Raw genomic sequence first — 115,343 nt, 5'->3', positions numbered from 1 at the left:
AAATCCATTTCTACAGAACCTTGCGGAATAACCTCAATGGTACTACCTCCAAAAATAGATTCAAAAAAATCGGATTTCACATAAAACTCTGGTAATAAGTTTTTTTGAGCTTCGTCTGCTCCTTCTTTTTTACCAGAAAAGGCATCGACCTTTTCTTTATAATAACTACTTAAATTTTGTTTTGAAACCAAAGCATAATACTCCTTTGGTGTTAAAATTACAGGATAATTAATATTGAACTGCCCTATTTTTTCGGTGTAAATATACCTATCGGTTAAAGCATCATAAGTATATTTAGACTCAATACTATTTGGTCTCGATGTTTTTATTTCACCTTGCTGATACCCTTTTTTTACAGAATCTTGCTCTTTTTCTTGTCCCCAAGATATTACTGAAAAACACAGCATGGCCAATAAAAAAGCCACGTGTTTTATTGATTTATAAAAATAGAGGTTAGTTCTTCTCAAAATGTACTATAATTTTTTTAGAGCTTGTTTTATAATAGACTCTACCGATGCATCGGGTTCGGCCATTACAATTTTTTCCACAACACGTTCGGCTTGTTTTTTAACAAAGCCAAGCACTTCTAAAGCTGATAACGCTTCATCCTTATTGGTATTGCCTTGAGAAACAGAAACTTCATCTATATCATAAATTTTCAATACTTTGTCTTTTAAATCGAGTATAACACGCTGTGCTGTTTTAGCTCCAATACCCTTTATAGATTGAATAAGTGCCACATCGCCAGTTGCAATACCTTCGCGCACCTGCTTTGGTGTTAATGAAGACAACATAGTACGTGCAATACTTGCTCCAATACCACTAACAGATAATAACAATCTAAACATTTCTCGTTCGGCCACCGATGAAAACCCATACAATGTATGCGAATCCTCTTTAACCTGAAGATGCGTAAACAATTTTAATTGTTCCGCATCTGGTATATTTGAAAATGTGTGTAACGATATATTTAACATATAACCAACACCGTTGCAATCTATTACAACATGCGTTGGATTTTTTTCTACTAATTTACCTTGAATGTGTGTTATCATAACCGGTTATTGGTCCCTTCCAAATGTAATAAAATTATTTTAGCTCGGCATGTTCTACTTCCCACTTCTCTTTATGTTGAGCGTCAATTACAGCAATAGCAGCCATATTTACAATCTCGTCAACATTGGCACCAAGCTGAAGAATATGCACTGGTTTACGCATCCCCATCATGATTGGCCCGATAGACTCAGCTTCATTTAGTTCTTTCAATAACTTATAAGTAATATTGGCCGAATCTAAATTCGGAAAAATTAAAGTGTTTACTTTTTTACCTACTAATTTAGAGAACGGAAACTTTTCACGAAGCATTTCATCGTTTAAAGCAAAATCTGTTTGTAACTCACCATCAACAATCATTTCCGGATAATGTCTATGTAAAAAAGATACTGCTTCTCTTACTTTTGAAGCACGATCGTTTATAGACGAACCAAAATTTGAATAAGACACCATAGCCATTACAGGTTCTAAACCAAACATTTGAACTACTTTTGAGGTCATTTGAGTAATTTTAGCCAAATCTTTAGCCGTCGGATCGATGTTTATTGAGGTATCACTTAAAAACAGAGGACCACGTTTCGTCATCATTAAGTTGGTAGTTGCAGCACGTGAAATACCTTTTGCTAAACCAATTAATTCCAACATCGGTTTTACAACTGTTGGGTAGTTTCTAGAATATCCAGAAATTAATCCGTCGGCATCACCTTCGTTCACCATCATGGCAGCAAAATAATTACGCTCACGCATTAAACGTTGTGCAGAATAATATGTTACACCTCGACGTTTGCGTTGCTCCCAATATACTTTTGCGTATTTATTTTTACGCTCGTTTTCTTCTTCTTCTTTTGGATCTACAATTAAAATATCGGCATCAAACTCAATATCTTTCATTAAAGATAAAATGGTTTCTTTTCTTCCTAATAAAATAGGAATAGCAATACCTTCATCATGTACAATTTGTGCTGCTTTTAAAACATCTAATTGATCAGCTTCTGCAAAAACAATACGTTTTGGCGCTAATTTAGCTCTGTTTAATAACAAGCGAACCAATTTATTATCAGACCCTAAGCGTTGTAATAAACTATCTTTATAACGTTCCCAATCTGTAATAGGTTGTTTTGCAACACCACTTTCCATAGCCGCTTTTGCAACTGCTGGTGGTACTTCTGCAATTAAACGCGGATCGAATGGTTTTGGAATAATATAGTTTTTCCCAAAAGTTAAACGGGTTTCACCGTAAGCAATATTTACTTGTTCTGGCACTGGTTCTTTAGCCAATTTAGCTAAAGCTCTTACCGCTGCCATTTTCATGGCTTCGTTAATTTTAGTTGCGCGCACATCTAAAGCGCCTCTAAAAATAAAAGGAAAACCAAGTACGTTATTAACCTGGTTAGGATGATCGCTACGACCAGTAGCCATTATAATATCTTTTCTAGTATCTACGGCTAATTGGTATTTTATTTCCGGATTAGGGTTTGCCATGGCAAAAACAATCGGGTTTTCAGCCATTACCAATAGCATCTCTGGCGTTACAATATCTGCCATAGATAAACCGATAAACACATCGGCATTTTCCATAGCCTCTAGTAAAGTATCAATTTTTCTGTGCGTTGCAAATTCTGCTTTTTCATCAGAAAGGACTTCTCTATCGTCACGAATAACACCTTTACTATCTAGCATTACCATGTTTTCGCGTTTTGCACCACAAGCCTGGTACAAACGTGAACATGAAATAGCTGCTGCTCCGGCACCACTAATTACTATTTTAACTTCTTCTAGCTTTTTTCCAGCAATTTCAACTGCATTTAATAAGGCTGCTGCCGAAATGATTGCTGTTCCGTGCTGATCATCGTGCATTACAGGAATATCTAACTCTTCCTTTAAACGACGTTCAATCTCAAAAGCTTCAGGAGCTTTTATATCTTCAAGGTTAATACCACCAAATGTAGGCGCTATCTTTTTAACTGTTTCAATAAATTCATCGACATTTTCTGTGTCAACTTCAATATCGAATACATCGATATCTGCAAAAATTTTGAATAATAAACCTTTACCTTCCATTACGGGTTTCGAGGCTTCAGGACCAATGTTTCCTAATCCTAAAACGGCCGTTCCGTTAGATATTACGGCAACTAAATTCCCTTTAGCTGTATATTTATAAGCTGCTTCTTTATCTTTTTCAATTTCTAGACATGGTGCAGCAACTCCCGGCGAATAGGCTAAAGACAAATCGCGTTGGGTGGCGTATTTTTTAGTTGGAACAACTGCTATTTTACCTGGTGTTGGTTTTGCGTGATAAATAAGGGCTTCTCTACGCTTGCTTTCTTCACTCATATAGATGGATATTTTATTTATTGTTAGCCTTTTAAGGTTTAAAACTACTCGGTTTTAGATGATGTATTTTAATAACTTAAAAGGATTTGCTTCTAACTTACAAATATAATAATACTACCAAGCAAACTGCTATTCTTTTAAAAAATTGATTTTTATTTTACTCTTGCTATTTAATCTTCTTTTAAGTTAATTACAAAAAACAAAAAAGCCTTAGTTATCAACTAGTGACAACTAAGGCTTTTTAATATTATTTATTGTTCAATTATTTATTCAATACTTCTGCACCTTCTGGCTTAGAAAAGAAATTATCTTCTACAGTTGGAGAAAAACTAATATCACTAACATCTATTTTAGTGATATACTCACCTAACCCATCTTTATCTGTTGTAGACCAGTATGTCTTAAACCCAGTTGCAAACACAATACCATCAACAGTGGTAGTACCTTGAGATACTGTAATTTTCTCTGGCGCATGCCCTCCGTTTGGAAAATACTGCGGATAAGACACAATATATTTAAAAGCATCTACCAAGTTTGTTTCTGCATTTATATACAAAATATAATAATCATCTGGTGCTGCGCCAATACCAGCATCGTAAGTTGCTTTTAAAATTTTTTGAGTAGCGCCCTTAAATTCTTGCTCTGGTAATAATTCAAGATTTACACCTTCACCATCTAAAACAAATGGCTGACCAGAAAAATATAATGGTGTTAAAGCCCAAAACTGAGTATCGTAAGCAAATGAAGTACTGTCCTTAGCCTTTAACCAAGCTTCTTCACCATCCCAACCATAGATAGATGTTGGATCTTCAATGCTATTATGCCTTGCTTTATTGCTCCAAGTATCAATGGTTTGATAAGAATCTCTAATACCTTTACCATTCAATGGTTGGTAATTAAAACGAAATGAAAGGTATCCATTTGAAAACCATTTATCCAATCCGCCATGAGCTTCCATAGCGCTCCAAAGTACTTTACCTGCTTCTGTAGCATTAAGTTTTTTATGTGCAGCTTCTACTCTTTTTTCTATCCAAGAGGCTGGAATATCATATTTCGCTTCGGCACTTTCAACCTCTGGGTTAGCAACAGCTTCTACTTTTTTTGTTTGCTTACATGCAACCATGGTTAATACTAAAAATAAACCTAGAAGTTTATAAGATGTTCTCATTTTATTATTTTCTTTTATTGATTAATCTGTTTTAGTCGGGACTAATTCCCCAACATTTCAAAAAAATATTATTTCTTTAGAAAATATTAAAGGCTGTTACTATTTCTTTATCGAAAAATTAAATGTGGCTCCTTGTCCCAATTCCGAAGTTACACTTATTTTTCCGCCTAATTTTTCAACTATTTTTTTTACTGTAGCTAAGCCGATACCGTGCCCTACTTGACCAAATTTATCCTGATTGGCAACCTTTGTAAATAATTTGAAAATTTTAGTTTGATCACTAAAGTCAATGCCCGGACCATTATCTTTTATATAAAACTTATAATGTGTATTGCTCTCCTGTGCATTTATTTCAATAAGCACATCTTCTTTATCACTGTACTTAATAGCATTACTTACCAAATTCATTAGAATATGATGAATAGCCGTTTTATTAACACGCACAGTCTCTAAAGAAGACTTTAAAACCATTTTCACATGATGATCCGAATTAAATAGTTGAGCAATTTCGGTGGTCAATTCTTGTAAATCAATGGTAGCTTTACCTTCTTTCAAAAGTCCATCACTTCTACTATAACTAAGTAATCCGTCAACTAAATCTCGAAGACTATCTGCAGAACTCATAATTAACTCTAAAAGTTTTAAACCTTCTGCGTCAATATCTAATTTATAATCTGTAATAAATATTTCTGCTAAACTAGAGATATTAATTAAAGGTGATTTTAAATCGTGAGCCGCAATGTATGCAAAACGCTCTAATTCATGATTTTTCTCTTCTAAATCTGTTAGTGTTTTCTCTAATAAAAATTTGTTTTTACGCAGTTCTAACAAATTCATAACCTGATTTGACAGCGCAGACAAAGACTTTATTTGTCCTTCATTTAAAACATTTGGCTTATGATCCATAACACACAAAGTCCCCAATGGCAATCCATTTTTACTTGTAAGTTGTGCACCAGCATAAAAAATAGCATTAGAATCTCCTGTTACAAGCGGATTATCATGAAAACGAAAATCTTCTCGTGTATCGGGAACAATAAAAACACCATCGGTATTATTTATAGCGTGAGCACAAAAGGATTGTTCTTTTGGAGTTTCGGTAATATCTACACCATGGTGCGATTTAAACCATTGGCGTTTATTATCCAATAGACTAATTAAAGCAATTGGGGTACCGCATATTTCGGCAGCAATAGCCGTAATATTATCATAATCTGTTTCTGGAAGCGTATCTAGTATGTTATAAGACTCCAGATTTTTAAGCCTTTCAGCTTCATTTTCTGGTATATCTGGGGTAACCATAATAATTAAATTTAAGATTATAGCAAATTACTTCATATCAACGAAATAATCCCACAATAAATTGTTAAATTTAACTACACAAATAAACCCAACACATTAAAAGCCTTCTATTTACGAAACCTAAAAAGCATATATAATGTGAGTTACCTCTCCCTAAAAGTTACTTTAAAAAATTGATATTTCTTTTTAAACCAGCAAATTTAGTCCGTTTAACTGCAGATTTTTGAAACACTTTTTTGAAAGTATCTTCAGTAATTTCTTCCCAATCTTTTTTAGTCATTGAAAGTAATTCGGGATGCGGATTAAATAACGGCTCACTATGTGCTTTAGAAAATCGATTCCATGGGCAAACATCTTGACAAACATCGCAACCAAACATCCAATCGTCCATTTTGCCTTTAAAGGAAGGAGGAAGGTTTTCTTTTAACTCAATGGTTAAATAAGAAATGCATTTACTACCATCTACAACGTATGGTTCCACAATAGCTTCGGTAGGGCAAGCATCAATGCAAGCCGTGCAACTACCACAATGGTCAGTAGTAGCAGAATCGTACTCCAACTCTAAATCAATAATAAGTTCGGCTATAAAATAGAATGAGCCCACTTTCTGTGTTATTAAATTACTATGCTTCCCTACCCAACCTAAACCAGACTTAGCGGCCCAAGCTTTATCTAAAACAGGTGCAGAGTCTACAAATGCTCTACCACTAACCTCGCCAATTTCATCTTGAATAAAATGTAACAGGTGTTTCAATTTATCCTTTATAATATGATGATAATCATGTCCGTAAGCATACTTACTTAATTTAGGTGCGCTAGTATCTTGTTGAACTTCCGAAGGAAAATAATTTAATAATAGCGACACCACACTCTTAGAATCTTCCACCAATAAAGTTGGATTTAAGCGCTTATCAAAGTGATTTTCCATGTAGCGCATTTGCCCATTCATGTTTTTGTTCAAATAGTTTTCTAAACGTGGTGCTTCTTCTTCTAAAAATTGAGCTTTGCTTATACCACAAGACAAAAAACCGAGGCGTTTGGCTTCGGTTTTAATTAAAAGGGTATAATCTTCTTTGTTCACGTTATTTCTTAAAAAAGTCCGCCTTGAGTTGGGCCTTTTACACGACCTAAATGTTTATAAGCTTGTTCTGTAACTTCTCTACCACGAGGCGTACGCATAATAAAACCTTGCTGAATTAGAAAAGGTTCATAAACTTCTTCTATAGTTTCAGAACTTTCACTTACTGCCGTTGCAATTGTAGATATTCCAACTGGCCCACCTTTAAACTTGTCAATAATGGTAGTAAGTATTTTATTATCCATTTCATCTAGACCATGTGCATCCACATGTAATGCTTCCAAAGCATATTTAGCTATAGTGATATCTATACTACCATTTCCCTTTATCTGGGCAAAATCACGAACACGACGTAACAATGCGTTAGCGATTCTAGGTGTACCACGGCTACGACCCGCTATTTCAATGGCAGCCTCCATGGAGATTGGAACGTCTAAAATAGTAGCACTTCGTTGTACAATATTAGTTAGTAAGTCTGTTTTATAATACTGTAGCCTACTTTGTATTCCAAAACGTGCTCTCATTGGTGCTGTAAGAAGACCTGAGCGCGTTGTAGCTCCAACCAAAGTAAATGGGTTTAGATTTATTTGAACGGAGCGCGCATTAGGCCCAGTTTCAATCATGATATCAATTTTATAATCTTCCATAGCCGAGTATAAATACTCTTCAACTATAGGGCTTAACCTATGGATTTCATCTATAAATAAAACGTCACGTTCATCAAGATTGGTAAGTAAGCCTGCCAAATCTCCCGGTTTATCCAATACAGGACCAGAAGTTATTTTGATTCCAACGTTTAATTCATTAGCCAAAATATTTGCCAGGGTTGTTTTACCAAGCCCTGGAGGTCCATGAAATAAAGCATGATCTAAAGCTTCACCACGTTGGTTTGCTGCTTGAACAAATATTTGAAGATTTTCCAAAACCTGATCCTGCCCCGTAAAATCATCAAATGACAAGGGTCTTAATTGTTTTTCAACATCTAATTCTTCAGGTGAAAAATGCTCGTCGCTAGGATCTAAATTTTCATTCATTAAACAAATATATTTTTAAGCTACTTAAAGCATTCAAACGTGATTAAACTATATAGCAAATATAAATAAAAAGCCTCTCCAAAATGGAAAGGCCTTTATTTATATCAATTTCTCTTGTACGAGATGCCTTTTAACAAGGCCCAAATTATTAGTGCTGTAATTCCTCTTCACCTTCCATTAAAGGAACATCTTGAGGTACAAAATCTACATCGTGACCTGGTTTACTATAATCGTAAGCCCAACGGTGTACGTGAGGAATCTCACCTGGCCAGTTACCGTGAATATGCTCTACGGGAGTTGTCCACTCTAAGGTAGTCGATCTCCATGGGTTCTGTGTTGCTTTCTTACCATAGTACATACTTGCAAAGAAGTTGTACAAATAAATTAACTGAACAACACCACCAACTAAAGCGAAAATAGTAATGATTACGTTAACATTAGCTAAATCATCAAATAACGGAAAGTTAGAGTTTGTATAGTAACGACGAGGTAAACCTGCCATACCAATAAAGTGCATTGGGAAAAATACTCCATAAGCACAAACTGCTGTTATCCAGAAGTGAATATAACCTAAGTTCTTGTTTAACATACGACCGTACATTTTTGGGTACCAATGGTAGATACCAGCAAACATACCATAAAGAGCAGATATACCCATTACTAAGTGGAAGTGAGCTACTACAAAATATGTATCGTGAACGTTTATATCTAAAGCACTATCACCTAAAATAATTCCTGTTAAACCACCAGTAATGAATGTTGATACAAAACCAATAGAGAATAACATAGCAGGATTCATCTGTAAGTTACCTTTCCATAACGTGGTAATCCAGTTGAATGCTTTTACCGCAGATGGGATTGCAATTAATAAAGTTGTGAAAGTAAACACAGAACCTAAGAAAGGATTCATACCTGAGATAAACATATGGTGACCCCATACAATTGTTGAAAGGAAAGCAATAGCCAAAATTGAAGCAATCATGGCACGGTAACCAAAAATAGGTTTACGTGAGTTAGACGCCATAATTTCAGATACTAATCCCATTGCAGGTAATATTACAATATATACCTCTGGGTGACCCAAGAACCAAAATAAGTGTTCGAATAATACAGGTGAACCACCTTGATAGTGTAATACTTCACCTTGAATAAATATATCTGATAAGAAGAATGATGTTCCAAAACTTCTATCCATAATCAATAATAACGCTGCAGATAATAGTACAGGGAAAGAAATGATCCCAATTACCGCAGTAATAAAGAATGCCCAAATTGTTAATGGCAATCTTGTCATTGACATACCTTTTGTACGTAAGTTAATTACCGTTACAACATAGTTAAGAGATCCTAATAATGACGAAGCAATAAATATCGCCATGGCAACTAACCAAAGTGTCATTCCCATACCTGAACCACCTTGAGCCATTGGTAAAGCACTTAATGGAGGATAAATTGTCCAACCAGCTGCTGCAGGTCCTGCCTCAACAAATAATGAAATTACCATGATTACACTTGATAAAAAGAATAACCAATAAGAAACCATATTTAAGAAACCAGATGCCATATCACGTGCACCAATTTGCAATGGAATTAACAAATTACTAAACGTACCACTTAATCCGGCTGTAAGTACAAAAAATACCATAATGGTACCATGAATAGTTACTAATGCTAAATAAATATCTGCATCCATAACACCTCCTGGAGCCCATTTACCTAATAACGCTTCAAATAATACATTAGGCTCTTCTGGCCATGCAATTTGCATACGAAACATTAAAGACATCAAAATTCCAATAATCCCCATAAAAGTACCAGTTACAAGGTACTGCTTAGCGATCATTTTATGGTCTTGACTAAATATATATTTAGTTACAAACGTTTCTTTATGATGATGTCCGTGGTCGTCGTCGTGAGCGTGAGTATCTGCGTGTGCTGACATAATCTTATATCGTTTTTATCTTTTTAATTAGTTAATTAGAGAATTTTTGAATTCTTTTTGCTCCTTAATCCAAGCATCATATTCTTCTTGTGTTTCTACAATAATCTTCATTTGCATATTGTAGTGCGATTTTCCACAAATTTTATTACAAAGTAACAAGTAGTCAAATTCGTAACGTTCTAAAGCCTCTTCACCTTTAGCAACTAACGCCTTACTCTTTTCAACTCTTATCTCGTTAATGTTTGTAACCTTCTCTTGTATTTGTTGTGTTTGACGCATATCTGCAGTAGTTACTGTAGGCGTGAATCCAAATTGAGTAATCATACCAGGAACACAGTTCATTTGCGCTCTAAAATGAGGCATATAAGCTGAGTGTAATACATCTTGAGAACGCATTTTAAACAAAACAGGCTTCCCAACAGGTAAATGCAATTCCGTTGTAATGATATCATCCTGAGCATTAGGATCAGCTTCATCCAAACCTAAAATATTAGCTCTATCGATATCGATTAAGCGCACGTTAGCTTTTCCTAAAGTATTATCAGCTCCAGAATATCTAGCTTTCCAATTAAATTGTTGTGCATATAGCTCAATTACTAATGGATCGTCACTTTCGTCAACACTAGTAATGTTAATCCAAGTACTTAAACCGTATATAATTAAACCAGCTAATACAATTACAGGAATTATAGTCCAAATGAACTCTAACTTGTTATTATCAGCAAAGAATAATGCTTTCTTACCTTTTTCACCTTTATATTTAAAAGCGAAATAATGTAATAAAAACTGAGTTACAGTCTGTACAAAGAAAATAAGCACCATTGAGATAACCATTAAGTTATCAATGATTGGGCCATGAGCAGAAGCAGAATTTGACATTAATGGCAAATCTCCCCATTTAACAAAACATACAATGGTAATGATATAAATGAAAGCTAAAAAGCCCATCATTAAATATGCATTCATTGTGTTGTCTTTGTCTGTGGCAACAGCACTGTTTTCTCCTTTAGCCTGAGCTAAATCGAAAATTTTAACCATTTGCCATATGGCAACTAAAATAAATACTAAAACTATAATTGTTAATAAAGCAGTCATTGGTATCGTTCGTCTTTATTTATTTCTTAATTAATAATGAAAATCTTCACTTTCTTTTCTAAAAGGGTAACCTTTTACTAATAGTGGTGCTTTTGTTAAAGCGGTGAACACTACAAATATGAATAAGCCTGCGAAAAGTAAAACAGAAGCTATTTCAGGAATTCCAATAAACCATCTATCCCCAACGGTTGCTGGCATGATCATGTTAAAAATATCTACATAATGTCCGAATAAAATAACTAATCCAGCCATAACAACAAACCATGGAATACGTTTGTACTCAGCATTCATTAATAGTAGAAGTGGAAATACAAAGTTCATAACAACCATTCCTAAGAAAGGTAATTGATAATCTTGGAAACGTGTTACGAAATAAGTTACCTCTTCTGGTATATTAGAGTACCATATAAGCATGAACTGTGAGAACCATAAGTATGTCCAGAAAATACTAATTGCAAACATAAACTTAGCTACATCATGCAAATGGTTTTCATTAACAAACTCTAAATAATTTTTAGACTTTAAGTAAATAGTAACTAAAGCAATTACTGTAATTCCACTTACAAACATACTTGCGAAAACATACCATCCAAATAAAGTAGAGAACCAGTGTGGATCTACACTCATAATCCAATCCCAAGACATAATAGATTCTGAATAAATAAAGAATACTAAGAATGCCGCAGAAATACGGAAAGACTTTTTAAAGTTACTGTTATCTTCAGCTGTATCTTGTGCAATTGAAAACTTACGTGCAAAGTGACGGTATAAACTCCATCCTGCAATAAAAACTAAACCTCTTACAGCAAACCAACCAATATTTAACCAGCCTGATTTACCATCAATTAATTTATCATAGTGATGACTTTCTGGGTTAGTAACCTCAGGATTCATCCACATAAAGATATTATAATGACCTATAGTACCAGAAGCTACAGCAATTGCAAGAACAATTAATGCACCTGGTAATAAGTAAGCGGTAATGCCTTCCATGACTCTAAATAATACTGGTGACCATCCTGCTTGTGCAGCAATCTGAATAGCATAAAATGCTAAAACACCTAAAGCTATCATCATAAAGAAAAATGCCGCAACATATAAAGCAGACCATGGTCTATTCGCTATTTGATGTTGTACATGTTCCACATGCTCCTTATGAGCATCTACGTGATGTTCTCCAGATTTAGCATGAGCTGTATCGCCGTGAGCGTTTTCTTTTGCATGTGCATCATGAGCCGGTGCTGCATGAGCTACATCTTCACCATGACCACCACCGTGATGCGCTTCTTCTGCAAGTAAGGTTTCAACCTCTTCAAAAGATAAATGAGATGTAAAAAAACCATAACCAACGCCTATTGCTCCTAAAAGCATTAGAATGAAAGAGAATGTCTTTAATTTATTTGAAAATGTGTACATATCTATAATAATCTTATCAATCTTACTTTTCTAAATCTGCCTTCAACGTTAAAACATAACTAACAACTTGCCAGCGTTCTTCTTCGTTTATTTGGTTAGCATACGATCCCATAGCATTCTTACCATAGTAAATAGTATGATAAATACTTCCAGCGGTAATAGCTCTACCAGCGTCATCGTAACTTGGAATACCCAAGATCTTTTCACGCTTTACTAAGTTTCCTTGTCCGTTACCTTTAGTCCCGTGACAGATTCCACAGTAAATATTGTATAACTCTTTTCCTCTTTCAGTATCAATATCATCAGCGCTAAGCGGACTCATTAAAGTGGCCTTTGCTAATTCATATCCTGCAGTAGAGTTTTCAATATCAAAAGGTACATGACCTCTTGCTACAGAACCTTTAGCAGGTATTTGAGCCTCTACTCCATCTTTGAAAGCTGCTTCACCGTAAGTTTCATAACCAGCAGACTCATACATGTTAGGCATAAACTGGTAGTTAGGTGCTGTATCTTTTTTACAAGAAACAGCTACTAAAACAACTGCAATTACTAATATTTTAATTAAGCTTTTCATACTATAAATTAATGTGCTTTATCAACTAAATTAATTTCTACGGCTCCTGTTCCTGCTAATAACTCTTCTAGCTCTTTTTCGTTTCCATCAACAGCAATTTCCATTAAGAAATGATCATCAGTTGTTCTTGGATCTGGATTTTCAGCATTTTTAAATGGCCACATTCTACTTCTTAGGTAAAAGGTAAGTACCATTAAGTGAGCTGAGAAAAATACCGTAAGTTCGAACATAATTGGAACGAAAGCAGGCATGTTTTCAATGTAGCTAAAACTAGGTTTACCACCTATGTTTTGAGGCCAGTCTTCAATCATTATGAAATTCATCATAACAGTTGCTACAGTTAAACCTATTAAACCATAAATGAACGCCGTAATAGCAATACGAGTAGGTGCTAAACCCATCGCTTTGTCTAGTCCGTGAACTGGAAATGGTGTATATATTTCTTCGATATGAAATCGTTCTGCCTTAACCTTTTTAACAGCCGACATTAAAACGTCATCATCCGTATAAATAGCGTGAATTACTTTAGATGCTTCCATTATCTACGCTTCGTTTTTTTTGTTAGTTACTTTATCTACAGTCGTTCTTGCGTCTGCTCCTGTACCTGCTAAACTATCACCTCTTTCTCTGATATTCTTGTAACGTTCACCAGAAGATTTCAAAATAGTTTTAACCTCTGCTTGTGCAATTACCGGGAATGTTCTTGAATATAATAAGAATAATACAAAGAAGAATCCAATAGTTCCAACAAATATTCCAATATCAACAAATGTAGGAGAGAACATTGTCCATGATGAAGGTAAGTAATCTCTATGTAACGATGTTACGATAATTACAAAACGTTCGAACCACATTCCTATGTTTACAACAATAGATATAAAGAAAGAGAACATAATACTTGTTCTAAGTTTTTTAAACCACATAAACTGTGGAGAGAATACGTTACAAGACATCATTGCCCAATATGCCCACCAGTAAGGTCCAGTTGCTCTGTTTAAGAACGCGTATTGTTCGTACTCTACACCAGAGTACCATGCAATAAATAACTCAGTAATATATGCTACACCAACGATAGAACCCGTAATCATAATTACAATATTCATTAATTCGATGTGTTGTACTGTAATATAATCTTCAAGGTTACATACCTTTCTCATAATAATAAGAAGTGTATTTACCATAGCAAATCCAGAGAATACCGCACCAGCAACAAAGTATGGAGGAAAAATGGTAGTATGCCATCCTGGTATTACCGATGTCGCAAAATCAAAAGATACAATAGTATGTACAGAAAGTACTAATGGTGTTGCTAAACCTGCAAGTACCAAAGATACTTCTTCAAAACGCTGCCAATCTTTAGCTCTACCAGACCAACCGAAACTTAATAATGCATAAATTTTCTTTTGAAAAGGCTTTACAGCGCGATCTCTTAGCATAGCGAAATCAGGAAGTAAACCTGTCCACCAGAATACTAATGATACTGATAAATACGTTGAGATTGCAAATACATCCCAAAGTAACGGAGAGTTAAAGTTAACCCATAATGAACCAAATTGATTCGGTATAGGTAACACCCAATATCCTAACCATGGACGACCCATGTGAATTACAGGGAATAAACCAGCTTGAACAACAGAGAAAATTGTCATGGCTTCCGCAGAACGGTTAATAGCCATTCTCCATTTTTGACGGAATAATAATAGTACCGCAGAAATAAGTGTTCCTGCGTGACCAATACCAACCCACCAAACGAAGTTAGTAATATCCCAAGCCCAACCTACAGTTTTGTTCAAACCCCAAGTTCCAATACCTGTTGAAATGGTATAAATAATACATCCTATACCCCAAAGGAAAGCTGCTAATGCTATAGAAAAAACTATCCACCATTGCTTATTCGCTTTTCCTTCTACAGGTTTGGCCACATCCACAGTAACGTCGTGGTATGATTTTTCGCCTGTAACTAAAGGTCTTCTAATAGGTGCTTCGTAATGAGACGCCATAATTATATAATTGATTCTTTAATTAGATTTATGCTTCTGTTGTATTTCTCACTTTTGTTTGATACTGTACGTTAGGTTTTGTTCCCACGTGTTCTAACAGGTGATACATACGGTTATCTTCTTTAAGTTTTGCAACTTGACTTTCTTTATCGTTGATATCTCCAAATACCATTGCACCACTGCTACAAGCCGCAGAACATGCTGTTTGGAACTCACCATCTTTAATAACACGTCCATCACGTTTAGCATCAAGAATAGTTTTTTGTGTCATTTGAATACACATAGAACATTTTTCCATAACACCACGAGAACGTACTACAACATCTGGATTTAATACCATACGTCCTAAATCATCATTCATATGATAATCGAACTCATCGTTTCCATTATATAAGAACCAGTTAAAACGACGTACTTTATAAGGACAGTTGTTAGCACAATATCTTGTACCTACACAACGGTTATAAGCCATGTGGTTTTGACCTTGACGACCGTGCGATGTTGCTGCCACAGGACATACTGTTTCACAAGGTGCGTGGTTACAATGTTGACACATGATTGGTTGGAAAGCTACTTGAGGATTCTCTGAAGCATGCTCCATTTCACCAAACTCGCTTAATGAGCTTCCTAAACCAGAAATATTTTCTTTCTTTTCGTTATCACCATCGAAAGACTCTTCCGAAGAATAGTATCTATCAATACGTAACCAGTGCATATCGCGACTTCTACGAACTTCAGACTTACCAACTACTGGTACATTATTTTCAGCGTGACAAGCTATAACACATGCCCCACAACCTGTACAAGAATTTAAGTCTATAGATAAGTTAAAGTGATGTCCAATAGAACGATCAAACTCATCCCATAAGTCAACACTAGGATCTGTAACTGGAGTTTCTTTATGATTTAAAGAAACCATAGCCATAGGGTTCCACTCTTGCTTATCTTTAGTATTGAATATTTCTAAAGATGTTTCTTTAATGATATCCCCACGCCCCATTAAGGTATTATGCAATTGTACTGAAGCAAATTCATGCTCACCAGCTGCCGCCTCAACAGTTACGTTCTGTACTGTATTAAAGTTATGGTAGAAAGCAAAGGCATTTACACCTGTTTGCATCTCTTCTTTTAATCCTTTTGTTTTACCGTAACCAAAAGATAATCCAACAGAACCTTTAGCTTGTCCTGGTTGTATTAAAACAGGTATAGTTAAACTAACACCATTTACAGTAACATTTGCATAACTACCATTTAACGCACCGTTTGCAACGTGTTTGTTCATTAAACCTAATGCTTCTGCATCAGCTTTAGAAACCGTTAAATAGTTATCCCAAGATGTTCTAGTAATTGGATCTGGAAACTCTTGTAACCATGGGTTATTGGCTTGTTGCCCATCTCCCATACCTACTTTGGTATATAATGATAATTCTAATCCGTTTGAAGCAGCAGAAGCCACTAAAGCTTTAGCAGCAGCAACACCTCCAATAACAGAAGCTCCGTTAACTGCATTACTAGCACTTATAGTTGAAGTCGATGTGCTCGTAGTAAACTCATCTTCATCTTCTTTCTTAATACCAACACCTACAGCAACATCGTGAAGAAGTCCCCCCACTAAAGTTCGGTCTTTCTTATCTTTTAATTCTGTAGTTGATGTTGTTACTGTTTTCGTTGAACCAGTATTTAATCCACCAATTGAAGAGCCATAAACATAAACACCATCGTGTAATGCTTGATTGAATGAATTCCCACCTAATACGCTAGAATTCCAGTTGTTCTTAATATAATCGTGAAAAGTATCTTCATTACCTGTCCATTTTAATAATGCATCTTGAAACTGACGCGTATCAAATAATGGGCGGATAGTAGGTTGCATTAGAGAATAATGACCTTTTTTGATTTCAACATCACCCCAAGATTCTAAATAATGTGGTTCTGCTGCTATATATTCAGTTTGAGTTGAAGTCTCATCTTCTTTTAAAGAAAAAGCGATTGACAATTCAACATTCTTTAATCCTTCTGAAAAGTCTGAAGCGTTTGCTAAGCTATAAACCGGATTAACACCGCTCATGATAACAGCACCAACTTTTCCAGCTTTCATATCAGCAACTAATTTAGTCACTGCTTTATCGCTACCTTGTCTAGTCTTTATTGGAGTACTAGGATCGAACGCTTTACTTTGTAATGCTTCATTTATTTCTAAAACAATAGTTTGAGCATTCACATCTTGAATACCAGTAACTACAACTGCATTACTTCCTGCTTTTTTAATTTGAGATGCTGCATTTTTAACAGCTTCATCAACTTTAGGCGATAATGTTCCAGAAACAGAACCATTTACAACATAGCTATATAATTTAGCTAAAGCTATTTTCTGTTCTGATGGTGTTAATGGCACACGCTTATCTGCATTTGCACCAGTAAGAGACATATTCGATTCAAACTGAATATGACGAGACATTTTACCATGGTTAGGCACTTTGTTTTTCGCATATCCTGAATCGAAACCACCACCTTGCCAATCTCCTAAGAAATCAGCTCCTATAGAAACGATTGTCATCGCTTTAGAGAAATCATAGTTTGCTAAGCCGCGCTCACCATATTTAGCTTGGTAAGCATCAAGAGCAGCAGACTCTGATATAGCATCGTAAACCACATGGCTTACATTACCATATTTATTTTTAAATTCAGTAATTAACTTATCAGTAGAAGGACTTGCAAAAGTTTGTGTTAATAACACAATACTCTTGTTTGCTGCTGCTAAATCCGTTAATTTCTTAGTTGTTTCACTATCAAAAGTATCCCAAGTAATAGAATCTCCAGCCTTTTTTGGACCTTGAACTCTTAAACTATCATACAATCCTAATACAGAAGCATTAACTCTAGCGTTAGCACTACCATTGGTAGCTGCCATCACATTGTTCTGAATTTTAATTGGACGACCTTCACGGGTTTTCACTAAAACACTAGCAAAATCAAAACCATTCGCTATAGTAGTTGCGTAATAGTTAGCAACACCAGGAATAATTTCTGTTGGTTGTACTACATAAGGAATCGCTTTTTTAACAGGACCCTCACAAGCAGCTAAAGATGCTGCAGCGGTACTAAACCCAACATACTTTAAGAAATCGCGACGCGTTGTAGAGCTTTCTTCTAATGTATCTTTATCTCCTAAAAATTCATCGGTAGGAATCTCAGCTACAAACTCGTTTTGTTTAAGCGTCTCAACAATAGAGCTATTTTCGTTTAGCTCTTCAACACTTTTCCAGTATTTCTTGTTTGATGACATATTATATAATTGAATTACTTCTTATTAATTTTTAAAAGCTCTCTGCTTTCACAGAAAAGAAAAACTATTTTTTTTAGTAGTGACACTTACCACATTCTAACCCACCCATTTGAGCCGCTGTTAACTGATCTACACCATACTTTTTAGATAATTCATCATGAATTTTAGTATAGTAAGCATTATCTTTTACGTTAACATCAGTTTCTCTGTGACAGTTAATACACCATCCCATTGTTAATGGAGCATGTTGATAAACAACTTCCATTTCTTGTACAGGACCGTGACATGTTTGACACTCTACTCCTGCAACAGTTACGTGTTGCGAGTGGTTAAAGTAAGCGAAATCTGGCAAGTTGTGAATACGAACCCATTTTACCGGACTAGACTCACCTGTATATTTTTGCTCGGCATCATCCCATCCCGCAGCAGCATATAATTTTTTAATTTCACCATCGTAGAAATCTTTAGAGTATTCTGGAGATGTTTCGCCATTGTATTCATAAATAGATTTATGACAGTTCATACAAACATTTAATGAAGGCACACCAGATGTTTTACTAACTCTTGCAGAAGAGTGACAGTATTTACAATCTATCCCATTATCACCGGCATGTATTTTATGCGAAAAGTGAATTGGCTGTACTGGTTGGTAACCTTGATCTACCCCAATTTGAGATAAATACCCGTAAACAAAATATGCACTCGACAGTAAAAAGAATATTGTAAGAACCATTACTAAAAATTGGTTTTGCACAAATGCTTTCCAAATTGGAGTTCTTTTTGAATCTTCAGGCAATTCTATATTTTGAGCTGTTGCAAAACGGCGTAGTGTTTTATTCACTAAATACAATCCGGCAGCTAGAAGCATAAACAAGATTGCTAAGGCTCCTAAAATAATTTCGTTTGAAATCCCTCCTGACGTTTCAGATGTTTGAGCAACAACCGCTCCACCTGCAGGTGCAACTGGCGCTTTCTTTTCTTCAGCAGTGTATGCTAAAATATTGCTAATATCATCATCAGATAACTGAGGAAAAGCTGTCATGGCAGCACCACCGTACTCATTGTAAACCTTATTGGCATAAGAATCGCCAGATTTAATAAGTCCTGAACTATTACGTACCCAAGCGTGAATCCAATCACGATCTAAGCCTTGCTCGTCAGACAAACGCGTCTCTACATTACGTAAAGCCGGCCCGGTCATTTTCTTGTCTAATTGATGACAAGCCGCACAATTGGCATTGAATAAAGATTTTCCTTTTGCTGGATCGCCTTCCTGTGCAGAAAGGACTGATGTAAACGCTAATAAAATAATTAAGCTGAAACTAAGAGTGTTTTTACTTAATATACGGTGAATCACCTGTCTCATATTGTTGGTTAAATTAACTTCTAAACTTTGGTATGATTTTTTCATTACTAATAATTGAAAAAAAATACAGTTAAAAAAATCTCTCGCAAAAGTAATATTAAAAGTCGATTTTAGAAATGATAGCGTAGGTATAATTGGTAATTTAGAGAGATTCTAAATAAATAAAAGAACTGATAATTTAATTGCATCGTATATCTTTGCACAAAATAATTTGAAAATGAACTCATTGAAAACAAAATTAACTTTGTTACCCGTATTAACTCTATTGTTAACATCAACAATAAGTTTTTCGCAAGAAGGCCATGTTTCTTTAAATCAAGATCAAAACATAGCCGTTTTACTAGATTTAAAAAAGGAAATGAATAAAAACGAGCATGATTCCGATCGTTATAAAATCCAAATCTATTCTGGAAATCGTTCTGCCGCTCAAAATGCAAAAGCAGATTTTAACCAATCGTTCTCTGAGTGGAATCCATCTATAGAATATGAAACACCAAATTTTAAAATTTGGGCTGGTAATTTCACCACACGTTTAGAAGCCGATCGCGCACTTAAAAAAATTAAGAAAAAATTCCCTAGTGCTTTCATTTTTAAGCCGAAGAAAGAAAAAAACTAAAGCAATTTCTGCTTTTTAACCCCATAAACTAAGTTGTCTATTTTAACGAATATGACAACTTTTTTTATTTGATCTATTTTCTAATCATTACTTTATAATTCAAAATTGCTATCTCTAAACTCAACAAATTTTAGAGATAACGTTTTTCTAAATTAAAACTATGAATAACTTCTTTGGAGATTAAGACGCAAGGGAAACGTTTTGTTTACAGTTTATTATAGAAATAAGTGAAGTTTCTCTAAATTGAATAATTTTCAAACGCGACTTCTTTTATAAGCTGAAACCATTTCTTAATTAAGAAATTACAGCGAGGCAATCACATTAGAGACCTAAGTATTAGAACATAAAAAAACATTCCTAATAAGGAAAAAACAAACCCAACAAGAAATTAAACTTCAAATTTGGTTAACTTTCCTTTATTAGGAATGCTGTATGTAATATTTTAAAAAAAACTAAAGCACAACAGTGCCAAATACTAGCTTTCTGGAGCTAGTTCTACTTCAAGACCTTCCATTTCCGGCGTCATTTGAATTTGACAACCTAAACGACTATTTTCTTTAACATCAAAAGCTTCAGACAGCATCGCCTCTTCATCATCTCCCATCTCCGGTAATTCTGTATCACTAGTCACATAACATTGGCATGATGCACACATAGCCATACCTCCACAAATACCTATAGTTCCTTCTGGAGCCAACTCGTAAGAACGAACAACTTCCATTAAATTCATTGCCATATCTGTAGGGGCAACAATTTCGTGTTTTACACCATCTCTATCGGTAATTTTAATATTTATGTCTTGCATAGTACTGTTTTGTAATTCAATTAGTGATACGTCATAAGTCGTGCCACAAATTTAAGTTTTGTCGCTTTAATTTTAATACTTTTCTAACAGAAAATAGAAACCTTTATAAAAAAATAAAGAATCTTCATTTATTTCAAATTGAAGATTCTTTATTTATAAATTATACTGATATTAACCTATTAAATTTCAATATTAACAACCTTTTCAATTTGTGGTGCATACTTTTTAATAGTCATTTCAACACCCGATTTCAATGTCATTTGATTTACTGAACACCCAACACAGGCTCCTTGTAATTGTACTTTTACTAATGTATCGTTATCTTCAATAGATAATAACGAAATATCCCCGCCATCACTTTGTAAAAACGGACGAATTTCTTCTAATGCTTTTTCAACATTTAATCTTACTTCTTCGCTGGTCATATCTTATTTTTTTACGGCAGAACATCCAGCCATTGTTGTAATTTTAATTGCTTCTGTAGGTGGTAAATCGTCATTTCTTCTAACAACCTCTTGCACTACATTTTGCGTTAATTTTTCAAAAGCTTGCTCTAAAGGTGTTCCTTTTTGCATAGCTGCTGGACGACCAACATCACCTGCTTCACGAATACTCTGTACTAACGGAATTTCTCCTAAAAATGGCACTTTTAAATCTTCTGCCAAGTTTTTAGCACCTTCTTTTCCGAAGATAAAATATTTATGATCTGGCAATTCTGCTGGAGTAAAGTACGCCATATTTTCAATAATACCTAAAACAGGCACATTAATGCTTTCTTGTTGAAACATAGCTACACCCTTTTTAGCATCGGCCAAAGCCACGTTTTGTGGTGTACTAACAACAACAGCTCCTGTAATAGGTAGCGATTGCATTAAACTTAAGTGAATATCTCCCGTTCCCGGAGGCAAATCTAATAGTAAGAAATCTAACTCACCCCAATGTGCATCAAAAATCATTTGATTAAGTGCTTTTGCCGCCATAGGTCCACGCCAAACAACAGCTTGATCTGGTTGCGTAAAAAAGCCAATAGATAATACTTTAACACCATAGTTTTCAACAGGCTTCATTTTAGATTTACCCTCAATGTTTACGGCCAAAGGTTTTGCATCAGCCACATCAAACATAATTGGAATAGACGGCCCGTAAATATCTGCATCTAAAATACCAACATTAAAGCCCATTTTAGCTAAAGTAACAGCTAAATTAGCAGTTACCGTAGATTTCCCTACACCACCTTTACCCGATGCTATTGCAACTATATTTTGAATTCCGGCAACCGGTTTCCCCTTAATTACATTAGTCTTTGGTTTAGCAGGCGCATCAACTTTTACATTAACTGTAATTTTTGCTTTTTCGTAAACTTGCTCGTGTATTGTTTTTAATACATCTACTTCTGTACGTTTTTTTGCTTGTAAACTTGGGTTGTTAATTGTGATATCTACAATAACTTCGTCACCAAAAGTTATTACATTTTTTACCGCACCACTTTCAACCATATTTTGCCCTTCGCCAGGAACAGTAATAGTTTCAAGCGCTTTTAATATATCTTGTTTATTTAATTTCATTGCTTGTGTAATAATATTGGCAGCCAGCATATTTGACCACCGCTTAATTGAGAATAATTATAATTTACAAAGATAAATAATATCGATGGAAGTCTTAATACCTAAGTTAGAAGTTTTACTTATGTTATAATTGAAAATAGCTATTTATACTAAAACGCATTAAAAACAACCTTTTTTAGGTTGAAATCTAACAATTTTAATAAAAGAAAACGCTCTCGGTGGTTACTCTTCCTTGTAAACCCTCATAATATCTTCAACAGATTTATGTGGTCGACCAGCTGCCAATTCAAAATCTGAAAGCACATTATTCGATCCATTTTTTATTCCTTCGTATATTCCAGCAATTACGGTTCCAAGAAAATCACCCAATGCCGTTTTTCTTTCATACAAATAAGCCGCTACCGACACTGGAGTAAACTTCAGTTTAGTATTAAAAACTAGATTTATATAGTCTGCCAACTCACTCTGTGAAATAGCATGACCAACTAGATTATAGATTTTCCCGTTATGCTTATCTTCTATCAACATTTTAGAATAGGCAAACCCCAACTCTGCTCTACTCGTATAAGCACATTTACCATCGCCAGCGCAATTTCTAATTTCACCTTCTTCAATGTAAGTATCTAAATATTCTAAATCGGGCTCAATATAGATACCGTTTCTACCAATAGCGTAATCAAGACCTGAGTTCTGTACATCCTTTTCTGTCTGTCTGTTACTCTGCACTACAGGGCTAAAAGCCGTATTTTTTTCATCGCCAACAATGCTAGTATATACTATTTTTTTAACACCATTACTAACGGCAGCATCTATAACATTGCGGTGCTGTTGAATTCTTTTATCAGGCTCATCCATTCCCGAAAGCAACATAACAACATCTATACCTTGCAATGCGGCATCAAATTCTTCACGACTATTATAGTCGCCTTTTCGTATTTCAATGCCAAGGTGTTTTGCTTTTTCTGGTGAACGGGCAATTCCTATAACATGCTCTTTTCCCACCAGTTCTATTAGATTTTCTACAATGGTAGAACCTAATTTTCCGTTTGCTGAAGTTACTGCTATTTTCATATTAATATTATATTTTAAAATTTTACACAAGGCTTATTGCTTCTCTTATTTGAATTTCCACCATATCTAAAAAGCGTGTATTATTCTTCGGTTTAAAAATAGACAATTCAGTACAAGCCAACAAAACGGTATTTTTAATTGTATATTTTTCGATGATTTTCTGAAAACTGACTATGCCTGCTTGGCTTTCTTGTTTAGCATAAACTTGTTTTCGAAATGTATCAATTTGAACTCGATCTTCTTGCGAAGGAATTTCTATTTCTATTCCATTTGCGGTGAACACAGAACGAATATATGCTGAATTCATGGTGTATTCCGAAGCCATTAAAACAATTTTTGAAAGATTTAGCGATTTAATTTTTGCAACCGTTAAATAGACCGGATGCAAAATATTTTTCTGAACCTCTATTTGATCTATACTTTCGTGCAAAGTGATATTAGGAACCAAAACATGTGATATATCTAATTTTTCTATTTCGTTAATACAATCTTGAGTTAGCACATTTAGTTCCTCTGAGATATTTGGTAAAAGTGAATTTATAGCATCGAAATTCGCATTCCACATAATAAATGGACAAGTACTATAACCACCATGTTTTTCATTATATAGCCTATTCAACTCACTAATATAAAAAGTGGTCGTTTGGCTTCCAAGACCTAAAACAGCAAGTTTCACACTATCCACATTAAGTTTATTTAAAAAGAATTAAAATTAGTTTTCTTCTGAAAAACATAGATTTAACGAACTAGTTTTTAACGGTATTCAGGATTATCAAAATTCCATCTTGTTCCATCGTCCCAGTCTTCTCTAGAATTTCCATAACTAGGGTATCCACCTTGTTTTTTTAACATGGACGCTAAATGCAATAAATTATAGGTCATAAATGTTGTGTTACGATTAGTAAAATCAGAGCTGAAACCCATTGGTTTTTCTAACTTTTCGCCCTTCCACTCAGTATCACCATAACTTGGTCCGGGTCCTACTTCTCCAATCCATCCACAGTCGGCTTGTGGCGGTATAGAATACCCAACATGCTGAAGCGAATACAATATACCCATAGCACAATGTTTTACACCATCTTCATTACCAGTTACCATGCACCCGCCAACTTTACCATAAAAACTATATTGTCCTTTATCGTTTGTTTGCCCGCTCATACCATACAATCTTTCAATTAATTTTTGAGCAATAGACGATTTTTCTCCAAGCCAAATAGGTGTACCAACAATAAGAATATCGGCATCAAATATTTTTTTAAAAAGCTCTGGCCATTCATCTTTTTCCCATCCATGTTCCTTCATATCTGGATAAACACCAGTAGCAACATCATGATCTATAAATCGAATATCTTCTACAGAAACACCTTCGCTCTTCATAATAGATTTTGAAACCTCTATGAGTTTAGATGTATGACTCTCCATTGGAGATTTCTTCAGTGTACAATTTACATAAATTGCTTTCAGGTCTTTAAATCTTTTCTCGCTCATAGCTTTCGGTTTAGTTATTAAATTCTATTATTCAAAACATCATATTTTAATCTCTTCTAAGAATATAATCTGCAAAATAAGCTTTACTATCTAGTATTTTAGTTTCAAGATTAAAATCGGTTTTCTCGATTATTTTCTCAATTAACGCATCATTATATTTTCTAGATATTTCAGTATGAATTTTTTCTCCTTCAGTAAAATTATAGGTTTTTCCGGTGGCATTAATCTCAACAGTCTGATTAGCTGTGCTCACAATAAAGCTTTTGGCAACACCTTCAAGCTCATCATATTCTGGCTGATGTTTAAATTGATTAAGGTTGAAATTCCCTCCTAATTCATTATTAATTCTATCTAATAAATTAAGGTTAAATCTTTCCGTGACACCCTGACTATCATTATAAGCCGGAAGCACAACATGTCTCGCCTTTATTAAATCTACGCCTAACAAGAGTTTATCTCCAGCCTGTAAGTTAGACCCCAAGCTATATATGAAATCGGCAGCCATATCATCAGACATATTACCAATATTAGACCCTAAAAACAATACTATTTTAGGTTTCTTACTCTCCTTTAGGGACGCTAAAACTTTAAAATAATCGCCTTCTTGAATTTGCACAGACAAATTTGGAAGCTCATTTTTTAAATCTTTTTCCAATAAATTCAATGCATTGGAAGAAATATCGATAGGAAAATAATCGAAATTATAATTTTGAGCATCTAAAGACCTAAGTAGTTCTTTTGTTTTTGTGCCATCTCCAGCTCCTAACTCTATCAACTCAAAATAAGATTCTGTTGAAACGCTAAAGGCTTCAATAAGCTCTTGAGTTTTATTCTGGAAAATATCTAACTCACATCGGGTTAGATAATATTCCGGTAGATTCATAATTTCTACAAAAAGCGCATCGCCTATCTTATCATAAAAATATTTTGATGGTAATGTTTTACTATCTGCCTGTAATCCTTTATCGACTTCATTCTTAAAAACTTCTATCATATTACTTTACTAATCTTATTCCGGTAAACTGCCAGCGTTCCGAAGGATGAAAAAAATTGCGATACGTCTTTCGACTATGGTTTTGAGATGTCGCAACCGAAGCACCTCTTAATACCATTTTATTACTCATAAACTTGCCATTATACTCTCCAACCGCTCCATTCTCTTTTACAAAATTAGGGTATGGCAAATAAGCACTACTGGTCCACTCCCAACGTTTGCCCCAATCTAACTTTTGGGCAGCAACTTCCCACTCAAACTCGGTTGGTAATCGCATACCTTTCCACTCAGCATAAGCATTGGCTTCGTAAAAGTTAATGTGGCTTAAAACAGCATTTTTATCTACCTTTTGCAACCCAGAAAGCGTATAAACATGCCATTCTCCATCTATTTGATGCCAATACATGGGTGCTTTAATTTGCTCTGCATTTACCCAAGCCCAACCTTCGTCTAACCAAAGATTAAAATCGGAATAACCACCAGCTTCCATAAAAGCCAGATAATCTCCATTGGTTACCAAAAAGTTATTTATTTCAAAATCGGGTACATACACCTTATGCACACCTAATTCATTATCATAACAAAACCCTCTGTCTTGATATCCTATTTTATAAACATCTGCTGATATTTTTACAGTATCGACTGCAGTGTTTTTATCTTTTACTAAATTAAAATCTTTATTAAAAACAGGAAACAATGCATTGTGTCCAAGCATATACTTTACATCGGTAATTAGTAATTCTTGATGTTGCTGTTCGTGATTTAGACCTAAATCCACTAAATCTAATAGTTTCTGTTTTGGATTGGTTTCAAAAAAATCCAACATATGCTTATCTACATAATCTCGGTAGGCAAAAATAGTATTCGTACTTGGGCGAGACATATTACCTCGGTTAGATTGCAATACTCGACTACCAACATTATTATAATAGCTATTGAATAAAAAATTGAAGTTTGAATCGTACTCAACATAACCATCAAGTTCTGCTTTTAATATAAAGGTTTCGAAAAACCAAGTGGTATGGGCCAAGTGCCATTTTGCAGGACTCGCAAATTTAACGACCTGAATAGCATAATCTTCTGGATGTAAATGACTGCAAAAATCTATAGTTTGCTGTCTAATACTTTGATACTTTTCGTTTATAATCATAAATTTTATTAACGTGAAATTTGTATTATTCTACAGAGGTTAAATGACGTAACTTTTATCATAACTAGTCTCAATAAAACCCAAACACTTACAGAAATAGCATAACTATGCCGAGTTTTTCTCTAAAAACATAATGTGTAACAGACCAAAAAAATGATGGAGTAAGTTGAGTTTTGAAGTTTTTCAATTGATCTACAAGCACTTCAAAAACTTAACATTTGAAGAAACCAAAATTGAAACCACTACAAATTTAATAGCGTAATTTACCTATGGAAACGTATCCATAAAACCCTCTGCCTATAAAAATAGAATAAATTGAAACCAATTCCAAATCGTAAAAACCAGATTTACTTGGTTATCGCTTATTATAAGGAATGCCTGTGGAAAGCTATTATTTAATAATGGTAATTAAATATTAAAATAAAAAGCATGAGGTAATCTTTTATAAATGCTCGGAAGGATCCCAATAAACCTTGTCTAAATTTTGAATTTGATTATCGACAACCTCTATACCTTCACTTTCTAAAAGTTGTTGCATAAGGTTGGTTCCGTCAAAATGATGTTTACCAGTTAGTAAACCTTTTCTATTTACCACGCGGTGGGCAGGAACATCTTTTCCGTGAGAACCATTCATGGCATAACCAACCACTCTAGAACTTCTTGCAGCTCCCAAATATTTGGCAATAGCTCCATAACTAGTAACACGGCCAAATGGAATTTGCTTAGCCACTTGGTAAACTTTATCGAAAAAATTTAGTGTTTCCGGTTTCATTGTTATATTTCTCTAATAATATTTATTAAAGTTACTATTGCAATAATACCAGTAATACTGCCAATAATGCGGTTCATATTTTTTTGAGACGTTAATGTTTTACTCTTTATTTTATCAAAAAAGAAAATATACATGTAAAGCGTAACAAAAGTCCCCATAGCTGCACCAGCAACATAAGAAATAATACTGGTTTGACTAAAATCTAACCACCCAAAAGATGCCAAAGTAATAGTCATGTAAGCTTGGTAAGGTATCGGGAATACATTTATACCGGATAAAAACAAACCTTGAAAAAAACGACTTCCTTTACTTCTAATTTTGGGTTCTACCTGTTCCTTAGGTTCAGACTTAGCTATAAACAAGAAATAGATAGTAATTAAAACAAAAATAACGAACGCTACACGCTGTAACACATCTATTACATCGTGATTTTTACTTAAATAACGCGCAAAGATCGCTGCTATAGAAGTTTGAATAATTACAACAACGCAGGCACCAATAGAAAACATAATACCCCGAACATGACCTTCTTTTAGACTAATTTTTGCGGCCGTCATGTTTAGTAATCCTGGCGGAATAACACCCACAAGCGCAAAAACCAACCCTAGAAAGAAGATAAATGTAATATTCAAAACTATTTGATTTTAAATTTAATATAGGTAATAGCCTTATTTTTCTCTAAGTATTGCGACTCATAAAAGGTTTGAATACTTGTTACCTCTTCTGGGCTACCTTCTTGTTTGTAAACATTATGGTTGGCATACAACACTTCGTGACCTGCACCATGCAATAAACCAAGTGTGTAACCGTGCATAAATTCGCTATCAGTTTTTAAATTCATAACACCGTCTGGTTTTAGAATTTGCTTGTAACGCTCTAAGAAAACAGCATTAGTCATGCGGTGTTTGGTACGCTTGTATTTTATTTGTGGATCTGGGAAAGTAATCCAAATTTCGTCTACTTCATTATTAGCAAAAGCGTGATCGATAAGTTCTATTTGCGTACGCAGAAAAGCCACGTTAGGTATATTTTCTTCTATAGCTGTTTTTGCGCCTCTCCAAAACCTAGCACCTTTAATATCGACACCTATAAAGTTTTTATTTGGATATTTTTGTGCTAATGCAACCGAATATTCTCCTTTTCCACAGCCTAATTCTAGAACTAATGGATTATCGTTTTTAAAAACCTTAGAACGCCATTCTCCCTTTAGACTAAAAGTTGACTCTACCAATTCTTCTCTTGATGGTTGAAACACGTTGGAAAAAGTTTCGTTTTCTCTAAATCGTTTCAGTTTATTTTTACTACCCACAGTATATTAACTATTTGTTATTATTAGTTTTGAATTGGTAAAATTACGGAAATATACCCAAGTGTTTATATGCTTACCTTTGAATTTGCCGAAAAGTGCGTTAGGGATTGATGCGGCATCCTTTTTTTGCTAGATTAAACTTAAAAAACCGACAATAACCACTTGGTTTGTCTGTAATTTAACAAAACCAACTTTATAAAGTTGCATAAAAAAAGATATAGCGGAAAGCCCGACCCTTGTGGTAACGCCATAATAAAAGCTTTTATTTAGAATTTTAATTGATGAAAAAACGAATTTTAGTTGCGCCATTAAATTGGGGTTTAGGGCATGCTACGCGATGTATACCTATTATTAATGCATTAATTTTAAACAACTTCGAACCTATAATTGCTAGTGATGGCGTAGCTTTGGCTTTGTTAAAAAAGGAATTCCCTAATTTAAAATGCATTGAATTACCTGCATACAACGTAACGTACGCTAAAAACGGAAAGCATTTTAAGCTGAAACTTATTAAAGATTCGCCTAAATTGATGCAAGCTATTAAGGCTGAAAAAAAAGCGACTAAAAACATTGTTGATTCTGAGGGTATTTCTGGGATTATATCGGACAACCGATTGGGTGTTAGGAGTAAAAAAGTGCCATCTGTTTTTATTACGCATCAATTAAACGTTTTGAGTGGTAGCACGACTTGGCTAAGCACTAAAATGCATCAGAAAATTATTAATAAATTTGATGCCTGTTGGGTTCCCGATACACCGGGCGATATTAATTTAAGCGGAAAACTAGGCCATGTAAAACGTTTTGAACTGCCTACAACTTACATTGGGCCATTAAGTCGTTTTACTAAACAGGAGACTGAAATTAAAAATGATGTTATGGTGCTAATCTCTGGTCCAGAACCACAACGGACCATGTTAGAAGAACGTCTTTTAAATAAATTGGAAGTTTTTAACGGCCAAGTAGTTTTTGTGAAAGGTGTAATGGAAAATGAGCAAACCAAGGAAGTAAAGGACAACATGACCATTTATAATTTTATGACATCGGCATTACTAGAAAAAACAATAAATGAAAGCGAATTGATTGTTTCTCGATCGGGTTACACCACCGTAATGGATTTAGCGAAACTAAATAAAAAAGCACTTTTTATACCTACACCAGGGCAGTTTGAACAAGAATATTTAGCAGAACGACTTAGTGATATGCGCTTGGTGCCAACTTGTAGTCAGGACGATTTTAACATAAAAGTGCTAGAAAACATTACCGGTTATGCTGGATTAAAAGCTTTTGATTTTGAAATCGACTTTAAAAAATTATTCAGCTTTTTCGAGGGTGAATGAGAATTCACTACCCACACTGTATTCACTTTCAACATATATTTTTTCTTGGTGTGCCTCAATAATATGTTTTACTATAGAAAGTCCAAGCCCAGAACCGCCTTCTTTTCTAGAACCTGTTTTATCAACTCTATAAAAACGCTCGAACAATCGTGGTAAATGTGCAGATGCAATACCCTCGCCATTATCGGTTACCCGAACAATAATTTTGTTTTTTATTAAATTTTCGATACTAATTTCAGTAGTACCTTTTTCACTTCCGTATTTAATAGAATTCACAATAAGGTTAATTAAAACCTGCTGAATGCGCTCTTTATCTGCCTTAACAAATATTGGCTTTTTATAATTCATATCGAAGGTTAACGTAATTTTCTTCTTTGCCGCTTTCATTTCCAGCATATCGAAAATTGTTTCTACCAACTCTACAATATTAAAAGTTTCTATTTTAAGTCTTAAATCTCCAACTTCCAATTTGGTAATCATATCCAAATCTTCCACAATATAACTTAAGCGTTCAATACCTTTACTGGCACGCTCTAAGTATTTTTCGCGAATTTCTTTGTTATCCATTGCTCCATCAAGTAAGGTTAAAATGTAACCTTGTACTGTAAACAATGGCGTTTTTAACTCGTGAGACACATTTCCCAAAAACTCCTTTCGGTATTGCTCTCTAACTTTAAGAGTTTCTATTTCTAACTTTTTATCGCGTGCAAATTTATCTATTTCTTGAGTAAGCGTGTGCATATCGGTAGTAATAGCACCTTTGGTAAGCTTTGCCGATTCTAGTAAAGTTAGATCGTCGTATATTTTTTTAACACGCCGATATATAAATCGCTCTACTCGATATTGAATAACAATAAAACAGAAAACATAGGTACTAATAGCAAGCACGGGAATTTCCCATAACTCAATATTAGAGAAGTAAAATAAAAAAACGCCCAATAAGAGCGTTATATATAAGGTAATATAAAACGACGTAACTCTCGCGAATCGATACGATTTTTTAAATTTAGTCTGTTTCATTACAAATTAATCTACAAACTTATAACCTACACCTTTTACAGTTTTAAAGCTTTTATCACCTAGTTTTTCACGTAATTTTCTAATGTGCACATCAATAGTACGTCCACCAACAACTACTTCGTTGCCCCAAACGGTATCTAATATTTCGTCGCGTTTAAAAACTTTTCCAGGTTTAGAAGCTAATAAAGAAAGTAATTCGAACTCCTTTCTTGGTAAAATAATTTCTTTCCCTTTAGAAGTAATTTTATACTCGTCTCTATTAATAACTAAAGATCCAATTTTCAAGGTATCGGCAACATCTTCTTCCTTAAAACGACGAAGAAGCGCTTTTACTTTACTCACTAAAACTTTTGGTTTTATAGGCTTTGTAATATAATCGTCCGCACCAGCATCAAATCCTGCTACTTGAGAATAGTCTTCACCACGAGCTGTTAAAAAAGTCACGATAGTATTTGCTAAATCGGGATGCTTTCTAATTAATTCACAAGCTTCAATACCATCCATTTCTGGCATCATAACATCTAGAATTATTAACTGTGGTAATTCTTTTTTTGCGATTTTAACACCTTCGGCGCCGTTTTCGGCTGTAAGCACCTGATAACCTTCACTTGATAAATTATAACCTACAATTTCTAAAATGTCCGGCTCATCATCAACCAACAATATTTTAATGTCTTTTTTTTTCATTTGTAAAGAAAATCTGTTTCTTGAAGTAAAGATAAAGCTAATAACATAATTTTATTAAAATTAAAAAATTAATAACACTAAGGTAACAATCGCGAAACAAATTGATAAACTTTATAACAAATTATAATAAAGTTAACTATTTTTTGGCATTAAAATTGTAGTATTCATCTAACTTTGAAATAACAAACGAGTAAATATGAAGAAACAATACTTTTTAATCTTTTTTACCATTATTTCTTTTTTTGCCATCCAGTCTATGGGTGCGCAAACCTCTAGCAATACAACACCTAAAATCGAAGGTTTAACCATTTACCCAAACCCGGTAAGTGCATACGATAATGAAGTTTCTATAGCATCAAAAAGCAACTTAACAAAAACGGTAAAGATTTTTAATGTGCTGGGAAAACAAGTACTTTCTGCCAGACTTATTGGTAAAACACTTAATATTTCAAAACTAAGTAAAGGGGTTTATATTTTACACATTACCGAAAATCAAGTGAGTGAAACTAGAAAACTGATTGTAAAATAATTTTTTTGAACATATAAATATAATAGCGCTACCAATTGGTAGTGCTTTTTTATTTTATCTACTTTTGTACTATAATATTTAGGCTACTAAAACTACTGAACCGTTTTATGCCTTTAATGACTATTGAAATCTATTTATGATCGATAAAAACGCCATTTTCAAAATAAAAACACCCGCTGAATTCGAAAGCTTAGCATTAGAAGTTTTTAAATTTCAGTTTGAAAACAATAGGGTGTATCGTTCATTTTGCGACCTATTATACATCCATCCAACAGATGTAAAAACAAGTAACGATATTCCTTTTTTACCTATTCAGTTTTTTAAAACTCGAGATGTTTTAAGTACTAAAGATGCTATTGAAACAACCTTTACTAGTTCTGGAACTACCGGAAGTGCGACGAGCAAACACCATGTTACCGATTTAAAGATCTACAAGCAGAGTTTTAATAAAGGTTTTGAACACTTTTATGGCAATATTGAAGATTATGTTATTCTTGGATTACTGCCGTCTTACTTAGAACGTGAAGGCTCGTCATTAATATACATGGTCGATGCTATGATTTCGAAATCAAAACATGCTGAAAGTGGTTTTTATCTCGATAACATCTCCGAATTAAAAGACACCATAATAAAGCTAGATGCTGAAGGTAAAAAAATATTACTTATAGGTGTTTCTTTCGCGTTGCTAGATTTAGTTGAAATGCATCAATTCAACTTAAAAAACACCATAATCATGGAAACAGGAGGCATGAAAGGCCGCCGAAAAGAATTGATTCGCGAAGAACTACACAAACAATTAAAAGCTGGTTTTGGCACAAAAGAAATCCATAGTGAATATGGTATGACGGAATTATTAAGCCAAGCCTACTCGCAAGGTCATGGTGTATTTAAATGTCCAAGTTGGATGAAAGTCTTAACTCGAGACACCGAAGATGCTTTAACTATAAACACCAGCGAAAAAGCGGGCGGAATTAACGTTATTGATTTAACAAACATCAACTCTTGCTCCTTTATTGCAACCCAAGATTTAGGCCGTGTAAATCCAGATGGATCTTTTGAAGTTATTGGTCGTTTTGACAACTCTGATATTCGAGGTTGCAACTTAATGGTGTTATGATAACAAAAAACACTTTGTAAGTAATTGAAACTATATACGACCAAACCATTGCTAAGAAAAAGAATGATTAGTAATAAATTTTGGTTAATTTATTAGGCCCGATGTAAAAGTCGGGCTTTTTGTTTTTTATTAATGAATTGAAAAAGCATCTCGATCGTTTAAAAACTTCAATTTATTTCTATACGCTTCCACATGGCGCTTCTCTAAAGTAATTATTTGAGTACCTTCTTCGTGCGGTTCGAAATTAGATAACTGATTTCCTAAAACATCGTAGACAGCAGAGTGACCAGAATATTCACTATTCACACCATCTACACCTACTCTATTCACACCAATACAATAACTCATATTCTCGATAGCTCGTGCTTTTAAAAGCGTATCCCAAGCCGTAACTCGTGATTTTGGCCAGTTGGCTACATAAATCAATACTTCGTAATTTTCAGTATTTCTTGCCCATACGGGAAAACGTAAATCGTAACAAATTAACGGACAGATTTTCCAACCTAGATAATCTATAATCAACTTTTCATTGCCTGCCGTATATGTTTTCTCCTCGCCAACTAAGGTAAAAGCATGGCGTTTATTATAAATAGTAATTTTACCCGAAGGTTCTACAAATACTAAACGATTGTAATACTTACCCGCTTCTGTTATTACCAAACTACCAACAATAGCCGCATCTTTTTTAGCAGCCATATCTTTTAGCCATGTAATAGTTTCCCCATCCATAGTTTCCGCTACCTTTTCAGCGTTCATGGTAAAACCACTTGTAAACATTTCAGGCAGTATAATGAGATTTATACTGCCTGAAATTTGTTCTATTTTTTCTGTAAACTGCTCACGGTTTTTTTGAGGATTTTCCCAAACTAAATTCGCCTGAATTAACGCTACCTTAAGCTCTTTTTCCATACCGTGATTTTATTTTATAGTTTACTTTTTGCTTTATCTAACTTTTCTTTTAGCTTCTCAATATTCTCTAGCGACTTCTTTTCGTCTACCGGAGACAATTTACCTTTATTTTTTAACTTTTCGTATTTCGAAATAGCATCTTTATGTTTTTTTCCTGCTTTTTCAAAATTAGACTTTGCCTTCTCTTTAGCCTTCAATGCTTTTTCGGCCTTCTTTTGTTCTTTTTCAGCTTTTTTTAATGCTTTCTCCTGATTCTTTTTCGCTTTCTCTTCTTTCTTAACAGCCTTTTCTTTGGCTTTTACCTTTTCAAGCTCTGCCTTTTCAGCTGCTTTAGCTTTGTCTAATTCTGCTTTTTTAACACTAAAAGCATCCTTTATTTGTTGTTGATCTTCAATAGATAATGTTTTTGTAACATCGGCTCCATCTTTAATAATTTTACTACCTTTAACTTGGTATGTCGCTTCTTTAAATACTACCTCTTGTGCATTAACTGCAAAACAGAATACAAATAAGACTAGGGTTGCAAATATATTTTTCATAATTAATTTTATTTTAAGTTTTTATAAATAGTGTTATACTCTTTTATTTTAGCTTCTAAATCTTCAAAACGGCCTTGCCACTTCTCTTCATCACTAGGCGATAGCTTACCTTTTTCTTTTAGTTTATTATACTTCTCTTTTTTACTCTCTAGTTTTTCTTTAGCCTTTAAAAAATCGTCTCGAGCATCTTCTATTGCTTCTTGTTTCTCTTCTAATTGTTTTTGACTTTCCTCTAAGGCTTCTTGCTTTTCCTTAGCTTTCTCTATAGTTTGCTCTACTTTTTTCTGCTCCTTTTCTAACTTTTCTTTTTTATCTTCAGCAAGACGCTCAGCTTCAAGGCGCTTACTTAAAACGGCCTTTATGTCTTTCTTCTCGTTTTCGGATAACAGCTCTGTAATATCTTTACCTTTACTATAAAAGTTATCGTTTTTCACTTTATACACAGCACCTTCTTCCATTATAACACGCTCTCCACTTCCGCAAGACATGCATAAACCAATTAATGCTATGGGTAATATTTTTATCATCTTCATATTCTATACCTTTTTTTTAAGATTCTCTATCTATTTAGACACAAAATTAAGGGTTAGTCACTAGCTTAACACCCTTTTAACAAAGGCCTAAGTTCGCAACCTCTTCAAATTAACGTAAAATGAAGTTAAACAACGCATTAGCCATTTAATTGAAAAACGCGTATGTTAAAATTAGAGCTGAAAAATGACACAATAATCAAAGAGTGGCGATTATTTTTTCTTCGGAACACCTTAAAAGAAGCTCTTAATTATACAATTTCCATTTTCTTCAATAGAAAAGATGCATTCATGTTTTTACAAACTCCCGTTTTAAGAGTGTAATCAAAATGAAGTTCATCATTAATAATTTCAGCATCGAAGTAATAGTTTTTTACTTGCGGTAGTTCGTTTTCAATTTCGCACAAACTTAAATCGTGCGTTGCAATAATTCCGGTAGCCTTAGAAGCCACTAATTTTTCAACAAACTTACGAGAACCAATAGCCTTATCGGTGCTATTTGTCCCCTTTAAAATTTCATCTAAAATAATAAAATAAGGTTCTTTTTGAATAGCATCTACAATGTATTTTAATCGTGTTAACTCAGAAAAGAAGTACGAGCTATCATCGGTTAACGAATCTGTGGTGCGCATACTTGTAATCAATTTTACAGGCGAATATTCACTCGTTTCAGCACAAATAGGCAAACCAACATTGGCCATAACAATATGCAGAGACATAGTACGTAAAAAGGTGCTTTTTCCTGCCATATTTGCCCCAGTAACAATAAAGAATTCCTCGTTACCCATAGAGACGTTACTATCTACACGTTTAGACTTGTTTAACAAAGGGTGCCCTAAATTTGTAGCTTTTATAACCGACCCGTTGTTTACTATTTTAGGAAACACAAAATCAGGATGATTAAAATTAAAACCACCTAAGGAGTTATAAGCATCGAAAAAGGAAACCACCTCAAACCAATCTTCAACTTTATCAGCATATTGATTAATCCATTTTTCAATACGGTAGCTGTTTTTAATATCCGACAAGAACAAGCCGTTACCAAATATAGCCGAGATAATATTATTGCGATTATCTAATGCATCCAAACCTTTGGATAACTCTTTAAAAATAAGTGACGCCTTTTTATGTTCCGATTGAATTTTTTCTTGTTTCTTCTGAAGCAATTCTGAAGTGAAATTTTCATTTTCAATTAAATCCAACAATAAAGCATACTGACGAAATGTATCTTTAACCTGATCGGCTCCTGTTGAAAGTTGATTGATACGCTTGACATAAACACCAGAAAAGCCTAAGCCAATAAGCAACCAATAGCCAACAATTTCAGAATTAATTAAATTCAAAATAGTTAATACAAATAATGTTACCGAAATAACAGTAAACCCTATTGGTAACCATTGCATCATTTTTGGCAAAAACGTTTTATAATTTTTTAACCATGTTACAATTTGCTTTGCAGACGTTTCTGTTTCAATCAAACTCGAATTAGCATCATAATGCTGCCTCCATTCGGGCCTACTACTTAATTCTTCTATGGCTTTTTGTCGTGAAACAATATTTTCAGTATTGTTCGCTTTTAATAAGTCAGCCAATCGTTCTTGTCCTTCAGTAATCGTTGTTCTGTTTATAAATTGAAAAAATGAACCTCGACCAAATAAATCGATATCTAAACTATAAAAATGATTTGGGTCTTGAAATTTAAGTCCCTGATCTCGATCATGAAAATTACCCGAAGCAATTTTAATCTCTTCTTCATTTATAACAACCAGCGCTTTTTTAAACTGACGTTCGCGTTTAATATCGTTATACTTTGATAATAAAAACAGAAAACCCACAACACCCAAAACCCCAATACCTAAAGCAATTTGCCAGTTTTGAAAAGTGAAGTATATACCAAAACCTGTAGCAACAAAAACCAACAACCTTAGCATGCTTAAGGTTATCATTTGCTTATGCAACTTTTGTGCTTCTGCAGTGTATGTTGCTTGATGTTCTTGGTAATAATCTATAGGTGCACTCATTTTGTTTATTTGAATTGGTAAAGAAACGAAAAAGCTCTGAAATCTGTTTTTCAGAGCTTTGTTTTTAACTAAGTTTTACATTGAATTTAACATCGCTTAGAATGTTAAACTTCAAAAGAAATTTATTTATTATGCTTAATCTCTAGACATAAAAATACGTAACACATACCAAAACAGTAGCATGAGCGAAGCAAACAAGCCTAAAGCAGCAGGAATATAATCTTCAACACCATATTTATTTACCAAATTTGATGTTTGATACAAAATTGAACCAGCAGCTAAAAGACACATACCAACCGAAAACCAAAGTCCTAAATTGAAACCAAAAATACTACCAGCGATAATTAACCCAATAGCAATAAAAAACCCAACGGTTAATCCTGCTTTTAAAAATGAAAAATCTTTTTTAGTAACAAAAACAATAGCCGATAATCCGCTAAATAAAGCCAATGTAACAATACTAGCTTGTTTTAAAATATCTGGCCCTGTTTCCATGGCATAAGCTGCAATGTATATAAGTGGTACAAAAATAAAAGCTTCGGCTAAAATGTAAAGTCCATAAGCTAAATATTGTTTGTTTTTGTCTGGCGTTTTAAGCGCCATACCTTCAGCATAGTTTGTAATAAACATAAAACCACCAAGCATAATAAGCCAACGCCAACCTTGCGTCATGGATAAAGCGAACTCTACAACTGTATCACTTTGTAATAATAAGTATTCAAAAAGAATAAATGCCAAAACACCACCCGCAACATGCGAATACGTTTTTTTATAAAAAGCCACTCTATCTACTTCAGATAGTTGACTTACCATAAGCTTACCATTAAATGTTTGATTCATAATTTGGGATTTAATTGATTTTTAAATTATTAATAGGTATTAATCTCTAGAGCCACCAAATACTTGAAAAGCCCAATATACTAAAGACGCTAAAGAACCAATTGCAGCAACTAAATATGTACGTGCAGCCCATTTTAAGGCATCTTCCGATCCTGCATATTCTTCTTGAGACAACATGTTTTTATTTTTCAACCACGCCAAAGCACGGTTACTAGCATCGTATTCTACCGGTAAAGTTACAAAACTGAATAAAGTTGCAAAACCCATCATGACTAATCCAGCAACGGCAATCCAATATCCAAGTCCTAAACCTGCTGCGGCACCTAACATTAAACCACCAATAACAACCCATTGTGACATATTTGACGTTACACTAACAACAGGCACTAATTTAGATCGCACCCCTAACCATTGATACGCTTGCGCATGTTGCACGGCGTGACCACACTCGTGTGCTGCCACAGCCGCAGCTGCTGCGTTTCTTTGATTATAAACAGACTCACTTAAGTTTACTGTTTTATTTGTTGGATTATAGTGGTCGGTTAATTGCCCAGGTGTAGAAATAACCTCAACATCGGTAATACCGTTATCTGCTAACATTTTTGTAGCAATTTCGGCGCCACTCATGCCATTTCTCAGTTGTATTTTAGAGTATTTGGCAAACTTTTTCTTTAAGGTACTACTCGCTATCCAACTTAAAAGCGCTATGGCACCCAATAATATATAATATCCAATCATTTTGTTTCGTTTTTAATTTCTAATGTAAATATATCAAAAATAAAGCCAATTGCATATTGTGCTAGTTTGTCAGTTAATTTTTAGATGCATAGCGCTTTATAAAAAAATGGTTAACTTCGTGTAACCCCACATATTAATTAATGAAACGATTTAATATCGCGACATTCTGATTCTAAATAATGAAAATACTACTAACAGGTTCCACAGGTTATATTGGTAAACGTTTAATTCCGGTTTTAGTTGAAGCCGGACACGAAGTGATTTGCTGCGTGAGAGACCCCAAACGGTTTAATCCGCCAGAATCTTTAGCAAAAAGCATTACGGTGCTTCAATTAGACCTTTTAGATCAAGCTTCTTTAGAACATATTCCAAAAGATATTGATGGTGCTTATTATTTGGTACACTCCATGTCTTCGGATGGTGATTATAAATCTTTAGAAGAAACATCTGCAAAAAACTTTAGGAATGCTTTAAAAAACACAAACGTAAATCATGTGGTTTATTTAAGTGGTATTGTTAACGAAACCGAACTCTCTAAACATTTAAGCTCAAGAAAAAATGTAGAAATAGAACTGGCAAAAGGCGATTACAACTTTACAGCTTTACGCGCCGGAATTATTATTGGCTCCGGAAGTGCTTCTTTTGAAATTATTAGGGATTTAGTTGAAAAGCTCCCGATCATGATTACTCCAAAATGGTTAAACACCAAATGCCAACCCATCGGCATTTCCGATGTTATGGCTTTTCTTTCTAAATCGATGTTTAACCCCGAAACTTATAATGAGAATTTTGATATTGGAGGTCCTGACGTTTTAACCTATAAAGAGATGCTTTTAAATTTTGGTAAAGCCAGAAACTTAAAGCGTAGAATTTATACGGTTCCGGTAATGACACCCAAACTATCATCGTACTGGCTTTATTTTGTAACCTCAACATCGTACAAATTAGCATCGTCTCTAGTACATAGCATGAAGGTTGAAGTAGTTTGCCGTGATAATAGAATAAATACCATTTTAGGCATAACACCTTTGAGTTATAATGAAGCCTTAAAACGCGCTTTTAGTAAAATTGAAAATAACGAAATTCTATCGAGTTGGAAAGATGCTTACTCCAGTAGCGGATTAAACTTTAATATATCCGAATTTATACAAGTCCCGTCTTTTGGTTGTTTTAAAGATAGTAGAACGAAAGGTATTGAAAACCGCGAAGCTTCTATAAACAAAATTTGGGCTATTGGCGGAAACACCGGCTGGTATTATGGCACATGGCTTTGGAAAATTAGAGGCTACATGGACAAGCTTTTTGGCGGTGTTGGATTGAGGCGCGGACGCACCAATCCGGCAACCATTAATGTTGGTGATTCTATTGATTTTTGGCGTGTATTGTATGCCGATAAAGAAGAAGGACGTTTACTTTTATTTGCTGAAATGAAACTTCCGGGTGAAGCTTGGTTGGAGTTTAAAGTGGTTGAAAATAAACTAACTCAAACCGCAACTTTTAGACCGCTTGGTTTAGCCGGCAGGCTGTATTGGTATTCGGTATTACCTTTCCATGGTTTTATTTTTAAAGGTATGCTGAAGGCTTTAGCTGAATAATAGTCACCCAAAACCCTACATAATAAAAGAAATCATTTTTATTTATTTTATAACATGAACTTAGAGGATATAAGAAGAAATTACGAAAATTTTGATGATGAAAAGTTAATTGAAATAGCTACTAAAGACATCCAATCTTTAAGAAAAGAAGTAATACCAATATTAGAGGCTGAATTATTTAAAAGAAATATTTCGTTAGCAGATGCACAAGAAAGAACAAACGTAAAATCTAATACTGAACCCAACACCAAAAAGAAAAAGGAAGACAAAATTTTCACAAAGGAGAATATTGAATTCATGAATTCTTTTGAAATACCTCATATTTTAAAAAACGGAAAAGCATATTACGTTAAAGGAGATATTACTACAATTTTTTCGATTTTACTGGCAGTACTTCTTGTTCTGTTTTTATTTAAATCGCAATTTGGTAGTGGTGTTAAATTAATATTATGGACAATAATTGCATCTATTTTAATAAAGCTTATACTTAAGAAAATGAACTTTGGAAAAATAGCCGAAGTACACCCAACCAAAATTATTTTACCTAAATACCCTACCGTTAATTTTGGAATGTTTAGAATAATGATTCTGATTAGAATAGCTTCGAACCAGTTAGGAATGTTGGAGTTTAATTATAGAGATATTTCTAGAGTGTACCAGAAAGACACATTTACTAACAAAGGGTACTATTTGGATATCATCAATAGTACATCTAGAGAAACTGAAAGTCACAGAGTTTTCCTAGAGGTCCTTTCTGAAAATGATAGAAACCAAATACTAGAAATTATAAAACAGAAATCTGATAGCGCAGCCTAAACCACTTGTTTTCTACTGAAAATAACCTTAGCCCAAAGCCCGCGTTAGGGATAGAACGGCCCGTTTGAGCTCCCCGACCTTTTGGAAGGGAGCGAGTAGTGATAGCCCGACCCTTTTCGGGTAACGCCCAAAGATATATTTAAACAAAAAAAAATCTAGTTCTAGACGTAATGCCTAAAACCAGATTTAATATATAGTTTGTGTGTTTTAAGAAACTATGCTGTTTCTAAAGACATATCGAAAGCTTCGGCTATTTCTTTGTACACAATTTTTCCTTTTATAATATTTAAACCTCTTGCTAGTGGCGCGCTGTTTTGACAAGCTTGCTCCCAACCTTCGTTTGCTAATTTAATAACGTATGGTAAGGTTACGTTGGTTAAACCCATTGTAGATGTATATGGTACAGCACCTGGCATATTGGCTACGGTGTAATGTACAACCTCGTCTATAATATATGTTGGATCTTGGTGCGTTGTTGGGTGTGTAGTTTCAAAACATCCGCCTTGATCTACAGCAACATCGACCATTACGGTACCTGGACGCATTTCTTTTAACATATCGCGTGTTATTAATTTTGGCGCTTTTGCTCCTTTTAATAATACACCACCAATAATTAAATCGGCATCTACAATATGTTTACGTATGTTATATTCACTAGAAAATTCACTAATTACATTGTTTGGCATAGAATCACTTACATAACGTAAAGCCTTCATGTTAATATCCATAATAGTAACTTGTGCGCCTAAACCTGATGCCATTTTTGCAGCTTGGTAACCTACAATACCAGCACCTAGAATAAGTACTTTTGCTGGAGGAACTCCTGGAATACCACCTAATAAAATACCACGACCTTTAATTGGCTTCTCTAAGAATTTTGCACCTTGTTGTACAGACATACGACCTGCAACCTCAGACATTGGAATTAAAAGCGGTAAAGATCCGTCGTTATCTTCTACAGTTTCGTAAGCGATACAAACAGATTTACTTTTAATCATAGCTCTAGTTAATGGCTCACTAGATGCAAAGTGGAAATATGTAAATACCACTTGGTCTTCCCTAATTAAATCGTATTCTGGCTCGATAGGTTCTTTTACCTTCACTATCATGTCTGCAATTTCGTAAACAGCCTCTATGCTGTCTAAAATAGTTGCTCCTGCCTCTATATATTCTTCATCAAGAAAACCACTATTAAAACCTGCGTTTGTTTGTACGTAAACCTCATGGTTTCTTTTGGTTAATTCGAAAACTCCAGAAGGTATCATACCTACTCTATTTTCGCTATTTTTTATCTCAATAGGAACTCCAATTTTCATGTATTAAGCTTTTTTATAGATTTAAATCGAAACAAAATTAATACAAAATTTTGAACATTATAATCAATATTGCGATTTTGTTAATTTATTTTCACCTAAAACCCAATATCACCAAACAATCTATAATTCACATCAATTTAATAGGAAAACGCTTTTTTGGTTAAAACAGCTCGAAAAACACGGGTTTTTAATTAGTATTGATAAAAAACCACTTGTTTTTATGAAAATATAGGAATTTTTCGAGCTTTTAAAAAATAGAATTTACGGCTGTTTTGGGCTCGTTTTTTTTATGATTTTTTTTTGTGCTTAATTTTAAGAATTAAAATCATTAAACAAAGTACCGAGGTAATGATATTGGCAATTACCATCGATAAGCTTTTTAAGTAAAACCCGTAAACCAACCAAAGCAATACACCAACAAACATGGCTAAAAACATGGTTAATGATACACCTTCTACATCTTTAGTTTTATAAGCTTTATAGACCTGCGGAACAAATGATGCAGTAGTTAAAGTGGCTGCAACCAAACCTACTATTTCCATGGGGTGAATTTCGAACATAATTTTATTTGATAATATAAATTGGGGTTAAACTAAAAAAGCCACCTTATAAAATAAGATGGCTTATTTCTATATGCTATTTGGCCTTAGCCAACAATATTTACAATTTTACCTGGCACAACAATAACCTTTTTAGGGGTACGGCCTGCAAGTTGCTCTTGTGTTTTTTCGTGAGCTAAAACGGTTTTTTCTATCTCGTCTTTGCTCATATCCATTGGTAGCTCTAAAGTAAAACGCATTTTCCCGTTAAAGGAAATTGGGTAATTTTTACTACTTTCTACCAAGTGACTCGCATCGAATTCTGGAAAAGCCGCTGTAGAAATAGATTCGCTATTCCCTAATTGGTTCCATAATTCTTCTGCAATATGTGGCGCGTAAGGCGATAATAAAACCAATAACGGTTCTAAAACATCTTTAGAAGTACATTTTTGAGTGGTTAACTCGTTTACAGCAATCATAAACGTTGAAACCGATGTATTGAAAGAGAAATTCTCGATATCTTCTTGAACCTTTTTAATGGTTTTATGAAGTGTTTTTAAATTGTCTTTTGTTGCTTCTGCTTCTGAAACTTTAAGTCCGTTATCATCGACATACAATTTCCATAGTTTTTTAAGGAAGTTGTGCACGCCTGTAATTCCGGCTGTATTCCATGGTTTGTATTGCTCTAATGGCCCAAGGAACATTTCGTATAAACGAAGACTATCTGCACCGTAATCTGAAACAATGTTATCAGGGTTGACAACGTTGTATTTCGATTTGGACATTTTTTCGACTTCTCTGCCTACTTTGTAAACGTCATTATCTCCTTCAATTATTTCACCCTTATCTCCAATAAAAATAGCTTCTTTAAATTCAGACCTCCAATTTCTAAGACCATCTATATCTATTTCTTGAGATGAATTAACTAATGAAACATCGACATTCCTTCTTCCAAAAGAATCAATTCCAACCGATATTTCTGAAATATTCTCTGAAACAACTTCGAATAATTTTTCTCTTAACTTTTCTAAAATCTCGTTTTGAACATTTAAATTATCAAGCTCGACACCATTTCTTGTAAAAAACAAAGCTAAGTTATCATTACCTCTTTTATTATCAATAAAAAGTTGATTAAAAGCAGAAACATATTTTTCTGAAACAAAAACCTTAGATAATTTAGCACCACTATCATCTTTTCCGACACCACTTGTTCCATAATTAACAAGCCCATACACAAAAGCACTAGTTCCCAAAATCATCCCTTGGTTAATCAGTTTTTTAGCAAACTCATCAACAGGTACAACTCCTTTATCGAACAAGAATTTTTGCCAAAAACGAGAATACAGTAAATGTCCTGTAGCATGCTCGCTTCCGCCAATGTATAAATCGACATCTTTCCAGTAATCCATCGCTTCTTTACTCGCGAATTCTTCGGTGTTTGTAGAATCCATGTAGCGGTTAAAATACCAAGAACTACCTGCCCAACCTGGCATAGTGTTTAATTCTAACGGATGGATGGTTTCATTATCGATTAAATCGTTAGAAACAACTTCATTTTTATTAGTATCCCAAGCCCAAACGGTAGCATTACCCAATGGTGGCTCGCCGGTTTCGGTTGGTAAATATTTTTCTACTTCGGGTAACTTAATAGGTAAATGTGCAGCATCAATCATTTGAGGCATCCCTTTTACATAATACACCGGAAATGGCTCGCCCCAATAACGCTGACGACTAAATACAGCATCCCGCAAACGGTAATTGGTTTTACCTTCACCTTGCCCTATTTTTTCTAATTCGAAAATAGCACGTTTGGTCGCTTTTTTATAGTTCATGCCGTTAAGGAAATCACTGTTTCCTATCACGGTTTTTTCTTTATCTGTAAAGGCTGCTTCCGAAATATCGGCACCATCAAAAATATTAATAATTGGAATATTGAAATGATTCGCGAAAGCGTAATCTCTTTCATCTCCACAAGGCACAGACATTACGGCTCCTGTTCCATAACCCGCTAAAACGTAATCGCCAATCCAAACCGGAATTGGCTCTTTTGTAAACGGATGCTCGGCATACGCCCCAGTAAATGCACCCGAAATGGTTTTTACATCGGCCATTCTATCGCGTTCGCTACGTTTGGCAGTTGCTAAAATATAAGCATCTACCTCAGCTTTTTGCTCTGGTGTTGTTAATTGCGCTACTAGTTCGTGCTCTGGAGCTAGCGTCATGAAGCTTACACCAAAAATAGTATCTGGTCTTGTTGTAAACACATCGATAACGGCATCGCTATCCTTCACATTAAAGGTAACAGAGGCTCCAACCGATTTCCCAATCCAGTTACGTTGACTTTCCTTTAAAGAATCGGTCCAATCAATAGTATTTAAACCTTGAAGTAAACGTTCTGCATAAGCAGAAATTCGCATACTCCATTGTGTCATTTTTTTACGTAACACAGGGTGACCACCACGTTCGGACACTCCGTTTACTATTTCATCATTTGCTAAAACGGTTCCTAATGCTGGGCACCAGTTTACTTCCGTTTCGGCTAAATAAGTTAATCTATATTGAAGTAATACTTTTTGTTTGTCTTCCGAAGAAAATCCTTGCCAAGCTTCTGCTGTAAAAGGCGCAATGTTATCATCGCAAACGGCATTTACATTCGCATTACCTTCTGTTGCAAAAATATTTTCTAAAGTAGAAATATCTTCAGCTTTATTAGTATCGTTATTGTACCAAGAGTTGAATAATTGAATAAAAATCCATTGGGTCCACTTGTAATATTGCGGATCTGAAGTACGAACCTCACGAGACCAATCGAAAGAAAACCCGATTTGATCCAATTGACGACGGTAGGTTTTTATATTCTCGGCCGTGGTAATTGCCGGGTGCTGCCCGGTTTGGATCGCGTACTGCTCTGCAGGCAAACCAAAACTATCGTACCCTTGCGGATGCAACACATTAAAACCTTGATGACGTTTGTAACGCGCATAAATATCGGATGCGATATAACCTAACGGATGCCCAACATGTAAACCTGCTCCACTTGGGTAAGGAAACATATCTAACACATAATATTTTGGTTTTTCGCTTTGGTTTTCGGCTTTAAAAGTTTGGTTTGTTGCCCAATATTTCTGCCACTTTTCTTCGATTTTATTGAAATCGTATATCATCCTATATCTTGTTTTCGTATTACTATAAGGTCGTTTTTAAAACGGCCATATTCGGCGCAAATTTACGTTTTATAAATCAACTTAAAAATCTTTTATTTTCATAAGTTAAAACCGTTAAAAAACATGCTGTTTTAACGAGATACTTTTACTTTTGCACGCTTAAAACCAGACTCCTTGAACGCGAACATCTACAAGGCCCATTTTGCACTTTTTGGCGCAAATGTTATTTACGGCCTCAATTATATTATTGCCAAAGGCATTATGCCTCATAAAATTAGCCCAACGGCTTTTGTATTTATCCGTTTGGCTTGCTGCGTTGTGCTGTTTTGGGCGCTTAAATTTATGTTTGTAAAAGAAAAAGTAGAACGTAAAGATTTATTGCGTTTGGCACTTTGCGGTTTACTTGGTGCCGCGGCAAATATGCTGTTTTTCTTCCATGGTATTAATATAACCTCGCCGGTAGATGCATCTATTATTATGACGGCTACACCTGTTTTGGTTTTTATTTTCAGTTTTTTTATTCTGAAAGAACGCATGACGAAGAATAAATTTATAGGCACCGTAATTGCTGGTATTGCCGCCATTTTTCTTATTGCCTATGGTAATAAATCTGAAGGCACAAGCTCACTACTCGGTAATTTTTTGGTGTTTTGTAATGCTGCTTCCTATGGTCTTTACTTAGTGCTTGCAAAAACTTTAATGCGAAAATATAATGCCCTCACCGTTATTTGTTGGATGTTTTTGTTTGGCTTACTCTTGGTTACACCGTTTTCTATTCAACCTATAATGGATACCAATTTTGCAGGCTTTACTACCAACACGTATTTAGTTATTGGCTTTGTGGTATTATTTACCACGTTTACTACCTATTTGCTTAATTTGTATGCACTAAACCACGTGATGCCATCGGTAACAAGTAGCTATATTTATCTACAACCCGTAATAAGTTTTGCTATGGTAAGTATTTATGCTTTTATATTAATGAAAGAAGAGTACGCACAAGATATTAATATAGTAAAAATACTAAGCTGCGTTATGGTTGTTATTGGTGTTTACATTATTAGTAAACCACCTAAAAAGCTAGCATAACTGTAAAAGTTAACCAAGTTGCTATTAGTAATATTTAAAATAATGTTAGGTTGAAAAATAACAATTTCAATATGTTTCTGTTTATATAAATGAAGATTGCTTATTCTTTATTATTTTTACAGCATTAATCGACACCCTTTTTATGAGTTCATCTTTTGAAAAACATCAAAAACGCAGACTAATATCATCGTACTTTTCGGTGGTTTTAAGTATTGCCTTAGTTTTATTTTTACTAGGCCTGTTGGGTATGTTGGTTTTAAATGCTAAAAAAGTTTCCGATCATTTTAAAGAACAAGTAGTACTTACTATTTACTTGAAAGATTCGGCTAAAGAGGTTGAAACCAAACAACTTGAAAAAAGTTTGGCTATGGCCGATTATGTAAAATCTACCGAATACGTTTCTAAAGAACAAGCTGCCGAATTTATGAAAGCAGAAAACGGTGAAGATTTTATGGATTTCGTGGGCTATAACCCGTTACAAAATTCGATTGATGTACACTTAAAAGCAGACTTTGTAACCTCGGAACACCTTGAAAAAATTTCCGCGGAAGCGTTACATAAAAACTTTGTAGAAGAAGTAACTTATGATAACGACCTTGTAAACCTAATGAACGATAATGTTAAAAAAATCAGTTTTTGGGTTTTAGTTATCAGTGGTATTTTTACTTTAATTGCGGTATTATTGATAAATAGTTCTATTCGCTTAGCCGTATATTCTAAACGATTTACAATAAAAACCATGCAAATGGTAGGCGCTACAAAACGTTTTATTCGTCGTCCGTTTGTTTGGAAAAGCGTACGTTTAGGTATTATTGGTGCTATATTAGCTTTAATAGGCATGGCTGTTGTATTGTATTATTTAAACAAAACGTTTGCCGAACTAGAATTACTAAGTAACCCGATTTTAATTGCTATTTTATTTGGCGTTATTTTCGCGCTAGGTATTTTAATAACTTGGATAAGCACACATTTTGCAACACAACGTTTCTTGAATTTAAAAACAGACGAGCTGTACTATTAGGCGAAAGAAATTTAAAACAACATTAACAGAAATTCTGAATTAATTCTGTTAATTTGCATGACTTACAAACACTATGGAAAATAAAAAACAAAAAGAAGCAACAAAAGCCACCTTTGTATTTGGCAAGAAAAACTATAAATTCATGTTTATTGGTTTAGCAATTATTGCTCTTGGTTTTATTTTAATGTCTGGTGGTGGCAGTGACGATCCTGCAGTTTTTAATCCAGAAATTTTTAGCTGGAGACGTATCCGTTTGGCACCAATGCTTATTCTTATTGGGTTTGGCTTTCAGGTTTATGCCATTTTATTAAATCCGAATAAAAAGTAAGACGAGTTAGATTAACTTACTCTTGTTCGATTTCTCCTTAGGTAGAAATGAGTAGCCCATAGAAAACAAACGCACTTTTATAATTGTCTAGCAAACGTAGTTGCCATTTTTTCTACATAGCCATAGCTATTTTTCATAGCATCATTTAAACTTTTCGAATACTTAATAACGGCATCGGTATATTCTATCCCGAAATCTTTAGCGTTATCATTTTCTAAATCTATAGATCCACAAAAGGCAGCGACTTTTATTTGTTTCGCTTTCGCGGAAGATAGCACGCCTTGTATTGTTTTTCCAGACATGGTTTGCGTATCTAGCTTGCCTTCCCCTGTAATAATCCAATCGGCACCATGCAATTGCTTATCAAACTGAGCTAAGTCTTTTATAAGCTCAATACCGCGCTCTAAAGTACCATTCAAAAATACTTTTGAAGCAATACCCATACCGCCGGCAGCACCTGCACCTTGAATACTTTGCGCATCGACACCAAAAACAGACTGTAATATTTTAGCAAAAGATTTTAAGCCATCATCTAGCAAAATAATATCTCGCGCCTTGGCTCCTTTTTGAGTTGCATAAACATAAGCCGCACCATCTTCTCCGTACAACGGATTGGTAACATCGCAGGCTATTTTAAAATTAACTTCGCTAATATTAGGATGTACATTAGTAGCATCGATAGATCTAATATTTAATAAATTAAATCCCGTAGGCACAACTTCCTTTCCTTTTTCATCTAAAAAACGATAGCCTAAAGCTGTTGCCATACCAATACCACAATCGTTGGTTGCACTACCTCCAATACCTAAAATAATAGTTCGAGCGCCTTTATTTAAAGCATCCAAAATCATATCTCCTGTGCCGAGTGTGGTGGCATTTTTACAATCGAAATCCTTACGTTTTAAAAGTTTTAAACCCGAAGCTTCAGCCATTTCAATAAAAGCTGTTTTAGACGCTTCAGCATAAAGAAAATTCGCTTTTATAGGTTCAAAAAACGGATTACTAACATCGACCTCAACAACTCTTCCATTCAAATAAAAATTAACGACCTCAATAGTACCGTCTCCACCATCGGCCAGTGGTAATTTTAAAATATCAATATCTGGATTTACAGCATGAATACCAGCCTCAACAGCTTGGCAAAACGCCATACCGGTTAAAGAATTTTTAAATTTATCGGGAGCAAGTACAATTTTCATAGTATAACTATTTTAACTTAAAATTGAAGGAAGGAAAAAGCTTAAAACCAATATAAAAACAAAAAAAGCAAGAAGTATATAAACCTCTTTTATCATGAAGTCTTCTTTTTTAATACTCACATTAAAATTAGAAATGCTTTTCACTTTAGTTTTACTCGTTAAAGCACTAACAGCATAAGCCACAACTAAGGCAATTATAACGCCTGTAAAGTTTAACCAAATCCAAAAGATATTAAATCCTAAATCAATATGAAACAACTCTTGAATTGTTTTTGAAAACATTAAATTTATTAAAACAGCTGAGATAATACCAGCATTCATACCAATGTGATTTACTTTTTTTGAAAAGAACGCCAAAAAGAACGTCACCAATACCGGACCATAAAATACAGAACCAATAGCATTAATAATTTCTATTACTGCATTTTTACTACCTCCAAAAAGAAAGGCACTCGCAATACAAACTAATCCCCAAAAAACTACCGATCCTTTTGAAATCATCATGTATTTTTTTGTGCTTAATTTATTTTCTCCTCGGTTAAAAAAATCTTCTACGGTAACTGCAGAAAGCGAATTAACGGTTGAACTTAAAGACGACATAGCCGCAGATAATATACCTACCATTAAAATACCTATTAAACCATGTGGTAAATATTTAATGATAAATACAGGAACCATTAAATCGGCCTTAATACCGTGCTTAGCAAATTGATCTGGAAAATGCCTTTGGGTAGTATCGGCTATTTCGGCTAGAAAATCGGGAGCAAGTGTAATTAAACCACCGATAACTAAGCCCATAATACAGTACACTAAAACTACAGGAAATCTTAAAAGTCCGTTTGCTAAAAGTAGGCTTCTAATTGTTTTTTCATCTTTAGCAGAAAGCATACGCTGTGCTTGTGTTTGGTCGCAACCATAATAAGAGGCATATAAAAAGAACCCACCAAGTATCATGGGTAATAAACCATATTCGTTCCCTTCACCAACACCTAAATTATAATCAATAATTTGTAATCTTTCTGGGTCGAATCCAGCTTCTAATCCACCGTGTTCCTGCAATAAGTTCCATCCATAATACAAGCAGATAATTAATCCTGCAAATAAAATAATCATTTGAATGGCATCGCCCCAAACAACGGCTTTCATGCCGCCTTGCCAAGAATAAATAATAGTGATAACACTAATAATTAAAATGGTATAAACAAAATCGATATCTAATACGGCTTGCAAAATAATTGCAATAGTATACACCATTACTCCGGTACCAAGCGCTCTACTTATTTGAAAAACAATACTTAAAATTAATCGTGTTGATGTGCTAAAACGTTTTTCTACAAACTCATAAATACTAACAACACCAGATCTAAATAATGGCGGAATAATAACGATCATTATAAAAATCATAGCCAACGGCACGGCAAACTCAAAGGTTAGCCATTTCATTCCTCCATTTAGTTTTAAACCTACAAATGCCGGCGCAGAAATAAAACTTATTGCCGAAAGTTGTGTAGCCATGGTAGACAGACTTAAAGGAAACCAGCCCATACTTTTTCCTCCTAAAAAATAATCTTTAGAGTCTTTATTATCTTTAAAGAAAAACCCCATTCCTAAAAAGAATACGATGTAAAATATTATGATACTATAATCGAGCCAATTCATAATGTTAAGTTTAGTGGTTAGTTGGTTAACACAAGATAAAACAAAGGATTTTAACTAATAGATAAAACTCTTTATTTCAAATTTTTAGTTTGTTCGTAAAAAAACATTTAAAGAATTTCAATTAATCATTCAATAAATCTATAAGTAATGCGGCACTCCAAGAAAAATCGTTACCTCCGTAACCAGCGGTTCCGTCTTTATGCATTTCTTTTCTAGAATCGAAATACTCATAAAACCCGTTTTTTTCAATAATTTCAATAGTATCTTGTTTTACGCGCTCTGCTATTTCAGAAAAACCATATTGTTTTAATCCTTTAAAAAGCATCCAATTTAGGTTTATCCAAACAGGGCCTCTCCAATATTTTTTAGGGTTGAAACGTTCGCTAGTTGGATCGAAAGAGGCACACAAATATTGCTGGTCGCCTCCAAACTTCTCCATCATGACTTTCACCATAACATCAGCGCGCTCTTTACTTGGAATATTAGCATATAAGGGAGCAAATGACGACGATGATAAATAACGAAGTGGTTTTTCATTACGTAAATCATAATGAATATATGCACCTAATTCTTCATCAAACAACTTATCATTAAAAGCTTTTACACTTTTATTTTGCCATTGTTTAAGCTGCTCAACTTTAGAATAATCTCCTAATAATTCATACAAATTAATTAAACTTTGATTTGACTTAATAAGTATGGCGTTAAACAAAGGATCTTGCACTAAAAACGGTGATAATTCAGCAATTTTTTCATCACTATAATTATGTTCTTTAGCAATATCTATAATATATAAATAATGATCGTATTCTCTTTTCGAAGGTCTTTCGGCTGCATCAACATGCGTAGTATCACGACGTTCGAATGTATATTCTGGCGGATCCATGGTGTCCCAAATATCATCCCAAATTGGAGAATTATCGGTACCTGATTCCCAGTTATGATAAATATAAACTAAGCCTTCATTTTGTGGATCACGCTTTGTAAAAAAGTAATTATGGTTATCGTAAACTTTGTCGATTACCGTTTCAATATACTTTAAGGTTGCAACTTTATCTTTACTAATTCTATACATTTCCTCTAAAACAAAACCTGTAACGGGTGGCTGCGTCATCCCTGTTGATTTGTACTTTTTAGAAGATTGCGGATGTAAATCTGATCTATGAAAATCTGGACCAGGAAAATACGTATCGGTATCTGTGTGAAAGATAATATGTGGAATAAAGCCGTTTTCCCATTGTGCATCTAGCAGAGTTTCTATTTCTTGTTCTGCTTTTTGCATATCGAAATGTGCAAAACCAATAGCAATTAACCCTGAATCCCAAAACCATTGAAATGGGTATAACTTTGCGCAAGGTATGCTAAATCCTTCTTTAAAATTGTTATTTAGAACTGTTTGAGCTCTTTCTTGTAATGCTTTCATATCTTTTTTTATTTAAAAAACTCACCACTTAAAAACTTTACCAAAAGTGGTGAGCAACTAATCTAACCTCTGTAATTATGGGTTAAAACAAACTAAACGTTTAGAAGGTTAGCGTAGCGTTAAAAAATGCACGTCTTGGTAAAATTGGACGACCAACAAAATAATCTTGAGTTGTTGATTGTGAAAAGGCTCTCGGGTCTCCTTCTGATAAACCTTGACTATCGGCTAGGTTATAAACTGAAAACCCAAGTCTTAATTTTTTATCATCTTCAAAACCTATAGTGTATCCTGCTCCAATTCTCAATACCGTAAACCCATCTAACTCAACTAGGTTTGCGTCATCATTAAATTGACTTCCTCTAATATTTGCAGATGCAAAAGCATCTAATTTTTTATTATCATAATCAAAACGTAAGGTTGATAATGCTGTTGGCTGTCTTCTTAACTGTTTTCCAACATTAGCACCATTTGTAACATCGCCTTCAACTAAAACTACACCATCTACAGTACCAGACTGCAATACTGTTCTTTCGTCTTTTTTAAGCTCATGACCTTGGTAAGTAAAGTTTCCGTTAAAAGAAAGATTTTCAGCAAACTTCCATAACCATGATACTTCCATACCAAGTGTTTTGGTATCTTGAAGAGTTTTTATTCCATCTACAGTACCTATAGTTCCACCGTAGTTTAATCTTTGAATAGCAACTCGATCCACAAGTGTTGTATAGTAGGCTGCAAAAGTTCCAGAGAATTTACTGCTTCCATATTTTAAACCTGTTTCAACTTGATAGATATTTTCAGGCTTATATTCACCTGCAATAACATCATTACTTACCACATTAATACTTCTAGTTAATGGGAAAAAATACCCTTTAGACATGTTGGCGTAGGCATTTAAATTGTCGTTAATTTTATAAAGTGCAGCCAAAGATGCAGCAAAACCAGTAGTACTTACCTCTGCTCTTTTATACTCACCTGTTGCGTAACCTACGTTTTGTAATGCAGACGTTAATCCAACATCGTTATAAACTTGTTTAGTAGCTGTAGTTCCAATTTCTCTACTGGCTTTTTGATTTTCTACACGGAAACCAACATCAATACGCCATCTATCTAAAACCATCTCATCGGTTAAATAAAACGCTGTTCTATCTTGAGTAAGAAACGTTGCTGCAGTACGCCCAATTCTGGCTGTTAATCCATTTTCTGCTAAAATAACATCGTCACCATTAACATCTGTAAATGAAAGATTTACCAACTCTGGAGCATCATTAAATGCTGATAATGTTCGGTATTGCCAGTTATTATCCTCTCCTTGCGAAGATGTTAAATACGTACCTAAAGTAATATTGTGCTCAACTTTATCTCCTTCTAATTTTTTAGTGATACTAAACTCACCTGTTAAATCTGTAATAGGTCTATTTCTGTCAATATTTAAGTTATCAATAACTCTATCATTTGCCGCAAGCGCTGTTCCTCCAACATAAGATGCATTAATATTAGTAGCACCAGCATAACCATATGCATCTAAATAATCGCTTAAATTAGCAGGGGTATTTACCGTACCACTAGCCGCAACATACAATCCAAAATTATTTACATAATCGGATACTTTTACTTTAGAATTAATTTTCCAATCGTTCCCTAAATCGTAATCAAAAACTCCCATAGCATAGAACCCTTTAGTGTGTACACCATCTCCTATTGGGCTTTTATATTCTCCAGCTGGAGTTAAAAAACTAATATTTCTAACGTGTGAAGAATTTAATTGATAAACCGTTTCGCCGTCATTACCCGTAATTCTTTCTCGAGAATCTCCATCTAAAGGCAGACCTAATAAAAACTGAGCTTTATCATCAATAAACTGCGTGTAGAAAGTAAAAGATCCGTTTTCGAATTTCTTTTTTAAATTTCCTCTAAACTGATATCCTTTTGTTGGTAATCCAAAATCTAAAGGCCCATCATCCTTACGAACAAAACCAGATACTGCATAGTAAGTATTAGAGTCTTCTCCTCCTACTTTACCACCAGAATAAAACTCTCCTTTTACTCTTCCTTTGGTTGCTACTTCAAAATTTATAATATTTTCATCATTAGTATCACCTGTTTTAGAAATGTAGTTCATAACACCTGCTGTAGAACCCGCACCATATAAAATAGACGAACCTCCACGTACAAACTCTACACCTTTTACACCTTGATCTACTTTAGCATAAACATCTCCGGCCGTAGAACTCAATCCGTAACCAGCTAACGTTAAGCCATCATATTGTATCGGAGAAAAATCGTTTTGACCTCCAGAAGGTAAACCTCTAACAAATATATTTGTAGCAGCTTCACCACCACCACCATCGGCAACAATACCAGGGATAGAAGCCACAATATCAGCTTGACTATTCGCATTTAAACGTGTTAACTCTTGAGCCTTTAATGATGAAATTGAATTTGGCGTTTCTTTTTGAGATCTAAACGTAGAAGATGCCGTTAATACAACCTCATCTAAAGTGTTTCCTCCTTCAACCATAACAAAATCCAAAGTCATTGCACCTCCGCTTAATGTTACTGTTTTATTTAAAGTTTCGTAACCTAAAAAGGATACTATAATTTTTTGTGCTCCGGAAACACTTGTGGTAAAACTATAATTACCATCAAAATCGGTAGTGGCTCCCGAAGAGCTTCCTTCAATTAAAACGTTTGCCCCTGTTACAGGAACACCCGAATTGTCTTTAACTGTTCCTTTAATGTCTGTTTGCGCAAACATTGTAGAAACACTAAAAACACATAACAGTGTGTAAAATAATTTGGTCATAATATTTAGTTTTAGTTAATTTTTATCCAAATTTATAACGACATACATATAAAAAGTTCTAAAAAATTATCATATTTTCACGCAAACGGTTGCGGAAACGTTTGTTATTTGTATTTTTTTAACAAAACACTATAATTAAGATGAAAAAAGAAGCTGTCACCCTAAAAAAACTAGCCCAAACACTTGATTTATCGATATCTACAGTATCAAGAGCACTTAGTAATCATCCAGATATTAGTGAAGAAACTAAAGAAAAGGTTAGAAAACTTGCCGATGCCCTGCACTATGTACCAAACATTTTTGCTCAAGGGTTTAGAAATCGAAAAACTAAAATTATTGGTGTTGTTGTACCCAACATTACACATTACTTTACAACCACCATGGTAAGAGGCATTTTAGAAGAAGCCGCCATTAAAGGATACCGCGTTATTATTTCTGAATCTAATAACGATCCGTTAAGGCAAACCGAAATGCTAAACACCATGTTGCAATTTGGAGTAGATGGAATTTTGGTGTCTTTAACTAAAATGACACGCGATATCGACGATGTACTAAAAATTTTAAATAAAATCCCGCTTATCCTATTTGACAAAGTTTCGAGTAAAATTCCCTGTACACAAATTACCATAAACGATGAAGAAGCCGCCCATGATGCCGTTGAGCACTTAATAAATATTGGCAAAAAGCGCATTGCTATTATAAAAGAGCGTGATTTCTCTTATACTTCAGAAAAAAGATATGCCGGTTATCTAAGCGCTCTAAAAGAACATAATTTAGAGATAGATGAAAAACTAATTATAAGTGTAGATGATATTTCTACCCAGCATGGCCAACAGATGACCAATCATTTATTAAGCATAAAAAACCCACCAGACGCCATTTTCGCTATTACCGATAGTGCGGCTATAGGTGTTATACAAACGCTTAAAAAATTCGATATAAAAATACCAGAAGAAATTGCTGTGGTTGGCTTTAGTAATTCTCGCCGATCTACTGTAATCGAACCTAACCTTACAACTGTAGATCAACCTGGTGAAACCATTGGAAAAAACGCTGTAAAGTACTTAATAGATGAAATTGAAAACACAGTAGAAAACGTATCAAATAAATTAATTGAAATAAAAGGCACTTTAATAATTAGAGATTCCACTTTTAAAGTTTAAAATTTCTAAAAGATTACCACTTTAGTACCTCAATTTTAATATTTTTGCGCCATGGAAATAATAGATGCAATTATACTCGGTATTATTCAGGGACTTACCGAATTTTTACCCGTTTCGTCAAGTGGACATTTAGAGCTAGGAAAAGCCATTTTAGGTGACAATTCTGTTCCAGAAGAAAGCTTACTTTTTACTGTAGTACTTCACTTTGCAACAGCACTAAGTACTATTGTTATTTTTAGAAAAGATATTCTAAGTTTGATAAAAGGCGCTCTAAAATTTGAATGGAACGAAGATTTACAGTTTATTTCTAAAATTGCAGTTTCCATGATTCCAGCAGTTATTGTTGGTTTATTTTTTGAAGAACAACTAGAATCTCTTTTTGGAGGCAATATTTTACTCGTAGGTTGCATGCTTATTGTAACAGCCGTTTTATTATACTTAGCCGATAAAGCTAAAGACACAGACAAAAACGTGACTTTTAAAAACGCATTTATTATTGGTATATCTCAAGCTATTGCCATGTTACCAGGTATTTCGCGTTCTGGAGCAACAATTTCTACCTCGGTTTTATTAGGAAATGATAAAACAAAAGCGGCTCGTTTTTCATTTTTAATGGTTGTTCCTTTAATTTTTGGGAAAATAGCAAAAGACCTTTTAAGTGGCGATTTAACTTATGATAGCGGAAACTTTACTGCCCTTTCCATTGGTTTTGTAGCAGCATTTGTTGCTGGGTTATTTGCTTGTACTTGGATGATTTCTTTAGTGAAGAAAAGTAAATTATCATATTTTGCTATCTACTGTTTAGCGGTAGGAGTTATTGCTATTATTTACGCTTTATTAAACTAAGATGAAAACTGTTGACGATTACCAAGCTGGAGAAGTACTATTAATTGATAAACCTCTAAACTGGACTTCTTTTCAGGTGGTGAATAAACTACGTTGGGAAATACGTCAAGCTTTCAACATAAAAAAAATAAAAGTTGGTCATGCCGGAACTTTAGACCCTTTGGCTACAGGTTTATTGGTAATTTGCACCGGGAAAATGACCAAACAAATTGACACCTTTCAAGGTCAAATAAAAGAATACACAGGTACTTTTGTTTTAGGTGGTACTACACCATCTTATGATTTGGAAACCGAGGTTAATGAAACTTTTGAAACCAAACATATTACCGAAGATTTAATACATAGTACTACAGCACAATTTACAGGAGAAATTGAACAATTCCCGCCTATATTTTCAGCATTAAAAAAAGACGGAAAACGCTTATACGAGTACGCTCGCGCAGGAGAAACGGTTGAGATTAAATCGAGAAAAGTGCAAGTTTCTGAGTTTGAAATCACAAAAATTGATGGTTTAAATATTGATTTCAGAATTGTTTGCAGTAAAGGAACTTATATACGCTCTCTGGCTCACGATTTTGGAAGAGCATTGCAATCTGGCGCGCATCTATCGGCATTACGTAGAACCAAAATTGGCGACTTCAATGTTGCAAACGGTGTTTCTATAGAAGACTTCATTGCATCGTTAAAAGTCTAATATCATTACTTTTCCGTATATTTATTAAACATTTGCTCTTAAATCCACCGATTTGAACCTAACGGATCAACATAAAGCTCTACTTATTACGCTCCTAATTTCGGGAACCGTACTGCTTACTGTATTCAATATCGGACTTAAACGGCAAAATGAATTAACTGCTGAAAGTTACTACGAACTAGAATCTGAAAAGGAACTTACCAAAGAAGACGTTAAAACACTTGAAGCGCTCGAAAAGCTTAATAAAACTAAAGCAGAGACTAATTCGGCCTTTAACGAAACGCAAAAAAGCAAACATTTTGCTCAGGCTTACACTACGGTTGCACCACCAGAAGATTATGTTCCACAGAGCCAAAGCAACGAGGAAAGTGCTGATGCATCGTATATTAAAAAATACGAGGCGATAGACTCTAAACTGGATAAAGACCAACTATCCTCTTTCAATAAAGTAAAGGACTTACTAAAAAAACAAAAAGACGAAGCTAATAACTCAAAAAGCACCATAAGCTTTTCGCTTTCTAATCGCGAAAAAATCTACATCCCTATTCCTGTTTATCTATGTGAAGTTGATGGTAAAGTAGTTGTAAATATTAAAGTAAATTCTAGCGGAAATGTTACCGATGCATATTTAAACAGATCGTCCAACTCATCGAACGATTGTTTAATCAAACATGCCTTGGAATACGCTAAAAAATCGAGATTTAGTAGCGATGGTTCCAAGGCATCTCAAATTGGAAGTATTACTTTTAATTTCGTAGGGAAGCATTAGGCCACAGTAAATGGGCTCACTTCCTTTAGAATTTTAGCGACATCCTTAATAATATTTTGTCCTTTATCTTTATTGTACCAATGTTGTAAATCTTCTTTAAACTCTGGTGTTAAGCCTCCATTTTCAGCTTTAAATCTATTTACTAAATTAGTTGCTTCACTTGGTCTTGGTCCAAAGGTGTTTAAAACTTCACCTGTAGCATCATCAATCATGATAACTTTAGGAATAGCACGACCACCATTAGTTAAAAACGCATCGATAAGTTCTAGATTTTCATCACGAAGCACCACTTTCATATCGATATTATCATTCAGCTCTGCCATTTTATTAATAGCAGGTAAAACATGGGCAGCATCGCCACACCAGCTTTCTGTAATAACTAACCAAGTCGATTTTTTATCAAAAGCTTCTATTTGTTTTCTATCGTCTTCAGTAATTTTTATTGTTTTGTCCCAACGTTTCATACGCTTATCATTAAGCCTTGTATAATTAGCCAAATCGTCATTTTGCACAGGGCCTGTACTTGCATTTTCTTCTACCAGATTTTTAACCAAATCTCTGTAAGCTTGGTATGTTACACTGTTTTTTAATCCGGAATTTATAATTGAGTTACTCATAATATTCTTTTTTAACTTATACAAAATTAGTATCTTGTACCTTGATTTATGCTGACTTTTGTCATGTTTTAATTACAAAACTTACACTATTTTAAATAGGTTTAAAATTTTAAGGATGCGGATAAGGCAAAATGATGAAAAAATTAAACCTTTAAAATTACAATAATAATGACGAAACACCGATGCGGATGGTGCGAAGGCGATGCTTTATATGAAGCTTATCACGATGAAGAATGGGGTGTTCCCGTTTATGATGATGCTACACTTTTTGAATTTTTAATTTTAGAAACTTTCCAAGCAGGATTAAGTTGGATTACCATATTACGAAAACGAGAAAACTTCAGGAAAGCTTTTGATAATTTCGACTATAAAAAAATTGCAACATACGGCCAAGATAAAATGGACGATTTGCTTTTAGATGCTGGCATAATTCGTAATAAATTAAAGGTTAAAGCTACCGTTACCAATGCTCAAGCTTTTTTAAAAATTCAGGAAGAATTCGGGAGTTTTAGTAAATACATTTGGGAATTTGTAGATGGTAAACCTATTAAAAACAGCGTTGATATTTACAAAAATGCGCCACCAAACACACCGCTTAGCGATGCCTTAAGTAAGGATTTAAAAAAACGTGGTTTTAAATTTGTTGGTAGCACGGTTGTTTATGCACATATGCAGGCTACAGGAATGGTTAACGACCACGAAACAAAGTGTTTTAGATACTCCGAAGTTTAATTTTAAAAGTTGTTTTTATAAAGAAAAGAATCTCCAAATTTTAAGCATGCCCCATATTAAATCACTCCTCCTTTTAACTTTCATATTTATAAATTTTGAAGCTTTTCCTCAAGAACATTTTAGCGCTTTAGGAGAAACAAGTTTTGGCTTAAATAAAAAGGTTTCCGAAACTTACGGAATCAATTTCACGCTAAGATCTCGATATTTTCTTTATAAAGACGAACAATTAAAATACAACCAACAACAGATTGATCTTTATCATTTTTCAAAGCTAAAACTAGACAAACGTCACAGTTTAAGTTTAGGTGCTTATTACAGAGCAAGAGACCCGTTTAACAGTGGCAGCAACGAGTTACGCTTTACTCAGCAATTCACATACAAAAAGCAAAGTCCAAACATGCGTTTTAGCCATAGACTTAGAGCCGAACAACGCTTTCTAAAAAATAAAACTATTTTTAGAGAACGCTATCGTTTTTCGTTAAACCTACCCATAAATAATGATACTTATTTTATTGGAGCACTAGAAGGTTTATTAAGTTTAACTAAACAAACAACTTTGGAATTAGACGAACGCTCTACAGCGCAATTTGGTTGGCTACTAAGTGATACTTTAAAGCTACAAGCAGGTTTAGAGCATCGATTAGAAACCTTTAATATAGAACCTCAACACTATGTTTTTGTTTTAACAACAGCTGTTATAAACATTTAAAATACAACATACCGAGTTTGAGCAGCTATATGTTAAAGCAGTAAACATATTACTCAATTCCTTCATTAAATATTGATGATTGCTTATTTTTACCTTTCCAAATAATATCCCTTTTTGCTTTTATGATTGTAAAAAACAAAAGCCTTTGGCAACTTGGCTTTGTCATTTCTTTTTTAATGCTTTTCTCTACCTGTTCTAGGCAAGATACGCTTCGTCCTAATATCAAAACTCAGTTAGCAGCATTCGACACGCTAACTTTAACACAGCCCGAGCAATCACTCTTAGATTTAGACAGCTTATTAATAGACGATAATTTAACCACCTTAGAACGTGCCATGTTATTGTTTAAAAAAGGAGAAGCCTTATACCTAAACGATAAATACCACGAAGCCTATAATGTACACCTAAAAGCGTATGCATTATTTTCTGAACTAAAAGATAAATACAACGAAAGCCGATCATTAATTACCTTAAGCGGTGCTGCTCTGCATATGGGAGATATAGAAACGTCTCAAGTTTATGCCTTAAAAGCACTGCATTTGGCGCAATTAATTGGAGATAAACGTGTAGAAGGAAAAGCTTATAACCAGCTTTTTAGCTTACATTTTAAATTGAAAGACTACGATAAGGCCTTAACTTATATAAAAGCAACCGATAGCTTGTATTCTAAAACCACAGATACCACATCTATTATTGCCATAAAGAGTAATGTTGCTAGTGTTTACCTACAACTTAAACAATACAATAAGGCGTTAACGAGTTACTCTGAGGCTATGTCTTTAAGCCAGTCTAATAGAAACCCAAAAACATTGGTTAGCGTTTTAAATAATATTGGCTACACATATATAGAAGCTGGAGAATATAATATGGCCGAAACATTTTTGAGGGGTGCCATTCAGTTAAATAAAAACATAAAAGTAATTAATGCCGCACCATACAAAGGGCTTGGTTCTATGTTTTTATTATCTAAAAAAATTGATTCCGCCGAAGTTAACTACATCAAGGCTTTAAAGATCTACGCAACTAACAATAATGCAAAAGAAGAAATAGAAGTACGCGATAAACTTATAGCAATAGCTATAATGTCTGGCGATTACGTAAAAGCTCTCGATAATCAAATAGTTAGAGATAGTTTGCAATTAGATGTGAGTCGTTTAGAAAAAAACCGCCTTCTAGATTTTGCTAATGTTAATTACGAAGTCAAACAAAAGGAAACAGAAATTAATCATCAAAAAGAAATAAATACTAGAAACCAATGGCTTTTAATAAGTACTGTATTATTAGCCGTAATGCTACTTATAGCGACAGCCTTTTATGTTTATAACACTAAGTTACGTGCGGCTAACAAAGCTTCGAAACTAGAGCAAAGTCTGTTACGTGTGCAAATGAATCCGCATTTTATATTCAACACCTTAGCAGCCATTCAAAATATAACTTTAGAAGGAAACCCTGTAAAATCTTCTAATCATATTGCGAAGTTCTCTAAACTTATTCGTCAAAATTTCGACTATGTTAGAAAAGAATCTATTACACTAGATAAAGAAATTGCTATGATTTCTAACTATATAGAAACACAACAATTACGCTTTAACAATATATTTACCTATACCATCGACATTGAAGATTCTATACATGCTTCTGAAATAAAAGTACCGCCAATGTTATTACAACCTTTTGTTGAAAACGCCATAGAATACGGCTTAAAAGAGAAAAAGGAAGGTGGAAATCTACTTTTAAAGATTGAAAAAGAACAGCAAGGTTTATTGTTTATAATTCAAGACAATGGCATAGGCCGATCGGCAAAAGCCAAACAAGAAAAAATAACCGAAGAACTACACGCTACATCCATTTTTATAGAGCGATTAAAAATGAGAAAAAAGGGTGAAGAGAAAACGTTTGTTATCGAAGATTTATTTGATAATAACAACACACCAATTGGCACAAAAGTGTTTTTTAAATTAAAATTCTAATGATAAAAGCCGTTATAATAGAAGATGAGTTTAATGCTCTAAACACCTTAGACAAACTTATTAAATACACTCAAAAAGATATTGAGGTTATTGCTAAAATAGATAATATTACAGAAGCAACCACCTTTTTAAAAAGCCAAACTCCAGACTTGGTATTTATGGATATTGAGCTTATTGGTGGTAATGCGTTTCAAATTTTAGAAGCTTTAGACAGTATTGCTTTCAAAATAATTTTCACAACAGCTTATGATGAGTTTGCTATAAAAGCCATTAAATTCGACACTATAGATTACTTGTTAAAACCTATAGATTCCGAAGAGTTATCAGAATGTATAGACCGTTTTAGGGTCGCCTTTAAAAAAGAACAAGTTTATAAAAGTGCCATCGATAAGGTTTCGGAAATTAACGAAAAAGAAAACCAAAAAACCCTATTAATTAAAACAGCCGACGCGCAATATTTTCTTCAAATAAAAGATATTATCCGTTGCCAATCCGATGGTAGTTACACCATTTTTCATACAGTTGATAAAAAAATAATGAGTGCGCGCAACCTTAAATACTACGAAAACATTTTAAGCGAACACACTTTTGTTAGAGTACACCAATCGCATCTGGTTAATATCAAATACATAAAAACCATTAGCGCGAACAACACAGTATCCCTAACAAACAACGAAAAAATACCAGTTGCCACTCGAAAAAAATCTTATCTAAAACAACTTTTAGACACTTTATAAACGCAAATACAAAACGAAAAGTGGCACTTGTAAAACGGTTTTAAAATCATCCCATCCAAGTCTTAGTTTTGAGGTAAATAAACAAATAACCTTAAAATTTAAAATCATGGGATTAAAAGAAAACCGATTTACTAAAACTTTTCAAGAGGAACAATTTCCACAATTAAAAGCTCAAATAATTGAAGCAGCAGGTTTCGATGTACCTTTAAATATTGAGTGGACAAAATTGTTTGAAGATCGTTTTTTACACCTTTACAACGACTCTTATCCAAAAATTTATTTCTTACCATTTATTGAAGCCTTAACCTCTATCACTGCAGACGATATGGGTAAAGAAGCACTTGCTGAAAGCTTAAAAGAAATACACATAACAAATACTCAAGATCACCATAACCCAAGTAACGCCTTTAGTTTTTCTAACGGAATTTTAACACTAGACCATAGCCCGATTCTAAATGCGGATGATGTTGATAGCCGTACCAAAGTACTCGTTGATTTATTAGAAAATAATTTATAAGTAAGCGTTTTAATCTGTTGTTTAATTGATAAAAGTTATTGATATGTCTAAATTTATTTTTTATATTTTTTTAATCGGATTGTTTTTATCGCTTGTTAGTTGCGGTATTTCTGGAATTGAAGCAAAAAGAGGGCTAATAGCCTATTTAAAAATGCATCATAAAGATAAGTATGAGGTACTTACTTTTAAAAGAGATTTTAATGCGGCTAGCATGAATCCTGATTTATTTTGGGTAGAATTAAAGCTTAAAGAAAATCCGGATATTGTTATAAACTTTGATTGGAATGCGAAAAACAAAGCATTATACATAGCATCACACAACAGACACGACTTAAGTATCGAATCGTTAACACGGTATCAACAACAAGAAATTGTTTTAAGAGAAGAAATGCACGAAACGTTGGATGCTGATGTTGTAGACATGGAAGTAAATGTGTTTAACCATACCATTAGCATCACTTTAGACAAAGAGCCAACGCAAAGGGATTTTGAAGCTTTTTCGAGAAAAATTCGTTACGTTTTGCAAGATTACCCAAACACATGGACTCAAGAAGCACATGTAGATTTCAAATTGAAAAACGAAAAGAAAGGTTTTTACGAACTTATAGTAAAGCCAAATACTTATAACGACAGCAACCTAACGTACAGGTATTACTCCAACGCTATTGTTACAAATAATGCTGGATCTAAAAAGGCAGAACATATTGATCGTGTTATAAAACAAGAATTCGCTAAACCAGATTCTCCTATTTACTTAAATCGCATATGGGTAAACCAATCTAAATTAAACAGTTTTTATATCGCTTTTGAAAAACACGAGCCATTAAAAGAAGCTGAAGGAAACAGACACATAACGGAAGCAGTAGGCGTGTATATGGTAAAAATGAACTACCCAAACCTAGACATGAAAACCTTAAAATATTACGACTATAAAACCACTCCTAGAGACGGTATCTTCTATTCGCTTATGGATCAATTACCAGAAGATTATCAATTTCTTATAGAACACCCATAACACCAGCTTAAATCATGGAAAAAACATCTTATTATAAAGCGTTTGTAGCCCAAACGCCCGAGGTTATCTTACAATCTATTTTAAAAAAAGAAGAACCTATTTTAATAGCTATTTCTTTAACCAACGGCAGTTACATAGAAGGTACTCTCCTAGATATTTCAGAAGAAAACAAACATCAAAAATCGGTTTGTATTCTTTCAGAAAACGATAACGTATCATTTTTTAACATACACGACATTATTGTTGTAACGGTAAAACAACCTAAAAAAATGGTTGTAGAATTATCTAAAGGCGCTATTAGCAGACCTTTATCCTCTACCAATCAAGAACTAACGGTTTTACAGCTTAAACGCTGGTTAAATAATGAAAAATCACTATTGGGAAATCAAATAAATGATTTAAAAATAGACACACTCAATTTAAAAGAATTAAATAATAGATTGAATGTTCAAGACGTATTTGCTGCACTGCAAAAAGCTATAAACAATATCACTACAGATAACTTGGGTAAGGAAGCTTATCAAGTACTCGATACTATTGTATTCGAACAAACGGAAACACTTCAACTTAAAATTCAATCTAAAACATTAATCATATCTCTAGCTATAGATAAGGCTTTGCCTGAAAATCTAGCTAATACTTTAGAAGAAAAGCTTCTTCAAATATTATAAAAAAATAAATACACTCTTAAAAAAATAAAATTATGGGACTTAAAGAAAAAAGAATTATCCAAGCCTTTCAAAACGATTTATTTCCAGCATTAGAAACTGAAATTAACACAGCTGCAGGTTACACTGTACCTTTAAATATTTCATGGAATACCCTTATGGAAGATCGCTTTTCTCATATATACAACGATACATTTCCAAAAATATATTTTCTTCCATTAATAGAAGCTTTTAAAGCTATTTGCGTAGACACGATGGGTGTTGAACTTTTACAAACCGGATTAAAAGAAGTGGTTATTGTAAACGAAAACAACGAGCATAACATAGAACGCGCCATTACTTTTGAAGATGGTATTCTAAAAATAAACCACAGCCCAGTTATTAATGCGGATAAGATTGAAGATAGAGCAGCACGCATTATTTCTTTATTAGAAGATAAATTAGAAGAATTTGCTGAAGGAACTCCTGATACAGCAACTACAGAAACTTCTGCTGCCCCTACCGAAAAGAAACAAGAAGCAACAGAAGCTCCTAACAAAATGACAATACAAGAATTGTATAATCAATCGCTTGTTCTTTCTCTAGAAAAACAAGAGATTTTTAGTGAAATGGTAGAAGGTTTAGCGTGGAGTTGTGATATGCTTGAAGGTAAATTAACTTATGGTGACGATCAGGTTTTTGATATTCAAGTAATAGGAACTTATGCCGAAAACGAAAAAAGCTGGTTATGGGCATGGGCAAATAAGCAAAGTGGCATTCCAGAAAAGTTTACACAAACATCTTTAGCCATAAAAGCTATTGGTGAAGCCTACCAAATAGACGACTTAACAAGTCCTAAAATAGAATTAAACTCCGACCCTGGTGCTTATTTTTCAACCATAATCTCTTCTATGTTAAAAGAGAGTTGCTACGTACCATTAACTTTTAAAGGCCTAACCGTTTATGTTACTGTTACCTCTAAAGAAGCCGATGACAAGGCTAGAACTGCACCTGCTTTAATTTGTTCTCACTTTACACAAGTTGCAGCAAGCTATAAGTTTCCACATAAATACAGCTTATACTTTTACTTAAAAGCAAAAGGTTACGAAGTAGAACTTCCTGGTAATAATATTGTTGCTAAAAAGGATGACGATCAAATTCTTGGAATTTTCGATTTAAAAGGAAGACTTATGAAAATTTCTAATTCAAAAATAACAGTTCAAGCTTAAAAACATTATGGCATATACATCAGAAACTATTTCAGACCTAGAAAAAGAACACCAAGCAGCTTTAAATACAGCTCAGGAAAAAATGATGGCAGATTTAAATGAAGCACAAACTTCAGGAAATCACACCAAAATACAAGAAGCAAGTGTTGAGTTTCAAAATATAACAACAGAGCTAGCTCAAGAATACACCAAACGCATTGAAGAAATTAATGCTTTAAACCATAAAGCTGTGGCAGATAACGAGCCACAAATCTATACTAATAACCGTGCCAACATCGATTTAAATCTACTAGTTTACGATGGTGACAGAGATTTTGTTATTGAATTTCAAAAAGACGAATTAATACAAGACACTTTAAAACGTGTAAACGAAAACAGCGGTAAATTTAAGTCTAGAAAGCACTTACTGAAATCGAGTTTAAGGCTAACTAAAACCTTGGCTCCCATGCTTCATGAAATTGGGGAGCATTGTAAAAACACTTTAAAATTAAAGGCTGACATTGAGTTTTTTGTATACCAAAGTGACATCTTTAACGCATCATGCTATCCGCCAGACGACAATAAATTATACATTATTTTATCTTCAGGAATTTTAGAACGTTTCTCTAAAGAAGAATTAACTTTTGTTGTTGGGCACGAAATCGGACATGTACTTTTCGAACATTTTGATTACCCAGTTCGTCAAATTTTAGATGAAGGTGAAAACCACTTAGCACCAATACATGCCATGAAATTATACGCATGGAATAGAAATGCAGAAATAAGCGCAGATAGAGCAGGGTTATTATGTTGTCAAGATTTTGAAGCTGTAGGCCGTACATTCTTCAAACTATCTTCTGGAGTTACTACAGATTCTTTAGATTTTCAACTTAATGCTTACATTGAACAATTTGTAGATCTCGAAGAAGTTTTAAACGATGCCAACCACGACCCTTCCGATTGGTATAGCAGTCATCCATTTAGCCCGCTAAGAATTAAAGCTTTGGAGCTTTTTAACAAAAGTGAAACCTATGCTGAATTTAACCCAAACATTACCGGTGAAATTACAGAGGAAGCTATGGAGGTTGAAATTAAACGTATTATGTCGTTAATGGAACCTGAAAATCTGGATGATGAAAGCGAACATTCTGAAAAAATTCAACGATTAATGTTCTTAGGTGGATACCTTATTTCGAATGCCGATGGCGTTGTAGACGATTCTGAAATACAAGCATTAAGTAGTATTGTTGCTCCTAAAATTTTCGCTAATTGTATGATGACTATCAAAGGTCTTACAGAAGATGAAATGATAGACGAAGTACAACAACTTACCAAAGATTTAGATATTGTATTATCCGTAATGCAAAAACTAAATATTCTTAGAGATTTATCTATTATATCGTATGCCGACGGAGAAATAGATGATAGTGAAATTAATGTTTTACACAATTTGGCAAGGCTTTTATATATTAACACAGATTTTATAGATCGTGTTATTAGTGATGCACAAGGTGTAAATTAGTTAGTGTTTTAAGGATGTAAATTATTAAAACAGTTTTTCCACAATAAAAGGTAGTAATTTAATTTACTGCCTTTTTTGTTTTCATAAAAACAGCTTAGTTGGATATACAAATAGACTAATAATATAGAAAAAGCTGCTAATTAATTTTTTATCAATATCTTTAGAGAACCAAATTGGTTAACCAATTAAAACAACTCTAAACTAATTGCATGTATACAATCGCTAAGTTATTATTATTTTCTCTATTTTTTATAAGCTGTTCTAGCGAAAAAGCAAATACAGACGAGGATGATATTTTAATTGAACCAGAAGCTGAAATAGATGATTCTGAAACCAATAACGCAACAAAAACACCAAGCGGAACTTGCAGTACAACCGTAAATTTCGAAGATTTAGTGGTAGAAACTAGTTGGATATCTCAAGACACAGGAAATCGAGATACTTTTGATGCCTGCAGTGTAGACGGAGAAAACTGGATGGATAGATACAATACCAATATTGTTATGTTAACCTGTTTAAGTGGTGATAGCCATAGAACAGAATTAAAGGAAAACATAGGAGATGAAGCTGCTTTAAATCATTATAAAAAAATGACCTTTACTGCTAAGTTTACAGGTATTCCTGAAAATGGAGTTACAATAGCCCAAATCCATAATAGAGGAACAGATGTAAAAAGACCATGGATAAGGCTTTACTTTGATCACGATAAATTCATTAAAATAAAGGAAACAGAAACAAACCCAACCGGCAGCAGTTCTGATTACACAACATACACAGGCCCAGAATATACAGAAAATCAAGAAATTACTATTACTGTTATTACGGGTGAAAACGGCGAGAAAAAAGCAGAAATGAGTCTGCAAATGGGCGAGATATCATGGACACAAGCCCTTTCTCCAAGTGAAGCTTGGAGCACTAAAAGTGACACATATTACTTAAAAGCTGGTGTATATACAGAAGGAAATGATACATCACCAAAAGTAGAATATAGCGCATTTTCGATAAACCATTAAAAGCACAAAAGCTGTTATAAATAACTTAGAAAAACCTCCCGATCAACTTCTTCTGCACCTAAACTTTCTAAATGGTTAGTATACACTTGGCAATCTATTAGCTTGTAATTAGTGTGCTGTATAAAGGTAATAAAACCAACTTTACTAGCATTGCTAACTTTGGTAAACATACTTTCTCCGCAAAACACGCCATTATTTAAATCAACACCATAAAGTCCTGCTACAAGTTTGTCATACTGCCAAACTTCGATAGATTTTGCGTAACCTTGTTTATGTAGTTCTACATAAGCATCAATCATGTGTTGTGTAATCCAAGTGCCAGCTTGTCCATCTCGTTTCATTTTAGCACACTCGGTAATTACTGCTTTAAAGTTTTTATTTACGGTGACTTCAAAATTGGAATTTCTTAAAACCTGCCGCATACTTTTAGAAACTTTAAGTTTCTCTGGAAATAAAACAAAACGCGGATCTGGAGACCACCATACAATAGGCTCGGCATCATCAAACCAAGGAAATATACCCGTCTTATAAGCAAGTATTAAGCGCTCTACAGATAAGTCGCCACCAATAGCGAGTACACCTTCAGGAGACGCTTCCGAGACATCGGGAAATTGTATATTTTCGTTTAAATAGTACATTTAACAACTGTTGTAGTATAGCGTTCTCTTTAAATAAACTTCTAGAGAATCTATTATTAGTAAAAATAAAAAACCTCAACATTTTAAGTAAAATATTGAGGTTTTTTTATTTGACTTCCAACTACGTGGATATGCAAAAATTTTTATTTAGAAAGGTAAATCGTCGTGATCTTCTTCTTTTAAATCTCCTGCTGGTTCAAAAGCATCTGCTGGTGGTACAGCTGGCATACCTGCTCCAGAAGCTTCTGCTTGTACTGCTTCAATTCTCCAACCTTGAATTGAGTTAAAATATTTAGTTTCTCCTTGTGGATTAACCCATTCTCTACCACGTAAGTTAATGCTAATTTTAACTTGTTGTCCTTCTTTATAACTATTTAATAAATCTGTTTTATCTTGTACAAACTCCACCATAATGTGTTGTGGATATTGCTCTTCTGTTGTCACTACAATCTCTCTTTTTCTAAACCCATTTCCACCGAACGTTTGAGTTTCTCCAACCATTTTTACTCTTCCTTGAACTTCCATTTTATATATTTATTAGTATTCGTAAAATTAAAATGCCTTTATTTAAGACAGTAATATTTTCCAAGCATTTTCAACATCACCTAAACCCAAATAATCTTGAGCTAATTTATGTTTTTGCTCGTTTGTTGCTGCTTTAATATTTAAAGTACTCGTCTCTAAATTACTAACAAAAGCCTCAACACTCTCGGCTGTTGGCAAAGCTTCCACATTACCCAACATACCTAAATCGTTTCCTGTTAAAATCATGCTTTTTTTAATCGCATCAGGAAAACTATCCACTCCAATACCTTTAGTTGCAATAGGCTTTGGTATTTCAAAAAAACCAGCTTTCGCACGGCTATAATAACTACCACCTGCTCTAGCAACTAAATCTAGTTTTTCTTGGTTTATGGTATCATCTTCGTTTAAAACAGCATCATCAATATGCAATTTAACAACCTCACAAATCACCAAATTACCAGCGCCACCTTCATGCCCTAACCTAATAACTTCATTCACCTTACATTCTATCTGTATAGGCGATTCGGCTACTCGAAACGGCTTCACAATATCAGATTTCAACATGGTTAACCCAGCTTTATCAAATTCGTTAACACCATCAGCATACTCCGTACTCGATAATGACATTTGATGCACTAGATCAAAATTAACCACATTAATTACCACCTCTTTTGTTGCCTCTATATTTAGCAACGTATGCTTTTCTGTATTATCTCTAACACGTCTAGCAGGCGAAAAAATTAATATTGGCGGCTTTGCGCTAAACACATTAAAAAAACTAAATGGTGATAAATTAGGCTTCCCTTCTGCATCCAAAGTACTTGCAAATGCTATTGGTCTGGGTGCTACGGCACTTAACAAATAACTGTGCAATTTACTTGTTGGAACACTTTTAGGGTCTATAGATACCATTAAGTTCTTTAATTTCGACAAAGGTAACTATTCTCTTTTGGAACTAAAAACAGATTTACTAACAACTTTGAACAATAATATTAACAGATTTGCATTATATTACTTGATAATTAATAATAACATGATTTTCACCAAATATAATGCCGCATTTCGTTGGGTAATGATAGCGACATCATTCATTATTGTCTCTCTTATTCTGTGGAATACTTACGAATTTTTTCAGCATTTTAAAAAGGAGGAAAGTATAAAAATGGAAAATTGGTCGTTTGCTCAAACCGATTTTATAAACGATGAAACCAATGGCGATTTAGAACTTACCCTTAAAATTTTAAGCAGTAACAAAACCACACCAATGCTTGTTATTAATGAAGATGGCAGCCTTGGTAGTTATAATAATATTGACGAAACAAAGATTACCGACTCCGTTTATGTACAAAAACTAATTACCAGATTTAAGGAAGAGAACACCCCAAAACATGTAAAAATGGGCAACACCATAGTAAGCACTATTTACTACGGAAACTCACCGCTACTGAATAAATTAAAATACTACCCTTTGGCATTACTGCTTATTATTTTTCTGTTTTCGGCAGTGATTTACTTTTTTTACAGCAGTAATAAAAATGCTGTACAAAACAAATTGTGGTCTGGTATGGCTAAAGAAACCGCACATCAAATTGGCACGCCCCTATCCTCTTTAATTGGTTGGACTGAAATTTTAAAAACTGAAAATGTAGATCCCGATTATATTCTTGAAATTGAAAAAGATATAGACAGATTACAAACCATAACCGAGCGTTTTAGTAAAATTGGCTCTTTACCAACTTTAGAACCCGCAGATATAATTAAAGAAACTTTGGAGTCTTTTGATTATTTAAAATCGCGATCATCCAAATTAATAGAATTTGAAATAAAAACACCAGTAGACCCAATTCCTGTAAATTTAAATAAACAACTTTACAGTTGGACTATTGAAAATTTAGTTAAAAACGCTATAGATGCCATGAAGGGCCGTGGTAAGCTAAAAATTGAAATTTCGCAATTAGAACTGCAAGTTAAGATAAGCATAACCGATACCGGAAAAGGTATTGCTAAAAAGGATTTTAATAAAGTTTTCGAACCAGGTTACACTACAAAAAAACGCGGCTGGGGCTTAGGCCTATCGCTTACCAAACGTATTATTGAAGATTTCCATAACGGAAAAATAAAAGTATTACAATCAGAAAAAGGTGTAGGCACTACGTTTCTAATCACTCTAAAACGCGCTTCTCATGACGAAACAAGATAAGCTTATTACCGTAAAAGAAGTTGTTTTAAAAAACTACTGTCCTGAATGTTATAATAACGACGGCATGCAACTCACCTTTAAACAGCGCTTTATTGAAACCACATTTTACAAACGTATTACAGACGACATTAAACATGTGCTAATCTGCAAAACTTGCGATTCTATAATTTATCCTGTACAATGGGATGAGGATATTGAGCGTGTTTTCGAATATCAAAAAAGAGCTTTTATTCCGAAAAAAACATCGCGTCAATTTAAAAAACCAGCTTACCTTATTTTCGCCCTACTCGGTGTGGCAATTGTAGCGGTAATTGTTACGCTTTTAATTTACAATAAGATTATAAATTTGCCTTAATAGCTTCGGCTAAAGCTACAAATTCTTCTGTAGATAATTTTTGTTTCTGAAGAAAACGGGCATCTTCCATAGATTGTAACGGAATTAAATGCACATGTGCATGTGGCACTTCTAAACCAATTACAGAAACACCAATACGTTTACATGGCACCGCCTTTTCAAGAGCTAAGGCTACCTTTCTTGAAAAAGACATTAAACCATTATAAGTCGCTTCATCTAAATCAAAAATTTTATCAACCTCCTGCTTAGGAATACAAAGTGTATGCCCTTTTGCATTTGGATTAACATCTAAAAACGCTAAAAAATCTTCGGTCTCTGCTACCTTGTAGCATGGAATGTCTCCGTTTATAATTTTAGTAAAAATAGATGCCATAATTTATGTTTTTTATATGTGTCTTTATCTTTTTAAAATTTTCGCTTTCGCGGAAATAGGACATGATTTTTTTTCTATCGAGAAATTTCAACAATATCGAACTTCATCACGCCATTTGGCACCTGAATTTCGGCAACATCTCCAACCGATTTACCTAGCAAACCTTTTCCAATAGGTGAGTTTACCGATATTTTTCCGGTAGCTAAATCTGCTTCACCATCGGCAACCAAAGTATAATTCATTTCCATACCATTGGTTTGATTTTTAATTTTCACTTTAGATAAAACCAAAATTTTAGAGTTATCTAATTGCGACTCGTCAATAACACGCGCACCAGCCAAAGCATCTTCTAATTTCGAAATTCTCATCTCCAACATACCTTGCGCTTCTTTAGCGGCATCATATTCGGCATTCTCACTTAAATCGCCTTTATCTCTTGCTTCTGCAATAGCTCTAGAAGCTTTTACACGTTCCACATCTTTTAATTGCTTAAGCTCTGCTCTTAATCTTTTTAATCCTTCAGGTGTATAGTAAGATACTTTACTCATAACTTCATCGTTTACTTAATAAAAAAAGATTCCGAAATACGATTTAATAACAATTATTAAAGCATTCGGAATAAAAAAATCCCGTTCACACGAGATTCTAAAACAAATATACAAAATAAATAACTCAATTTGCTTTTTGTTGTAAATTGCAAATCAAATTTTTAGTTAAAAAATGAAATTATTATCATCTGTTTTTTGCATTATTTTTTTAATCAGTTGTAGCTCGGATACAGTAACCGAAAATCCGTACTTACCAAACTACAGCTTTAACACCGGAAGCCTAATAAACACCAACTTACCCGAATACAGCCAACTAAAATTTGCTGCAAATTCTATTATTTTACAAAGTCCATATGGCATTAATGGCGTGGTTCTTTATTATGCCGGTGGCGACAACTATAACGCCTTTGAACTTACCGACCCGAACCACCAATTAAGCAGTTGTTCCACTTTAAGTGTTAACGGCATTATTGCTACTTGTGATTGCGACGACGGCAACTCCTATGATTTACTTAACGGCATTAAAATGGAAGGCACTACGGGCACTTACCCATTAATACGCTATCGCGTGGAGGTTTCTGGATCTTTAATCAGGATATATAACAATTAAAAAAAAGCGACTCTTTCGAGTCGCTTTTTTTAATGCTATTTCAAAACATTTTATATTTAAAACTTTAATGTAGCGCCTACTAAAAAGTTAGACGTTGCTTGTGGATAGTATCCAGCGTAATAACCTGTACTTGTTCCTGTCTGGCTTCCTGAATCATCATAATCATAAGATCCAAAATAACCGTTAGACACATACTTTCTATTTAATATATTATTTGCTAATGCAGATAAAGTAATCGACTTAAATATCTTGTTCATTTTTATAAGGTAGTTTATGCTAATATCGTTTACAAAATAATCGCTTAGAACAGAATCTTCATTATCTATATTTCCCATATATTGCTCACCAACAAACTTACTTAAAAGTGATAATTGTAAATTTTCTACAGGTGAAAAGTTAATAGCATTTCCTATAACAACTTCTGGCGAAAACGAAATATTTGTACTTCCTAAATCAACAACTTCACCATTTATAGACGAATTGAAATTTTTATTTTTATTCGTACTCAGCGCAAAATTAGTAGCTATACTAAACATTTTACTAAATTGAATATTCGCATCAACCTCCAAACCTAAACGGTAACTTTTTCCGCTAGTAGCTCTTATTGGGCTTCCAACATCATCCAACTCACCTGTTAAAACCAATTGATTTTTATAAAACATGTAGTACAAATTAGAATTTACGCTTACTTTATTTTTATTAAAACGCCACCCTAACTCAATATCTCTAAGTGTTTCGTTTTTGGTAACCCCTGCTTCAAAATCATCACGATTTGGTTCTCTATTTGCCACAGCAAAAGAGGTGTAAAAACTGCTAAACTTAGAATTTTTATAAGTTAACCCAACTTTTGGATTGAAAAAACTAAAGCTAGCATCGGTAGTAAAATCAACTCGATCAGAATTTAATCCGTTTGTTTTGTAATCTACAAAACGACCTTGCAAATCAACAAAACCAATAAGTTGTTCACTTAACTTAACAGTTGCTTTAGAGAATACACTAAAATCGTTTTTAGTAGCATCACCATCATAATAATGATCTCTAATGTTAGCATTTACAGCTAAATCGCTACCCCAAATAACCTCTCCAAAATGGTCACCATCATAAGAACTGTATGACAACCCTGTAATCACCTCAACGGCATTGTTCTTATAAGTAACGTTAGCATTAACAACATAGAAATTATTATCTAACCAACGACGCACAATTACATCAGAATCTTCTTCAATTAAATTATTAAAATCAGCCGCAGATTCTTCTGTTTTATACTGCTCAAAATAACCTTTCCCTTTGGTGTAGTTTAAACCTAAGTTTGTAGACCAGTTATTATCAAAACGCTCATTCCAATGCAATTGATAATGATCTTGCCAATAATTATCGGTTTCATTATCGTAAGTATATGGGTTTTGTCTACGATTTTCCTTAAGCTCATCGGCAGTTAAACCATACCAGGCTTGGTAAGTACGCTCTTCATTCCCAAAAGTTAACGCTTTTATTAATGTATTGCCGTCTTTATAAATTCCTTGTAAAAAGTAAGATTTTAGATCAGTAAAAGCACGATCTACATAACCATCGGAATTTAATTTTGAAAAACGACCAGAAATCTCAAAATGATCATTTAACAAACCTGTACTTAATTTTACAGTATGCTTACGTGTACCAAAACTCCCAAAGCTATTAGAAATCTCACCAGAGGCCTCATCAGAATACGCATCGGTTAAAAGGTTTAAACTCGCTCCAAAAGCGCCAGAACCGTTAGTTGAAGTACCAACACCTCGTTGCAATTGTAAACTCTGTGTAGACGATGCAAAATCGCCTAAATTCACAAAAAATGTACCCTGACTTTCAGGATCATTATAAGGAATTCCGTTAATAGTAACATTAACACGTGTTCCATCCGTACCACGTACACGAATACTTGAATAACCAATACCCGCCCCAGCATCACTAGTAGTAACTACAGATGGCAAAAAGTTAATAAGCGTAGGAATATCTTGCCCTAAATTACGTTTTGCAAGTTCTTCTTTAGAAAGGTTGGAGTGTGTAATTGGCGAATCGGCATTTACACGCACCGCTTTTACTAAAACCTCATCGAGAGTTTCTGTTTTAGTAGAATCTTGTTGTACTGGATTTTGTTGTGCATTAACACAAATTGATAACACAAAAAGTGCTAAAAAAAGAAACATATTTTTCATTACGACTATATTTATAATCGAATAAAAAGAGGTCATTATTCTTTAAAAATTAATTAGTTTTCGAAATACTAAGCCAAGCTTAGCATAACTATTTACAACATTTGCATGATGTAACATTTCCTAAACAGCATTACCTGTTCTAGGTTCAATGGGTATGATCTCAGCCGATATTAGGCACCCCTTTTTTGAGAACGCTGCAAAAGTAATTAAGAATTTAGAATTAACCGTGCAGAATGAAATAATTCTTTTTCTAATCTAAATTTGGCTTACGTCTATTCGCTTTTTTATCAGAAAGGTTCTTTTTGTTTTTTAATCGTTTTCTAATAACCGATTTAGGTATTTTGGTTCGGATACGCTTTTTAGGAACCGCAAGCGATGCTTTTATAAGCGCAAAAAACCGTTTTATAATAAGGTCTTTATTTTTATGCTGACTTCTACTTTCGCCACATTGCATTAAAAGCACACCGTTATTAGTTAATCGATGCTTTAATTTAACTAACAAACGCTCTTTTTGATTTTCGGAAAACACAAACGAATTTCCCAAATCGAAACTAAGTTCAATTTTAGAAGACACCTTATTTACATGTTGCCCACCCGCACCTGAGCTTCTTACTGCTTTAAATTGTAATTCTTGAATTAACGCGACTTCACTAAACATATTACCCCTGGTGTTCCGGCTTTAATAAATCGTTAACCGTTTTAACTGGGCTAAACGTACGCAATGGCACCTCAACAAAAATAGTAACCCAATCGGCCATACTTCCATTCCATAAACCAGGAAGTTCTAACGCCTGAATATCGGTTCCATTTTGTGTTTTCATGGTAATAAAAGCAGCTTCAGGATCAACAAAATCTAATAAATCGAATTTTTCACCTTTATAATCTTTTACACCGCAAACCAAGTCGGTTGGATTAAAATGTGTAGCGTTTTCTACAATTTTAGCTTGCCCTTCGTTAGCAATATCAATTTGAGCAAACTCTACAATTTGTAAAGACACTTCACCATTATAATCTTTTACCCAGAACGGTCCACCACCAGGTTCGCCTTCATTCTTAACCATACCACAAACACGAATGGGTCTATTTAACTTACTCTTTAAGTAGTTTTTCTTTTCTTCGGAAGCAAAATCATCAAAATCATCAACCAAAGACACATTCATTTTTTTAGAAACATACATTGCTATGGCAAGCAAATCTGCTTCTGAAACTTCATCTTCATCTAACTCTTCTAAGAATTTAAAAGCACGCTCTTGCACTTCTACTAAAACACCCGCAAGCATTTTTTTATATTCCGAAACTTCTTTATTCTTCTCGAAAACAACAATATTATCGATGTTCTTTATAAAAAGGATGTCACTATCTAAATCATTCAAATTCTCTAACAATGCCCCATGCCCTGCTGGTCTAAACAAGATAGAACCATCATCATTTCTATAAATTTCATTAGTTGTTGTTAAGGCTAATGTTTCTGTTTCTTCTTTTTGATATGAAAAAGAAACATTAAAAGATGTGCTTGTTTTTTCTTCTAAAGCACTCTTAATTTTATCGAGTTCTGTATTGAAATATTTATGATGCTTCTCAGAAACCGTAAAGTGTAAATTGGCTTTATTGCTAGATGATGCATATAGCGTAGACTCCATTAAATGCTCCTCAAAAGCTGTTACAACACCGGTTTCATAAGTATGAAATGGCAACAAACCTTTTGGAAAAAAGCTATAATTTAAGCCAGACTCATCTAGCATTGCTTTTACAAACTCTAAGCAAAGTTCTCCGGTAGTTAAACTTTCTACATTCGCTTTTACAGATTTAATTTTCGCTAAAACCTGATTATAAAAAGGAAACTGCCTAATACCAGTAACAAACGTATGAATTAAAGTATCATTCGTATTTTCGATATAAGCTTCAATAGATTCTCTATTAGGATCGTACTTTTTTAAAAACTGAAATAAGAATTTAAACATTCGTGTTGCCGCACCAGAAGCAGGAACAAATTTCACAATATTTAAATCGTTTTTCTTAGCTTCAAAACTAGCAATAAAATCACGAGTTTCTTCATCTGTATAACTTTCAATACCACTTCCTATATTTGCAGCTGCAATTAAGTTGGAATAAGACATCCCGTTTTTTATTCGAGAAACCTGCCCTTCAACTTGTTTTTCCGTTATGCCTTTATTTTTAATCTGTATAATATCTTGTTCAGAAAACATCATTTCTTTTTTAATGTTGATCTATATGCTTAAATGGCTGTTTTGAGTCGTTTTATTTATCGTCTTTCAACAACACATATGATCGTTTATTAATTATTTTTTTATTTTAAAAAGCGTTAAACACTTCATACCTTTTCTCTGATTTTTCATGTTAACCATTTGCTTTTTAAGGCATTTCAAGATAAGTCAAAAAACACAATTTGCAAGTATTTTCTCTAGCAAATATTTCATTTCAACTTCAACACTTCTATACTCCATTTATTCATCAAGCAAACAAAACATGTTTATGTCGTTTGAAAAGACTCTTTTATATTTTTCTTCCAAGATAAATAGCCATAAACAGCTATAATTGTAAACACAAAATATTGCAGACTAGTAAACGTAAACCCCTTATAAAAATATAGCGGTACCGAAATAATATCTCCAACAATCCAAAACAACCAGTTTTCAACTTTTCGCTTTGCCATTAGCCACATACCAACAAAAAATATACCGGTTGTAAGCGTATCAACATAAGCAACCCAACTGGTCCATTTTCCAAATGCATGGTAAACTAAATAAACAAATACCAAGGTGGCTAAAAATATAGCCAAACTAAGTTTTTTCTCGTTAAACGTTGTTTTAGATATAGGAGTTACATCGCTTTCGTCCACTTTACGTGTCCAAATATACCAACCATAAACGCTCATTATAAAATAGTAAGCATTAATCATCATGTCTCCTAAAAGCTCCCACTTGTACAATAAATACACAAAAATAACAGTGCTTATCATACCGGTTGGAAAGACTAAAACTTTATTTTGTTTTGAATACCATACCGATAACAAACCAAAAATAGTGGCGATAATCTCTAAAGAAATATCAATAGTTTCGTATTCGGAATATTGCTTGAAGAAAAAATCAAAAATGCTATCCATAACAATAAGTTTGTGCTTAAGTTTATTTTTTTAACGCCTCAAAAAACAATTCGTCCTCCTCAAAAGCAGTCCCAATAACCACTAAATCGGCTCCCGAAGCATAGGCGTTTTCCAATTGATCTAAATTACGAATACCTCCACCAACTATTAAAGGCAACTCCGTTTCTTGTTTCACTTTTGAAATTACAGTACCCAAAACAGGAAAACGTGCGCCACTGCCCGCTTCTAAATATATAAGTTTCATACCTAACAACTGCGCTGCTTTGGCTGTATCCACTATTTTTTGAATATTACTTCTTTCTAAAGGCAACGTTTCAGTAACTTGCTGCACAGCTGTTTCCTTGCCGCTTTCAATTAAAATATAACCAGTTGAAATTACCTCTAACGTTGTGTTTCTTAATTTAGAAACAGCCTCAACATGTTTCCCGATTAAATACTCTGGATTTCTACCCGAAATTAAAGATAAAAACAAAATAGCATCTGCCTTTTCGGTAATTTGAGTAACATCACCCGGAAATAAAACAATAGGCAATTGGGTGTGTTTTTTAATTTCTTCAACTAAAATATCGGTAACATCCAAATCTACAATACTACCGCCTACAAAAATATGTGTAGCAATAGATTGATTTACTTTTTCTATAAACCCTACTGTATTTTCAACTAAAAATTTATCCGGATCGATTAAAACCGCTAGCTGCTTGGTGTTGTTTTGTATGTTTTGATAAACATGTCTCATTCTCCTATGGCATATGCACAAACAAAACCTTCAAACTCAAAAAACTGTACTAAGTAGCGGTATTTTTTAGTTTCATAATCTATCCAAGCCATGGTTTCTTCATCTTGCAATTCAAAAGGAATAACCAAAAAACACTGTTTAAAACTAGTGCCTGGTGTTGCAAAAAGCTTATAAAGCGATTCTTTTACACACCAAATGGTTGTTAACTTTTTTATGTAATCACTTTGTTCTTTATCTAGGTAATCGGCTTCGTAGCCAATAAATTTATGAGCAATTACTGTAATTTTATCGCGCTGCTTTTCAATATCAATACCAATAACTTGATCACTAACAATCACAGCCGAAAAATTAAAAGAGTGTGTTATCGAAATCTGTTTCCCATCCTTTAAATGAGGCTTTCCATTGTCATCATAAATCAAATCGGCATCGGCATAACCAAACTCAGCCAATAATTTACGTACACTTAGAAACCCACGCTGGTGCAGCTCACTTTTCATGCCCAGCACACGTTTTAGAGTCTCTGGCTTTAAAGTTACAGCAGCCATTAAATCATCGAAAGATTCAGTAATCTTCCACATTTTAACAACAGTTTGTGAATTTGGCGTTATGGTTTTATAAAGAGGCATTTAATATTCTGAATGTTATTGATTATCTTTGCACAATCTTAGGCAAATTATACGATTTCGACGAGCGAATTTAACCATTTTAACACGAATCGCAATCCTGTTTAAGTTATTAAATAAAAAAGAATATTGATATGAGCACAAAAACAATTCCTTACGTAGCTAGCAAAGTAAAAGATATTTCTCTTGCGGCATGGGGACGAAAAGAAATAGAATTAGCCGAAGCCGAAATGCCAGGTTTAATGAGTCTTCGTGAAGAATACGGTAACTCGCAACCTTTAAAAGGCGCGCGTATTGCAGGATGTTTACACATGACGATACAAACAGCCGTTTTAATTGAAACACTACAGGCTTTAGGTGCAGAAGTAACTTGGAGTTCTTGTAACATTTTTTCTACACAAGATCAAGCAGCAGCTGCCATTGCAGAAGCAGGAACAGCGGTTTATGCTTGGAAAGATATGACTGAAGAAGAATTTGATTGGTGTATTGAGCAAACACTTTTCTTTGGTGAAGATAGAAAACCATTAAACATGATTCTTGATGATGGTGGTGATTTAACTAACATGGTTTTAGATAAATACCCAGAATTAGCAGCAGGAATTAACGGACTTTCAGAAGAAACTACAACAGGTGTTCACCGTCTTTACGAGCGTGTAAAAAACGGAACATTACCAATGCCTGCAATCAACGTAAACGATTCGGTAACAAAATCTAAATTCGATAACAAATACGGTTGTAAAGAATCTGCAGTAGATGCCATTCGTCGTGCAACAGACCTTATGCTTGCCGGAAAACGTGTAACTGTTTGTGGTTATGGTGATGTTGGTAAAGGTACCGCTGCCTCTTTTAAAGGTGCAGGATCTATTGTAACAGTAACAGAAATCGACCCAATTTGTGCGCTTCAAGCAGCAATGGACGGTTTTGAAGTTAAAAGACTAGAAACTGTAGTTGGAAATTCAGATATCATTATCACAACAACAGGAAATAAAGACATTATCCAAGGGCGTCATTTCGAAGCTATGAAAGATAAAGTTATCGTGTGTAACATTGGGCATTTCGACAACGAAATCGATATGGCTTGGTTAAACAAAAACCACGGTAACACTAAAAACACAATTAAACCACAAGTGGATAAATATACTATCGACGGTAAAGATATCATTATCCTTGCAGAAGGTCGTTTAGTAAACTTAGGTTGTGCTACAGGTCACCCAAGTTTTGTAATGTCTAACTCATTTACAAACCAAACTTTAGCTCAAATTGAACTTTGGACCAACGCAGAAGCATACGGAAACGATGTATACATGTTACCAAAAGCTTTAGACGAAAAAGTAGCTAAATTACACCTTGCAAAAATTGGTGTAGAGCTTACTGAACTTCGCGAAGACCAAGCAAGCTATATTGGTGTAACCGTAGAAGGACCATACAAACCAGAACATTACAGATACTAAAAAAACGATAGTTTTTTTTTATACTGAATTTGTTTCAGTATCTCAATAATAAATTAAATCCCAAGCAGCAATGTTTGGGATTTTTTTATTTGGGCAATTTTGTTTTGGGTTTTTCTCCCAAAACAAACCGCGCTTTCCGCTATATCTTTTTACAAAGCAATCCTGAACTTGTTTCAGGATCTGCTCAATTCCAAAGAAATTTCAGTTAAAAATTAAAGCAGAGTCTATTTAAAAGCTTTACAAAAAGGATGCCGCTGCAATCCCTATCGCAGAAGTTACCATCCCACAACGGCAAATCTATTCGCAAAGAATTCTACATAAAACGCAACAAATTCTACACGTATTTTTATATTTGCCTAAGATTACTAAATACACCTAAAAATGATAAAGAATTTTGTTGAAGAATTAACGTGGAGAGGCATGATACAAGATAGTATGCCAGGAACGGAAGAGCACTTATTAGAAGCCATGCGTAAGGCGTATGTAGGTATTGACCCTACAGCAGACTCTTTGCATATTGGTCATCTTGTTGGTGTTATGGGATTAAAACATTTTCAATTATCAGGGCATAAACCAGTTGCGTTAGTAGGTGGAGCAACAGGAATGATTGGTGATCCTTCTGGAAAATCTGCCGAGCGTAATTTACTTACCGAGGATATTCTTTTACATAACCAAAATGCTATAAAAGAACAGTTATCTCGCTTTTTAGATTTTGATAGTGATGCAGAAAACGCAGCTATTATCGTAAATAATTACGATTGGATGAAAGAGTTTTCATTCTTAGAATTTATTAGAGATGTTGGTAAACACATTACCGTAAACTATATGATGGCTAAAGATTCTGTAAAGAAACGCTTGTCCTCTGAGTCTTCTGTAGGAATGAGCTTTACAGAGTTCACTTATCAATTGGTTCAAGGTTATGATTTTTTACATTTATATAGAGAAAAGCAATGTACACTTCAAATGGGAGGAAGCGACCAATGGGGAAACATTACTACGGGAACAGAATTAATTCGTCGTGTAGATTCAGGAAAAGGTTACGCCTTAACTTGGCCATTAATTACAAAGGCCGATGGCACTAAATTTGGTAAAACCGAAGGCGGAAACATTTGGTTAGACAGCGAAAGAACGTCACCTTATAAATTCTACCAATATTGGTTAAATACCAGTGATATCGATGCTGAAAAATACATTAAGATTTTTACATTTTTAACTAAAGCAGATATTGAAGCTTTAATAGAAGAGCACCAAGAAGCACCACATTTACGTGTTTTACAAAAGCGTTTAGCTGAAGAAATAACCACTATGGTACATTCTAAAGAAGATCTAGACAACGCTATAAAGGCAAGTAATATTCTTTTTGGAAAATCTACAGGAGACGATTTAAAAGCTTTAAACGAGCAAACCTTTTTAGATATTTTTGATGGTGTGCCATTAACCGAAATACCTCAAGCAGATATTGATAATGGTTTAGACATCATAGCTGCTTTAGCAGAAAAAGGAGGCTTTTTAAAATCGAACGGTGAAGCCCGCCGTGCTTTAAAAGAAAACTCTATTGCTGTAAACAAAGAGAAAGTAAAAGACCATTACAGCATTACTAAAGACGATTTAATAAACAATAAGTTTGTATTACTTCAACGCGGTAAAAAGAACTATTTTGTATTGCGTGTGGTTTAAAAAACAGCGTATTGTAAATTATAAAAACAAAAAAGTCTCTGATTAAGTTTAATCAGAGACTTTTTTTATATCGTTCTTTTGTTGCTAGTTCTGTTTGGTTCTGTCATTTCGAACGCAGTGAGAAAACACTTAAAAAAGCTCGTTTTGTGTTATTTCTATTATGTGACTCCTCATTTAATTAGAAGTGAGATGGATTGCGGGAGTCACTTAATTAATCCTTAAACGTCAACGTTTCCGGATAACCCCAATCGGCACGGATTTCTATTGCTTTAAAATGGCTTACTTTTTCCGGTTGTATCTTTTTTAAATAATTACCTGTGTCGTATTTCCCGTTACCATTCGCATCATGAATTACACGTATTTTATACGTTGCTGGCACTACGTTAAAAAAGTCTACAACACCTTCAGTTTTAGCAAATTTTTCTCTTTTCACTTCGCCTTTATCATCTGTTAATTGTATAACAAGCGGGTAAGTTGCATTAATTAAAGTAAAACGTGCGTATCCAAACTCAGATTCTTTTTTAGTTTTAAAAGAATAGTTTAACGTATCATTTTTATCATCGTACAAATCGACAAATGCTTCGGGAAGTATTTGAATTTGATAACTATTGTCTGCTGTTTTTTCAAAATCGAATTGATACATATTATTAATAGTATCAAACTTAGTTGTAAAAGCCACCTTGGTAGAATCTTTATCTAAAACCGTCATTTTTTCTGCATTGAAATCAACAAAAGGTGTACTTCCGGAAATATAAAAAGATTCTGTATAACCTACTGCTCCCGAAGGCGCAGATTGTATTACTAAACTATCACGTTCTAACTTTCTTATCCTAACGGTATAATCTTTTTTGTAATCACCATTAGAAACCGTAAATAGTAAAGAATCAACCTCTAACTTTGGTTTATACCAATAGTTAAGCGTATCGGTTTTTGTATCTTTTAAAATACGATATTCAAAATCTTCAGGTACATCAGAATTTAAGGTAATCTTCATACCCTCATAATTCCCCTCATAACCAAAAGCTATTTTTTCTCCAGCAACAATCATTGGTCGTGTTGCTTTATAATCTAACTCTTCATTAAATAATTTCAATGTATAAAGCGAATCATTCGGTACCGTAATAAAGCTTTTATGAAAAGCAATTTGATCTGCTTTTTGCTGAAATTTATTATCAGAATTACCATCCTTTAAAGCCAAAAGCATGTATTTACCAGCCTTAATATTATCTACAGAAAATGTAGTAACACTATCTAATGTATTGGTAATGTATTTTGGTGTTTCTTTATACACAATAGAATCTGTAAACGTAGAATCGACCTCGTACAACATAACCGAAACAAAAGTATCTGGTTGTGGTTTTAAGGCATCTACAACACTTCCTTTTACATCTAACGAATCAATATAGTTTCCTGTAGAAAACACGTAACGATAATACGGATATGGATTTCCTTCATTATTATCCTGAATACTGTTACCAAAATTAAAAGCGTAAGTGGTATTAGGTTTTAATGTATCGTGAATTTTAATTGTAATTTCTTTACTAGCCGATCCCATTGGTGTAATTTCCGGCTGGTTTTTCATGGGAGGAGAAATAATAAGCTGCTTATTTAAGTCTTTCATTTTGACATACTCATCAAAATAAATTTTTATCTCATTGCCCTTAAAATTGGTTGTTAAGTTTGCAGGTTCTGTTTTAAGAATAACAGGTGGTGTCACGTCTTTGGGACCACCATCTGGAGTTCCTCGATTGGCACAATTAATAAAAATAAGACCAATAACCGCAGCTAAAATAAAATTTGAAAGTGTTTTATTCATTACCTATTAAAAATTTTCACAAACCTACATAATTTTAAAGATATAACGCTTAAAACCCTAAGCAATTGCCATAGTAGCAATACTTATTTTTATATTTTTTGCCTGATTTAAAATTAAAATACAAGCTTCTAAAGTCGCGCCAGTGGTAATAAGATCGTCAACTATTAAAATATGCTTATTTTCTATCTGTTCGCTATGCTCTAAGGCAAACAACTCATCACTATTAATTAAGCGTGCAATACGTCCTTTTGTAGTTTGCGATTTATTATTAGAAATTTTAACCAAAACCCGATCCAAATATGTTGCATCTAAGGCTTCCGCTATTTGTTGTCCAAATTTTTCAACTTGATTAAAACCTCTAGATCTCAGTTTCTTTTTATGCAAAGGCACCGGAATTACTACATCAACATCTCGGTAAGCTTCCAATTCTTGGAGTTCGCCACCAAGCCAATTGCCTAATACAAAACCAATATTTTGGTACCCTCTATATTTTAGGCCATGAATAAGTTGCTGTACTAAACTCTTTTTTTCGAACCTAAAAAGCGCCGTCCCATGTTCTATTTTACAGCGTCCGTAAAGTACTTTTTTAACGGCATCACTATTATCAAAATGAAAATTAGTAACCGGCAAATCGTGTCTGCAATCTACACAAATAGCATCTTCATTATCGTTTAATGTGCCAAGACAAGCGTAGCACACTTTTGGAAAAAATATATTTACAACAGATTTAAACATTTAAATTAAAAGTAGTTCTGTAAATTTAGTTAATTATAACGAATAGTTTCAAACGCTTTTTTATTTTTGCAACATGGCAAATCAAGACGATAAATTTAAAAAGGTAATATCGCATGCAAAGGAATACGGATATGTATTTCAAAGTAGCGAAATATACGACGGTTTAAGCGCCGTTTACGACTACGCACAAAATGGTGCTGAGTTAAAGAAAAACATACGTGACTACTGGTGGAAAGCCATGGTACAAATGAACGAAAATATTGTTGGTATCGATGCCGCAATATTTATGCATCCAACAACCTGGAAGGCTTCCGGACACGTCGATGCGTTTAACGACCCATTAATTGACAATAAAGACTCGAAAAAACGTTACCGCGCCGATGTTTTAATTGAAGATTACTGTGCTAAAATTGAAGCTAAAATTGACAAAGAAGTCGCTAAAGCTGCAAAACGTTTTGGTGAAGCCTTTAATAAAGAAGAATTTTTAGCAACAAACGGACGTGTTGTTGGATACCAAGAAAAAATAAATGCTACGCTTTCGCGGATGGGGCAATCTTTAGAAAAAGAAGATTTAGCCGATGTTAAGGCTCTAATTGAAGAATTAGAAATTGCAGATCCTTTAACAGGAAGCAAAAACTGGACAGATGTTAAGCAATTTAACCTGATGTTTGGAACAAAACTCGGTGCTTCTGCCGAGTCTGCTATGGATTTATATTTACGTCCAGAAACAGCGCAAGGTATTTTTGTTAACTTTTTGAATGTTCAGAAAACGGGACGAATGAAAATTCCTTTTGGAATTGCACAAACCGGAAAAGCCTTTAGAAATGAAATTGTTGCAAGACAGTTTATTTTTAGAATGCGTGAGTTTGAACAAATGGAAATGCAATTTTTTATTAAACCAGGGACGCAAGTAGAGTGGTACAACCATTGGAAAGAAACCCGAATGAAATGGCATTTATCTTTAGGCATGGGTGCGGATAATTACCGTTTTCACGACCATGATAAATTAGCGCATTATGCAGATGCTGCGGCCGATATTGAGTTTAAATTCCCATTTGGCTTTAAAGAATTGGAAGGGATTCACTCAAGAACAGATTTCGATTTAAAAGCACACGAAAAACATTCTGGAAAGAAATTACAATATTTCGATCACGAAGAAAATAAAAGCTACACACCATACGTATTAGAAACTTCTATTGGTTTAGACCGTATGTTCTTAGCTGTATTCTCTAATGCTTTACAAGAAGAAGAATTAGAAAACGGAACTACAAGAACCGTTTTAAAATTACCAAGTGTTTTAGCACCTGTAAAAGCTGCTATTTTACCATTGGTTAAAAAAGATGGCCTACCAGAAGTTGCTCGTAAAATTGTAGAAGAATTGAAATGGGATTTCAACGTGATTTACGATGAAAAAGATGCTGTAGGGCGTCGTTACAGAAGGCAAGATGCAAACGGAACACCATTTTGTATTACTGTAGATCACGATACTTTAAATGATAACACTGTTACTATTAGGCATAGAGATTCTATGGAACAAGAACGTGTTAATATTGATGATTTACAAAAAATAATAAAACAAGAAGTTGATGTACGTACTTGGTTAATGAAGATGTAAAAATCTAAAAAACTAAATGTAAGTTACATTTATAATACTAAAAACCCCCAATCGAAACAATTCGATTGGGGTTTTTATGTTTTTATAATTTAAGTATTAGAAACGATATCCAATTCGAAGATTAAGATTAACGGCAGCGTAACCTTCATTTTCGAGATAACCAGCACTTTTAGCAAAGTAATAAGCATAACCAATACCTATTCCGGTTTCGTAATTAAAATACTTACCTATGTTTCTCTTTATACCCCAAGTTGGAATAATGGAAACTTGATTAACAACCTCTACATTATCGTAATTAGAAATTGTAAACCAGTTTGGATGATAGCTTGTTTGTAATGCTAAAAAATTACCAGCATTACCCGAAATACTTCTAGATTTTGAAACTCGTTTATCTAAATTATAGTACCAACGAGGCTCTAAACGAATTACCGGAGCTAACAAATATCCCGATTTTGGATAAAAATCGCCACCCCAAAGACCTAAATCCATTCCGACTTCTGCACGAAGCGCAATTTCATTCGATAATTTAACTTCACGATGTACCCAAACACCTAAAAAACCGGTTTGAACTCCGTAAGTTGATTTTTCTACACTTGCTTTTTGAGCATACGCTGTTACTGAAAGAACTGCTAATACAAATAGAACTAAGTACTTCTTTTTCATGAAAATAGTTTTTGATTAATGACTCAGGTAGAATCAATAATCATTCCAATTGATGAATAAAGTTTTTAAATTAAATAGTAATCTGTCTATCTATTTGTTGATCTAGAGAGATAAAAGTTTCTGTACGAGAAACACCAGAAATAGTCTGAATTTCGTTATTAAGTAAATGCATTAAATGCGCATTATCTTTACACAAAATTTTAATTAACACATTCCAGTTTCCAGTGGTGTAGTGACATTCTAAAACTTCTGGCACTTTTTTTAATTGCTTTATAGCTTCTGGGTTTTGTATAGCTTTATCTAAATAAACACCTATAAAAGCTACGGTTTCGTAACCTAACATTTTTGGATTGATTACAAACTTTGATCCCGATATAATTCCAGATTTTTCTAGCTTACGTAAACGTTGATGTATGGCTGCTCCCGAAATATCTACATTTCTAGCAATTTCCAGAATTGGAATTCTGGCATCTTCCATTAAAGTTCTAAGTATTTTTTTGTCGATTCCGTCTATACTGACGTTTTTGTCTTTTGATTTCATCCCCTATCTATTTCGATTTAAAAGGTAAAAATAATAATTTCCTTGTAAAATGAAAGGGTTTTCTATGTTTTTGATTACAGTGGCCGTGTAAATAAGAATTATGCAGTAATATAGACCTAACGTTGCGGATAGTTGCGTTAGGGATTGAACGGCTTGTTTGAGCTCCCTGACCTAAGGAAGGAGCGAGTAGTGAAAGCCCGACTCCTACTACGCCTTAAAAGCGTAGCAGGAGTAACGCCCACATTTATGTTTTAATTATCGTTTAATAATTTTGAAAGCTCATCTAATTTTGGTGTTAAAATCACCTCAATACGACGGTTTTTCGCTTTCCCTTCTGATGTTTCGTTTGATGCAATTGGTGCAAATTCACCACGTCCTGCTGCTGTTAAGTTTTCAGCATTGATATCGGCATTTTCACGTAAAATAGTTACAATTGCTGTAGCTCGTTTTGTCGATAAATCCCAGTTGCTTGTTAAAATCCCGTTACCTTTATAAGGTACGTTATCGGTATGTCCCTCGATTAAAACTGCAATATCCGGATTGTCGCCAAGCACACTACCTAGTTGCTTTACAGCACGTGTACCTTCTGCTCCAACAGCCCAGCTTCCTGAACTAAAAAGTAGTTTGTTTTCCATAGACACATAGACTTTTCCATCGCGTTGCTCTACTGTTAAACCTTTACCTTCAAAATCGGTTAAAGCTTTAGATATCGCGTCTTTTAAAGCCGTCATAGCAGCGTCTTTGGCCGCTATTACACTTTCTAATTCTGCAACACGGTTAGATCTATTTTCTAACTCCGATTTAAGTTTTTCTAAACGAGCATTCTCTGCAGATAATGCTTGTTCCTTAGCTTCTAACTGTGCTAATAACTCACGGTTTTTTTGAGAGTTAGCAGCAATAGATGCCGAGCTATTTTTCTCTAAAGCATCGTAAGAGTTCTTTAAATTATCATAATTAGATTTAGTTGAAGTATAATCGGCTTGTAATTTGTCGCGTTGCGCTACTGCCTCATCGTAAGCCTTATGCAATTGCTTTAACTCATTTTCCGCTTCAGTCTTCTCTCTTAAAAGTATTTCGTTAGCATCTGAGATTTTACGATTTTGTTGTTTTAGTTTTGCGTATTTACTTTCCAGTTCTTTATAAACTTTTGGAGAAACACAACTGGTTAAAACGGCCAGTGTTAAAAGCGTGAGTGCGGTTTTTTTAATCATTGTAATTGAGATTATAATTTTGGTTGTTTTACTATTGTTCTATTTCTACTAAAATTGGGCAATGGTCGCTATGTACAGCTTCGGTAAGTATAACGGCTCTTTTTATGTTTTCTTGTAAGGGTTGAGAAACTAAAGCATAATCTAAACGCCAACCTTTATTATTGGCTCTAGAATTTGCTCGATAACTCCACCAACTAAAGGTTTGCGTTTCTGGGTGTAGGTAACGGAAAGAATCGGTAAAACCACTATCGATAAATTGCCCTAACCACTCGCGCTCTTCTGGTAAAAACCCAGATACACCTTTCATTTTTGGGTTATGGATATCTATTTCTTCATGACAAATATTATAATCGCCACAAATTACAAGATTCGGGATGTCCTTTTTTAAGTTGCTTATATACTCTTGAAACATATCCATGTATTCAAATTTATGGCTCAATCGCGCACTGTTTGTTCCCGATGGCAAATATAGGCTCATTACCGAAACACCATCAAAATCTGCACGAATATTTCGACCTTCGAAGTCCATTGACTCAATTCCTGTGCCAAACTCCACATGATTTGGTTCAATTTTACTTAAAATAGCAACGCCACTATAGCCTTTTTTTTGTGCACTATACCAATAGTTATAAATGTAACCTGCCTCTTCAAAAACCTCTAAATCTAACTGCTCTTTCATGGCTTTGGTTTCTTGCAAACAAATAACATCTGGGTTTGCACTTTTTAACCAACCAATAAAATCCTTTTTTAATGCGGCACGAATACCGTTTACGTTATATGATATAATTTTCATGTTCTCTTTTACCACGACAGAAATACCGCGGAATTTTGTTTAAATTATGCTATTAATTATAAAGATTTTCATCTTTACACCAATCAATTTGTTTCACAACAAATCTAATTTCAGCTAAAATAAATAATACGCTACTTTTACACTATAATTTACAGAGGAGTTTTAACGAAGCTATTAACAAAATATTTTAAAGTTTTTGTAGTTTAAGTGTATCCATGAAGTTTTTTTCGAGCATAATTTTAATTTTTATAGGTTTTTGCGGGTTTTCGCAAGAGCAAACCTCTATCTACAAAACTAAAACGGTTGCTGTAAAACAAGTTATTTTAATAGATAGCGTGAGTATTAATTCGAATCAACTTTCTATAACAACTAAAAATGGTACACGCATAGATAGTAGTATCTACCAAGTTGACTTCCCGAAAGCTCTATTAACTTTTAAACAACCTATAGCTAGCGATTCGATAATTATTAACTACTTGAAGTTTCCTGATTTTTTAACCAAAACCTACAAACAGTTAGACGAAAATATTATTGTAAAAAACACAGATAACCTCCAAAAATTATACAAACTATCACAACCCAACACCGAAAAAAACACGATTCCTTTTGATGGTTTAACCACTTCGGGTAGTATTTCTCGTGGTGTTACTATTGGTAATAATCAAAATTCGGTTTTAAATAGTGAGCTCGATCTTCAAATTACAGGAAAGCTAAATGAAAAGGTATCACTCCGCGCCTCTATACAAGACGCTAATATACCTTTACAAGAAAGTGGGTATAGCCAACGCTTAGATGAATTTGATCAAGTTTTTATAGAACTTTTTACCAAAGATTGGAATATTAGAGCCGGAGATATCGATTTAACAAATACAGATTCTTATTTCGCGAGTTTTTCAAAACGTGTACAAGGTTTAAATTTTAATTTGAAGTTGGGAGACGATAGCCAACAAACCGATTTATTTGCCGCAGGAGCTTTAGTACGTGGTCAATTTACAACTAGCCAATTTACAGCCCAAGAAGGCAACCAAGGTCCATATAAACTACAAGGCACTAATGGTGAATTGTTTGTACTTATAGTTTCGGGAAGTGAAACCGTTTACGTGAATGGTACAGCCGTAAAACGTGGCGAGGACCAAGATTACATTATTGATTACAACGCTGGAGAAATTATTTTTAACTCTACATTCCCTATAACTTCCGAAATGCGAATTACTGTAGACTATCAATTTAGTGATAGAAACTACTCGCGTTTTGTGGCCTATGGTGGTGGCACATTTCAAATTGAAAAATTAAAAATTGGAGTTTCTGTTTATTCTGAAAACGATTCGAAAAACCAGCCTTTGCAACAAAACCTATCTGAAGAACAAGTACAAATTTTAGCTGATGCTGGCGATGATAAATCTTTAATGGTTGCTCCATCTGAAGTACAAGAAGCTTTAAATGAAAATAGAATTCTATACAAAAAAGAACTAATTGACGGCGCTGAAGTTTTTGTGTTTTCTAATAATGAAGATGATGAACTTTACCGTGTAACCTTCTCCCGTGTTGGCGACAACCTTGGAGATTACGCCTTAAGTAGCAGCAACGCCATTAATAACATCTACGAATACGTTGGTGTTTTACAAGGTAACTACGCGCCTATTATCCAGTTAATTGCCCCAACTAAATTACAACTTGCCGTAGTTAATGGAGCTTATCATCCTTCGAAAAAAACAAATATTAATTTTGAACTTGCCGGAAGCAAAAACGATTTAAACTTGTTTTCTAAAACCGATGATAAAAATAACGATGGCTTTGCAGGAAAACTGAATATTAAACAACAACTAATTAAAACCGATAGTCTTTGGAATTTAAACGCGCTTTTCGATTCAGACTATATTAGTACTAATTTTAGAAACATTGAAGGGCTTTACAATCCCGAATTTAATAGAGATTGGAATTTAGATTTAACCAACCTTAATGGTATTGGAGGTAATTTAGGCAACCAATTATTGGTTAATTCTGGTTTTAGTTTATTTCACAAAGACAAAGGTTTTTTAAATTATCAGTTTGAACACTTAAATTTCTCCGATGGCTTTAACGGAAATCGCCATGTGACTTCGGCTAATTTAGTTTTCAACAAATTAAGTATTTCATCCAACTCTAGCTTTCTAAACGCCGATTCTAACAGCAATACTTCTACTTTTTTAAGATCTTACAATCGGGTTACCTATAGCTTAAAATCGAGTTGGATTGGCACAAAACTCGCCATAGAAGACAATAAGCAAACTGATATAGCCACACAGCAACTCACAGAATTAAGCCAACGTTATAAATCGTACGAGGCCTTTTTTGGTGTTGGTGACAGCACCCAAGTTTTTGCTGAAATAGGTTATAAAAACCGCATAAACGATAGTATTAGAAACAATACTTTAGAGAAGGTAAACACATCGAACACCTTTTATTTAGACTCCAAATTGGTCCAAAATAAAAACACCAGTTTATCGCTATTCGCAAATTACAGAACTTTAAAAAGTGAAGATCCAGACATTGACGATGAGCAATCGTTGAACTCTCGATTACAATTCAATCAAAAATTATTTAACCAACTTATTCAATGGAATACTATTTTTGAAACAAACTCGGGTACTTTACCACAACAAGATTTCACTTATATTGAAGTAGAGTCGGGCTTAGGCACATACACTTGGGTAGACTACAACAATAACGGCATCCAAGAACTCGATGAGTTCGAAATTGCACAATTTCAAGATCAGGGTAAATATGTTCGGGTATTGCTCCCGAACCAAGTTTACATTAAAACGCACCAAAATAGATTAAGTCAAACCTTAACTTTTAATCCGTCTACCTGGTCGGTTTCCGAGAAAAAATCAGAACGTTTTTGGTCGCATTTCTACAACCAAACTGCTTACTTAATTGATCGGAAAACCAAGCGTGATGGCAATAAATTCAATTTAAATCCTTTTGAAAAAAATCCTAACGATCAATTGGGTATTCAACTTAATTTTAGAAATGTTTTGTTTTTTAACCGCGGCAAACAGCACTATACAACGTCGTATACGTTTTTAGATAATACCACGCGAAGTGTTTTATCTATTGGCTATATAGAAAATAGTATTCAAAGTCATCAGCTTAATTTCAATCATAAATTATCAGGCAATTGGCTCATTAATATCCTTTCAACTTTAGAAAACAATGCGAGTGTGAGTGAGAATTATGCGAGTAGAAATTACACTTTTGATGAAACGCGCTTCAATCCTAAATTATCATATTTGTTTAACGATAATTCTAGCTTCGATATCTTTTATCAATATGAAGATAAAACAAACACTATAGGCGATTTGGAAGCTTTAGAGCAACAAAAATACGGCGCATCATTCACATTAAACAATAAAGAAAAAGGAGCCTTAAATGGCGAATTTAACTTTCTATCTAATCGCTTTGAAGGTTCGGCCGGCACACCTGTAGCCTACCAAATGCTAGAAGGCTTGCAACCAGGGAAAAACTTTACTTGGACATTGCTCGCCCAAAAAAAACTGACTAACTTTTTAGATTTAAATTTTAGTTACTTTGGAAGAAAAACAGAATCGAGCAAAACCATCCATACAGGTTCTTTTCAATTGAAAGCTTATTTTTAGAGCTGTTTAGCATCATCTACTTTCTCAAAAATCGAAATAATTGTTTTTACTGCATTGATATAAAACTCCGGGTGAATATTTTCAAAATCGTCCGTAGGTTCATGGTAATCCTTATGGTCATCTACACCAAAATATAAGAATGGAATTTCCTTTTTATGGAAGTTTCCATGATCTGATGAATATGTCCAATTCTCCAAACCATCATGCCCATCATGGCCCGTAGCTATGTTTAAACCTCCTGCACCTTTAGTTGATGTTACAATGCTTTTTAAAGTTTCATTGTAAGCCGTACCAACAGCAAATAATATGTTATTATCACTGCGGCTTATCATATCCATATTAAGATTACAACGAATATTTTTTTCTGCTAAAGCGTTACTTTTTACAAAAAACTTAGAGCCTTGCAAACCTAGTTCTTCACCATCAAAGGCTGCTAAAATAACAGAATACTTAGGTGGGTTTGCTTGAAAATATTCGGCAAAACTAAACAAAGCACTTAGCCCAGAAGCATTATCATCGGCGCCATTATAAATCTCTCCCATATGAATGCCTTCATGATCGTAATGTGCACTTATTACAATATACTTTTTAGGCGACTCGCTACCCTTTATCAATCCAAGAACATTTACACCTTCAAAGGTTTGTCTTTTTTTATAAAAGGAAAATTTTTGTTCGTAGTTTTTAGTAAAAGGTAAAACCTTTAAAGCATGAAATTGATTTACAATGTATTTACGTGCTTTTTCGGCACCTTTGGTTCCTGTTCGTCTCCCTTCAAAAGCATCGGACGATAAGGATTCTACATGTTTCAATAATGTAGTTTCGTTAAATAAAAGTGTAGAGCTTCCTTGAGATTGACTTGTTCCTTCAAAAGAGAATATAACACAATGAAGGGTAATTAAAAATAGGTGTTTAAGCATATTGGGGGTTGATAATCTGTAATTTTTTCATCTTAAAAAAACAGACTCATTAATGGTGAAATAAATATACGTAATTTTTTACATATCAGATTTTTTTAATAAAAAAAGCATCTCTACGGAGATGCTTTTTATTAACACTTACCTACTACCGTAGGATTTACTTAACACTATATTTTTAGTAAAGATTAACCCTCACAACTTTTACATTCCTTCTTCTGCTTAAATTTTTGTGCAGCATTCATACTGTGTTGGTAGTATAAAGACTTAACACCTAATTGCCAAGCAGTAACATATATTTTATTAATCTCTTTTACAGGCATATCTGGGTGCACCATAATGTTTAAAGATTGTGCTTGATCGATATGGTTTTGTCTGTTAGCAGCCTGATAAATAATAGTCATCTGGTCGATTTCAGAATATGTTTTAAACACATCTTTTTCATGATCAGTAAGTTCATCTAAATGTTGAACTGAACCATCGTTATCGCGAATAGATCTCCAAATTTCATTAGTATTAATTCCTTTTTCTTTTAAAAGATCTAATAAAAATGGGTTCTTGATAGTTGTTTTAATTTTAGCAATATCTTTTACATAACTGTTAGACCAAATTGGCTCGATACCTTGAGAAACCTGTCCTAAAATAAATGCGGAAGATGTTGTTGGAGCTACTGCATTAAGCGTTGTATTACGTCTACCATAACCTTTTAAAACTTCTGGCTCGCCAAATAACACTGCTAATTCTTTAGATGCTTTAACAGATTTTTCTTTAATAGTTTTAAAGATTTCACTGTTTAAATCGAAAGCTTCTTGACTATCGAAACCTACCATTTTAGATTGTAATAATGAGTGCCATCCTAAGGCTCCCATACCTAAAGCTCTATTTTCTTTAGCGAACGTATAGGCTTTTTCCATAAACATGAAAGTGTGCCTATCATCACGACTATCAGAATCTCTATAAACTTCTAATTTTGTAATAAACTCTTCTAATACCGCATCTAAAAAGTATACCATAGTTTCTACAGCATCGGTATCTTTCCATTTATCGTAATGTAATAAGTTTATTGAAGATAATACACAAACAAAAGACCAACGATCGTTTGTAGGTAGCATAATTTCAGAACATAAGTTACTTGCGTAAATCTCATGGTTCTTGTCTTTATAAACATCAGGAGCGGTATTATTTGCATTATCTCTAAAGAAAATATAAGGATATCCTATTTCTCCTCTACGTTGTAATACTTTTGCCCAGATTGCTCTTTTATCAGCATCACCATCAATCATTTCTTGCATCCACTCGTTACCTACTGTAACACCATGGGTTAACTCTTGAATTGGATTTCCTTCTGTTCCTATTTCTAAAAACTCGTGAATATCTTGGTGCTCTATTGGTAAATATGGTGAAAAACGGCCACGACGCACAGAACCTTGACTTACAACGTCTACCATTTTTTCGAAAAGTTGCATGATGTGAACTGCACCAGAAGACTCTCCGTTATTTTTTACAGGTGCGCCTCTATGACGCAATTTCCCGAAATAACCTGATGTACCACCACCAAGTTTAGACATCATTCCAACTTCTGATTGTGTATATAGAATATCTCCCATATCATCAGAAATATGCGAACCAAAGCAACTAATTGGTAAGCCACGACGCTTGCCAAAGTTAGACCATACTGGTGAAGCTAAAGAGTAATACCCTTCTGCCATGTACCCGTAAAATTTATCTGCAAAACCATCGATTTTTAAAATCTCTTCGGCTCTGTCTGCTATTTCTCTAATTCTAACTTCCGGTGTTGTATCATCGGTAAGGTATCCAGAAGATAAAAACTGACGACTATTTTCGGTTAACCATTTAATTTCTGGTTGTTTTCCAATTTCTTTTCTAGCTTCTTTTCTTGCTTTCTTTAAATCATCATAATTAGATGATTTGGTGTTTTCATTTAAACTCGTGTCTGTTTGGTTCTGTGTCTGATTGTTCATTTTTTAAAATAAGTCGTCGCTAGTTATACTTTTTGTTCTTTTACTGTAGTTAATGGAGCGCTTTACAAAGAAATCGCCATGTTTAGTACCGATTATTTCATCGTCAAACCATTCGGTTTTTTGCACTAACTCTTCGTTAACTTCAAATACCTTTTCAATACCAATACTCTCTAAAGAATTGTTGAAACGGTTTTTAATAAACTCGTTAACAACATCTTTTGGCAAGAAATCTAATTCACCGTCTTCAAAAATCCAGTCTACAATATCACTTTCAGAATCGAAAGCTTCAATACATAACTTTTTAATTAAGTCTGCATGCTCATCGTCAAACCACGTTGGGTTTTCTTCTTTAATAATTTTAATAATATCGATACCAAAATCGCCGTGTATTTGCTCTTCTTTAGAAGTAGCCTCAACAACATTAGACACACCTTTAAGCATGTTTTTATGCTTATTGAATGCCATAATTATTAAAAATTGAGAAAATAATGACACGTGTTCGATAAATAGAGAGAATAGCAAAATAGATTCTGCATAATCTCTATTATTTTCACTTTTTGCGTTTTTTAAGGCGGTTTCTAAATAATGAACACGTCTCATAATTACTGGTTTCTTCTTAAGGTTTTTAAACTCATTGTTTAAACCTAAAATTTCCAATAAATGAGAATATGCATCATGATGGCGTACTTCACTTTCTGCAAACGTTGCTCCAACCGATCCAATTTCTGGTTTCGGCATTTTATTATAGATATCTCCCCAAAAACTTTTTACTGCAACTTCAATTTGAGAAATAGCCAACATTGTGTTCTTTATGGCGTTTTGCTCAATTGGAGTTAGTCTTGTTTTAAAATCTTGTATATCACTGGTGAAATTAAATTCTGAATGAATCCAGTATGAGTGACGAATAGCATCTACATAATCATTCAATGCAGGATACTCATAAGGTTTTAAATTAATTCTTTTTTCAAAAATATTTGTTTTTCTACCTCTTGCTTGTTCGTTTCTGTATAAAATGTAAGCTTTTGCTACATCGTGAAACGAACTTTCCATCAATTTATCTTCAACAAGATCCTGAACTTGCTCTACGTTTGGCAAGTAATTAATATCTTTTGATTTTCTCTCTAGTAATGTTTGTAAAACTTTTACTGCAACTGTTTCTGCATCTTGTTTAGAACCGTTTCCAACCGAAAGCATCGCCTTTTCAACAGCACTAGCAATTTTACTCAAAACAAAAGGGCTTGTTTCGTAATCTCTTTTTATAATTTGTGTAATCTCCATAGTTATCTTTTTTTAATCGCTAGACAGTCATTTAGAATAATGTTGATAATTCAAAATTCTATTATTTAATCTGTAAAATTGTGTTATATTTTTCTTTAAGAGAAATAAAAAGAGGCTTCTTTTGCATCGCTTTTCTAAATAAATTTGAGAAGAAAAGTTTTGCCTTTTTTGCCGACAACAAAGATTGACAATTGTTGCTGAAAATGAAAGGGTATTTTATAAACATTGTCAACAAGTTTTTAACAATTATGCAATCTCGCAAAAAAGTGCTACTTTTTTTATGAGATTCTTACTATATTGAATATCAAATTATTATAAATCAAAAAAATCAAACTTTAGACTAAAATTTCATCGCTTCAATTCACCTTAAAACCCCTTATTTTACACTTGCTGATACCTTATTACAGAACCTCGATAAAACCTAATTTTCACTAATTACTGAAACATAAGTTTTGAATATTTTGGATATAAAATTTCGTAAAATCAAAATATTTAACACCCTTTTTTTTATTTTTTTTCTAAAAAATATTTTTAAAAATTAATTTTTAGTTCACAAAAAAAATGAAGCTTTTGAGGCTTCATTTTTTTTTTAAATATTAAGATATTGTATTTTATTTTTTCTTATAAAGTTTCGGCTACTTTTTCTAATTCCGCATACCAATCTTCACCAAACTTTCTAATTAAAGCTTCTTTTACAAATTTATAAACTGGCACACCCAATTCTTCACCAAGCTCACAGGCATCGTCACAAATTTGCCATTTATGATAATTTACAGCAGAAAACTCAGAATAATCTTGAACCCTTACCGGGTATAAATGACAAGAAACAGGCTTTTTCCAATCAATCTCACCTTGATTATAAGCCTCCTCAATAGCACAAAGTGCCACATTTTTGTCATCAAAAATAACATAAGCACAATCAGCTCCATTAATTAATGGCGTTTCCAAATCACCATCTTCCGATGTTGTATAAGTTCCTTGCGCCTCAATAGCATCAATACCTTCCTGACGTAAAAAAGGTTTCACCTTAGGATAGATTGCCTCCATGATTTTAATTTCGTCTTCCTCTAAAGGAGCTCCAGCATCGCCATCGATACAACAAGCGCCCTTACACGCCGAAAGGTTACACAAGAAATCTTTTTTTACTATTTCTTCAGAAATAATTGTTTTACCTAGTTGAAACATATTATATTTTACGTTATAAAGTGCAAAAATAGTTAATCTTAAATTGAAATTAATTAATTTAATAATCTACTTTTGCCGAAAAATTGAGATTTCTCAGTTTAACCAGTTTTTACTAAGAAAAACGTAAACAATTTTACGATTTATTAAATTATAAAAAAGACATGCAATTTAATTTTAAAGAAATATTTACAGCCTTTATGGTATTATTCGCAGTAATCGATATTATAGGTAACATTCCTATTGTTATAGATTTGCGCAAAAAAGTAGGACATATACAAAGCGAAAAAGCCTCTATAATTGCCGGGGTTATCCTTATTGTTTTTCTGTTTTTAGGAAAAAGTATTTTAAACCTTATTGGTATTGATGTAAACTCGTTTGCTGTTGCAGGTGCTTTTATCCTATTTTTCATTGCTTTGGAAATGATACTTGGCATTACACTTTATAAACAAGAGGAAGAAGCCTCGATGACGACAGCAGTATTTCCACTGGCATTTCCGCTCATTGCAGGACCTGGTAGTTTAACCACTTTATTATCTTTAAGAGCAGAATTTAGAACAGAAAACATTATTGTTGCTGTTTTAATGAATGTTATCATTATTTTTATCGTTTTAAAAACATCTGCTAAAATAGAAAGTATAATTGGCCAAAATGGTATTAATATTATACGTAAAATATTTGGTGTTATTTTATTAGCCATTGCTGTAAAATTATTTGCACATAATATCAAAGCTCTATTTGAAGTAATATAACCTTATATAGTATGAAAATTTTATCTATAGTTTTAAGCATTATCGCATTAGGACTTATTATTTTTAATTTTACTCAAATAAATTTCGACAATCCTTTTAAAGGACAAAGCATGATTGCTATTATTACTATAGTAGCATCACTTTGCGCCATATTATTGATGTTAATTTTGGGAGTTTCGAAAAAGATTGAGCAAAAAGTAAAAGACCACAAATAGTATGTACGATGCTTTAATTATTGGCGGTGGTGCAGCAGGCTTATCTTGTGCTTTAATTTTAGGTTCTGCCCAAAACAAGGCATTTGCGCAGGATAAACAAATTGCAATTATCACCCACCAAAAAACATCGCACCTACAAACCGCATTGTTCAATAATGTTTTAGGTTTAGCACCTGGCACTACTGGCGAATCTATTTTAGATAAAGGAAAAAGCCAACTAACCTCCCTTTACCCACATGTTGAACAAATTGATCATGAAAAGGTTTTAAAAATTTTAAAACAAACCAATGGCTTTGAGATTATTACTAACAAAAGCACCTATAAATCTAAAATTGTAGTTATTGCAGTTGGTTACACAAGTTTAATAAATATAAAAGGTTTAGAACAATACATTGAACCACACCCAAGAGCAGCCGTAGAAAAAGATAGAATTTGGTTAAAAAACACAGATCATTTAATTGAAGAAAATTTATATGTTGCCGGTACTTTAGCAGGATGGCGTAGTCAATTTGCTATCGCTTCTGGAAGTGGTGCACATGTGGCTACAGATATTTTAACACTTTGGAATGGTGGCAAACATGTAAAAGTGCATGATAAAAAGATATAACAACATCATTATTGTTGTAAAATAAAAAAGCTCTGATAATTTATCAGAGCTTTTTTTTATGCCATATTTTTAGAACGCATAGCGCTGCGGTCCGCCTCGTCTAATTTCTTCACTACAATGTGCCTCGAACTTCTTAAAGTTTTCACGAAAAGCATTCGTGAGTTTAAAAGCTGTTTTGTAATATGCTTCATCATCATTCCAAGTTGCTCTCGGACTTAAAACCTTCGTTGGTACTCCAGGACACTCTCTTGGTTGTGCCACACCAAACACCGAATGAATATGGTATTTATCATAAGAATACAGTCCTAAATCTCCATTTAAAACCGCATTAATCATAGCGCGTGTATACTTAAGCTTCATACGGGTTCCAACCCCATAAGGACCACCAGTCCAGCCTGTGTTTACTAACCAAACATTGACATTAGCATCAATCATTTTTTTACTTAACATTTCGGCATATTTCGAAGGATGCAAAGGCATAAATGGCGCCCCAAAACAAGCAGAAAATGATGGTGTAGGCTCTACAACACCCGCTTCTGTACCGGCAACTTTAGCCGTATATCCAGAAATAAAGTGATAAGCCGCCTGACTTGGCGTAAGCTTAGAAATTGGAGGCAAAACTCCAAAAGCATCAGCCGTTAAAAAGAAAATATTTTTCGGATTCTTCCCTATAGATGGTTTTCTAATATTTTCAATATGATCTATTGGATAACTTACCCGTGTATTTTGAGTTATAGATGTATCAGCAAAGTTAACATGCCCGTTTTCATCTAAAATAACATTTTCTAAAATCGCTCCTTTCTTAATAGCAGAAAATATCTCAGGTTCATGATCCTTATCTAAATTAATAACTTTAGCATAACAACCACCTTCAAAATTAAATACCGAGTTTTCTTCGGTCCAACCATGCTCATCATCTCCAATTAAACTTCTATTCGGATCGGTAGAAAGCGTTGTTTTTCCCGTTCCGGAAAGCCCAAAGAAAATAGCCGTATCCCCATCTTTACCCACATTAGCACTGCAGTGCATTGGCAGGGTGTTTTTAAATACAGGTAAAATGAAGTTTAGTGCAGAAAATATACCTTTTTTAATTTCTCCCGTATAACCCGTACCACCAATTAACGCTATTTTTTTTGTAAAGTTTAAAATAGCAAAATTATGTTGTCGTGTTCCATCTTTGTCAGGAACCGCCATAAAACTTGGTGCATTTACAATAGTCCATTCTGGAGTAAAATTTTCTAACTCAGCTTCAGTTGGGCGTAAAAACATATTATAAGCAAATTGATTGCTCCAAGGAAACTCATTGATAACTCTAATATTCAATTTATAATTTTCATCTGCGCAAGCATAACTATCACGAACAAAAAGGGTTTTACCCGAAAGATAATCTACAACCTTATCATATAATTTATCAAACTTATCTGTATCGAAGGGTATATTGACATCGCCCCACCATATTCTATCTTTTGTAATATCATCTTTTACAATAAACCGATCTTTTGGAGAACGCCCTGTAAATTCTCCTGTATTAACTGCTAAAGCACCTGAAGAAGCCTCTACAGCTTGTCCATTTTCAATAGCAATATCATGTAACTCTTCTGGTGATAATTGATAATGAACTTTGGCATTTTTTATGCCATAAGTTTCTAACTCAAACGTTTTCGTAAATTGTGCGTAATTACTCATATTTCGATGTTAAATTAATTATCCCGTAAATTTAAAACAAATAAATCGAATTTTCTTTAAATTAAATTCAAAATTAGTTTTGTTTTTTTAAGAAATCAATAAACACAAGTACCCAAGCCACTATTAAAAGTAGTCCACCAATAGGTGTAATTACACCAATGGTTTTAAAATCGAAACTGGTTAATACATTGGTTGACAAACCATAAATAGACCCTGAAAAGAAGAGCACCCCAACCACTACTAAATAAAATATTTTGGTTTTAGATTTTACAGAAATATAAGTTGTGCTTCCAACAAATAAAAGAAACAAAGCATGATACATTTGGTAACGCACACCCGTTTCAAAAGTTTGTACAGATTCTGAAGAAATTAAAGCCTTTAAACCATGCGCCCCAAAAGCCCCTAAAATAATACTTGTAACACCTAAAATAGCCGCTGTTAATAAAATAGTTCTGTTCATATCCTTAAAAATCGTTTAAATATTCATTAAATTAGTAAAGTCGAAACCACCTTTCACCTACAATCGACTACCAAACAAAACTACTCAACTAAACTCAAAATGCGAAAAATTTTAATCATTGGTTCAGGAAAATCTACTTCTTATCTTCTAAAATATTTATTAGATAAATCTGAAGAAGAAAACTTATTTATCACCATAGGAGATTTACATATTGAACACGCCCAAAAATTAACAAACGGCCATAAAAAAGCAAATGTTATAAAGCTCGATGTTTTTGATGAAAACTCAAGAAAAACAGCCATTCAAAATGCCGACATTGTGATATCTATGCTTCCTGCGCGCTTCCATATTGAAGTAGCGAAAGACTGCGTTTTCTATGGAAAAAATATGGTTACAGCATCTTACATAAGCCCAGAAATGCAAAATCTAAACCAAGAAGCCATAGAAAAAGGTGTGATTTTAATGAATGAAATTGGTGTAGACCCTGGCATAGACCACATGAGCGCCATGCAAGTTATAGACAAAATTAGAGACGATGGTGGAGAAATAATACTTTTTGAATCTTTTACTGGCGGACTTGTAGCACCAGAAAGTGATAATAATTTATGGAATTACAAATTCACCTGGAACCCAAGAAATGTAGTAACAGCAGGCCAAGGCGGCGGCGCAAAGTTTTTACAAGAAGGTACATATAAATACATTCCGTATAATCGATTATTTAGAAGAACTGAATTTTTAGATATTGAAAATTTTGGCCGCTTTGAAGTTTACGCCAACCGAGACTCTTTGAAATACCAAACCATTTACGGACTTCAAAACACAAAAACACTTTACCGAGGCACCATGCGCCGTGTTGGATTTAGCAAAGCATGGCACATATTTGTAACGTTAGGAATGACTGATGATAGCTACACTATAGATGATAGTGAAAATATGAGCTATCGCGATTTTGTAAATGCCTTTTTGCCATACAGCCCAACAGATTCCGTAGAACTTAAACTGCGCTATCAACTTAAAATTGATCAAGATGATATTGTTTGGAACAAACTTATCGAACTCGATATTTTCAACCCAAACAAAAAGGTTAACTTAAAAAAAGCAACGCCTGCACAAATACTACAAAAAATACTAATGGACAGCTGGACCTTATCTCAAAAGGATAAAGACATGATTGTTATGTATCATAAATTTGGTTACGAAAAGGCAGGAAAACAATATCAAATAGACTCCAACATGGTAACTATTGGCCAAGATCAAACCTATACAGCCATGGCAAAAACAGTTGGGTTACCTGTTGCTATTGCTACACTTGCTATTTTAAATAAAGCTATTACAACACCTGGAGTACAACTACCAATTAACAAAGAAGTTTACACTCCTATTTTAAAAGAGTTGCAAAATTTCGGAATTACCTTTAAAGAAAAAGAAGTACCATATTTAGGCTACAACCCATTAAATCATTAAACTTTTCAAGTATATAAAATACTTAGTTTAAGTTTCTTCTTTCTATAAAAAACTGTTTCATAAGCGCCGAAGCTTCTTCTGCTAAAACACCTCCTTTTATAGTTGTTTTGGGGTGAAGCTTAGTGTTTAAGTTAATACAACCACGCTCCATATCTCGAGCACCATACACAATATTAGAAATCTGACTCCAATACAAAGCACCGCCACACATTTGGCAAGGCTCTAGCGTAACATACAAAGTACACTTTTGTAAATACTTACCTCCTAAAAAATTTGCAGCTGCAGTAATGGCCTGCATTTCCGCATGTGCTGTAACATCGTTCAGAGTCTCAGTTAAATTATGTCCGCGAGCAATAATTTTATTATCAATAACAATTACAGCTCCAACAGGAATTTCACCACTTTTATAAGCAGCCTCAGCTTCCTGAAGTGCTTTTTTCATAAAATATGTATCATCAAAAGGTTGTATCATAAAAGCAAAAATACAATTTGAAATCATTTATTTAAGCTTCGGCAAGAAAATTGATAACAATAATTAACACACTAAGTTCATCTAGATTTATTAAAATTCAAAATCTGTTTTAATATGAAAAAATTCTACTCCATTTCTATCCCTAAACCTTGCCACGAGAATTGGAACAATATGATTCCCGAAGAAAAAGGTCGATTTTGCAACTCTTGTTCTAAAACCGTTATCGATTTTACTAAAATGGATACTATGGAAATTCAGGATTTTATTAATCAAAACAAAGAGAATAATATCTGTGGGCATTTTAGACAAACACAACTAGATAGTATTAATCTGCATATTCCATCGCATGTTTTAACACAAAGACAAAGCTTTAACCACATATTTTTATGGACGCTACTCATTGTTATGGGAACCACTTTAATGAATTGCACCAATAAAAACGGTGCCAAACAAAAAATTGACAGTATTGAAATTGTAGACTCTATATCCAGTAAAACTATCGATGCTTTAGAAGCGTTACCAAAAACAACTAAAGAAGACTCCATCACGAAAAAATCATGCAGTACAATTTCAGAAAAACTAAAAATTACAGATGGATTAATAATTACCGACACTCTTGGCGAGCCAGCAATATTAGAAACTACTCCACCGGTACTAGAACCGATAATCATTCCTGATCTAAAAGAAATAGAGCCTGTTATTATGGGTGATCTTATAACAGAACTCCCAATCACAATCGGTTTTCTTACAATAGAATCTCCACCAGAATTCGAAAACACACCAAAAAGCCTCACAATTAAAGAAAAAAGAGACTATTTTTCTGAGCGCATCTCAAAAATAGTTACTAAAAATTTCGACACTTCAATTTGCCCAGAATTGAGAGGTAAACAAAAAGTTTCTGTTCAATTTATAATAAACGAACACGGTAAGGTCGCTAAGATTAAAGCAAGAGCCCCACACCCTAGCCTAGAGAAAGAAGCAGAACGTGTTATTAACCTTTTACCACAATTTACTCCAGCAAAACAAGCAAACAGGCCTACAAGTATAGTTTACAACCTTCCAATTGTTTTCACTGTAGAAGAATAATAAAAATCATGTACTTTTGCGACGTGAGAAGCAAACTTTTAAACCACATAAACTCCCCCAAAGAACTTCGTCTTTTAAACCAAAAAGACTTACCTCAACTTGCTCGAGAATTACGTGAGTTTATTATTGATATTGTTGCAACCAAAGAAGGACATCTAGGTGCCAGCTTAGGCGTAGTTGAATTGACTATTGCATTACACTATGTATTTAACACACCAGACGATCAACTTATTTGGGATGTTGGCCACCAAGCATATGGTCATAAAATTTTAACCGAACGTCGTGAAAATTTTCATACCAACAGACAATTAAACGGCATTAGCGGCTTCCCTAAACGCAGCGAAAGTGTTTACGACACTTTTGGAGTTGGGCATGCTTCTACATCTATTTCGGCCGCTTTAGGCATGGCAATTGCCTCAAAACTAAAAGGCGATTTTAAAAAACAACATATTGCCGTAATTGGTGATGCGAGTATTGCTGGTGGCATGGCATTCGAAGGATTAAATCACGCTGGGGTTACCGACGCTAATCTACTTGTTATTTTAAATGATAATGCTATTGGAATCGACCCAAGCGTCGGCGCACTAAAACAATACTTAACCAATGTTAAAAAAGGCACGCAAAAACAAGATAATATTTTTGAAGCTTTAAACTTTAACTATTCTGGACCGATAGACGGACACAATTTACCCGCGTTAATTGCAGAATTAGAACGTTTAAAAACTGTTAAAGGCCCTAAGTTTTTACACGTAATAACAACTAAAGGCAAAGGCTTAAAGCAAGCAGAAGAAGACCAAGTAAAATATCATGCACCAGGAAAATTTAATGCCAAAACTGGCGATTTAAATATAAAAACACCTATCGTTGAGCCTCCTAAATATCAAGATGTTTTTGGGCACACTATTGTAGAATTAGCTAAAACAAACAAAAACATAGTAGGCATTACACCTGCCATGCCAACGGGAAGTTCTTTAAAATACATGATGAACGAAATGCCCGACCGTGCTTTCGATGTTGGTATTGCCGAACAGCACGCTGTTACCTTAGCCGCAGGTATGGCAACACAAGGCTTAGTAGTGTTTTGTAATATTTACTCAACGTTTTTACAACGCGCTTACGATCAAATAATTCATGATGTAGCCATACAGAAACTCCCAGTTATTTTTTGCTTAGATCGCTCTGGTTTGGTTGGTGAAGATGGGGCTACGCATCATGGTGTTTTCGATTTATCGTACTTAAGATGCATTCCCGATTTAATAATTTTTGCACCAAGAAATGAAATCGAATTGCGTAACATTATGTACACCGCACAATTAGGTTTAGAGTTTCCTATTGCCATAAGATATCCAAGAGGTCGAAGTTTAACTATAGATTGGAAACAACCTTTTTCTAAAATAGAAATTGGCAAAGCTACAGAATTAAAAAAAGGTAAAAACCTAGCAATTTTAAGTATTGGTAGTATTTCTAAAAATGTAAGTGAAGCAATTGAACATCTCAATGTTTCTCATTTTGACATGCGTTTTGTAAAACCCCTAGACGATAAACTATTACATAACATTTTTAAAAGTAACACCACCATTATCACTATTGAAGATCATGCTATTACCGGCGGTTTTGGATCGGCTATTTTAGAGTTTGCAGCACAACACAATTACAAAAACACCATTAAAACCTTAGGCATACCCGATCAATTTATGGATCATGGCAAGGTTGACGAGTTATTCAAATTAATTAACTTAGATGTTAATAGCTTAACCCAGTACTTCAGTGAATTTGCTTAATGTTTCCATCCTATTTTATAAATATTGATACCTATCAATTAAAAAATGAACTGTTTCGGTTTCTGAGAGATAAGTAATCATAAAAATTTCGCTATTTTTAGACTGCACCCCGTAAACCACAAAACACTAACCTGCAAAACTTTACAGGTTCAAAAAAGAAACAGCCATGACCAATCAAAGAATTTTAGCAATTATAGGTACCGGACCGAGAGGTGGATATGCCTTAGAAAATTTAATTAAGGAACTCATAAAAGCAAATGGCTTATCAAACATACATATATTACTTTTTGAAGAAACAGGGCTTTTTGGTAATGGTCAAGTTTACAAAACGGACCAAGTACCGAGCAATTGGATCAATATAAATGAAAGAATCCTGAATTTAGAGAAGCGTGAAGCTATTAACATAGATAAAATTAAAATCCCCGCATTTCCATCTTACCATCAATGGGCTAATAAAGATTTTAACAAAATAACCAAAGCAGAAGCAGATACTTATCCGCCACGCGCACAGGTTGGCGAGTATTTAAATCAAAGGTTTCAAACATTAGCAAATCCGCTTTTAACAGCCAACATCATTTCATTACTAAAAGAAGAAGTAACCGAAGTAGAAATTACCAATAAAATAGCATTAAAAACAAATACAAACATATATAAAAACATAGAAGAGGTATTACTAACCATTGGCCACCAACCTACTACTCTATCAAAACAAATTAAGGAATGGAAAGCTTTTGCTTCAGGAAAATCAAATATCAATTTATTTCAATCCCCTTACCCTATTGCTCAGTTTTTAAACTGCAAAAACATAACCTATAACAGTAAAATCGGTGTTCGCGGATTTGGATTAGCTATGATTGATGTTGTTAGAGGTATCGCTAACAAATTTGGAGATTTCATTATAACAGATGAAAACACCAAAGCATGCCACTATAAAACAGATTATAAAATTACCAATTTATTTATTCCCTTTTCTTTAGACGGTTTACCTCCTGCTCCAAAACCTTTAAACGCAGAAATAGACGACTGGTTTAAACCAACTAACAAACAGATCTCCGACTTTGAAAATATTATAAAAAACACCTCAGCTCAAAAAGAAGCAAATAGTCCTTTATTTTTAATTCAGGCCATTGCTCCTATTGTTGCTAAAATATATCAAAAACTTCCACAGCAATATCTTCCTGAATTACCGAAGAAAGACATTGAAACTATTACAGAAAAATGGTTACTAGACCAAACACACCAACACCCAACTATTATCCCGCAAAAACAACCCGCAAACCAGAGTATGCAAGACTATATTGGTATGGCAACAGGCAAAAAAGCAATTAGTTTAGATTATTGTATTGGTCAGGTTTGGAGACATTGCCAACCCTCTATTTATGATAAACTCTCTTTTAATTCATGTTCTGATAAAGTGTTTTCTGAAATTATTAAATTAGATGAAAGCACTAAACGTTATTCTTACGGACCACCAGTAGAAAGTATTCAACAAATGCTTGCCTTACATAAAGCTTGCGTAATGACTTTAGACTATACAAACAATCCTGAATTCGAGTTAACAAACAATGGCTGGAAAATTCTTGAAAACCAAAAAGCAATAACTGCAGATATTATGATTGATTCTGTTCTAGATGCTCCAAAAATAAACGCAGTGAACTCACCTATTGTAAAAAACATGCTTGCCAACGATTTAATAGAAGCTGTGCATGACGAGCTGGGCGTTGCCACTGACGAGAATGCCTATGTAATTTCCAACAATCCCGATAATAAACCATCGATAGCATTACTTGGAAGACTAGCCAAAGGCACAGTTATTGGAGTAGATGCTATTTTAGAATGCTTTGGCAGAAGAGCAAAAAAATGGACGAAAAAAGCAACAGAACATCATGTAAATTGGCTAAAAACCATTAATTTAGAAGAGAACCCCTAAAGCCCCATTTTACATAAACCTTTAAACAAAGCCATCAAAAGTTAAGTAGAAGTTTCGTACATTCACAATACATCATAGTTTAAGAATAAAAAGAAGAAATGGACAAAATTCAAAAAAATTAATAACCTTTGCTTTTTATTTTAAATAATATCATAAAAACCTAGTGTAGTAGCTAGATGATATTCAAATGAGAAATCTAATATGCACTAAATGAGAAATCCGTATGTTTTCACTTGATATTCGAACCCTTTATTTATGCTGCACACTAATTAATATTCTCAATATAGTATTAATTAGTTCGTTACACATTCAAGTAAAAAAACGATTTCCTGGCACTTTTTTAATCCTGATTAACTTCTGTTTAGGCGCCATGGGAAATGTGTTGGTGTTTTTTCGTGGCTATATTCCAGACTGGGCCTCTATACCCTTAGCGAATGTTTTACTTATTTCCTCATTAATTGGTTTATTAATGGGCTTAGAACAATTTCTTGACAAAAAAGGAAGTCATATCCACAATTACATTTTAACATCTATTTTTCTTATTATACACTCTTATTACACCTTTATAGAGCCAGATTTAAATGCTAGAAATATAAACATAGCCTTTGCCTACGTTATCATTAGTTTTCAAATTATCTATTTAATGTTTCGAAGAACCCCAATAGCAATGCGAAAAATTACACGCTCTATTGGTTACCTTTTTTGCGCTGTTTTTATAATTCAAGTGCTTCACATTATTTACAATGTGCAAAAAGAAGATGTTGTATCAGATTATTTTAAATCCTCAACCATAGAGTCTTTATTTCTTTCAAGCTGGATTATCATTACCGTTCTCATGCCTTATACTATTACTTTAATGTATAATAAGCGCCTAATTATAAACATAAACAAACAGGAAGAAAAGTTCTCAAAAGCCTTCCATGCTGCTCCTTTTGTAATAACCCTATCAAAATTTAGCGATGGCAAAATTTTTGAAGTTAATAAAAGCGTAGAAGCTATTTCAGATTATAAAATAGAAGATATAATAGGCATGAACTCTGCCGAACTAAACTTATGGGGCCAGAAAAGTGATCGTCAAAAATTCTTAACAAGCCTAAGTTCTAACGGTTTTGTAAAGGAAAACGAATATATATTTCGAAAAAAATCAGGTGAATTATTTCCAGGATCAATGACCGCACAGGTTATTAACATTAATAATGAAGATTGCATTATTTCGGTAATAAACGATATTAGTAATAGAAAAAAAGCAGAATTAAACTTAAGAAACAGCGAAGCTACCTTAAGAGAATTAAACTCTACAAAAGATAAATTCTTTTCGATAATTGCACACGATTTACGCACGCCTTTTAACGGCATTATGGGCTTTAGCCAAATACTACGCGACCAAATTAAAGAGAATAATTACGAAGATATTGATGAATACGCCGAAATTATCTATACCTCATCAGAGCATGCCATGGCTTTACTATCTAACCTTATGGAATGGTCGAGATCGCAATCTGGACAAATGAAATTTAACCCAGAGTATATTGATTTAATCGCTTTAATACAAAACACCTTAGGTTTACTAAAAACCTCTTCGGAACAAAAACAAATACACATTAATCTTGACGCAGCCGCTAACATTATTGTGTACGCCGATAAAGAAATGATCGAAACAGTACTCCGAAACATTATTTCTAACGCCATAAAATTCACACCTAAAAAAGGTGTTATTAATATACAGACGAAAGAAATGGAGAGCGAGCACCTTATATCCGTAATAGATAGCGGTGTTGGAATTTCTAAAGATGATCTCGAAAAACTGTTTCATCTCGACAAATCGCATACTACAGCTGGCACAAACGATGAAAGCGGAACAGGCCTAGGATTAATACTTTGTAAAGATTTTATTGATTACCATAAAGGAAAAATTTGGGCAGAAAGTGAAGTTGGTGTAGGCACCAATATGAGATTTTGTCTGCCAAAAATAAATCCTTTAATAAATTAAAAAAACAGCAAGTATCATGCTTACTAACTTATATGAGCTATAAGAAATCGCTCCTATAGTTTAGAAAAATAATAGAAGTCCATTATCGTTTTACAAATTACATTTTTAGTATTTTCGTCTTTATGAATAAAATTGATATTCGCACTGTAGATGTTACGCAATATGTGCATCCATTAAGAGAAGGTGGCTCACTTCCGGCTATAGTTAAGGCTGATGATGGCTTTCTATACGTATTAAAATTTAGAGGTGCCGGACAAGGAAAAAAAGCATTAATTGCTGAGTTTATTGGTGGAGAAATAGCACGTGCCATCGGCTTAAAAGTCCCTGAATTAGTTTTTATGAATTTAGACGACTCGTTTAGCAAAACCGAACCAGACGAAGAAATTCAAGACTTACTTAAATTTAGTGTAGGCTTAAATTTAGGCTTACATTTTTTATCGAGCGCTATTACTTACGACCCTTTGGTGAGCACGACAGATAGCTTAACAGCTTCTAAAGTGGTGCTTTTGGATAGTATTATTAGCAATATTGATAGAACTGCAAAGAACACCAATTTACTGCAATGGAATAAGGAACTTTGGGTGATAGATAATGGTGCTAGTTTTTATTTTCATCACGATTGGAAAAATTGGGAGAACCATTTAACCAGAACATTTCCGTTGATAAAAGACCATGTGCTTTTAC

General features: G+C 34.0%; 105 protein-coding genes (2 of these 105 running past the window's edge). 39 read left to right on the top strand and 66 right to left on the bottom strand.

The genetic code is table 11. The features are described from left to right. The 15 genes from sov to DFQ06_RS12410 form a co-directional block, all read right to left on the bottom strand. Positions 1 to 467, bottom strand: the 5' end (the start) of a protein-coding gene (sov, locus tag DFQ06_RS12480) for a T9SS outer membrane translocon Sov/SprA (RefSeq protein ID WP_394345342.1). 6,763 nt of this gene lie to the left of the window's left edge; only the first 467 of its 7,230 coding nucleotides appear in the window; the start codon lies at positions 465 to 467; its stop codon lies beyond the left edge, outside the window. A 6-nt stretch (positions 468 to 473) separates the two neighbouring features. Further along, the gene (gene ruvA, locus DFQ06_RS12475; protein ID WP_042504722.1) at positions 474 to 1,055 is read right to left on the bottom strand and encodes a Holliday junction branch migration protein RuvA; all 582 of its coding nucleotides are present in this window, start codon (positions 1,053 to 1,055) and stop codon (positions 474 to 476) included. Between the two features lie 34 nt (positions 1,056 to 1,089). Then, positions 1,090 to 3,387, bottom strand: coding sequence for an NADP-dependent malic enzyme (locus tag DFQ06_RS12470; RefSeq protein WP_074937233.1), 2,298 nt, complete (start codon positions 3,385 to 3,387; stop codon positions 1,090 to 1,092). Between the two features lie 262 nt (positions 3,388 to 3,649). Beyond that, a complete protein-coding gene (locus DFQ06_RS12465; protein ID WP_074937236.1) occupies positions 3,650 to 4,555 on the bottom strand; it encodes a hypothetical protein in 906 nt (301 codons plus the stop codon). 99 nt (positions 4,556 to 4,654) lie between these two features. Beyond that, complete coding sequence (locus DFQ06_RS12460; protein ID WP_042504720.1) at positions 4,655 to 5,857, bottom strand: sensor histidine kinase; 1,203 nt, start codon at positions 5,855 to 5,857, stop codon at positions 4,655 to 4,657. A gap of 160 nt (positions 5,858 to 6,017) precedes the next feature. Then, complete coding sequence (queG, locus tag DFQ06_RS12455) at positions 6,018 to 6,938, bottom strand: tRNA epoxyqueuosine(34) reductase QueG (protein ID WP_042504718.1); 921 nt, start codon at positions 6,936 to 6,938, stop codon at positions 6,018 to 6,020. Between the two features lie 8 nt (positions 6,939 to 6,946). Continuing rightward, positions 6,947 to 7,969, bottom strand: a complete 1,023-nt coding sequence (gene ruvB, locus DFQ06_RS12450; RefSeq protein ID WP_133967965.1) for a Holliday junction branch migration DNA helicase RuvB — start codon at positions 7,967 to 7,969, stop codon at positions 6,947 to 6,949. 148 nt (positions 7,970 to 8,117) lie between these two features. Beyond that, the gene (locus DFQ06_RS12445; RefSeq protein ID WP_042497561.1) at positions 8,118 to 9,911 is read right to left on the bottom strand and encodes a cytochrome c oxidase subunit I; all 1,794 of its coding nucleotides are present in this window, start codon (positions 9,909 to 9,911) and stop codon (positions 8,118 to 8,120) included. Positions 9,912 to 9,938: 27 nt separating this feature from the next. Next, positions 9,939 to 11,006 (bottom strand): cytochrome c oxidase subunit II, encoded by a 1,068-nt coding sequence (locus tag DFQ06_RS12440; RefSeq protein ID WP_133967963.1) that lies wholly within the window; start codon positions 11,004 to 11,006, stop codon positions 9,939 to 9,941. Positions 11,007 to 11,036: 30 nt separating this feature from the next. After that, positions 11,037 to 12,422: a quinol:cytochrome C oxidoreductase gene (locus DFQ06_RS12435; RefSeq protein ID WP_042504715.1), complete on the bottom strand. Its 1,386-nt coding sequence runs from the start codon at positions 12,420 to 12,422 to the stop codon at positions 11,037 to 11,039. A 22-nt stretch (positions 12,423 to 12,444) separates the two neighbouring features. Further along, positions 12,445 to 12,996 carry a c-type cytochrome gene (locus tag DFQ06_RS12430; RefSeq protein ID WP_133967961.1) on the bottom strand — a complete coding sequence of 184 codons (552 nt, stop codon included), beginning with the start codon at positions 12,994 to 12,996 and terminating at the stop codon, positions 12,445 to 12,447. A gap of 8 nt (positions 12,997 to 13,004) precedes the next feature. Beyond that, entirely contained in the window at positions 13,005 to 13,535 is a 531-nt protein-coding gene (locus tag DFQ06_RS12425; protein ID WP_042504712.1) for a DUF3341 domain-containing protein, read from the bottom strand. A gap of 3 nt (positions 13,536 to 13,538) precedes the next feature. Then, positions 13,539 to 14,996: an NrfD/PsrC family molybdoenzyme membrane anchor subunit gene (gene nrfD, locus DFQ06_RS12420; protein WP_042504711.1), complete on the bottom strand. Its 1,458-nt coding sequence runs from the start codon at positions 14,994 to 14,996 to the stop codon at positions 13,539 to 13,541. A gap of 28 nt (positions 14,997 to 15,024) precedes the next feature. Beyond that, the gene (locus tag DFQ06_RS12415) at positions 15,025 to 18,282 is read right to left on the bottom strand and encodes a TAT-variant-translocated molybdopterin oxidoreductase (protein ID WP_133967959.1); all 3,258 of its coding nucleotides are present in this window, start codon (positions 18,280 to 18,282) and stop codon (positions 15,025 to 15,027) included. 73 nt (positions 18,283 to 18,355) lie between these two features. Beyond that, the gene (locus DFQ06_RS12410) at positions 18,356 to 19,648 is read right to left on the bottom strand and encodes a c-type cytochrome (protein ID WP_042497792.1); all 1,293 of its coding nucleotides are present in this window, start codon (positions 19,646 to 19,648) and stop codon (positions 18,356 to 18,358) included. 217 nt (positions 19,649 to 19,865) lie between these two features. Between DFQ06_RS12410 and DFQ06_RS12405 the strand changes: the two genes are divergently transcribed. Beyond that, on the top strand, positions 19,866 to 20,264 hold the full coding sequence (locus DFQ06_RS12405) for an SPOR domain-containing protein (RefSeq protein WP_074937254.1): 399 nt from the start codon (positions 19,866 to 19,868) through the stop codon (positions 20,262 to 20,264). Positions 20,265 to 20,739: 475 nt separating this feature from the next. On the opposite strand, the gene DFQ06_RS12400 is transcribed toward DFQ06_RS12405, so the two are convergent. The 11 genes from DFQ06_RS12400 to trmB all read right to left on the bottom strand — a co-directional run bounded on the left by DFQ06_RS12400 (position 20,740) and on the right by trmB (position 29,418). Continuing rightward, positions 20,740 to 21,069 (bottom strand): 2Fe-2S iron-sulfur cluster-binding family protein, encoded by a 330-nt coding sequence (locus DFQ06_RS12400; RefSeq protein WP_042504708.1) that lies wholly within the window; start codon positions 21,067 to 21,069, stop codon positions 20,740 to 20,742. Positions 21,070 to 21,248: 179 nt separating this feature from the next. After that, complete coding sequence (locus DFQ06_RS12395; RefSeq protein ID WP_042504706.1) at positions 21,249 to 21,494, bottom strand: NifU family protein; 246 nt, start codon at positions 21,492 to 21,494, stop codon at positions 21,249 to 21,251. A gap of 3 nt (positions 21,495 to 21,497) precedes the next feature. Then, positions 21,498 to 22,634 (bottom strand): Mrp/NBP35 family ATP-binding protein, encoded by a 1,137-nt coding sequence (locus DFQ06_RS12390; RefSeq protein WP_074937553.1) that lies wholly within the window; start codon positions 22,632 to 22,634, stop codon positions 21,498 to 21,500. Positions 22,635 to 22,856: 222 nt separating this feature from the next. Beyond that, positions 22,857 to 23,705, bottom strand: a complete 849-nt coding sequence (locus DFQ06_RS12385) for an SDR family oxidoreductase (RefSeq protein ID WP_074937257.1) — start codon at positions 23,703 to 23,705, stop codon at positions 22,857 to 22,859. Between the two features lie 22 nt (positions 23,706 to 23,727). Continuing rightward, positions 23,728 to 24,390: an aspartate/glutamate racemase family protein gene (locus DFQ06_RS12380; RefSeq protein ID WP_133967957.1), complete on the bottom strand. Its 663-nt coding sequence runs from the start codon at positions 24,388 to 24,390 to the stop codon at positions 23,728 to 23,730. A gap of 68 nt (positions 24,391 to 24,458) precedes the next feature. Then, on the bottom strand, positions 24,459 to 25,193 hold the full coding sequence (locus tag DFQ06_RS12375; RefSeq protein WP_133967955.1) for a flavodoxin family protein: 735 nt from the start codon (positions 25,191 to 25,193) through the stop codon (positions 24,459 to 24,461). Positions 25,194 to 25,239: 46 nt separating this feature from the next. Continuing rightward, entirely contained in the window at positions 25,240 to 26,187 is a 948-nt protein-coding gene (locus tag DFQ06_RS12370) for an L-histidine N(alpha)-methyltransferase (RefSeq protein ID WP_042504704.1), read from the bottom strand. Between the two features lies 1 nt (position 26,188). Further along, complete coding sequence (gene egtB, locus DFQ06_RS12365; RefSeq protein WP_133967953.1) at positions 26,189 to 27,337, bottom strand: ergothioneine biosynthesis protein EgtB; 1,149 nt, start codon at positions 27,335 to 27,337, stop codon at positions 26,189 to 26,191. Between the two features lie 442 nt (positions 27,338 to 27,779). Beyond that, positions 27,780 to 28,109: an MGMT family protein gene (locus DFQ06_RS12360; RefSeq protein WP_074937273.1), complete on the bottom strand. Its 330-nt coding sequence runs from the start codon at positions 28,107 to 28,109 to the stop codon at positions 27,780 to 27,782. 2 nt (positions 28,110 to 28,111) lie between these two features. Continuing rightward, positions 28,112 to 28,741 carry a LysE family translocator gene (locus DFQ06_RS12355; protein WP_042504702.1) on the bottom strand — a complete coding sequence of 210 codons (630 nt, stop codon included), beginning with the start codon at positions 28,739 to 28,741 and terminating at the stop codon, positions 28,112 to 28,114. Between the two features lie 2 nt (positions 28,742 to 28,743). Beyond that, positions 28,744 to 29,418 (bottom strand): tRNA (guanosine(46)-N7)-methyltransferase TrmB, encoded by a 675-nt coding sequence (gene trmB / locus DFQ06_RS12350; RefSeq protein WP_133967951.1) that lies wholly within the window; start codon positions 29,416 to 29,418, stop codon positions 28,744 to 28,746. A 281-nt stretch (positions 29,419 to 29,699) separates the two neighbouring features. Here trmB and DFQ06_RS12345 point away from each other — a divergent pair, with 281 nt between their 5' ends. Continuing rightward, a complete protein-coding gene (locus tag DFQ06_RS12345; RefSeq protein WP_133967949.1) occupies positions 29,700 to 30,755 on the top strand; it encodes a glycosyltransferase in 1,056 nt (351 codons plus the stop codon). Here the strand turns inward: DFQ06_RS12345 and DFQ06_RS12340 are convergent. Then, positions 30,729 to 31,775 carry a sensor histidine kinase gene (locus DFQ06_RS12340; protein ID WP_042497586.1) on the bottom strand — a complete coding sequence of 349 codons (1,047 nt, stop codon included), beginning with the start codon at positions 31,773 to 31,775 and terminating at the stop codon, positions 30,729 to 30,731. The genes DFQ06_RS12345 and DFQ06_RS12340 overlap by 27 nt on opposite strands. A 6-nt stretch (positions 31,776 to 31,781) precedes the next feature. After that, positions 31,782 to 32,462, bottom strand: coding sequence for a response regulator transcription factor (locus tag DFQ06_RS12335; RefSeq protein ID WP_042504700.1), 681 nt, complete (start codon positions 32,460 to 32,462; stop codon positions 31,782 to 31,784). Positions 32,463 to 32,658: 196 nt separating this feature from the next. On the opposite strand from DFQ06_RS12335, the gene DFQ06_RS12330 reads away from it, so the two are divergent. Both DFQ06_RS12330 and DFQ06_RS12325 read left to right on the top strand, forming a co-directional pair. Then, positions 32,659 to 32,991 carry a T9SS type A sorting domain-containing protein gene (locus DFQ06_RS12330; RefSeq protein ID WP_074937279.1) on the top strand — a complete coding sequence of 111 codons (333 nt, stop codon included), beginning with the start codon at positions 32,659 to 32,661 and terminating at the stop codon, positions 32,989 to 32,991. 136 nt (positions 32,992 to 33,127) lie between these two features. Further along, positions 33,128 to 34,108, top strand: coding sequence for a LuxE/PaaK family acyltransferase (locus tag DFQ06_RS12325; RefSeq protein WP_133967948.1), 981 nt, complete (start codon positions 33,128 to 33,130; stop codon positions 34,106 to 34,108). Positions 34,109 to 34,237: 129 nt separating this feature from the next. Here DFQ06_RS12325 and DFQ06_RS12320 read toward each other — a convergent pair whose 3' ends face one another. The 6 genes from DFQ06_RS12320 to DFQ06_RS12295 all read right to left on the bottom strand — a co-directional run bounded on the left by DFQ06_RS12320 (position 34,238) and on the right by DFQ06_RS12295 (position 39,685). Then, positions 34,238 to 35,017 carry an amidohydrolase gene (locus DFQ06_RS12320; protein ID WP_133967946.1) on the bottom strand — a complete coding sequence of 260 codons (780 nt, stop codon included), beginning with the start codon at positions 35,015 to 35,017 and terminating at the stop codon, positions 34,238 to 34,240. Positions 35,018 to 35,031: 14 nt separating this feature from the next. Next, positions 35,032 to 35,556, bottom strand: coding sequence for a hypothetical protein (locus DFQ06_RS12315; protein WP_133967944.1), 525 nt, complete (start codon positions 35,554 to 35,556; stop codon positions 35,032 to 35,034). Positions 35,557 to 35,564: 8 nt separating this feature from the next. Then, positions 35,565 to 36,089 carry a hypothetical protein gene (locus DFQ06_RS12310; RefSeq protein ID WP_133967942.1) on the bottom strand — a complete coding sequence of 175 codons (525 nt, stop codon included), beginning with the start codon at positions 36,087 to 36,089 and terminating at the stop codon, positions 35,565 to 35,567. 248 nt (positions 36,090 to 36,337) lie between these two features. Further along, positions 36,338 to 38,107 carry a MutS-related protein gene (locus tag DFQ06_RS12305; protein ID WP_133967939.1) on the bottom strand — a complete coding sequence of 590 codons (1,770 nt, stop codon included), beginning with the start codon at positions 38,105 to 38,107 and terminating at the stop codon, positions 36,338 to 36,340. 135 nt (positions 38,108 to 38,242) lie between these two features. After that, positions 38,243 to 38,947, bottom strand: coding sequence for a Bax inhibitor-1/YccA family protein (locus DFQ06_RS12300; protein WP_133967937.1), 705 nt, complete (start codon positions 38,945 to 38,947; stop codon positions 38,243 to 38,245). 39 nt (positions 38,948 to 38,986) lie between these two features. Next, positions 38,987 to 39,685, bottom strand: coding sequence for a zinc metallopeptidase (locus DFQ06_RS12295; RefSeq protein ID WP_042497601.1), 699 nt, complete (start codon positions 39,683 to 39,685; stop codon positions 38,987 to 38,989). 179 nt (positions 39,686 to 39,864) lie between these two features. On the opposite strand from DFQ06_RS12295, the gene DFQ06_RS12290 reads away from it, so the two are divergent. Both DFQ06_RS12290 and DFQ06_RS12285 read left to right on the top strand, forming a co-directional pair. Beyond that, a complete protein-coding gene (locus tag DFQ06_RS12290) occupies positions 39,865 to 41,280 on the top strand; it encodes an SDR family oxidoreductase (protein WP_133967935.1) in 1,416 nt (471 codons plus the stop codon). 54 nt (positions 41,281 to 41,334) lie between these two features. Beyond that, positions 41,335 to 42,096 (top strand): hypothetical protein, encoded by a 762-nt coding sequence (locus DFQ06_RS12285; RefSeq protein WP_133967933.1) that lies wholly within the window; start codon positions 41,335 to 41,337, stop codon positions 42,094 to 42,096. Positions 42,097 to 42,311: 215 nt separating this feature from the next. Here DFQ06_RS12285 and ald read toward each other — a convergent pair whose 3' ends face one another. From ald to DFQ06_RS12270, 3 genes are all read right to left on the bottom strand, one after another. Then, entirely contained in the window at positions 42,312 to 43,412 is a 1,101-nt protein-coding gene (ald, locus tag DFQ06_RS12280) for an alanine dehydrogenase (RefSeq protein ID WP_042497609.1), read from the bottom strand. Between the two features lie 287 nt (positions 43,413 to 43,699). Further along, a complete protein-coding gene (locus DFQ06_RS12275; protein ID WP_206672761.1) occupies positions 43,700 to 43,972 on the bottom strand; it encodes a SemiSWEET family sugar transporter in 273 nt (90 codons plus the stop codon). Between the two features lie 86 nt (positions 43,973 to 44,058). Continuing rightward, positions 44,059 to 47,115 carry a leucine--tRNA ligase gene (locus tag DFQ06_RS12270; RefSeq protein ID WP_133967931.1) on the bottom strand — a complete coding sequence of 1,019 codons (3,057 nt, stop codon included), beginning with the start codon at positions 47,113 to 47,115 and terminating at the stop codon, positions 44,059 to 44,061. A gap of 174 nt (positions 47,116 to 47,289) precedes the next feature. Here DFQ06_RS12270 and DFQ06_RS12265 point away from each other — a divergent pair, with 174 nt between their 5' ends. From DFQ06_RS12265 to DFQ06_RS12255, 3 genes are all read left to right on the top strand, one after another. Beyond that, a complete protein-coding gene (locus tag DFQ06_RS12265) occupies positions 47,290 to 48,204 on the top strand; it encodes a DMT family transporter (protein WP_052415345.1) in 915 nt (304 codons plus the stop codon). Positions 48,205 to 48,346: 142 nt separating this feature from the next. Continuing rightward, the gene (locus DFQ06_RS12260) at positions 48,347 to 49,225 is read left to right on the top strand and encodes a cell division protein FtsX (protein ID WP_042497615.1); all 879 of its coding nucleotides are present in this window, start codon (positions 48,347 to 48,349) and stop codon (positions 49,223 to 49,225) included. Positions 49,226 to 49,298: 73 nt separating this feature from the next. Next, positions 49,299 to 49,553 carry a DUF3098 domain-containing protein gene (locus DFQ06_RS12255; RefSeq protein WP_042497616.1) on the top strand — a complete coding sequence of 85 codons (255 nt, stop codon included), beginning with the start codon at positions 49,299 to 49,301 and terminating at the stop codon, positions 49,551 to 49,553. Positions 49,554 to 49,630: 77 nt separating this feature from the next. Here the strand turns inward: DFQ06_RS12255 and DFQ06_RS12250 are convergent, their stop codons facing one another. The 4 genes from DFQ06_RS12250 to DFQ06_RS12235 form a co-directional block, all read right to left on the bottom strand. Beyond that, complete coding sequence (locus DFQ06_RS12250) at positions 49,631 to 50,752, bottom strand: glycerate kinase (protein WP_133967929.1); 1,122 nt, start codon at positions 50,750 to 50,752, stop codon at positions 49,631 to 49,633. 12 nt (positions 50,753 to 50,764) lie between these two features. After that, positions 50,765 to 52,411, bottom strand: coding sequence for a sodium:solute symporter family transporter (locus DFQ06_RS12245; protein ID WP_133967927.1), 1,647 nt, complete (start codon positions 52,409 to 52,411; stop codon positions 50,765 to 50,767). 121 nt (positions 52,412 to 52,532) lie between these two features. Beyond that, positions 52,533 to 53,834 carry an amylo-alpha-1,6-glucosidase gene (locus DFQ06_RS12240; RefSeq protein WP_133967925.1) on the bottom strand — a complete coding sequence of 434 codons (1,302 nt, stop codon included), beginning with the start codon at positions 53,832 to 53,834 and terminating at the stop codon, positions 52,533 to 52,535. Between the two features lie 100 nt (positions 53,835 to 53,934). Continuing rightward, complete coding sequence (locus DFQ06_RS12235; RefSeq protein WP_133967923.1) at positions 53,935 to 56,637, bottom strand: TonB-dependent receptor domain-containing protein; 2,703 nt, start codon at positions 56,635 to 56,637, stop codon at positions 53,935 to 53,937. Between the two features lie 140 nt (positions 56,638 to 56,777). Here DFQ06_RS12235 and DFQ06_RS12230 point away from each other — a divergent pair, with 140 nt between their 5' ends. The 4 genes from DFQ06_RS12230 to DFQ06_RS12215 are packed head-to-tail and all read left to right on the top strand — an operon-like array spanning position 56,778 to position 60,109. Further along, entirely contained in the window at positions 56,778 to 57,800 is a 1,023-nt protein-coding gene (locus DFQ06_RS12230; protein ID WP_042504693.1) for a LacI family DNA-binding transcriptional regulator, read from the top strand. A gap of 51 nt (positions 57,801 to 57,851) precedes the next feature. Further along, positions 57,852 to 58,646, top strand: coding sequence for an undecaprenyl-diphosphate phosphatase (locus DFQ06_RS12225; protein ID WP_042504692.1), 795 nt, complete (start codon positions 57,852 to 57,854; stop codon positions 58,644 to 58,646). A gap of 1 nt (position 58,647) precedes the next feature. Next, on the top strand, positions 58,648 to 59,340 hold the full coding sequence (truB, locus tag DFQ06_RS12220) for a tRNA pseudouridine(55) synthase TruB (RefSeq protein WP_042497630.1): 693 nt from the start codon (positions 58,648 to 58,650) through the stop codon (positions 59,338 to 59,340). A gap of 52 nt (positions 59,341 to 59,392) precedes the next feature. Next, positions 59,393 to 60,109: an energy transducer TonB gene (locus DFQ06_RS12215; protein ID WP_235833530.1), complete on the top strand. Its 717-nt coding sequence runs from the start codon at positions 59,393 to 59,395 to the stop codon at positions 60,107 to 60,109. Here the strand turns inward: DFQ06_RS12215 and DFQ06_RS12210 are convergent. Then, complete coding sequence (locus DFQ06_RS12210; RefSeq protein WP_074937303.1) at positions 60,106 to 60,726, bottom strand: thioredoxin family protein; 621 nt, start codon at positions 60,724 to 60,726, stop codon at positions 60,106 to 60,108. The genes DFQ06_RS12215 and DFQ06_RS12210 overlap by 4 nt on opposite strands. A 168-nt stretch (positions 60,727 to 60,894) precedes the next feature. On the opposite strand from DFQ06_RS12210, the gene DFQ06_RS12205 reads away from it, so the two are divergent. The 10 genes from DFQ06_RS12205 (at position 60,895) to DFQ06_RS12160 (ending at position 70,796) form a co-directional block, all read left to right on the top strand. Further along, positions 60,895 to 61,458 (top strand): DNA-3-methyladenine glycosylase I, encoded by a 564-nt coding sequence (locus DFQ06_RS12205; RefSeq protein WP_042504690.1) that lies wholly within the window; start codon positions 60,895 to 60,897, stop codon positions 61,456 to 61,458. 46 nt (positions 61,459 to 61,504) lie between these two features. Next, the gene (locus DFQ06_RS12200) at positions 61,505 to 62,167 is read left to right on the top strand and encodes a DUF2490 domain-containing protein (protein ID WP_159140063.1); all 663 of its coding nucleotides are present in this window, start codon (positions 61,505 to 61,507) and stop codon (positions 62,165 to 62,167) included. 122 nt (positions 62,168 to 62,289) lie between these two features. After that, the gene (locus DFQ06_RS12195) at positions 62,290 to 64,137 is read left to right on the top strand and encodes a tetratricopeptide repeat-containing sensor histidine kinase (RefSeq protein WP_133967919.1); all 1,848 of its coding nucleotides are present in this window, start codon (positions 62,290 to 62,292) and stop codon (positions 64,135 to 64,137) included. Further along, positions 64,137 to 64,874: a LytR/AlgR family response regulator transcription factor gene (locus tag DFQ06_RS12190; protein ID WP_042497638.1), complete on the top strand. Its 738-nt coding sequence runs from the start codon at positions 64,137 to 64,139 to the stop codon at positions 64,872 to 64,874. The genes DFQ06_RS12195 and DFQ06_RS12190 overlap by 1 nt, the downstream gene beginning before the upstream one ends. Positions 64,875 to 64,980: 106 nt before the next feature. Beyond that, positions 64,981 to 65,391, top strand: coding sequence for a hypothetical protein (locus tag DFQ06_RS12185; RefSeq protein WP_042497639.1), 411 nt, complete (start codon positions 64,981 to 64,983; stop codon positions 65,389 to 65,391). A 43-nt stretch (positions 65,392 to 65,434) separates the two neighbouring features. After that, positions 65,435 to 66,406: a hypothetical protein gene (locus tag DFQ06_RS12180; RefSeq protein ID WP_133967917.1), complete on the top strand. Its 972-nt coding sequence runs from the start codon at positions 65,435 to 65,437 to the stop codon at positions 66,404 to 66,406. Positions 66,407 to 66,420: 14 nt separating this feature from the next. Continuing rightward, complete coding sequence (locus DFQ06_RS12175; protein ID WP_133967914.1) at positions 66,421 to 67,077, top strand: hypothetical protein; 657 nt, start codon at positions 66,421 to 66,423, stop codon at positions 67,075 to 67,077. A 32-nt stretch (positions 67,078 to 67,109) separates the two neighbouring features. Further along, positions 67,110 to 68,282 carry a DUF6882 domain-containing protein gene (locus DFQ06_RS19480; RefSeq protein WP_074937311.1) on the top strand — a complete coding sequence of 391 codons (1,173 nt, stop codon included), beginning with the start codon at positions 67,110 to 67,112 and terminating at the stop codon, positions 68,280 to 68,282. A 7-nt stretch (positions 68,283 to 68,289) separates the two neighbouring features. Further along, the gene (locus tag DFQ06_RS12165; RefSeq protein WP_133967913.1) at positions 68,290 to 69,783 is read left to right on the top strand and encodes a M48 family metallopeptidase; all 1,494 of its coding nucleotides are present in this window, start codon (positions 68,290 to 68,292) and stop codon (positions 69,781 to 69,783) included. A 209-nt stretch (positions 69,784 to 69,992) separates the two neighbouring features. Next, positions 69,993 to 70,796, top strand: a complete 804-nt coding sequence (locus DFQ06_RS12160) for a polysaccharide lyase family 7 protein (RefSeq protein WP_042504684.1) — start codon at positions 69,993 to 69,995, stop codon at positions 70,794 to 70,796. A gap of 14 nt (positions 70,797 to 70,810) precedes the next feature. Here the strand turns inward: DFQ06_RS12160 and aat are convergent, their stop codons facing one another. The 3 genes from aat to DFQ06_RS12145 form a co-directional block, all read right to left on the bottom strand. After that, entirely contained in the window at positions 70,811 to 71,434 is a 624-nt protein-coding gene (aat, locus tag DFQ06_RS12155) for a leucyl/phenylalanyl-tRNA--protein transferase (protein ID WP_133967911.1), read from the bottom strand. A 147-nt stretch (positions 71,435 to 71,581) separates the two neighbouring features. Further along, complete coding sequence (locus tag DFQ06_RS12150; RefSeq protein WP_042497659.1) at positions 71,582 to 71,959, bottom strand: DUF3127 domain-containing protein; 378 nt, start codon at positions 71,957 to 71,959, stop codon at positions 71,582 to 71,584. A gap of 42 nt (positions 71,960 to 72,001) precedes the next feature. After that, positions 72,002 to 72,871 carry a flavin reductase family protein gene (locus tag DFQ06_RS12145; RefSeq protein ID WP_074937319.1) on the bottom strand — a complete coding sequence of 290 codons (870 nt, stop codon included), beginning with the start codon at positions 72,869 to 72,871 and terminating at the stop codon, positions 72,002 to 72,004. 121 nt (positions 72,872 to 72,992) lie between these two features. On the opposite strand from DFQ06_RS12145, the gene DFQ06_RS12140 reads away from it, so the two are divergent. Together DFQ06_RS12140 and DFQ06_RS12135 are read left to right on the top strand one after the other, a co-directional pair. After that, entirely contained in the window at positions 72,993 to 74,159 is a 1,167-nt protein-coding gene (locus DFQ06_RS12140) for a sensor histidine kinase (RefSeq protein WP_042504680.1), read from the top strand. Beyond that, positions 74,143 to 74,514 (top strand): hypothetical protein, encoded by a 372-nt coding sequence (locus DFQ06_RS12135; protein WP_042497664.1) that lies wholly within the window; start codon positions 74,143 to 74,145, stop codon positions 74,512 to 74,514. Before DFQ06_RS12140 ends, DFQ06_RS12135 begins: the two co-directional genes overlap by 17 nt. Here DFQ06_RS12135 and DFQ06_RS12130 read toward each other — a convergent pair. Then, on the bottom strand, positions 74,498 to 74,887 hold the full coding sequence (locus tag DFQ06_RS12130) for an HIT family protein (protein WP_133967909.1): 390 nt from the start codon (positions 74,885 to 74,887) through the stop codon (positions 74,498 to 74,500). The two genes, DFQ06_RS12135 and DFQ06_RS12130, sit on opposite strands and share 17 nt — an antisense overlap. A 74-nt stretch (positions 74,888 to 74,961) precedes the next feature. Further along, positions 74,962 to 75,435 carry a transcription elongation factor GreA gene (gene greA, locus DFQ06_RS12125; protein ID WP_042497671.1) on the bottom strand — a complete coding sequence of 158 codons (474 nt, stop codon included), beginning with the start codon at positions 75,433 to 75,435 and terminating at the stop codon, positions 74,962 to 74,964. Positions 75,436 to 75,607: 172 nt separating this feature from the next. On the opposite strand from greA, the gene DFQ06_RS12120 reads away from it, so the two are divergent. Beyond that, positions 75,608 to 76,045: a hypothetical protein gene (locus tag DFQ06_RS12120; protein ID WP_042504678.1), complete on the top strand. Its 438-nt coding sequence runs from the start codon at positions 75,608 to 75,610 to the stop codon at positions 76,043 to 76,045. A 56-nt stretch (positions 76,046 to 76,101) separates the two neighbouring features. Here DFQ06_RS12120 and DFQ06_RS12115 read toward each other — a convergent pair whose 3' ends face one another. The 6 genes from DFQ06_RS12115 to DFQ06_RS12090 all read right to left on the bottom strand — a co-directional run bounded on the left by DFQ06_RS12115 (position 76,102) and on the right by DFQ06_RS12090 (position 82,723). Continuing rightward, on the bottom strand, positions 76,102 to 78,237 hold the full coding sequence (locus tag DFQ06_RS12115) for a TonB-dependent receptor (RefSeq protein ID WP_133967907.1): 2,136 nt from the start codon (positions 78,235 to 78,237) through the stop codon (positions 76,102 to 76,104). Between the two features lie 250 nt (positions 78,238 to 78,487). Further along, complete coding sequence (gene arfB / locus DFQ06_RS12110) at positions 78,488 to 78,895, bottom strand: alternative ribosome rescue aminoacyl-tRNA hydrolase ArfB (RefSeq protein WP_042497675.1); 408 nt, start codon at positions 78,893 to 78,895, stop codon at positions 78,488 to 78,490. A gap of 1 nt (position 78,896) precedes the next feature. Further along, complete coding sequence (locus DFQ06_RS12105; RefSeq protein WP_235833529.1) at positions 78,897 to 80,447, bottom strand: DUF4301 family protein; 1,551 nt, start codon at positions 80,445 to 80,447, stop codon at positions 78,897 to 78,899. Positions 80,448 to 80,728: 281 nt separating this feature from the next. Continuing rightward, complete coding sequence (gene pnuC, locus DFQ06_RS12100) at positions 80,729 to 81,361, bottom strand: nicotinamide riboside transporter PnuC (RefSeq protein WP_133967905.1); 633 nt, start codon at positions 81,359 to 81,361, stop codon at positions 80,729 to 80,731. 22 nt (positions 81,362 to 81,383) lie between these two features. Beyond that, positions 81,384 to 82,097 (bottom strand): phosphoglycerol geranylgeranyltransferase, encoded by a 714-nt coding sequence (locus DFQ06_RS12095; protein ID WP_133967903.1) that lies wholly within the window; start codon positions 82,095 to 82,097, stop codon positions 81,384 to 81,386. After that, entirely contained in the window at positions 82,094 to 82,723 is a 630-nt protein-coding gene (locus DFQ06_RS12090; protein ID WP_133967901.1) for a 4'-phosphopantetheinyl transferase family protein, read from the bottom strand. Before DFQ06_RS12090 ends, DFQ06_RS12095 begins: the two co-directional genes overlap by 4 nt. A gap of 131 nt (positions 82,724 to 82,854) precedes the next feature. Between DFQ06_RS12090 and ahcY the strand changes: the two genes are divergently transcribed. Continuing rightward, complete coding sequence (gene ahcY / locus DFQ06_RS12085) at positions 82,855 to 84,171, top strand: adenosylhomocysteinase (protein ID WP_042497681.1); 1,317 nt, start codon at positions 82,855 to 82,857, stop codon at positions 84,169 to 84,171. Positions 84,172 to 84,552: 381 nt separating this feature from the next. Next, positions 84,553 to 85,848 carry a tyrosine--tRNA ligase gene (tyrS, locus tag DFQ06_RS12080; RefSeq protein WP_133967899.1) on the top strand — a complete coding sequence of 432 codons (1,296 nt, stop codon included), beginning with the start codon at positions 84,553 to 84,555 and terminating at the stop codon, positions 85,846 to 85,848. A gap of 211 nt (positions 85,849 to 86,059) precedes the next feature. On the opposite strand, the gene DFQ06_RS12075 is transcribed toward tyrS, so the two are convergent. Beyond that, entirely contained in the window at positions 86,060 to 87,664 is a 1,605-nt protein-coding gene (locus DFQ06_RS12075) for an Ig-like domain-containing protein (RefSeq protein WP_074937334.1), read from the bottom strand. A gap of 57 nt (positions 87,665 to 87,721) precedes the next feature. Then, positions 87,722 to 88,399 carry a ComF family protein gene (locus DFQ06_RS12070; RefSeq protein ID WP_042497690.1) on the bottom strand — a complete coding sequence of 226 codons (678 nt, stop codon included), beginning with the start codon at positions 88,397 to 88,399 and terminating at the stop codon, positions 87,722 to 87,724. A 73-nt stretch (positions 88,400 to 88,472) separates the two neighbouring features. On the opposite strand from DFQ06_RS12070, the gene DFQ06_RS12065 reads away from it, so the two are divergent. Then, the gene (locus DFQ06_RS12065; RefSeq protein WP_133967897.1) at positions 88,473 to 90,014 is read left to right on the top strand and encodes a glycine--tRNA ligase; all 1,542 of its coding nucleotides are present in this window, start codon (positions 88,473 to 88,475) and stop codon (positions 90,012 to 90,014) included. A gap of 96 nt (positions 90,015 to 90,110) precedes the next feature. On the opposite strand, the gene DFQ06_RS12060 is transcribed toward DFQ06_RS12065, so the two are convergent. The 4 genes from DFQ06_RS12060 to DFQ06_RS12045 form a co-directional block, all read right to left on the bottom strand. Continuing rightward, positions 90,111 to 90,677, bottom strand: a complete 567-nt coding sequence (locus DFQ06_RS12060; RefSeq protein WP_042504672.1) for a hypothetical protein — start codon at positions 90,675 to 90,677, stop codon at positions 90,111 to 90,113. A gap of 70 nt (positions 90,678 to 90,747) precedes the next feature. Continuing rightward, a complete protein-coding gene (locus DFQ06_RS12055; RefSeq protein ID WP_042497692.1) occupies positions 90,748 to 91,218 on the bottom strand; it encodes an Lrp/AsnC ligand binding domain-containing protein in 471 nt (156 codons plus the stop codon). Positions 91,219 to 91,469: 251 nt separating this feature from the next. Beyond that, on the bottom strand, positions 91,470 to 92,429 hold the full coding sequence (locus tag DFQ06_RS12050) for an OmpA/MotB family protein (protein ID WP_042497695.1): 960 nt from the start codon (positions 92,427 to 92,429) through the stop codon (positions 91,470 to 91,472). A 31-nt stretch (positions 92,430 to 92,460) separates the two neighbouring features. Further along, on the bottom strand, positions 92,461 to 93,222 hold the full coding sequence (locus DFQ06_RS12045; protein ID WP_042504671.1) for an exodeoxyribonuclease III: 762 nt from the start codon (positions 93,220 to 93,222) through the stop codon (positions 92,461 to 92,463). Positions 93,223 to 93,437: 215 nt separating this feature from the next. Here DFQ06_RS12045 and DFQ06_RS12040 point away from each other — a divergent pair, with 215 nt between their 5' ends. Further along, the gene (locus DFQ06_RS12040) at positions 93,438 to 96,860 is read left to right on the top strand and encodes a hypothetical protein (RefSeq protein ID WP_133967896.1); all 3,423 of its coding nucleotides are present in this window, start codon (positions 93,438 to 93,440) and stop codon (positions 96,858 to 96,860) included. Here DFQ06_RS12040 and DFQ06_RS12035 read toward each other — a convergent pair. The 4 genes from DFQ06_RS12035 to DFQ06_RS12020 form a co-directional block, all read right to left on the bottom strand. Next, a complete protein-coding gene (locus tag DFQ06_RS12035; RefSeq protein ID WP_133967894.1) occupies positions 96,857 to 97,777 on the bottom strand; it encodes a M28 family peptidase in 921 nt (306 codons plus the stop codon). The genes DFQ06_RS12040 and DFQ06_RS12035 overlap by 4 nt on opposite strands. Before the next feature lie 185 nt (positions 97,778 to 97,962). After that, positions 97,963 to 99,756, bottom strand: a complete 1,794-nt coding sequence (locus tag DFQ06_RS12030; protein WP_042504668.1) for a ribonucleoside-diphosphate reductase subunit alpha — start codon at positions 99,754 to 99,756, stop codon at positions 97,963 to 97,965. A 3-nt stretch (positions 99,757 to 99,759) separates the two neighbouring features. Then, the gene (locus tag DFQ06_RS12025; protein ID WP_042504667.1) at positions 99,760 to 101,034 is read right to left on the bottom strand and encodes a ribonucleotide-diphosphate reductase subunit beta; all 1,275 of its coding nucleotides are present in this window, start codon (positions 101,032 to 101,034) and stop codon (positions 99,760 to 99,762) included. Between the two features lie 621 nt (positions 101,035 to 101,655). Beyond that, positions 101,656 to 102,219: a DUF3109 family protein gene (locus DFQ06_RS12020; RefSeq protein ID WP_042504666.1), complete on the bottom strand. Its 564-nt coding sequence runs from the start codon at positions 102,217 to 102,219 to the stop codon at positions 101,656 to 101,658. Between the two features lie 161 nt (positions 102,220 to 102,380). Here DFQ06_RS12020 and DFQ06_RS12015 point away from each other — a divergent pair, with 161 nt between their 5' ends. The 3 genes from DFQ06_RS12015 to DFQ06_RS12005 are packed head-to-tail and all read left to right on the top strand — an operon-like array spanning position 102,381 to position 103,790. After that, entirely contained in the window at positions 102,381 to 102,968 is a 588-nt protein-coding gene (locus tag DFQ06_RS12015) for a MarC family protein (RefSeq protein ID WP_042497700.1), read from the top strand. 11 nt (positions 102,969 to 102,979) lie between these two features. Beyond that, entirely contained in the window at positions 102,980 to 103,183 is a 204-nt protein-coding gene (locus tag DFQ06_RS12010; protein WP_042504665.1) for a hypothetical protein, read from the top strand. Between the two features lies 1 nt (position 103,184). Beyond that, positions 103,185 to 103,790 carry an FAD-dependent oxidoreductase gene (locus DFQ06_RS12005; protein ID WP_133967892.1) on the top strand — a complete coding sequence of 202 codons (606 nt, stop codon included), beginning with the start codon at positions 103,185 to 103,187 and terminating at the stop codon, positions 103,788 to 103,790. A 69-nt stretch (positions 103,791 to 103,859) separates the two neighbouring features. Here the strand turns inward: DFQ06_RS12005 and pckA are convergent, their stop codons facing one another. Continuing rightward, on the bottom strand, positions 103,860 to 105,476 hold the full coding sequence (gene pckA / locus DFQ06_RS12000) for a phosphoenolpyruvate carboxykinase (ATP) (RefSeq protein WP_133967890.1): 1,617 nt from the start codon (positions 105,474 to 105,476) through the stop codon (positions 103,860 to 103,862). A gap of 73 nt (positions 105,477 to 105,549) precedes the next feature. Further along, the gene (locus DFQ06_RS11995) at positions 105,550 to 105,936 is read right to left on the bottom strand and encodes a DUF423 domain-containing protein (RefSeq protein ID WP_074937355.1); all 387 of its coding nucleotides are present in this window, start codon (positions 105,934 to 105,936) and stop codon (positions 105,550 to 105,552) included. A 30-nt stretch (positions 105,937 to 105,966) separates the two neighbouring features. On the opposite strand from DFQ06_RS11995, the gene DFQ06_RS11990 reads away from it, so the two are divergent. Further along, positions 105,967 to 107,400, top strand: coding sequence for a saccharopine dehydrogenase family protein (locus DFQ06_RS11990; protein WP_262709891.1), 1,434 nt, complete (start codon positions 105,967 to 105,969; stop codon positions 107,398 to 107,400). Between the two features lie 22 nt (positions 107,401 to 107,422). On the opposite strand, the gene DFQ06_RS11985 is transcribed toward DFQ06_RS11990, so the two are convergent. Next, the gene (locus tag DFQ06_RS11985) at positions 107,423 to 107,872 is read right to left on the bottom strand and encodes a nucleoside deaminase (RefSeq protein ID WP_042497806.1); all 450 of its coding nucleotides are present in this window, start codon (positions 107,870 to 107,872) and stop codon (positions 107,423 to 107,425) included. 114 nt (positions 107,873 to 107,986) lie between these two features. Here DFQ06_RS11985 and DFQ06_RS11980 point away from each other — a divergent pair, with 114 nt between their 5' ends. The 5 genes from DFQ06_RS11980 to DFQ06_RS11960 all read left to right on the top strand — a co-directional run. Continuing rightward, the gene (locus DFQ06_RS11980) at positions 107,987 to 108,958 is read left to right on the top strand and encodes an energy transducer TonB (RefSeq protein WP_052415342.1); all 972 of its coding nucleotides are present in this window, start codon (positions 107,987 to 107,989) and stop codon (positions 108,956 to 108,958) included. 8 nt (positions 108,959 to 108,966) lie between these two features. Further along, positions 108,967 to 110,739, top strand: coding sequence for a 1-deoxy-D-xylulose-5-phosphate synthase (gene dxs, locus DFQ06_RS11975; protein ID WP_162857653.1), 1,773 nt, complete (start codon positions 108,967 to 108,969; stop codon positions 110,737 to 110,739). 166 nt (positions 110,740 to 110,905) lie between these two features. Continuing rightward, positions 110,906 to 112,669 (top strand): FAD/NAD(P)-binding protein, encoded by a 1,764-nt coding sequence (locus DFQ06_RS11970; protein ID WP_133967886.1) that lies wholly within the window; start codon positions 110,906 to 110,908, stop codon positions 112,667 to 112,669. 370 nt (positions 112,670 to 113,039) lie between these two features. Continuing rightward, positions 113,040 to 114,659, top strand: a complete 1,620-nt coding sequence (locus tag DFQ06_RS11965; RefSeq protein ID WP_159140062.1) for a PAS domain-containing sensor histidine kinase — start codon at positions 113,040 to 113,042, stop codon at positions 114,657 to 114,659. Between the two features lie 122 nt (positions 114,660 to 114,781). Continuing rightward, positions 114,782 to 115,343, top strand: partial view of a HipA family kinase gene (locus DFQ06_RS11960; RefSeq protein ID WP_042504655.1) — the 5' portion only. 218 nt of this gene lie beyond the right edge of the window; 562 of the gene's 780 nt are visible here — the first part of the coding sequence; its start codon is at positions 114,782 to 114,784; its stop codon lies beyond the right edge, outside the window.

The sequence above is a fragment of the Algibacter lectus genome, from assembly GCF_004368925.1.
In the GTDB taxonomy this organism is placed as follows: Bacteria; Bacteroidota; Bacteroidia; order Flavobacteriales; family Flavobacteriaceae; genus Algibacter; species Algibacter lectus.
The sequence above is the reverse complement of the archived record's forward strand: the minus strand, read 5'-3'. Positions and strand labels throughout refer to the sequence as shown.

What these genes read in the sequence shown, in the direction of transcription:
- DFQ06_RS12190 (WP_042497638.1), top strand. Translation starts at nt 64,137, where the DNA reads ATGATAAAAGCCGTTATAATAGAAGATGAGTTTAATGCTCTAAACACC.
- DFQ06_RS12045 (WP_042504671.1), bottom strand. Translation starts at nt 93,222, where the DNA reads ATGAAAATTATATCATATAACGTAAACGGTATTCGTGCCGCATTAAAA.
- DFQ06_RS12390 (WP_074937553.1), bottom strand. Translation starts at nt 22,634, where the DNA reads ATGAAATTAAATAAACAAGATATATTAAAAGCGCTTGAAACTATTACT.
- DFQ06_RS12105 (WP_235833529.1), bottom strand. Translation starts at nt 80,447, where the DNA reads ATGATGTTTTCTGAACAAGATATTATACAGATTAAAAATAAAGGCATA.
- DFQ06_RS12315 (WP_133967944.1), bottom strand. Translation starts at nt 35,556, where the DNA reads ATGAAAAATATATTTGCAACCCTAGTCTTATTTGTATTCTGTTTTGCA.
- DFQ06_RS12205 (WP_042504690.1), top strand. Translation starts at nt 60,895, where the DNA reads ATGACGAAACACCGATGCGGATGGTGCGAAGGCGATGCTTTATATGAA.
- DFQ06_RS12440 (WP_133967963.1), bottom strand. Translation starts at nt 11,006, where the DNA reads ATGACTGCTTTATTAACAATTATAGTTTTAGTATTTATTTTAGTTGCC.
- DFQ06_RS12010 (WP_042504665.1), top strand. Translation starts at nt 102,980, where the DNA reads ATGAAAATTTTATCTATAGTTTTAAGCATTATCGCATTAGGACTTATT.
- DFQ06_RS12005 (WP_133967892.1), top strand. Translation starts at nt 103,185, where the DNA reads ATGTACGATGCTTTAATTATTGGCGGTGGTGCAGCAGGCTTATCTTGT.
- DFQ06_RS12090 (WP_133967901.1), bottom strand. Translation starts at nt 82,723, where the DNA reads ATGCCTCTTTATAAAACCATAACGCCAAATTCACAAACTGTTGTTAAA.
- DFQ06_RS12320 (WP_133967946.1), bottom strand. Translation starts at nt 35,017, where the DNA reads ATGGAAAAAGAGCTTAAGGTAGCGTTAATTCAGGCGAATTTAGTTTGG.
- DFQ06_RS12250 (WP_133967929.1), bottom strand. Translation starts at nt 50,752, where the DNA reads ATGAAAATTGTACTTGCTCCCGATAAATTTAAAAATTCTTTAACCGGT.
- DFQ06_RS12130 (WP_133967909.1), bottom strand. Translation starts at nt 74,887, where the DNA reads ATGGCATCTATTTTTACTAAAATTATAAACGGAGACATTCCATGCTAC.
- DFQ06_RS12245 (WP_133967927.1), bottom strand. Translation starts at nt 52,411, where the DNA reads ATGAATTGGCTCGATTATAGTATCATAATATTTTACATCGTATTCTTT.
- DFQ06_RS11970 (WP_133967886.1), top strand. Translation starts at nt 110,906, where the DNA reads ATGACCAATCAAAGAATTTTAGCAATTATAGGTACCGGACCGAGAGGT.
- DFQ06_RS12115 (WP_133967907.1), bottom strand. Translation starts at nt 78,237, where the DNA reads ATGAAAAATATGTTTCTTTTTTTAGCACTTTTTGTGTTATCAATTTGT.
- DFQ06_RS11995 (WP_074937355.1), bottom strand. Translation starts at nt 105,936, where the DNA reads ATGAACAGAACTATTTTATTAACAGCGGCTATTTTAGGTGTTACAAGT.
- dxs (WP_162857653.1), top strand. Translation starts at nt 108,967, where the DNA reads ATGTACTTTTGCGACGTGAGAAGCAAACTTTTAAACCACATAAACTCC.
- DFQ06_RS11965 (WP_159140062.1), top strand. Translation starts at nt 113,040, where the DNA reads ATGGGAAATGTGTTGGTGTTTTTTCGTGGCTATATTCCAGACTGGGCC.
- DFQ06_RS12335 (WP_042504700.1), bottom strand. Translation starts at nt 32,462, where the DNA reads ATGAAAAAAAAAGACATTAAAATATTGTTGGTTGATGATGAGCCGGAC.
- DFQ06_RS12290 (WP_133967935.1), top strand. Translation starts at nt 39,865, where the DNA reads ATGAAAATACTACTAACAGGTTCCACAGGTTATATTGGTAAACGTTTA.
- DFQ06_RS12150 (WP_042497659.1), bottom strand. Translation starts at nt 71,959, where the DNA reads ATGGAAGTTCAAGGAAGAGTAAAAATGGTTGGAGAAACTCAAACGTTC.
- DFQ06_RS12430 (WP_133967961.1), bottom strand. Translation starts at nt 12,996, where the DNA reads ATGAAAAGCTTAATTAAAATATTAGTAATTGCAGTTGTTTTAGTAGCT.
- DFQ06_RS12035 (WP_133967894.1), bottom strand. Translation starts at nt 97,777, where the DNA reads ATGCTTAAACACCTATTTTTAATTACCCTTCATTGTGTTATATTCTCT.
- DFQ06_RS11985 (WP_042497806.1), bottom strand. Translation starts at nt 107,872, where the DNA reads ATGATACAACCTTTTGATGATACATATTTTATGAAAAAAGCACTTCAG.
- DFQ06_RS12185 (WP_042497639.1), top strand. Translation starts at nt 64,981, where the DNA reads ATGGGATTAAAAGAAAACCGATTTACTAAAACTTTTCAAGAGGAACAA.
- DFQ06_RS12275 (WP_206672761.1), bottom strand. Translation starts at nt 43,972, where the DNA reads ATGTTCGAAATTCACCCCATGGAAATAGTAGGTTTGGTTGCAGCCACT.
- DFQ06_RS12325 (WP_133967948.1), top strand. Translation starts at nt 33,128, where the DNA reads ATGATCGATAAAAACGCCATTTTCAAAATAAAAACACCCGCTGAATTC.
- DFQ06_RS12385 (WP_074937257.1), bottom strand. Translation starts at nt 23,705, where the DNA reads ATGAAAATAGCAGTAACTTCAGCAAACGGAAAATTAGGTTCTACCATT.
- DFQ06_RS12465 (WP_074937236.1), bottom strand. Translation starts at nt 4,555, where the DNA reads ATGAGAACATCTTATAAACTTCTAGGTTTATTTTTAGTATTAACCATG.
- DFQ06_RS12120 (WP_042504678.1), top strand. Translation starts at nt 75,608, where the DNA reads ATGAAATTATTATCATCTGTTTTTTGCATTATTTTTTTAATCAGTTGT.
- DFQ06_RS12460 (WP_042504720.1), bottom strand. Translation starts at nt 5,857, where the DNA reads ATGGTTACCCCAGATATACCAGAAAATGAAGCTGAAAGGCTTAAAAAT.
- DFQ06_RS12225 (WP_042504692.1), top strand. Translation starts at nt 57,852, where the DNA reads ATGGAAATAATAGATGCAATTATACTCGGTATTATTCAGGGACTTACC.
- DFQ06_RS12060 (WP_042504672.1), bottom strand. Translation starts at nt 90,677, where the DNA reads ATGAAAAAGAAGTACTTAGTTCTATTTGTATTAGCAGTTCTTTCAGTA.
- DFQ06_RS12075 (WP_074937334.1), bottom strand. Translation starts at nt 87,664, where the DNA reads ATGAATAAAACACTTTCAAATTTTATTTTAGCTGCGGTTATTGGTCTT.
- DFQ06_RS12020 (WP_042504666.1), bottom strand. Translation starts at nt 102,219, where the DNA reads ATGTTTCAACTAGGTAAAACAATTATTTCTGAAGAAATAGTAAAAAAA.
- DFQ06_RS12230 (WP_042504693.1), top strand. Translation starts at nt 56,778, where the DNA reads ATGAAAAAAGAAGCTGTCACCCTAAAAAAACTAGCCCAAACACTTGAT.
- DFQ06_RS12395 (WP_042504706.1), bottom strand. Translation starts at nt 21,494, where the DNA reads ATGACCAGCGAAGAAGTAAGATTAAATGTTGAAAAAGCATTAGAAGAA.
- DFQ06_RS12160 (WP_042504684.1), top strand. Translation starts at nt 69,993, where the DNA reads ATGTATACAATCGCTAAGTTATTATTATTTTCTCTATTTTTTATAAGC.
- DFQ06_RS12165 (WP_133967913.1), top strand. Translation starts at nt 68,290, where the DNA reads ATGGCATATACATCAGAAACTATTTCAGACCTAGAAAAAGAACACCAA.
- DFQ06_RS12240 (WP_133967925.1), bottom strand. Translation starts at nt 53,834, where the DNA reads ATGAAAGCATTACAAGAAAGAGCTCAAACAGTTCTAAATAACAATTTT.
- DFQ06_RS12140 (WP_042504680.1), top strand. Translation starts at nt 72,993, where the DNA reads ATGATTTTCACCAAATATAATGCCGCATTTCGTTGGGTAATGATAGCG.
- DFQ06_RS12235 (WP_133967923.1), bottom strand. Translation starts at nt 56,637, where the DNA reads ATGACCAAATTATTTTACACACTGTTATGTGTTTTTAGTGTTTCTACA.
- arfB (WP_042497675.1), bottom strand. Translation starts at nt 78,895, where the DNA reads ATGTTTAGTGAAGTCGCGTTAATTCAAGAATTACAATTTAAAGCAGTA.
- DFQ06_RS12195 (WP_133967919.1), top strand. Translation starts at nt 62,290, where the DNA reads ATGATTGTAAAAAACAAAAGCCTTTGGCAACTTGGCTTTGTCATTTCT.
- DFQ06_RS12145 (WP_074937319.1), bottom strand. Translation starts at nt 72,871, where the DNA reads ATGGTATCTATAGACCCTAAAAGTGTTCCAACAAGTAAATTGCACAGT.
- DFQ06_RS12285 (WP_133967933.1), top strand. Translation starts at nt 41,335, where the DNA reads ATGAACTTAGAGGATATAAGAAGAAATTACGAAAATTTTGATGATGAA.
- nrfD (WP_042504711.1), bottom strand. Translation starts at nt 14,996, where the DNA reads ATGGCGTCTCATTACGAAGCACCTATTAGAAGACCTTTAGTTACAGGC.
- DFQ06_RS12065 (WP_133967897.1), top strand. Translation starts at nt 88,473, where the DNA reads ATGGCAAATCAAGACGATAAATTTAAAAAGGTAATATCGCATGCAAAG.
- truB (WP_042497630.1), top strand. Translation starts at nt 58,648, where the DNA reads ATGAAAACTGTTGACGATTACCAAGCTGGAGAAGTACTATTAATTGAT.
- ruvB (WP_133967965.1), bottom strand. Translation starts at nt 7,969, where the DNA reads ATGAATGAAAATTTAGATCCTAGCGACGAGCATTTTTCACCTGAAGAA.
- DFQ06_RS12400 (WP_042504708.1), bottom strand. Translation starts at nt 21,069, where the DNA reads ATGCAAGACATAAATATTAAAATTACCGATAGAGATGGTGTAAAACAC.
- ald (WP_042497609.1), bottom strand. Translation starts at nt 43,412, where the DNA reads ATGAAAATTGGAGTTCCTATTGAGATAAAAAATAGCGAAAATAGAGTA.
- DFQ06_RS12305 (WP_133967939.1), bottom strand. Translation starts at nt 38,107, where the DNA reads ATGAGTGCACCTATAGATTATTACCAAGAACATCAAGCAACATACACT.
- DFQ06_RS12295 (WP_042497601.1), bottom strand. Translation starts at nt 39,685, where the DNA reads ATGATTGGATATTATATATTATTGGGTGCCATAGCGCTTTTAAGTTGG.
- DFQ06_RS11980 (WP_052415342.1), top strand. Translation starts at nt 107,987, where the DNA reads ATGAAAAAATTCTACTCCATTTCTATCCCTAAACCTTGCCACGAGAAT.
- ruvA (WP_042504722.1), bottom strand. Translation starts at nt 1,055, where the DNA reads ATGATAACACACATTCAAGGTAAATTAGTAGAAAAAAATCCAACGCAT.
- pnuC (WP_133967905.1), bottom strand. Translation starts at nt 81,361, where the DNA reads ATGGATAGCATTTTTGATTTTTTCTTCAAGCAATATTCCGAATACGAA.
- greA (WP_042497671.1), bottom strand. Translation starts at nt 75,435, where the DNA reads ATGAGTAAAGTATCTTACTATACACCTGAAGGATTAAAAAGATTAAGA.
- DFQ06_RS12055 (WP_042497692.1), bottom strand. Translation starts at nt 91,218, where the DNA reads ATGAAATCAAAAGACAAAAACGTCAGTATAGACGGAATCGACAAAAAA.
- ahcY (WP_042497681.1), top strand. Translation starts at nt 82,855, where the DNA reads ATGAGCACAAAAACAATTCCTTACGTAGCTAGCAAAGTAAAAGATATT.
- DFQ06_RS12405 (WP_074937254.1), top strand. Translation starts at nt 19,866, where the DNA reads ATGAACTCATTGAAAACAAAATTAACTTTGTTACCCGTATTAACTCTA.
- aat (WP_133967911.1), bottom strand. Translation starts at nt 71,434, where the DNA reads ATGTACTATTTAAACGAAAATATACAATTTCCCGATGTCTCGGAAGCG.
- DFQ06_RS12135 (WP_042497664.1), top strand. Translation starts at nt 74,143, where the DNA reads ATGACGAAACAAGATAAGCTTATTACCGTAAAAGAAGTTGTTTTAAAA.
- DFQ06_RS12095 (WP_133967903.1), bottom strand. Translation starts at nt 82,097, where the DNA reads ATGAGACATGTTTATCAAAACATACAAAACAACACCAAGCAGCTAGCG.
- DFQ06_RS12180 (WP_133967917.1), top strand. Translation starts at nt 65,435, where the DNA reads ATGTCTAAATTTATTTTTTATATTTTTTTAATCGGATTGTTTTTATCG.
- DFQ06_RS12175 (WP_133967914.1), top strand. Translation starts at nt 66,421, where the DNA reads ATGGAAAAAACATCTTATTATAAAGCGTTTGTAGCCCAAACGCCCGAG.
- DFQ06_RS12470 (WP_074937233.1), bottom strand. Translation starts at nt 3,387, where the DNA reads ATGAGTGAAGAAAGCAAGCGTAGAGAAGCCCTTATTTATCACGCAAAA.
- DFQ06_RS12415 (WP_133967959.1), bottom strand. Translation starts at nt 18,282, where the DNA reads ATGTCATCAAACAAGAAATACTGGAAAAGTGTTGAAGAGCTAAACGAA.
- DFQ06_RS12435 (WP_042504715.1), bottom strand. Translation starts at nt 12,422, where the DNA reads ATGTACACATTTTCAAATAAATTAAAGACATTCTCTTTCATTCTAATG.
- DFQ06_RS12345 (WP_133967949.1), top strand. Translation starts at nt 29,700, where the DNA reads ATGAAAAAACGAATTTTAGTTGCGCCATTAAATTGGGGTTTAGGGCAT.
- egtB (WP_133967953.1), bottom strand. Translation starts at nt 27,337, where the DNA reads ATGATTATAAACGAAAAGTATCAAAGTATTAGACAGCAAACTATAGAT.
- tyrS (WP_133967899.1), top strand. Translation starts at nt 84,553, where the DNA reads ATGATAAAGAATTTTGTTGAAGAATTAACGTGGAGAGGCATGATACAA.
- DFQ06_RS12360 (WP_074937273.1), bottom strand. Translation starts at nt 28,109, where the DNA reads ATGAAACCGGAAACACTAAATTTTTTCGATAAAGTTTACCAAGTGGCT.
- DFQ06_RS12070 (WP_042497690.1), bottom strand. Translation starts at nt 88,399, where the DNA reads ATGTTTAAATCTGTTGTAAATATATTTTTTCCAAAAGTGTGCTACGCT.
- DFQ06_RS12040 (WP_133967896.1), top strand. Translation starts at nt 93,438, where the DNA reads ATGAAGTTTTTTTCGAGCATAATTTTAATTTTTATAGGTTTTTGCGGG.
- DFQ06_RS19480 (WP_074937311.1), top strand. Translation starts at nt 67,110, where the DNA reads ATGGGACTTAAAGAAAAAAGAATTATCCAAGCCTTTCAAAACGATTTA.
- DFQ06_RS12425 (WP_042504712.1), bottom strand. Translation starts at nt 13,535, where the DNA reads ATGGAAGCATCTAAAGTAATTCACGCTATTTATACGGATGATGACGTT.
- DFQ06_RS12410 (WP_042497792.1), bottom strand. Translation starts at nt 19,648, where the DNA reads ATGAGACAGGTGATTCACCGTATATTAAGTAAAAACACTCTTAGTTTC.
- DFQ06_RS12210 (WP_074937303.1), bottom strand. Translation starts at nt 60,726, where the DNA reads ATGAGTAACTCAATTATAAATTCCGGATTAAAAAACAGTGTAACATAC.
- DFQ06_RS12270 (WP_133967931.1), bottom strand. Translation starts at nt 47,115, where the DNA reads ATGATATACGATTTCAATAAAATCGAAGAAAAGTGGCAGAAATATTGG.
- pckA (WP_133967890.1), bottom strand. Translation starts at nt 105,476, where the DNA reads ATGAGTAATTACGCACAATTTACGAAAACGTTTGAGTTAGAAACTTAT.
- DFQ06_RS12260 (WP_042497615.1), top strand. Translation starts at nt 48,347, where the DNA reads ATGAGTTCATCTTTTGAAAAACATCAAAAACGCAGACTAATATCATCG.
- DFQ06_RS12200 (WP_159140063.1), top strand. Translation starts at nt 61,505, where the DNA reads ATGCCCCATATTAAATCACTCCTCCTTTTAACTTTCATATTTATAAAT.
- DFQ06_RS12255 (WP_042497616.1), top strand. Translation starts at nt 49,299, where the DNA reads ATGGAAAATAAAAAACAAAAAGAAGCAACAAAAGCCACCTTTGTATTT.
- DFQ06_RS12015 (WP_042497700.1), top strand. Translation starts at nt 102,381, where the DNA reads ATGCAATTTAATTTTAAAGAAATATTTACAGCCTTTATGGTATTATTC.
- DFQ06_RS12025 (WP_042504667.1), bottom strand. Translation starts at nt 101,034, where the DNA reads ATGGAGATTACACAAATTATAAAAAGAGATTACGAAACAAGCCCTTTT.
- DFQ06_RS12030 (WP_042504668.1), bottom strand. Translation starts at nt 99,756, where the DNA reads ATGAACAATCAGACACAGAACCAAACAGACACGAGTTTAAATGAAAAC.
- DFQ06_RS12050 (WP_042497695.1), bottom strand. Translation starts at nt 92,429, where the DNA reads ATGATTAAAAAAACCGCACTCACGCTTTTAACACTGGCCGTTTTAACC.
- DFQ06_RS12310 (WP_133967942.1), bottom strand. Translation starts at nt 36,089, where the DNA reads ATGAAGATGATAAAAATATTACCCATAGCATTAATTGGTTTATGCATG.
- DFQ06_RS12375 (WP_133967955.1), bottom strand. Translation starts at nt 25,193, where the DNA reads ATGAGCGAGAAAAGATTTAAAGACCTGAAAGCAATTTATGTAAATTGT.
- DFQ06_RS12445 (WP_042497561.1), bottom strand. Translation starts at nt 9,911, where the DNA reads ATGTCAGCACACGCAGATACTCACGCTCACGACGACGACCACGGACAT.
- DFQ06_RS12370 (WP_042504704.1), bottom strand. Translation starts at nt 26,187, where the DNA reads ATGATAGAAGTTTTTAAGAATGAAGTCGATAAAGGATTACAGGCAGAT.
- DFQ06_RS12300 (WP_133967937.1), bottom strand. Translation starts at nt 38,947, where the DNA reads ATGAATCAAACATTTAATGGTAAGCTTATGGTAAGTCAACTATCTGAA.
- DFQ06_RS12340 (WP_042497586.1), bottom strand. Translation starts at nt 31,775, where the DNA reads ATGAAACAGACTAAATTTAAAAAATCGTATCGATTCGCGAGAGTTACG.
- DFQ06_RS12330 (WP_074937279.1), top strand. Translation starts at nt 32,659, where the DNA reads ATGAAGAAACAATACTTTTTAATCTTTTTTACCATTATTTCTTTTTTT.